Origin of the sequence: Dermacoccus sp. GAS27A, from assembly GCF_044909235.1 — a bacterium.
Taxonomy (GTDB): Bacteria; Actinomycetota; Actinomycetes; order Actinomycetales; family Dermatophilaceae; genus Dermacoccus; species Dermacoccus nishinomiyaensis.
Genome location: NZ_JBIYDW010000001.1, coordinates 1 through 115343 on the forward strand (window position 1 = coordinate 1; position 115343 = coordinate 115343).

Consider the following 115343-nt stretch of genomic DNA (forward strand, 5'->3'; position numbering starts at 1 on the left):
GGCGTGCACGGTTGAGGCGGGCAGGCCCAGTTTCGCGCCGATTTCGATGGGTCCGAGGCGTTGACGCAGCCGGGTCTTGACGATCTTGCGGACCATGTGTGGTGGCGTCTTGTTCGGTTGGTGGTGGGGGCGGCTGGAACGATCCAGGAGACCGTCGGCGCCTTCAGCTTCGTAGCGGCGGGCCCATTTCGCGGCGGTCTTCCAGGACACGTCGTAGCGTTCTGCTGCGCGGGCGATGGGCCATTCGTCGTCGATGATGAGGCGGGCCAGGCGTAGGCGGGCGCGGACTGTGAGCGCGGCGTTCGAGTGGGTAGCGTGGGCCATGAAGACCTCCCGGTGCGTGGTGTGGGACCTAGACAGCTCCACTGCACAGCGAGAGGTCTTCGCTTGTCACCCGTTCAGATCAACGAGTCGCAATGACTCGACCAACGTGCCTGGTCATCACAACTAGCCGACGTTTACCTGGCGCTCCTAGCGTGTGAGCCCCCACAGGATGGCGGGTAACTCACGCCTCGGCGGAAAACATCTCGCCTACGCGTGAGTTACCCGCCATCGTCGGGTCCACGGCCGTCAGGCGAGCGCGAGCGGCATCTCCAGGCTGCGGTGCCGCTCAGCAGGCCTCGCCGCACTCGATAGGCTGACGCCATGACTGACGCAGCCACGCCCACCCCCCGCCACGACGGCCGCACCCCCGATCAGTTGCGCGAGGTGCGCATCACCCGCAACTGGCTCGATCATGCCGAGGGCAGCTGCCTCGTCGAGTTCGGTCGCACGCGCGTGCTGTGCGCTGCGTCGTTCACCGAGGGCGTGCCGCGCTGGCTCAAGGGCCAGGGCACCGGCTGGGTGACGAGCGAGTACGAGATGCTGCCGCGCTCGACGAACACCCGCAGCGACCGCGAAGCGCGCAAGGGCAAGGTCGGTGGCCGCACCCACGAGATCAGCCGCCTCATCGGGCGTAGCCTGCGCGCCGTCATCGACACGAAGGCGCTGGGGGAGAACACGATCGTCATCGACTGCGACGTCCTGCAGGCCGACGGCGGCACGCGCACCGCGTCGATCACCGGCGCGTACGTAGCGCTCGCGGATGCCATCGCCGACGCTCAGGCGCGCGGTCTCATCGCGAAGAAGGCGAAGCCGCTGACGGATTCGGTCGCCGCGATCAGCGTCGGCATCGTCGCCGGTCAGCCGGTGCTCGACCTCGACTACCCCGAGGACTCGACGGCGGAGACCGACATGAACGTCGTCATGACGGGTTCGGGCGGCATCGTCGAGGTGCAGGGCACCGCCGAGGGTGCGCCGTTCAGCCGTGACGAGCTCAACGCCCTGCTCGACCTCGCCGCCGACGGCATCGCCGACCTGACGACGAAGCAGCGCGACGCTCTCGCCGCCGACGCTCGCGAGCGCCTGCAGTGAGCGACGCTCGCCCCGCCGAGGCACGTACCCGCGTCGTGCTCGCGACCCGCAACGCCGGCAAGATCGCGGATTTCCAGCACCTGCTCGACGCAGCGCAGCTGCCCATCGACGTCGTGAGCGTCGGCGAGTTCGCCGACCTGGCCGACACCGTCGAGACGGGTGTGACGTTCGAGGAGAACGCGCGCCTCAAGGCCGATGACGTCGCGCGCGCGACAGGTCTGCCGGCGCTCGCCGACGACTCGGGGCTTGCCGTCGACGTCCTCGGTGGCTGTCCGGGCGTGTTCTCGGCACGCTGGTCGGGCACGCATGGCGCGGATCAGGCGAACATCGACCTGCTGCTCGCCCAGACCGGCGACGTGCCCGCCGACGAGCTCACCGCGCGCTTCATGTGCTGCGTGGCGCTCGCAGTTCCCGACGAGTCGACGCAGGTGGAGTTCGGCCACGTCGAAGGGCGCCTGACGCGCGATCAGCGTGGTATGAACGGGTTCGGCTACGACCCGATCTTCGAACTGCCCGACGGCCGGACGATGGCCGAACTCACCGCGGACGAGAAGGCTGCCATCAGCCATCGCGGGCGAGCTTTCCGCGCGATCCTGCCGCAGGTGGCGGCGCTCGTCTGAGGCTCGGCGGAGCTACTTCGCCGAGGTCGATGCCGTCGCCGACGTCGATGAAACCGACGCGGATGCTGACCGCGCACCAGATGGCGCTGCCTTCCACGGCAGCTGCACGGTCGTGCTCGTGAAGACCGCCTCCTGACCCAGTTCTCCCGTGGCCTGAGCGACGTCGAGCCCCCACGCCGTCGGGTGCTTGACGTTCGAGCAGGTGATCGTGAACAGCCGTTGCTGTGTCGGCGTCTTCACACCCGGGCGATGTTCGGGCGACACGGCCGTCGTGCACTCAGGGAACTCATTCGTGTCCTGGGCCTCAGCGACGGCGAGCGTGAGTTCGGCATATTCGGTGGCCCACGCCGTCACCGTCACGTTCTCGCCCTGGTAGTGGGCGGACACGACCTGCGTGTCGACGGGCTGGTCGGCCTGGATCGGCGCGTCCGGATCTGTCTGCGGACTGCCCTGGGCCTTGGCATCGCCGAGCGCGAAGATCGCCGAGGTCGCGCCCGTGTGCGTGGCGTCGCCCCAGAGGCCAGAGATGGCAGGACGCTTCAGCTCGCCGGTGACGTGGCACGTCAGCGTCACGAGGTGGGTGACGTTCTTCAGGGCACCCTTGATCGGTGCAGAAAGGGGCTTCTCCGAGGTCTTGCTGCACTGGGGATCGGCGTCACCTCCTGGGATGAGCTGCCCACCGCCCGCGGCTCGCGTGTCCTGAAGAACGAAGTCGCCCTCGGGCGCAGTCGCGAGCGTCAGGGCGTACGTGCCCCGGGTGTAGGTCGCCGAACGAACCCAGATCTGTGTCGGGACGAATTCGGGCGCATCGGTCGAACCTTCGGCGGGGACATCCGGATCCGTCGGGCCCGTGCCCTCGGGCAGATCGACGGTGGGGACGACGGAGGGCCGCGTCATGCGACTCGACGACGGGGACGCCGGGGTGATGGCCTGCGCGGAGCAGCCGGTGAGCGCGAGGAGCGTCGCGACCGCGATCGCGCGACGGGCGCGCTTCACGGCGTCGTGCCGACAGCCAGGGGGGTGGCGACGCTGGCTCCCGAGCCGCCGCCCGCGGCGCGCACGATGAGGAGGGTCGCAGCATTCTGCTCGCCCGGGCAGTGCAGCGAGTACGTCGTCAGCATGCCCTGGACGCCCTTGGTTCCCGCGGTGCAGACGCCCCCCGCCGATGCTGACGGTGACATGCCGTTGGCGCCCGGGGAGGTCGGGGCCAGAAAGAACGTGGCGCCGGGGCGCGTCGTGACGACTGCGTCGTACGCACCGTTCGCGTATGTGACGGAGGTGATCTCGACCCTGAACGCGCCGGACGACGACGGTGCCGGGCTGGTCGGGGAGGGGACCGTCGTGCTCGAGGCGCCGGCGCTCGTTGCGCTCGAGGATGCGCCGTTCGTGCCGCTGGCACTCGATGACGGCGCTGCCGACGACGACCCGCTCGCAGGAGCCGAGGCGGTGGACGATGGGGGCGTTGACGCCGCCGACACTGAGGCCGACGTCGACGCTGATGACGAGGCGTCACCGCTCGTCGACGATCCGCTCGAGCACCCGACGAGGGTGGTGAGGGCGCAGAGTGAGACTGCAGCCGTGATGGTGTGTCGCATGGCTTCCTCCGACGACGGGTGCGCCGGCCGGGACGAGCTGGGGCGTTCGTGCTCGGCTGGGGCGTCGTGACGTGCTGGGCTCACAGTAGAGCCGCCGCGACGTCAGGGGAGGGCGTTTTCGGTTGCGAATCGGTCTCGGTTGCCCGCGAGGTGAGGGAGCGGGCCAACCTGGGAGGGTCTTGGATCCGGGCGATGGCCGCTCGCCTGCCGAGTGGGGCCCGTCAACTCGAGCCCACCCGAGCACCGCACTCGACATGCGACGAGGACGGCCCCGCGTCTGCGAGTGCCGCCCTCGTCCTCGGTGCGCCTGGGGAGACTTGAACTCCCACGTCTAAGACACCAGAACCTAAATCTGGCGCGTCTGCCAATTCCGCCACAGGCGCAGCGCCGACGATCCTACGTCACGTCGTTCGAGCCCATGCCGACGCCGACGCTTGCACAGGATGGCAGGTAACTCACGAGGAGGCGAGTCGTGACGGGCTTGCACGTGAGTTGTACGCCATCCTGCGTGGGGCAGAACCGCGGCGGGGCCGCGCCCACCCTGCGTCAGGGCGCGCTCAGGCTTCGAACTTCAGGGCCTTCTTCAGTGACGCGACGTGTCCGGTGGCCTTGACGTTGTAGCGCGCGAGCTCGATGACGCCGTTCTCGTCGATGACGAACGTCGAACGGATGACGCCGATGACGGGCTTTCCGTACAGCTTCTTCTCGCCGTAGGCGCCGTACGCCTCGAGTGTCGTCTTCGACTCGTCCGACAGCAGCGGGTACGTCAGCTGCTCCTTCTCGACGAACGTCGCGAGCTTGGCGGGCGCGTCGGGGCTGATGCCGATGACCTCGTAGCCCGCGGCCTGCAGCGGTGCGAGCGAGTCGCGGAAGTCGCAGGCCTCCGTGGTGCATCCTGGCGTCATCGCGGCGGGGTAGAAGAAGATGATGAGTTTGCGGCCGGCGTAGTCGCCAAGGCAGATCTGGGTGCCGGCGTCACTCGTCAGCGTGAAGTCGGGGGCGCGTGTACCAGCTTCGAGGCGTGCCATGGGTGAAGTCCTCCTGAGCGAATCCGTCTGGTGCGTTAACCTTTGAGTCAAGATCCTAATTTTCCGCATGTGGCAAGGAGACCCACCATGGCACCCAAGACGGCCAAGCAGATCGAAGCTGAGCTCGCCGCGTCGCGTTCGCGCCTCGCCGGCACGATCGACGAGCTCGCGTTCCGCGCGCAGCCGAAGGAGATCGCCAAGCGTCAGACCGAGAGCGCTCGCCTCGCGCTGACCGACGCGACCCGCACTGCTGACGGCGACCTGCGCTCCGACCGTGTCGCGATGGGTCTCGGCGGCCTCGGTGGGCTGCTCGTGCTCGTCGGCCTCGCGAAGCGCCTTCGCTCCTGACACCGGGCGCCCCACGGCGCCTCCCGACGTGGCCCGTTCGTCCCGCGACGAGCGGGCCACGCGTGTTTCTCCGAGCCGTCGCGACGGGGGAGGCGCAGGCGCTGACACGAATTTGGCCCCGCAGCTGCCGTTCATGTAATGTTTGTCCTCGTTGCGCCAATAGCTCAATTGGCAGAGCAGCTGACTCTTAATCAGCGGGTTCGGGGTTCGAGTCCCTGTTGGCGCACCAATCTGGAGAAGGCCCACCGTTCACGGTGGGCCTTCTCGCATGCTCGGGTTCGAGTGCCCCGGCTCGTGAGGCGCCTGTGCCGGGTCGGGCATCACCCGCAAGGTGATGGCGGCCCGGGGCGCCCCGTGAAAGGGTTGAGGCGACAGTGAACGCCGCCAACGCAGGGAGGCAACCATGCCCGGTGAGAACGACAAGAACACCACGTCCGCGAACGAGGAGAACACGACGCGAGACGAGCAGAGCGACGCCGAGAAGGAGATGGGGGTGCCGGCCCACGAGCTCAACTCGCAAGCGGACGTCATCTCCACCGACGACGCCGACTGAGCGTCCCCGTCGCCGATGATCGTCGAACCGACCTGGCGCGACGTCGTGACGCGGTCAAGGCGCGCGACGACGGGCCGGTGAACACGTGTTCACCGGCCCTTCGACACCGCGGCGCCGACGTCTAACGACGTTCTGCTGCAGCGGCTTTTCTGGTGCGCCAACAGGGACTCGAACCCCGAACCCGCTGATTAAGAGTCAGCTGCTCTGCCAATTGAGCTATTGGCGCAACGAGAAAGAACTATAGACGACAGCGGCATTTCGGGCCAACTTCGAGCCGCGCCTCGCGTGCGGCGCAGCACGATACGCCTCCGACGCGCCCAGCGGGGGATGGGACGCGGCGCGATCGGGGCGATAGATTCGAGACAGAACAGTTCTGACCACAACACACCGGAGACGACTCATGACGAGCCTTCCTGAAGCCGGAGTGGAGCGCCCGTACGGCGATCCGCCGAAGCTCGACGCCAAACCCGACTACAAGGTCGCGTTCAAGCGCGCTGCGGCCAAGTTCTCGCAGGACCAGTGCACCGACTTGGCAGCGTCGCTCACCTACTACTCGGTGCAGGCGATGTTCCCCGCCATCATTGCGGCGGTCTCGACGATCGGGCTGTTCGGCAACGGGCAGAAGACGACGGACAGCGTCATCGAAGCCATCGCGGAGATCGTCGGCAAGAACAAGGACGACATCCCCGAGGGGTTCACGACCTTCATCAACAACCTGCAGGGCGGCGGCGCCGGCCTCGCCTTCATCCTCGGCATCCTGCTGTCGCTGTGGTCGGCGTCGGGCTACGTCAACGCCTTCTCACGCATGAGCAACCGTATCTACGACGTTGCCGAGGGCCGCCCCGTCTTCAAGCTGCGGCCGTGGCTCTACTTCGTCACGATCGTGGCGTTCGTCCTCGCGATCCTCGCCGCGTTCTCGCTCATCGTCTCGGGTGGCATCGCGGAGCAGATCTTCGACTCCGTCGGTCTCGGCACGCAGGCTGCGACGGTGTGGGACTGGGCGAAGGTGCCGTTCGTCATCGTCGTCGTCATCTTCATCATCTCGCTGCTGTTCTGGGGTACGCCGAACGTGAAGCGTCCCTTCAAGCAGGCGATGTTCAACCCGGGCGCCGTCCTCGCGTTCGTGATCTGGGCGATCGGGACGATCGCCTTCGCCTGGTACGTGTCCAACATGGGCAACTACGGCAAGACGTACGGCCCGATGGCGACGCCGATCATCCTGCTGCTGTGGCTGTGGATCACGAACCTCGCCATGCTCTTTGGTGCGGAGTTCGACTCCGAGACGTTGCGCACGCGCCAGTTGAAGACCGGCTACCCGGCCGAGGAGCTCATCCTCCTGCCCGTGCGTGACGAGAAGGGCATCGACAAGAAGGCAGAGAAGTACGACGCGCTCGTCGAGCAGGCCCACGCCCTGCGCCTGTCGTCCGGCGTGCCGGACGAGGCCGTCCGCACGATGCTGCCCGAGGCTCCCAAGGAGCGTTCCGACGAGCGCACGATGGCCGCTCAGGCCGGCTCGAGCGAGAAGCGTCCGACGCGTCCGCAGTCGAAGACGCAGGAAGCGGCTCCGGCGCTCGCCGCGGCCACGAAGGACGAGGCCCCTGACCTCGCGGACGGCTCCGGCGCCTCACGCGCGGACGGCGTGACGCGTCGTCGCGCCACGGACGACGCCGCGGAGCGCGAGGCGGCGGAGATCGCCGAGGCGCGCGAGGTGCGTCGCCGTCGTGCGCTCGCCGAGAGCCGCCACAAGCGTGAGGAGCGGGAGCGTCGTGACGCGCAGCGTCACAAAGTCGAGGCCGAGCAGAAGAAGGCGGAGGCCGAGCGCGCGAAGCAGCACAAGAAGGCCGAGGCCGAGCGTCCGCTCGAGGAGAAGTGGGCCGAGGTCGAGAATGCCCGCAACCGCTACGAGCACCCGAACACGCGCGAGTACCGCGCCGTGACGGCGGAGCGCGAGGAGCGCCGTCGCCGTTGGTTCTCGAACACGACGGCGAACTGAGCACCTGCTCAGCGCGATTCGCCGCATGACGTTGCCGCCCCACCCCGCCGAACGCGGGGTGGGGCGGCATCGTCATGGCGGGCGCGAGGCTCGCTAGGATGTTCGCCGTGACTGACAACGACCGCGCCCACACCGACCGCATCGTCTGGATCGACTGCGAGATGACGGGCCTCGACCTGGAGAACGACGCCCTCATCGAAGTAGCCGCTCTCGTCACCGACTTCGAGCTGAACCAGCTGGGCGACGGCGTCGACGTCGTCATCAAGCCCGAGCCGGCAGCCCTCGAGCAGATGGGTGACTTCGTGCGCGACATGCACACCAGGTCCGGGCTGCTCCGCGAGCTTGATGAAGGGGTCAGCATGGAGGAAGCGCAGGCGCTCGTGCTCGAGTACGTCATGCAGCATGCGCCCGAGGCCGGGAAGGCGCCGCTCGGTGGCAACACGGTCTCGACCGACCGCGGCTTCCTCGAGCGCGACATGCCGCAGCTCGCGGGGCACCTGCACTACCGCACGATCGACGTGTCGTCGATCAAGGAACTTTCGCGGCGTTGGTACCCCCGCGCCTACTTCAACGCGCCCGCCAAGCACGGCGGCCACCGCGCCCTCGCCGACATCCGCGAGTCGATCGCGGAGCTGCGTTACTACCGCGAGGCCGTCTTCGTGCCCGCTCCCGGCCCGACGTCGAACGAGGCGCAGGTCATCGCCAAGCGCTACGAGGTTGGCCCCTGACGCCGGACGCGCCCCTGATTGGGCGCGGCGGCCCTATTTCGGGTATATTCGTCCGCGCTGCCTGACACGGTGACGTGGACGGCGCATGGTGGGTATAGCTCAGCAGGTAGAGCACCTGGTTGTGGTCCAGGATGTCGCGGGTTCAAGTCCCGTTACTCACCCCAAGCAAGTGGCCCCCAGAGCGATCTGGGGGTTTTCTTGTTTACCCGCTCTCGGCGGGTGAGTCCCTGTAGCTCAGCTGGATAGAGCAAGAGCCTTCTAATCTCTAGGTCGCGAGTTCGAATCTCGCCGGGGGCACCGAAGCGGCTCGACCGCGGCGTGCGTTGCGCTGCTGTGCTCAGGTGACGCTGCATCGCCGCGCGCGGATGCCAGGCCCATGACTCGCTCATGACGCCCCTGCTCCGCGTGCTGAGCCGCCCGCCTCCGCCACATCGGGGTCGTGGGCCCCGCATCACCTCCTCGCGACGCGAATCACGTCACATCACCATGCCCTCATACCACCCCAATGCACTCTCAGGCTCCTCCATGCTTTAGGTTTGCCTTACCTAAACGTTTGGCTGTGAGGAGTGCGTGGTGTTCGGCAACTATCTGGTCGGGCTTCGAGAGGGGCTGGAGGCGTCGCTCGTCGTCGTCATCCTCGTGGCCTACCTGGTGAAGTCGGGTCGGCGCCACCTGCTCGGGCGCATCTGGCTCGGCGTCGCCGCCGCCATCGCGATCTCCCTCGCCTTCGGCGCCGCCCTCACGTACGGCCCCCGCGGCCTGACGTTCGAGGCCCAGGAGGCGATCGGTGGCACGCTGTCCATCGTCGCCGTCGGCTTCGTCACCTGGATGATCTTCTGGATGGCACGCTCCGCCCGCAGCCTGTCGGGCGATCTGAAGAGCCACGTCGACCGCGCCGCGGACGCCTCGCGCGCCTCCCTCGTCGTCGTGGCGATGCTCGCCGTCGGCCGTGAGGGCCTCGAGACCGCCCTGTTCCTGTGGGCAGCCACGCAGGCTGCGAGCTCGGGGGAGGGCTCGTCGAGCGCGCCGCTCATCGGCGCCGGGCTCGGCCTGTTGACGGCCGTCGTCATCGCCTGCCTCCTCTACCGCGGTGCGCTGTCGCTCAACCTGTCGAAGTTCTTCACCTGGACCGGCGGCTTCCTCATCTTCGTCGCGGCCGGCGTCCTCGCGTACGGCGTGCACGACCTGCAGGAGAGCGGTGTGCTGCCGGGCCTCAACTCCCTCGCGTTCGACGTCAGCGCACAGATCCCGCCGTCGTCGTGGATCGGCACGCTGCTCAAGGGGACGTTCAACTTCTCACCGGCGACGACGTGGTTCGAGCTCGCCGTCTGGGTTGCCTACATCGCGATCGTCCTGCCGATGTTCATCGTGCGCGTGCGCGCACCCCACCCCCCGAAGGCCTCGGGCTCCGCCGTGGCCACGAAGCAGAAGGCAACAGCATGATTCTCCCCACCCGCACCGCACGGGCATTCGCGTTCACCAGCATCGCCGGCTTGGCGCTCACCGGGTGCACGAGCAACTCGAAGGATTCCAAGGGCGACGGCAAGCTGACGGTCTCCTCCACGGCGAGCGAGTGCAAGGTCTCGGCCTCGGAGGCGCCCTCGGGCACCCTGTCGTTCAGCGTCAAGAACGACGGCGACAAGGTCACCGAGTTCTACCTGCTCGGTTCGGACCGCCTCCGCATCGTCGGCGAGGTCGAGAACATCGCACCGGGCCTGACGCGTGAACTCGTCGTCAAGGCCGCGCCGGGCACGTACTACACGGCCTGCAAGCCGGGCATGGTCGGCAAGGGCATCCAGTCGAAGTTCACCGTCACCGACTCGGGCGCCGACCTCACACCGACGGGGGCCGACAAGGCGCTCGTCGACGAGGCCGACAAGCAGTACCAGGCCTACGTCAAGGATCAGGCGACGCAGCTGAGCGCGCAGACGACGACGTTCGTCAACCTCTACAAGAGCGGCAAGGACGCCGAGGCGCGCGCCCTGTACGCGAAGGCGCGCCTGCACTGGGAGCGCGTCGAGCCCGTCGCCGAGTCGTTCGGTGACCTCGACCCCAAGATGGACCTGCGCGAGGCCGACCTCGAGAAGGGCCAGGAGTGGACCGGCTGGCACCGGATCGAGAAGGATCTGTGGCCGCCGAAGTCGGGCTACACCGCGATGAGCAAGACCGAGCGCAACAAGATCGCCGACCAGCTCCTCAGCGATACCAAGACGTTCGAGACGCGCACCAAGACGACGACGTTCACCGCCGACAAGATCGCCAACGGCGCGAAGTCCCTCATGGACGAGGTCGCCACGGGCAAGGTCACCGGCGAGGAGGAGATCTGGTCGCACACCGACCTCTACGACTTCCAGGGAAACGTCGACGGCGCACGCATCGCGTGGGAGAACCTGCGTCCGCTGCTCAAGAAGAAGGACGCGAAGCTCGACACGTCGATCGCGACGAAGTTCGCGGCGCTGCAGAAGCTGCTCGACAAGCACCGCGTCTCCGGTTCCGGGGACGACGCCGTCTTCGAGAGCTACGACAAGCTGTCGAAGGCCGAGGTCAAGGAACTCTCCGACGCGGTCAACGCGCTCAGCGAACCGCTGTCGAAGCTGACGGCGACCGTCACGTCCTGACACCGGCGTCGAGGCGCCCTACCCTGGGTGGGGCGCTTCGACGGTGGTTGTCACGACGATCGCAGCGACCGGATCCGCGTCAGGGCGGATCGACACGACGTGCAGAAGGATGGGTGAAGTGACGCAGCTGTCGCGCCGCGGGATGTTCGGTGTCGCAGGAGGCGGCGCAGCCGCAGGGCTGGCCGGATTCGCCGGGGGGTGGGGTGCCTCTCAGGCTTCCGCGAACCCGGCTCCCGACGCCTCGGCGCGCACCTACCCGTTCTTCGGCGCCCACCAGAGCGGCATCGTCACCCCGGCACAGGACCGGCTCTACTTCGCCGCGTTCGACGTCACCGCGAGCACCCGAGACGACCTCGAGACGCTCCTACGCGCCTGGAGTTCCGCCGCCGAACGCATGATGCGCGGGCTGCCGGCGTCGGACGAGGTGACGTCCTACGACGCCCCCCCGGCCGACACGGGTGAGGCCGACGGGCTCGGCGCGGCCGGCCTGACGATCACGTTCGGTTTCGGCCCCACCTTGTTCCGCACGAGCGACGGCAAGGATCGTTTCGGCCTGGCGAAGAAGCAGCCGAAGGAACTGCGCGAGCTGCCGCACTTCCCGGCCGACAAGCTCGACCCGCATCGAAGCGGCGGTGACCTCTGCGTCCAGGCCTGCGCCGACGACCCGCAGATCGCCGTCCACGCCATCCGCAACCTCACCCGCATCGCCTTCGGCCTCGCCGCGCTGCGCTGGGCGCAGCTCGGCTTCGGGCGCACCAGCTCGACGTCGACGGCGCAGGCGACGCCGCGCAACCTGTTCGGGTTCAAGGACGGCACGGCCAACATCAAGGCCGAGTCGCAGGACGTCGTCGACGAGCACGTGTGGGTCTCGAAGGGCGACGACGCCGCAGCCGACTGGATGGCCGGCGGCTCGTATCTCGTGGCGCGCCGCATCACGATGCACCTCGAGACGTGGGATCGCACGAGCCTGCGCGAGCAGGAGACCCTCATCGGCCGCGACCGCGTCGAAGGAGCGCCGTTGTCGGGCGGCAAGGAGTTCGACGAACCGCGCTTCGACGTCACCGGCCGCGAGAACAAGCCCCTCATCGCCAAGAACTCGCACGTCTTCCTCGCCCACCCGAAGAACAACAAGGGCGTCCAGATGCTGCGGCGCGGCTACAACTTCACCGACGGCAACGATGCGCTCGGTCGCCTCGACGCGGGTCTGTTCTTCCTCGCGTACGTGCGCCGCCCGTCGACGCAGTACATCCCGATGCAGATGCGCATGTCCCGCGAGGATGCCCTCATGGAATACCTGCAGCACACCGGATCCGGGCTGTTCGCCATTCCGCCGGGTGCGCGCGACGGTTCCTACGTCGGGCAGACGCTGCTCGAGGGCTGACGGCGCCGCGACGCTCGAAGCGCTACGACGCTTAAAGGCGACGACGCTCGGAGGTAGCAGCGCGCGGGATGGCGACGTGGTCGGCAGGGCATCAGGCGTCGATGCCACAGCGCCGTCATGGCATCCGGGAACGGTCGATGCGCCGAGCGAGTTGAGCCGCACGCGTGCACCGGCAAGACTGACAGGGTGAACGAACCCTTCAACGCCGCCCGGCTGCACGCAGCAGTCGGTGAGCTGCGCGCCGCCGTCGCGGCCAACGTCCTCCCGTTCGAGACGGCTGACGCGGCGGTCGCTCGGCGCTCGCAGCACGAGCTCGTCGCGCAACTCGACGACTACGTCATGCCCCGCCTCGAATCGCTCGACGCGCCGCTGCTCGCCGTCATCGGTGGATCGACGGGTGCGGGCAAGTCGACGCTCGTCAACTCGATCGTGCGCGAGCAGGTGACGCGCTCGGGTGTCCTGCGCCCGACGACGCGCGCGTCGGTTCTCATCCACCACCCGAGCGACACGCACTGGTTCATCGACGAGCGGGTGCTGCCCGGCCTGTCACGCCTGACCGGCAGTGCGACGCAGGGTGACGACCCGTCGTCGCTGCGGCTCGTCGCGTCGGCGTCCGTGCCGCGCGGGCTGGCGCTGCTCGACGCGCCCGACATCGACTCCGTCGTCTCCGCGAACCGCGACCTGGCCCGACAGCTGCTGTCGGCCGCCGACCTGTGGCTGTTCGTCACGACCGCGGTGCGCTACGCCGACGCGGTGCCGTGGGAGATGCTCGAGCAGGCCACGGAGCGCGGGACGTCCGTCGCCGTCGTCCTCGACCGGGTGCCGCGCGAGGCGATCGACGAGGTGCAGGCCGACCTCGCGCGCATGCTCGCCGCGCAGGGGCTGGGCCGTGCGCCGGTGTTCGCGGTCGCCGAATCGCCGCTCGACGACTTCGGCATGCTGCCGCAGGCCGAAGTCGCGCGCATCACCGAGTGGCTCAACTCGCTCGCGAGTGACGCAATGTCGCGGCAGGCCGTCATCCGCCGCACCCTCGACGGCGCCCTCGACTCGCTGGCGCCGCGGGCACGGGCGAGCGTCACGGCGGCGCGGGCCCAGGAGGACGCCCACGCCCGGCTGAGCGACGTGGCCCACGAGGCCTATCGCGAGCACCTGCAGGAGGTGGCCGAAGGTCTTGAGGACGGCACGCTGCTGCGCGGCGAGGTGCTCGCGCGGTGGCAGGAGTTCGTCGGCACGGGTGAGCTGTTCAAGCAGTTCGAGGCCGGCGTCAGCCGCCTGCGCGACCGCGTCTCCGCTCTTTTCACCGCGCGGACGGAGAAGGCCGCACCCGCGAGGGATCTAGGGGAGGCGCTGCAGTCCGGGGTGGCGCAGCTCGTCACCTCACACGCCGAATCGGCAGCCCTCGACGCCGGCCGCGGTTGGCGCCTCGACGACGCGGGCAAACCGCTCGTGGCGCGTCACCCCAAGCTGACCTCAGCCAGTCCGCAGGTGGCCGACCACATCGAGCGGCTCGTGCGCGACTGGCAGGGCGACGTGCTCGAGCTCGTCCGCTCCGAAGCCGGTGAGAAGCGCTCGACGGCGCGTTTTCTCGCGTTCGGCGTCAACGGCATCGCCGTGCTGCTCATGATCGTGACGTTCGCCTCGACCGGCGGCCTGACTGGCGCTGAGGTCGGCATCTCCGCCGGCTCGTCCGTGCTCGCGCAGCGCCTGCTCGAGGCGATCTTCGGCGACCAGGCCGTCCGCTCGCTCGCCAAAGCGGCCCGCGGTCTGCTCATCGAGCGCGTCGAGGCGCTCTTCGCCGCCGAGGAACGTCGCTACGACGCTGCGCTTGGTGAGGTGGCTTTGCCGAAGCAGGCGGCGGCTCGCATCGAGACGGCGCTCACCCACGTCGAGGAGGCGCGATGAGCTGGAAGCCGTTCGGACGCGAGCGGCGCGAACGCGCCGAGGTCGTCGCCCCCATCACGCGCGAGGAGGTCGACGGCCGCGCCGCCGCGCTGCAACGCGCGCTGACGCTCGGTGGGCCCGCCTTGCCCGCGGACGATGTCGCCGTCGCCCGCAAGCTGCTGGCGCGCGTCGCCGAGCGCTCACGGATCGGCGGTAACCACACCGTCGTCGCGCTCGCCGGGGCGACCGGCTCCGGCAAGTCGAGCCTGTTCAACGCGCTCGTCGGCGAGCCCGTCTCGCGGGTCGGCGCGCGCCGCCCGACGACGTCACGGGCCGCCGCGGCGATCTGGGGTGAGAGCGTTCCGAGCGAGTTGCTCGACTGGCTCGACGTGCCTTCACGCCATCAGGTGCACGCCGCGATGCCACGCCATGCCGAGCTCGACGGGCTCGTCCTGCTCGACCTTCCCGACTTCGACTCCCGTGTGCGTGAGCACCGTGCGGAGGCCGATCGCGTGCTCGAGCTGTGCGATCTGTTCGTGTGGGTCACCGACCCGCAGAAGTACGCCGACGCGGTGCTGCACGAGCAGTACGTCCGTCAGCTCGCGGTCGCGAAGGCGACGTCGATCGTCGTGCTCAACCAGGCCGATCGGTTGACGCCGGAGGGGACCGACAGCTGCCTCGCCGACCTGAGTCGCCTCCTCGTCGAGGACGGGCTGACGGACGCGCTCGTGCTGCCCACCTCGACGGTCGTCGACGGCGGTGTGACGACCCTCGTCGACGCTCTCGCGGACGTCGTGCAGGCCAAGAATGCCGCCGATCGGCGCCTCGCGGGCGATCTGCGGCATCAGGCCCAGCGGCTCAGCTCGCACGTCGGAGCGGTGCGCGAGCATCGCACGAGTGGGACGAACGCCGAGCTCGTCTCCGCCTTCGCGCAGTCGGCCGGTGTGGGGGTGGTGCTCGACGCCGTCGAGCGCGACTACCGCACAGAGGCGGCACGGCGCACCGGATGGCCGTTCACGCGATGGTCGCAGAAGCTCAAGGCGCGGCCGCTCGCGCGGCTCGGGCTCGACAAGCAGGTGTCCGACGGCATGAGCCGCGGTGATCGGCGCGTCGTGCTCGGCAAGTCGTCGCTGCCTCCCGCGACGCCGGCCGCGCGCGCTGCGGTCGACCTCGCGACGAGGCGTCTAGGGGAGAAGGCTGCGGACGGCCTGCCGGACCCCTGGGCAGACGAGGTGCGCAGCGCCGCGACGGGGCGTGACGGCGCCATGGCCGACGCGCTCGACCAGGCCGTGCTGCGCACGCCGTTGCGCGGACGCTTCCCGGGTTGGTGGGCCGCGGCGTCGGCGCTGCAGTGGGCCTTCGCCGGTGTCGCGCTGGCCGGGGCCGCGTGGTTGATCGTGCTCGCGCTGCTCGGCACGATGCAGATCCACGTGGGCGTCCCGACGATGGCGGGTGACTGGCTGCCCATCCCGCTCGTCATGCTCGGCGGCGGGTTGCTCGCGGGGTTGTTGCTCACGGTCCTCACGCGGACCCTCGCTCGGACGGGAGCCCGACGCGCACGTCAGGATGCGCAGGAGCGCCTCGACGAGGCCATCGCGCAGGTGGCGTCGGAGCGCATCATCGCGCCCGTCGAGGCGGTCGTGAGGCGCCACGACGACACGGCACGGGCGCTCGCGCAGGCGTCGGCCTGAGCCGCGGGCGATGGTTGCGGTGCTGGTGGGTGGGGGCTCTGCGGACGGTACGGCCGTGGGTCAGGCGCGGGGGCACCGTGGTTCGGCTCCGGGCTGGGGATGGTGACGCTGCGTCGCGGCCGTCCCCAGGCGAGGCGTGCCAGCTGTGAATCTGCCCTCCCAGGCAGCGCTCGGGAGGGCCTATCCACAGCATCGGTGACGGTGGGACGCGCGGGGCGGACGAACCTGCCTAGCGTCGGGATCACGACCGGCCGAGGTGGCCGGCGCGACGCCTGACGCGGCCGCGGCCGCAGTGGAGGAACCACCATGAACGAGGTAGCGATCGACATCAGCGGCACCGTCGTCACCGACCCGGTGCTGCGCCAGACGAAGACAGGGGATGCGTTCCTCGCGTTCCGGATGGCGGTCAACGAGCGCCGCTGGAACGCGCAGGAGAACACGTGGAGCGACGGTGCGTCGCAGTTCTTCAGCGTGACGGCGTTCCGCACGCTCGCGGGCAACGCTTATCACTCGCTCGCGAAGGGTCAGCACGTCATGGTCTCGGGTCGGCTGCGGCTCAGTCAGTACGTCGCGCAGGACGGCTCGCAGCGCATGAGCGTGCAGATCGACGCGCACGACATCGGCGCCTCCCACAAGTTCGGGCAGACGTCGTTCACGAAGTGCTCCGACCCCGTCATCCCGAGCTCCGACCGCCTCGCCGACGACATCGTCACGGAGGTGACGCGCACGGTGGAGAACGAGCAGTTCGGCCGCAGCGAACCCGCGTCCGACGAGGAAGCCACCGAGGGGCGCCGCGCGCTCGTCGACGCCTGAGACGGCGAGGCCGGCCGGACGGTGAGCACGTCACCGCCCGGCCGGGCGGACGTCGGGCCCCGCACGCGCCGCGGAAAGTCGCGTCGAACGGCTTGCAACCGATAGCCTCGGGCGCATGGCTGAGTTCATCTACACCATGACCAAGGCGCGCAAGGCCGTTGGCGACAAGGTGATCCTCGACGACGTGTCGATGTCGTTCTACCCCGGCGCCAAGATCGGCGTCGTCGGCCCCAACGGCGCCGGCAAGTCCACCATCCTCAAGATCATGGCGGGGCTCGACCAGCCCAGCAACGGCGAGGCACGCCTGTCCCCGGGCTACAGCGTCGGCATCCTGCTGCAGGAGCCGCCGCTCAACGAGGAGAAGGACGTGCGCGGCAACGTCGAGGAAGGCCTCGGCCAGATCAAGGTCGACCTCGACCGGTTCAACGAGATCTCCGCCGAGATGGGCGAACCCGACGCCGACTTCGACGCCCTCATGGAGGAGATGGGCAAGCTCCAGGAGAAGATCGACGCGGCCGACGCGTGGGACATCGACTCCCAGCTCGAGCAGGCCATGGACGCCCTGCGCTGCCCGCCCGGTGACGCCGACGTCTCCGTCCTCTCCGGTGGTGAGAAGCGCCGCGTCGCGTTGTGCAAGCTGCTGCTGCAGAAGCCCGACCTGCTCCTGCTCGACGAGCCCACCAACCACCTCGACGCCGAATCCGTCCTCTGGCTCGAACAGCACCTTGCGAGCTACCCGGGCGCCGTCCTCGCCGTCACCCACGACCGGTACTTCCTCGACAACATCGCCGGCTGGATCTGCGAGGTCGACCGCGGTCGTCTCTACCCGTACGAGGGCAACTACTCGACGTACCTCGAGAAGAAGCAGGAGCGCCTCACCGTCCAGGGCAAGAAGGACGCGAAGCTCGCCAAGCGCCTCAAGGAAGAACTCGAGTGGGTCCGCTCCAACGCGAAGGCCCGCCAGACGAAGTCGAAGGCACGCCTCGCGCGCTACGAGGAGATGGCCGCCGAAGCCGAGCGCACCCGCAAGCTCGACTTCGAGGAGATCCAGATCCCGCCGGGCCCGCGCCTCGGCGCGCAGGTCATCGAGGTCAACGACCTCAAGAAGGGCTTCGGCGACCGCGTCCTCATCGACGGGCTGTCGTTCACGCTGCCGCGCAACGGCATCGTCGGCGTCATCGGCCCCAACGGCGTCGGCAAGACGACCCTGTTCAAGACGATCGTCGGCTTCGAAGAGCCAGACGCCGGCACCGTGAAGATCGGTGAGACGGTCAACATCAGCTACGTCGACCAGAACCGCGCCGGCATCGACCCCGAATCAACTCTGTTCGAGGTCGTCTCCGAAGGAAACGACCACATCCAGGTCGGCCAGGTCGAGATCCCCGCACGCGCCTACGTCTCGCAGTTCGGGTTCAAGGGCCCCGACCAGCAGAAGAAGGCCGGCGTCCTGTCCGGTGGTGAACGCAACCGCCTCAACCTCGCCCTCACCCTCAAGCAGGGCGGCAACCTGCTGCTGCTCGACGAACCGACCAACGACCTCGACGTCGAAACCCTCGGATCCCTCGAGAACGCGCTGCTCAGCTTCCCCGGCTGCGCCGTCGTCATCAGCCACGACCGCTGGTTCCTCGACCGCGTCGCGACGCACATCCTCGCCTACGAAGGCACCGACGAGAACCCCGCCGCGTGGTACTGGTTCGAAGGAAACTTCGACGCCTACGAGAAGAACAAGATCGAACGCCTCGGCGCCGAAGCAGCACGCCCCCACCGCGTCACACACCGCCGGCTCACCCGCGACTGAGGATCAAGCGCGCGAAGGTAGGACCGCAGCGAAGCGAGGATCCTGCTGCAGCGAGCGCTGACGAAGTCGCGGAAAGGACACGCGACTGAGGATCAAGCGCGCGAAGGTAGGACCGCAGCGAAGCGAGGATCCTGCTGCAGCAAGCGCTGACGAAGTCGCGGAAAGGACACGCGACTGATACTCCCTCGACCCGTCTTCCGGGCGGCGCGGATCCTGAGCTCGCGGGCTCGCCCAGGATCGCCGCGCCACCTCGGTGCGACAGGCCTTCGGGCTGGATGACAGCAACGCCTCTCACTCACACCTCGCCCGCTCGGTGTTCGTGAGGGGCGTTGCTGTCATCCAGAGTCCATGGTGCGCCGGGTCACTGTCCGCTGTCCCTGCGTCGTGAGGTGGGGGACGGATTGGGCTCGGGGAAGGGCTGCGTCATGACGCGTGCTCGTGGTGCCGCCGCGACGTCAGACCCGGCCGGCATCGCCGGCGCAGTCAGTGCCGCGGTCTGGGGATCCGGACCGTCGGGCTGACGGGTCAGCGCCGTTTCGCGAGGCGCGCCTCGAGAGAAGCCTTCGAGGCCGGCCACTCGTGCGCAAGGATCGAATAGACAACCTTGTCGCCCAATGCGCCGTTGCCCTCGCGACGATCGGCGCGCAACACGCCGTCACGCCTGGCACCGAGACGCTCGATCGCGGCCTGTGACTGCTGGTTCATCCAGCTCGTCTCGTACCGCACGCACTCGACCCCGACCGTCTCGAAGGCGTACGTCATGAGCAACAACTTGCTCTCCGCGTTCGTGCCCGTGCCGTGCGTCGACGCGCGATTCCACGTGTAGCCGATCGACACGCGCGGCACCGCGTCGACGATGTCGTAGAACGTCGTGCACCCCAACACCTGCTCGTCCGCCAGCCGCACCGCGACGAACGGCACCATGAACCCCGACTCGCGCCATGCGAGGCGCTGCTCGATCATCGCGCGAACACCGTCAGCGCGCGGAACGCTCGTGTACCAGCGCGTCCACATCTCGCCGTCGTTGACGGCGTCCACGAGGCCGTCATGATGCTCGAGCGTCAAGGGCTCCAACCGCACCAAGGACCCGGTCAGCGTGATGTCAGCGTCGAAATCAGTCATGCCCCTCAACGTAGCGCCCATGCGTCGCAGCCCGACGGATGTGACCAAGAACCGCGGATGGGCACGAACATCGCAGATGGGGACGGGAATCGCAGTCGTGCAGGGGATGGCGGTACGCGAGGTCAGGGGCGGGGGGCGTCCTTGAGGCGCATCATGCCCTCCTGCGCGACGGTGGCGACGAGGGTGCCGTCCTCGGTGAACATGCGCCCCACGCCGAGGCCGCGCCCACCCGACGTCGAGGGTGACTCCTGCGCGAACAGGATCCACTGCGTCAGATCCACGGGTCGGTGGAACCACATCGCGTGATCGAGGCTCGCAGCGCGGTACCCGGGTGACGACCAGGCGATGCCGTTGGCGCGCATGGCCGCCTCGAGCATCGAGTAGTCGGAGGCGTACGCGAGGATCGCAGCGCTGAGCAGCGGGTCGTTCGGCACCTCACGCAGTGTGCGCATCCACAGGTTCTGGAACGGCTGACGTTCGTCCGCCGGCGCGAGATAGAGCCCGCCCTCGACGTGTCGGACGTCGACAGCGCGTCCGCGCGCCCAGTGCTGCGCCATCGGGTGATCGATGTCGCCGACGATGTCCGCGGTCGTGGGCAGCGACTCGGGGGCCGGCACGTCCGGCATCGTCACCTGGTGGTCGATGCCGCCGGCGTCCTCCTGGAAGCTCATGATGACGCTGAGGATCGGCGCGCCGTTCTGGATCGCGTGCACGCGCCGCGCGGAGAACGACCCACCGTCACGTAGTCGCTCGACGGCGAAACGCACCGGCTGCGCAGCGTCCCCCGGGCGCAGGAAGTACCCGTGCAGGGAGTGGATGTGGCGCGGCACCCCGGGCTTGACCTCACCGACGGTGCGGCCGGCCGCGACGATGCACTGCGCGAGAACCTGCCCGCCGAAGATGCGCCCGTGCGGCTGCGGCTGCGATTCGCCGACGAACAGGTCCGCAGCGCTCTGACCGAGGTCGACGCGGCGCTCACCGTCCTCGTCGAAGGACGCGGAGATCGTCGCACTGCCCACCGGGCGGACGTCGAGGATGTTCAGCAGGTCGCCGACCGGGTCGTCGGACGGTTCGATCGAAACGAGGGAAGTCACGAGGCGAGGCTACCCATGAACGGCGCCTCCCGCGCGCAACCGCGTGACATGACACCGCCGTCGGTTGGTGATCGGGCCTGGGCGCGGGGGATAATGACCGCCATGACCTACGCGCCCGACTATGCCTCCGTCGTGCCCGTTCCGCTGCGGTGGTCGGACATGGACGCCTACGGCCACGTCAACAACGTCCAGTTCCTGCGTCTGCTCGAGGACGCCCGCATCCTCGCGTTCGCGCAGTGGTTCGGTCGTGAGCGTTCCGTCGTCGGTGAGGGCATCATCGTCGCGCGTCACGAGATCGAGTACCGGGCGCCGTTGCTGTTCCGCATCGAGCCGATCGAGGTCGCCATGTGGATCACGCACCTCGGCGGCGCGGCGTACGACGTCGGGTACGAGGTGCGCGACGGGGGGCACGGTTCGACGACGTACGCGCTCGCGGAGACGACGCTCGTCGGTTACGACTTCCAGACCGAGCAGCCGCGCCGGCTCGAGGAGCACGACAAGACGCAGCTGCGACGCTTCGTCGGCCCGCCCGTGCCGTTCCGCCACCGCGCTGCCGAGAAGCGCCGCGAGGCCTCGGCGTGAGCGACGGGTTGGAGCTCGCCGACGCCCAGGTCGCCGCCGACCTGACGACGTACCTCGCCCGCGCGCGCACGCTCGACGCCGACGGCGCGATCCGCCTCCAGGCGAGTGGATCGACGCTCGCCGCGTGGGTCGGCGTGCGCAAGGGCCGCGGACTCATGGGCGAGGGCACCGTCATCGGGTTGCGGGTGCTGCCGCTCGCGCGCGCCGTCGACGAGGCGGTCGATGTCGTCGTCCCATTGGCGGCGGTCGCCGATCGTCTGGCTCGCCGCGGTTCGCCGCGTGGTGCGGTCTCGAACGCCACGCCCGGTGCAAGCCCCCAGGTCGTCGATGAATCCGATGGCGCCTTCACGCTCGAGATCCCGCCGATGACGGTGCGCACGTCCTGGGCTGCTGTCACGCCCCCGCGCAGCGGATGGTCGCCGCTGGCGCGCCTGCCCGTCGACGGTCTCGTGCACGTCGCGCGCGTCGGCATCGAGGAGGTCGCCACCGGAACCCCCGAGGGCGCCGGTGCCGCAGCCGTCGAACAGCTCCGTGAACGCGTCTGGAACCGCCCGATCGAGGGTGATCTCGGCGGCGCCGACGGGCTGCCCACCGGGGCCGCGCTCGGGCTGTACGCGCTCGGATTCGCCGTCGGTGACGTCGCGACGGTGTACGGCACGGCCCGCTGGCATCGCGTCTCGACAGACGTCGGGCACGTTCTCGTGCGCTGACGGTTCGGGGTGCGCGGCGTCGTTGACGCGGGTTTGCGCACCTCAAGGGTGGGCCGCGCGGGCGGGGGATGTCGCTCGTCGCTCGGACCGCGAGCGTGATCGGCTGGGGTGCGCGACGTCGCTGACGCGGGTTGCGCACCTGGCGGCGCGCGTTCGGGTGCGATGCGTCACGGTCGAAATCGTCCGCACCTGAGCGGTCGGGCATCCGGCGCCGTGCACGCGAGCCCGCCGAGCCGAACGATGGGTGCCTGCGCGGTTATCGTCGTGACCATGACGCACCGTTCACTACCGCAGCCACGCACCCTCGACCCCATGGACGCGCCGAGCCTGCGCTGGGGCATCATCGCGCCCGGTGGCATCGCCCGCACGTTCGCGCAAGCGATCACGGCGCGGACGTCCCAAGGCATCGTCGCCGTCGGTTCTCGAAATGTTCAGCGGGCGCAAGAGTTCGTCGACGAATTCGCCTCCGGAGCAACGGCCTACGGATCCTACGGCGAACTCGTTGCTGATGACGACGTCGACGTCGTGTACGTCGCCTCACCGCACAGCGAGCACCGCGACCACGCACTGCTCGCCATCGAGGCGGGCAAGCACGTCCTCGTCGAGAAGGCATTCGCGCGCAACGCCGCCGAGGCTCGGGAGGTGCTCGAGGCGGCGGAGCGCGCCGGCGTGTTCGTCATGGAAGCCATGTGGTCGCGCTTCCTGCCGCACTACGACGTGATCCGTCAGGCCGTCGACGCCGGCCTCATCGGTGACGTGCGTTGGATCGCCGCTGACCACGGTCAAGCGCTCTACCCGGAGGGGCCCCAGCGCCTGTCCGATCCCGCCCTCGCCGGCGGTGCGCTCCTCGACCTCGGTATCTACCCGCTCAGCTTCGCGGCGATGCTCATGCCGCAGGTCGACGACGTCGTCGCCACCGGCATCCTCACGCCGCAGGGCGTGGACGAATGCGAGACGATCACCCTGCGCGGCGGTGGTTCCATCGCCGGTCTCGGCACGACGATGGCGACGCAGACGCCCAACACCGCCGTCGTCGCCGGCACCGAAGGGCGCCTCGAACTCGACGGGTGGTTCTATTTCCCGACGCAGGTGCGTCTCGTCAGCAACGACGGCGAGGTGCTCGACACCTTCGACGGTGCCGACGACCTGCACGCGCTGCACTTCGAGGCCGTCGAGGTGGCCCGCCGCATCAGCGACGGCCGCCGCGAGTCGCCCCTCATGCCACACGCCGAGACGTTGCGCGTCATGGGTCTCATGGACGAGATCCGCCGTCAGCTCGGGGTGGTCTACCCGGGGGAGTGACCGTGCGCCAAGCACGCGTCACGCCAGGACGCACCCACGACAGCTCCGGCTTCCGTCGAAGCACGATGGCGGGTAACTCACAGGTAGGCGCCTTGTGACGCGCCTACGCGTGAGTTACCCGTCATCATCGCGTCGCGCTGCGACCGGGTGGGCCGCGATCAGGCTCGCGTGAACCAGACCGTCACGTCGCGTTCGACCGTGAGGCTGTCGGCGTCACCGCTGCTCAGGACGACGAACGCGTCGTCGGGCAGGGCGACCGGCTCACCGAAGTTCGTGACGACCCACAGGTCCTCGTGGCCGTCACGGCTGTTGACGAACGCCACGACGTCGTCGCCGGCGCCCTCGACCCACGTGAGCGAGCCGGAGCCCAGTTCGCGGGCGTGACGCTCGCGCAGCATGCGGCGGTAGAACTCGAGCGTCGAACCGGCCACGCCGTCCTGCTGGTCGACGGCGAGGTCACCGTAGACCTCGGGCTGCGGCAGCCACGTCGCCTCCGACGGGCCGAACCCGAACGACGGCGCGTCCTTGACCCACGGCATCGGCACGCGGCAGCCGTCACGGCCGGCCTCGGTGTGCTCGGAGCGATCCCATGTCGGGTCCTGACGCGCCTCGTCGGGCATCGTCGTGTGGTCGGGCAGGCCGAGTTCCTCACCCTGGTACAGGTAGGCGCCGCCGGGCAGTGCCAGCTCGAGTGCCGTCGCCGCGAGGGCGCGACGCAGGCCGAGTGCCGCGTCGGGCTGCGGGTCCTCGGCGCGGATGCCGTTGGGGCGCGGCTGCCCGACGGGCAGCGCAAGACGCGTGGCGTGACGTACGACGTCGTGGTTGCTCAGGACCCACGTCGTCGGTGCGCCGACGGAGTCGTTCGAGCGGTACGACGACGTGATGCTCTCGTGCAGGTCGGCGGCACGCCACGGTGTCTCGAGGAAGGCGAAGTTGAACGCCTGGTGGAACTCGTCCGGGCGCACGTAGCGGGCGAGGCGCTCGGGCGGGCTGACCCACGCCTCGGCGCACATCGCGCGGTCCGCGGCGGAGTCGTAACCCTCGGTGTCGCGCGGGTTGTAGGAGTCGAGCAACTCACGCCACGCGCGGTAGATCTCGTGCACGCCCTCCTGATCCCACATCGGGCCGCCGTTGTCGTGGCTCGCATCGCCGGTGCCGGCCATCTGCGCGTGCGCTGCGTGATCGGGCAGCCCGTCGGCCTTGATCAGGCTGTGCGCGACGTCGACGCGGAAGCCGTCGACACCGCGGTCGAGCCAGAACGTCAGGATCGAGACGAACTCGTCGCGGACCGCGGGGTTGTTCCAGTTGAAGTCGGGCTGCTTGGGGTCGAACAGGTGCAGGTACCACTGCTCGGGGTTGCCGTCGGCGTCGCTGACGCGCGTCCACGCGTTGCCGCCGAAGATCGCCTGCCAGTCGTTCGGCGGCAGTTCACCGTTCTCGCCCTTGCCGTCGCGGAACAGGTAGCGCTCGCGCTCCGGCGAACCAGGGCCGGCCGCGAGGGCCGCCTTGAACCACTCGTGCTCGTCGGAGGAGTGGTTCGGCACGAGGTCGACGATGACGCGCAGGTCGAGCTCGTGCGCGCGGGCGATCAGCTTGTCGGCGTCGGCGAGGGTGCCGAACAGCGGGTCGATGTCGCGGTAGTCGGCGACGTCGTAGCCCGCGTCGGCCATCGGGGAGGTGTAGAACGGCGAGATCCACAGCGCGTCGACGCCGAGGTCGCGCAGGTAGGGCAGCTTGGCGGTGATGCCGGGCAGGTCGCCGACACCGTCACCGTTCGAATCGGCCCACGAGCGCGGATACACCTGGTAGACGGCGGACGTACGCCACCATTCCTGGCCGCCGTGGCCGACGTGCGTCGCTGAGGTCTGCTTGATCCACGAAGTCTGTTCACTCACCGCCCCAGTCTGCCAACCACGGGCGCTGGGACGAAACCGTCCGCATCACCCGCGGCCGAGAGGGGCTCGACAGGCCCATCGCTGCCCGAGCCGTTCGACTCGGTGACGGCGCCGCGTCAGCGAACCGGGTGCTCCGGCTCCGGCCCGGGGGTGTTGACGAGGCTGTAGGCCGCGCGCACGAGGTAGTCGCGCAGCAGGCGGTCGAGCTCCGGTTCCAGGGCGACGTCGTCGCACGCCGCCATGATGTGCGTCAGCCAGCGGTCGCGCTGCTCGGGGGTGACGGCGAACGGCATGTGTCGCATCCGAAGGCGCGGGTGGCCGCGCTCGGCCGAGTACGTGGTCGGGCCGCCCCAGTACTGTTCGAGGAACATCTCGAAACGGCGCTTCGCGGGCTCGAGATCGGCCTCGGGGTACATCGCTCGCAGCGTCGCGTCCTGCGCCACGCCGTCGTAAAACACCTCGACGAGACGGTGGAACGTGGCGTGGCCGCCCATGCGGTCGTACAGCGTCGGCTCACTCATGTGTCCAGTCTTTCACCCGCGCGCCACGGCCGTCGCGTGGCCGGAGGTCCCTTCATTGGTGCCGAGGTCGGCCTCACCTCGGCAGGGCGGTGTTGACGGCGGCGAACGGCTGGGCCGGCGGGCCCTTGACGCCTGCGTCCTCGAGCGCGATGACGCTGCGTCGGCGCAGTTCGCGGCTCACGCCAAAGTTCTCGTTCGGCGCCGTCTTCGCGATGATGCGGAACGTCATGGTGCCGCCCGCCACCGATTCGACACCCGCGACGTTCGGGCGCTCGATCAGCTTCTCGCTCCACTCGGGGTCGGCCTCAAGCGCGTCGACGACGCCCTCGAGCACATGGGTGACGGTGTGGATGTCCGAGTCGTAGGCGACCGGGATGTCGACGAGCGACGTCGACCACCCCTGCGAACGGTTGGCGACGCGCACGATCTCACCGTTTCGGACGTACCAGACGACACCGTTCGCGTCGCGCAGCCGCGTGATGCGCAGCGTCACCTCCTCGACGGTTCCGATCGCCTCGCCGGTGTCGATGACGTCACCGACGCCGTACTGATCCTCGAAGATCATGAAGATGCCCGACAGGTAGTCCTTGACGAGCGACTGCGCGCCGAAGCCGAGCGCGACGCCCGCGACTCCGGCGCTCGCCATGATCGGGCCGAGCTGGATGCCGCACTGCGCGGCGATCGTCAGCGTCGCGACGACGACGACCGCCACCGTCGTGATCGAGCGCAGCAATGACCCCATCGTCGCGGCGCGCTGGCGGCGACGCTCGTCGTCGAGACCTGCGGCGGCACGCAACCGGGCGCGGGTCGGAGCGAGCAGGTCGCCGGCGCTGACGGCGGTGCTCCCCGCAGCGCCTTCCGCCCCTCCCGCAGCGTCGCCCGCGCCTTCTGGCGCCTGGGCGGAAGGGGTGGCGGCGCCCGTCTGCTGACCGGCCTCGTCAGTGGCCCCACGTGTCTCGTCCTGCCCAGAACGCGTCGAGCGGGGGCGGGCGATCATCGCCTCGACGGCCCGCGAGATCGCGCGGTGGGCGAGCCAACGCACCGCGACGGCCGCGACGACGATGATGACCACCTGCACCGGAGTGCCACCGACGTGGTGCCACAGATCGCTCATCGTCGACGTGCGCAGCGGGCCGAGGCTCAGGGGAGTCGATGACATGCCGTCATCCAATCACCCGCGCCCAGCTCGTCTCGAACGACCGACGTGGACCGATTCGCTGCCGCCCCACGTGAAGCGAGAGTCTCGCAGAGCCCAGGCTCCCCGGGCTCTGCGCGATCACTGCCGCCGGCGCAGCTGCGTCGCGATGGCACACACGATGCGGGGGAAGCACGAGCACTCACGGCTCGCGCGCATCACCGCCCGTCGCGGCGGGCTCAGCCGTGCTGTCGCGCCGCCTGTGCGTCGAAGCGCTGAGCCTCGACGGCGCGCGCCACGGTGTCGCGGTTCTCGGCAACGGTGCGCACGAGACCGGCCGGGGCGTCACGGTGGGCGTCGAGCCAGGTGTTGGCCTGCGCGAGCAGCTGCGGCCCGGCGAGCGTGAACGGGAAGAACGACCCGATCGTCAGCTCCGCGATGTGGTGCGTGCGCGAGGCCCAGTAGCCCTCGGCCATCTCGAAGTAGCGCTCGATGTACGGCTCGAGCAGTGCCTCGTCGTGCACGTGCCCGAAGCCCGCGGCGGTCTCGGCGATCGTCTGGTTCGCGAGCGCGTCGGAGTCGACGACGGACGCCCACGCCGCGGCCTTCGCCTCGGCCGTCGGGATCGCCGCCCGGGCACGCGCGGCGCGCTCAGCGCCGGTCGCGGTGTTGTCCCGCTCGAGTTCGGCCGCGATCTCGGGCTCGCCGAGCACGCCACCGGCGACAAGGCTCGTGAGCAGCGTCCAGCGCATCTCGGTGTCGAGGGCGAGACCGTCGAGCACGGACGAGCCCTCGAACAGGCCGCGGACGAACGCGAGGTCGTCGGCGCTCGCGGCGAACGACGTGAACGCCTGCGCGAGCTGGAGCTGCGCATCGGAGCCGGGCTCGGCCGAGCGCAGCAGACCGCGCAGAGTGCGGGCCACGAGGGCGACGACGTCGTCGCGGTGCTCCGGTGCCGTGTACGTGCGCGCGGCGGTCGTCAGCTGCCCGAGCAGGGTGCGCAGCAGCGTCGAGTCACTCTCGCCCGGCAGCGTCGCGAGGGCCATGTCGATGAAGTCGCGCGCCGACATCTCCGCATCGCGCGTCATGTCCCAGGCGGCGCCGAGCACGAGGGCGCGCGGCAGCGAATCCGTGAACGCGCGCGGGTGGGCGATGGCCGTGGCGAGGCTGCGCGCATCGAGACGGATCTTCGCGTAGGCGAGGTCGTCGTCGTTGACGAGCAGCAGGTCGGGTTGCGGCGTGCCGACGAGCTCGCTCACCTCGGTGCGCTCACCGTCGACGTCGAGCTCGACGCGCGCGGTGCGCGTCAGGGCGCCGTCACGCAGCATGTAGCAGCCGACGGCGAGGCGGTGCGGACGCAGCGTGGGGTAGTCGTCGGCGGCGCTCTGCTCGATGACGACGCTCGTCATGCGGCCGTCGTCGTCGGTCTCGACGATCGGGCGCAGCGTGTTGACGCCGGCGGTCTCGAGCCACAGCTTCGACCACTGCGTGAGGTCGCGTCCGCTCGTCGTCTCGAGCTCGGCGAGCAGCTGCGGCAGCGTCGTGTTCTGCCACGCATAGCGCGCGAAGTAAGCGCGCAGACCGGCGGTGAACGGCTCACGCCCGACGTAGGCGACGAGCTGCTTGAGCACCGAAGCGCCCTTGGCGTACGTGATGCCGTCGAAGTTGACCTCCACGTCGGCGAGGTCGCGGATCGGGGCGACGATGGGGTGCGTCGAGCTCAGCTGGTCCTGACGGTAGGCCCACGCCTTCTCGGACGTGCCGAACGTCGTCCACGCCGATTCCCAACGAGTCGCCTCGGCCTGCGCCGTCGTCGAGGCCCACTCGGCGAACGACTCGTTGAGCCACAGGTCGTTCCACCACTTCATCGTGACGAGGTCGCCGAACCACATGTGCGCGAGCTCGTGCAGCACCGTCAGCGCACGGCGCTCGACGACGGCCTCCGAGACCTTGGCGCGGAAGACGTAGATCTCGGAGAACGTCACGCAGCCGACGTTCTCCATCGCGCCCGCGTTGTATTCCGGCGTGAAGATCTGGTCGTACTTGGTGAACGGGTAGGGCTGGTCGAACTCGTTCTCGAAGAACGCGAAGCCACGCTTGGTGATGTCGAAGATCTCGTCGGCGTCCATGTGCGGAGCGAGCGACTTGCGGCAGAACACGCCGAGAGGGATGGTGCCGGCGCGCGTCTCGACGCTGTCGCGGTACGCCTCGTAGGGGCCCGCGACGAGCGCGGTGACGTAGCAGGAGATGCGGGCGGTGGGGGCGAACTCCCACGTCGCGGCCGGCTCGCTCACCCCGTTCGGACCCGTGTAGGTCTGCGTCGCGGGCTTCGGCTCCGGCGTCGTCTCGTTCGACAGCACCTGCCAGCGCGCGGGCGCCGTGACGGTGAACTGGAACGTCGCCTTGAGGTCGGGCTGTTCGAAGACGGGGTACATGCGTCGCGCGTCCGGCACCTCGAACTGCGAGTAGAGGTAGACCTCGTCGTCGGCGGGGTCGACGAAGCGGTGCAGGCCCTCACCGGTGTTCATGTAGACGCCGACGGCGTCGACGCGCACCTCGTTCTCGGCGGCGAGATCGGTGAGGCGGATGCGCGCCCCGTTCCAGTCGACGTCACGCTCCTCGCCGTTGACGACGACGCGGCTGACGGACTCGCCCAGGAAATCGAGCCATGTCTCGCTGCCGGGCTGCGCGCTGAAGCGCACGACGCTCGACGTCGCGAACGTCGTCGGGCCGGTGGTGAGGTCGAGGGTGACGGCGTAGGAGTCGACGGTGATGTTCTCGCCGCGGGTCTGCGCGTCGTCGCGGGTGAGGTTGGCCCCGTTCACGTCAGTGGTGTCCTTCCAGCAGGGTTGAGGAACGGCGGTGCGCGAAGTGGTGTGCGCCACAGCCGTTCGGGCGGTGCTGCCCATCCTTGCACGAGCGCTCGAGGTGGCAGGATGGGACGGTGAGCGAAAATCAGCCCGAGTCCGCAGCCCCTACCGTCGAGATGTTCTTCGACCCGATGTGCCCGTGGGCGTGGATGACGTCCCGCTGGCTCATGGAGGTCGAGAAGGTGCGTGACGTGCGCGTCACCTGGCGCGTCATGAGCCTCGCCGTCCTCAACGAGGGCCGCGACCTGCCCGATGATTACCGGGCCTTCCTCGAACAGGCGTGGGCGCCCGCACGCCTGGTCATCGCGGCGCAACAGGCGCACGGCGACGACGTCGTCAAGCCGCTCTACGACGCGATCGGCACCCGCTTCCACCCCGGCGGCGCCGACCCGCGTGACGCCGAGAGCGTGCGGCGCGTGCTCGTGGAGTCGCTCGCCGAGTGCGGTCTCGAGCCGGAGCTCGTCGACGCGGCGACCAACGTGCCCGGCGACGATGTCGACGTCGCCCTGCGGGCCGCGCACAAGCGCGCGACCGACCTCGTCGGCACGGACGTCGGCACCCCCGTCGTCGCGTTCGGCGGCACCGCGTTCTTCGGCCCGGTCGTGACGCCGGCGCCCAAGGGTGAGGACGCCGGGCGCCTGTGGGACGGCTGCCTCCTCGTCGCGGGCACGCCCGGTTTCTACGAACTCAAGCGCAGCCGCGACGTCGGCCCCGACTTCAGCTGACCCTCCGCACCACCACTGCCCCTCAGGCCATATCTTCGCGACAAGGACGAGCACACATGCGCATTCACATCGGTGGCGACCACGCAGCTTTCGAGACCCAGCAGGCCCTGCTGACCTACCTGACCGAGCAGGGTCACGAGGTCATCAACCACGGCCCGAGCGAGTACGACGCCGAGGACGACTACCCGGTCTACGTCCTGCGTGCCGCCGAGGGCGTGCGTGACGACGAGGGCTCGCTCGGCATCGTTCTCGGCGGGTCCGGCAACGGCGAGCAGATGGCGGCGAACAAGGTCAAGGGCATCCGTGCCGCGCTGTGCCTGACGCCCGAGTTCGCCTCTCTCGCACGCGAGCACAACGGTGCGCAGATCCTGTCGATCGGTGGTCGCTTCGTCTCGATCGACGAGGCCAAGCAGATCGCCCGCACCTTCATCGAGACGCCGTACGCGGGCGTCGAGCGTCACGCGCGCCGCCTCGCGATGGTCGAGAAGTACGAACGGGACGGCACGCTGCCCTCCGAGGGCTGAGGCCTTCGAACGGCCCGCGCGGCGCGATCTTCTCGCCGCGTGACGGGCCGTCGGCCCGGGTCGGTGGAGCCTGTCACCCACGCAGGTGCATGCTCCACCACCCCTGGTGCGCGTGAGGCAACCCCTATAGGCTGGCGCGCGTGGTTCTGGAGGCTCAACGCGAACAGACGCGCCTGCGTCAGTCGGTGCAGCGTGCCGTGGCCACTCCGATCTCCAAGCCGCACAGCGTCGTCGTCGCGTTCGCGCTGCTCACCGCGATCGTCTGTGCCGCCGCCATCGCGCTCACGCCGACGATGTCGCATGCGGTCTTCATCCCGCTCATCGTCGCCGCAGCGTTCCTGTTGTCGGGGCGTCGCCTGGCGCTCGCCATCGCCATCGTCCTGACGGGCTATGTGACGACGGCCGCGATCACCTGGTCCGACGCGCCGACGCAGTGGTCCGTCGCGGTGGCTCTCGCCCTCATCGTCGGCATCGTCGCGTTCGCGAACCGTCAGCGCTTCACGATGGGTGTGCCGCTCTCGGTCGGCTCGAGCATGCTCAAGGATCTGCGGCAGCGGCTCGACACCCAGGCCCTGCCACCCGAGATGCCGGACGGGATGCGCGTCGAGCACTGTGTCATGCCCTCACGCGGGGATGCATTCAGCGGTGACTTCGTCGTCGCCGCCCGACGCGACGACCACCTGCACCTCGCCCTCACCGACGTCTCCGGGCACGGCCCGTCTGCCGGGATGCGTGCGCTGCTGCTCTCCGGCGCCCTCGCAGGGTTGCTGGGGGAGACGCGCCCGGAGGATTTTCTTCCCGGCGCGAACCGCTACCTCATCCGCCAGGGCTGGCGCGACGGGTTCGCCTCCGCCATCCACGTCTCGATCAACGTCGAGGACGGCCAGTACTGCGTCGGTACGGCCGGTCACCCGAGCGCCGCGCATTATCACGCGGGCACGCGCCGCTGGGAGATGATCACCGGCGCGGCCGGTCTGCTGCTCGGGTTGTTCGACCAGGGGCCGCAGGACTACGCGCGCGCCGGCGGGGTGCTCGAGCCCGGCGATGTCCTGCTCCTCTACACCGACGGCGTCGTCGAGGGCCCTGACGGCGACCTCGCGGCCGGGACGCAGCAGATGCTCGGCCTCGCGCAACGGGCCATCAGCGCCGGCCCGGAGGGGGCGGCCCAGCGCATCTGCGAGGCCTCGGCGCGCACCGGGGGGCAGGACGACCGCTCCGTCGTCGTCATCTGGCGGCCCGTGCCTGAGTCGTCCGAATCGCGCCACGCGCGCGGAACCGCGTCCGTCTAAGTGAGCGCGCCCTTCTGAGCGAGTGCATCTGCCCGATCGACCTATCCTGCTTGAACGACGAACGGCGCCGCCCCCCACCGGGGAGCGGCGCCGTCAGCGTTCAACGGAGGCAGCTCACTCGCCGCCGAAGGCGCCGTCGAGTTTCTCGTTCGCGAAGTCCTGGCCCTTGTCGATCTGGTCGGCGTGCTGGCCGCCCGTCTTGTCGTCGGCGAAGTCGCCGGCCTTCTCGACGCCCTGGTCGAGCTTGTCGGGGTTGTCCTGGGCGAACTCGCCGGCCTTGTCCTTGGCGCTGTCGAAAATGCCCATGATGTGCCTCCTGCGAATGGAAGTGCTCCGGCGAACCGGACTCATCTTCACCGAAGCACATGCGCGGGGGCGGCGTCGAGACCGCCGGCATCGTTCGTTGGCGAACGTCTCGGTGGCCAAGACGACCGTCGGCGGCGCTTCGCGCGAGCACGGGCGCGACGGCGGCGGGCCAGGTCAGCCCCCGCGGATTGGGGCGTCACGGCGTGTTCGGGTAATGTGTCCGAGAAACATGCGGGCGTAGCTCAATGGTAGAGCCTCAGTCTTCCAAACTGATCACGCGAGTTCGATTCTCGTCGCCCGCTCCAGCACCGCGACGGCGGCTCCCGCGGGGGCCGCCGTTCGTCTTGCGAGAGCGCGCCCCGGCGCGATCGCAGCAGGACGGCTCGCGCGGAGCGGCCCGCCTCGCCTCTGGTGAGCGGGGCTGACGGGGTGTGGCGCAGCTTGGTAGCGCGTCCGCTTTGGGAGCGGAAGGCCGCAGGTTCGAATCCTGTCACCCCGACCGTTAGCATGAACGACGAGTAAGAGGAGTGCGCCGCGCCGCAGGCAGGGCCGATGATCGGCCGGCCGGTGCGGGCGCGCCCACCATCACCGATCGACTGGAGTGCACCGCTGATGAAGAGCGCTGTCGAAAACCTCACCCCGACCCGGGTCAAGCTCACCGTTGACGTCACGGCCGACGAACTGAAGCCGAGCATCGAGAAGGCCTACACGACCATCGGCTCGCAGGTTCAGATCCCCGGTTTCCGCAAGGGCAAGGTTCCCGCGAAGCTCATCGAGCAGCGTTTCGGCCGCGCGGCCGTCATCCAGGAAGCCGTCAACGAGGCGCTTCCGGAGCTGTACACGAACGCGATTGTCGAGAACGACGTCAAGGTCCTCGGCCAGCCCGAGGTCGACATCACCGAGTTCCCGCTCGAGGACGGCGCGGGCCTGAGCTTCACCGCCGAGGTCGACATCCGCCCCGAGATCACGCTCCCGGCGTTCGACACGCTCGAGGTCGAGGTCGAGCCGATCGAGGTCTCCGACGCCGACATCGACGAGCGCATCGCCGAGCTGCGCGAGCGTTTCGGCACGCTCGAGTCGGTCGAGCGCAAGGCCAAGAAGGGCGACTTCGTCACGATCGACCTGTCGGCCACGATCGACGGCAACGAGATCGACGCGGTCTCCGGTGTCTCCTACGAGATCGGCTCGGGCACGATGCTCGACGGTCTCGACGAGGCGCTGACGGGCCTCAAGGCCGGCGAGGAGGCGACGTTCACCTCGCCGCTCGCCGGCGGTGAGCACGAGGGCGAGAACGCCGAGTGCACCGTCAAGGTCGAGTCGGTCAAGGTCCGTGAGCTGCCCGAGCTCGACGACGAGTTCGCCCAGCTGGCGTCGTCGTTCGACACGATCGACGAGCTCAAGGCCGACCTGCGCGCCGAGGTCGAGCGCACCAAGCGCTTCGAGCAGGGCGTCCAGGCCCGCGACAAGGTCCTCGAGGTCCTCCTCGAGCAGCTCGACATCCCGGTGCCCGAGTCCATCGTCACCGAAGAGGTGACGAACCACCTCGAGGGCGAGAACCGTCTCGACGATGACGAGCACCGCGCCGAGGTCACCGAATCGACGCGTCAGCAGGTCGCGACGCAGCTCCTGCTCGACGAGATCGTCGAGAAGCACGAGATCCAGGTCGGCCAGGACGAGCTGATCGAGTACCTCATCATGTCGGCGCAGCAGTACGGCATGGACCCGAACACGTTCGCGCAGGCGCTCGACGCGCAGGGCCAGGTGCCCGCCATCATGGGTGAGGTCGCTCGCCGCAAGGCGCTCGCCACCGTTCTCGAGTCCGCCACGGTCAAGGACACGGCGGGCAACGTCGTCGACCTGAACGCCGCCGTCGACACCGGCGATGACGAGGACGAGGCGCAGGCCGCCGACGCCGCCGACGGTGAGAACGCCACTCCGGTCGCCTCCGAGGACGCCGACGCCGACGCTGCGGACAAGCCCGCCAAGAAGGCTGCCGCGAAGAAGACGACGACCAAGAAGGCCGCGTCGAAGAAGACGGCAACGAAGAAGGTCGCCGCCCCTGCCGAGGCCACTGACGCCGACTCCGCTGAGGCCGCGGAGAAGCCGGCCAAGAAGGCGGCCGCCAAGAAGACGGCTGCGAAGAAGACGGCGACGAAGACCGCCGCCAAGAAGACCGCTGCGAAGAAGACGGCCAAGAAGGCTGTCGACGGCGAGTGAGTCGTCACTGACGTCTGAGACGAGGGCCGCGCGAGCAATCGGGCGGCCCTTCGTCGCGTCCGGGCCCAGGCGAACGTCGAGCCTTGCGCTGACGGCGAACAAGCCCCGAGACGGGGACGAAACGCTCGGGCCCGCGCGTTAGGGTCAGTGAAGAGTTCAAGCGTGATGTCACCCGCTCGGGGTGGCAGATTCGGAACGGAGTGATCCCTTGACGAATGCCCAGTCCTCGGACGTGGTCATGGCAGGCCCGCAGATGGCCGCCGGCCTCGACGACCAGATCTACAACCGGCTCCTCAAGGAGCGCATCATCTTCCTCGGTTCGGATGTTCGCGACGACAATGCGAACGCCATCTGCGCGCAGCTGCTGCTGCTCGCCGCAGAGGACCCGGAGAAGGACATCTGGCTCTACATCAACTCGCCCGGTGGTTCGGTGACGGCCGGCATGGCCATCTTCGACACGATGCAGTGGGTGCCGAACGACGTGTGCACCGTCGCGATGGGTCTGGCCGCGTCGATGGGTCAGTTCCTGCTGTCCGCCGGCGCCAAGGGCAAGCGCTACGCGACGCCGCACGCGCGCATCATGATGCACCAGCCGCTCGGCGGCATCCAGGGCACGGCCTCCGACGTGAAGACGCAGGCCGAGCAGCTGCTGCACATCAAGAAGCAGATGGCCGAGCTCATCGCCGAGCACACGGGCCAGCCGGTCGAGAAGATCTCGGCCGACTCCGACCGCGACCGCTGGTTCACCGCGGCCGAGGCCAAGAAGTACGGCTTCGTCGACCACGTCTTCGAGCGTTCGCAGGACGCCACCAAGGACGCGACCGGGGACGCTGCGGCATCCTCTGAGTCGTCCGACCACTGATCTCGCCCACGAAGGAGACCTTCATGAACACCCACAGCTCCATGGGCCACCCGATGGGCGGCGTCACCGCGCCGATGCCGACGAGCCGCTACATCCTGCCCCAGTTCGAAGAGCGCACCTCGTACGGCACGAAGCGCCTCGACCCGTACACGAAGCTGTTCGAGGACCGCATCATCTTCCTCGGCGTCCAGGTCGACGACGCGTCGGCCGACGACATCATCGCGCAGCTCATCGTGCTCGAGTCGCAGGATCCGGACCGCGACATCGTCATGTACATCAACAGCCCCGGTGGCTCGTTCACCGCGCTGACGGCGATCTACGACACGATGCAGTACATCCGCCCGGACGTGCACACGTTCGTCCTGGGACAGGCTGCCTCGGCCGCCGCCGTCCTGCTCGGCGCCGGCGCGCCCGGCAAGCGGTACGCGCTGCCGAACGCGCGCGTGCTCATCCACCAGCCGGCGATGGAGGGCTCGGGCGGCCAGGCCTCCGACGTCGAGATCCAGGCCAACGAGATCATGCGCATGCGTGAGTGGCTCGAGGAGACGCTCGCGAAGCACTCCGGCCGCTCGATCGAGCAGGTGCGTGCCGACATCGACCGCGACAAGATCCTCACCGCCGAGATGGCCAAGGAGTACGGCCTCATCGACGAGGTGCTGACGAGCCGTAAGGCCTCGCTGGAGAGCTGACGGCTCCAGGCCCACCGGGTCTGACCCGCCACGACGAACGTGCCCGCTCCTTCCGTGTGGAAGGGGCGGGCACATTCGTCATGTCGGCATCACCCGCGGCGGGGGAGCGGCCCGGGTGTCACAGCCGCTCGCCGGTCTCCGTGTCGAAGACGTGGACGTGGTCGGTCATGGGCTTCACCGCAAACCGGTCACCCTGCGTCGGGCGCACGCGCTTGTCGACGCGCGTGCCGATGCGGGGGCCGTCAGGCTCGCCCGCGGGGCGACCGTAGACGAACGCCTCCGAGCCGAGCGTCTCGACGAGTTCGACCTCGAGCTCGAGCGCACCCGCCTCACCGGGCTGCGCGACGACGAACGCCTCGGGGCGCACCCCGATCGTCACGCGATCCGACGTCGCCTTGATGTCGCGCGACAGCGGCACCCGCATGCCGTGGAACGTCGCGTCACCGCCGGTGAGCGCGGCGTCCATGAGGCTGATCGACGGCGAACCGATGAAGCCTGCGACGAACGTGTTGCGCGGCCGTTCGTACAGCTCCTCCGGGTGTCGCACTGCTGCAAGATGCCGTCCTTGAGCACCGCGACACGGTGACCCATCGTCATCGCCTCGACCTGGTCGTGCGTGACGTAGACGGTCGTGACGCCGAGGCGTCGCTGCAGCGCCGCGATCTGCGCACGCGTCGAGACGCGCAGCTTGGCGTCGAGGTTCGACAGCGGCTCGTCCATGCAGAACACCTTGGGCTGGCGCACGATCGCGCGACCCATGGCGACACGCTGACGCTGGCCACCCGACATCGCGCCCGGCTTGCGCTCGAGCAGGGGCTCGAGCTCGAGGATCTTCGCCGCTTCCTCGACGCGGGCGTTGATGTCCGCCTTCGAGGTGCCTGCGTTCTCGAGCGCGAACGCCATGTTCTGACGTGCCGTCATGGTCGGGTAGAGCGCGTAGCTCTGGAAGACCATCGCGACGTCGCGATCACGGGGACGCACGCCGGCCTGGTCGTGGCCGTCGATGAGGATGCGGCCCTCGTCGACCGGTTCGAGGCCGGCGAGCATGCGGAGCGTCGTCGACTTGCCGCAGCCCGACGGGCCGACGAGGACGAGGAACTCCCCGTCGGCGATGTCGAGCGTGACCTTGTTGACGGAGGGACGGGGCGCACCCTTGTGCAGGCGGGTGGCCTCGTCGAAGGTGACGGATGCCATGAATCACTTCTTCAGCTTGGGCTTGATCTGGGAGTCGTACTTCGCCTGCAGCGCCTTGTCGAGCGCCTCGAGCGTCGACTTGACGTCCGAGCCGGCGATGATCTTGTCGAGCGAGGTACCGATGTCGATGCCACCGCCGGGCAGGAACACGCGGACGTTGTCCTGCGGGCGGGCCTTCGGCAGCTGCTTGACGGCGACGGCGTATTCGGGGTTCTTCTCGAGGTACGCCTTCTCCTTCGCGTCGTCCATGGCGGAGGTGCGCACCGGCATGTACCCGGTCGCCTGGGAGAAGGTGATCGTGTTGTCCTTGTTCGTCATGAACTCGATGAACTTCACGGCGTTCTTCTGACGCTCGGCGGAGATGCCCTTCGGCACCGCGAGGCCGGCGCCACCCGTCGGCACGGTCTTGATGCCGCCCGGCGCGGGCAGGAAGCCGATGCCGACCTTGAAGCTTGCGTCCTTGATGACGCCGGCGAGGCCACCGGTCGACTCGATGGCGCAGGCGCCGATGCCCGAGGCGAAGTCGGCCTGGCTGTCCTTCGACGTCTGCATCCAGCCCTTCTTGGCCCACTCCTGGATCTTCGTGGCGGCCTTGACGGTGCCCTCGGACGCCATGGTGGGCGTCCAGTCCTTCGAGTAGCCGCCGCCGTAGCTCCACGCGATGGACTGGAACGTCCAGTCGAGGTAGTCGGAGCCGTCGTCCAGGACGATGGCCTTCTTGCCCGAGCCCATGGCCGACTGCAGCTTGGGCGCCCACTGCTCGAACTCGTCCCACGAGGTCGGCGCACGGTCCGGCAGACCGGCCTTCTTCCAGGCGTCCTTGTTGTAGTAGAAGATGACCGTCGAGCGCGAGTACGGCAGGGCGTAGTGCTTGTCCTCGTACTTGTAGTCGTCGTACAGGCCCTTGACGTAGTCGTCCGTCGAGAGCTTGTTCTCGGACGTCAGGGCCGACATGTCGGCCAGACGGTCGTTGAGGGCGAAGTTGAACCACGTCGTGTCGGAGACGATGACGACGTCGGGCAGGCTGCCGCCGGACAGGGCCGCGTTGAACTTCTGCGCGACGTCGGGGTAGCTCTTGCCGGCGTCGACGAGCTTGACCTTGAGGTTCGGGTTGGCCTTCTCGAACTCGGCGATGAGCTTCTGCTCGGTCGCCTTCGACTTGCCGGGGTGTTTGCTCCAGAACTCGATCGTGTTCGAGTCGCCGCCACCGTTGTTACCACCGCTGGAGGAGCCGCCGGAGCCGGCGCAGGCGCTGAGGCCTGCGGTGACGACGGCACCAGCCGTCAGGCCGAAGAGGTTGCGGCGCGAGAGTGTGGACATGAGTTTCTTCCTTCGTCTGGGTGAAGCGTGGGGGAGAGGGGCAGCCCTTGACGGCGCCGGCCGTGAGGCCCTTGATCATGTGGCGCTGCAGGACGAGGAACAGGGCGAGAACGGGGAGCATGGCGAGCATCGTGGCGGCCATGACAGGGCCCCAGTCCGTGATGCCCTCGTTGTTCTGCAACTGGGTGAGGCCGACCGGCAGGGTGCCGGTGCGCTGGTCGTCGGACATGAGGAACGGCCACAGGTACTCGTTCCACTCGTTGACGACGGTGATGATGGAGAACGCGATGAGGGTCGGCCACGACATCGGCATGACGACCTTGCGCAGCAGCTTCATCGGCCCGGCCCCGTCCATGCGCGCGGCCTCGATGATCTCGCTGGGGATCGACAGGAACTGGTTGCGCATGAGGAACGTGCCGAACGCGACGCCCGCCAGCGGCAGGATGATGCCCTGGTAGGTGTTGCGCCAGCCGAGCTGGCTGACGAGCGCGTAGTTCGAGATCACGGTGATCTGGTTCGGCACCATGAGCGCCGCGATGACGACGATGAACACGAGGTTGCGCCCGGGGAAGCGGATGAGGCTGAGGGCGTAGGCGCTCATGACACCGAGGACGATCTTGGCGAGCGACAGGATGACGGTGACGATGACCGAGTTGCGGAAGAAGTCCCAGAAGGGGATCGACTGCGTCGCGGTCTTGTAACCCTCACCCGTGACCGAGTGCGGGAACCAGACGGCGGGCGTCGTGTAGATGTCGCTGCGGTGCTTGATCGACGTCATGAAGATCCAGTACAGCGGGATCGCGACGATCGCGAACGCGATGATCATCGCGGCGTAACCGGCGATCGTCATCGGCAACCCGCCGTGGACGAGGACCTCGTTGCTGTGCGCCTCCTCGCGGGGGCGTCGTCGGAACGGGGAGGAACCCGACCGCTTCGGCGTGGCCGCAGCGGCGTTCTCCTGCGGGGCTGCGGTGCTCATGCCTTCTGCTCCTTGTCCATGACCCGCACCTGCACGACCGTCACGACGAGCAGGATGAGGAACATGATGGTCGCGATCGTGGCGCCGTAGCCGGCGCGCTGGTTGACGAACGTCTCCTGGTACACCTGGTAGACGAGCGTCGACGTGCCGTAGCCCTGGGGGCCACCGCGCGTCATGATCTGGATGATGTCGAAGACCTGGACCGAGTTGAGCAGCACCGTGATCGACAGGAAGAACGTCGTCGGGCGCAGCTGCGGCAGCAGCACCTTGGTGAAGCGACGCCACGACGACGAGCCGTCGATCTCCGCGGCCTCGTCGAGGTCGGTGCGGCGGCCCTGCAGCGCGGCGAGGTAGATGACGAATGTGTAGCCGATGTTCTTCCACACGTACGTGAGCGTCACCATGACGAGGGCCCAGTTCGGATCCTGGTAGAAGTCGGGGACGCTGAGGCCGACGCGGTGCGCGAGGTCGGAGAGCAGACCGAAGTGCGGGTCGAAGACGAACTGGAACGCGAGGCCGACGGCGGTGCCGGACAGGACGAACGGCGCGAAGATCGCCGAGCGCACGAGGTTGCGACCGCGCAGCTGACGATCGAGCAGCAGCGCGAGCCCGAGGCCGATCATCATCGACAACCCGAGCGTCGCGACGGTGAAGATGGCGGTGTTGCGCAGCACCTGGTGCGCGTTGGCGTCGTGCAGCCACGTCGAGTAGTTCTGCAGACCGATGTAGTTGAGCGTCGGCGCCGACAGCGTCCAGTCCGTGAACGACAACCGGATGTTGTCGATCAGCGGTCGGTAGGTGAACACGGCCAACAGCGCGAGGTTGGGCAGCAGCAGCGCTGCCGCCGTCAACCATTCACCGACGGGCCGGCCGCGGCGTGGCGGCGGGGGGCCGAGGGGCGCGGGCGGGTGCGCCTGCGGCGAGGGCGTGGGGGGGTCTTCGAGCACGCGCAAACGTTGTCCTGACAACCTGACAAGGTGTCCTGGAAATGAACAACAGGTGTTGGTCGTGTGTCCATTTGAGAGTGATTCGCGGCGCGAGGCGTGCGGGGACTCCGCGTCCGTTGCGCCCAGCGCGAACAGCCTTGGCCGGCGCCCGCCACGCGGGATTCAATGAGGGGCAGCGAGGGCCCCTTCGACTACCGTCGTCGGGTACGCACACCCGTCTCGCGGCGGGTCGCTCGACGAAGGGATGACGGATGGCACGCGTGGGAGAGAGCGGCGACCTGCTCAAGTGCTCGTTCTGTGGCAAGAGCCAGAAGTCGGTCAAGAAGCTCATCGCCGGCCCGGGCGTCTACATCTGCGACGAGTGCATCGACCTGTGCAACGAAATCATCGAGGAAGAGCTGACCGACTCGGTCGACATCGGCCTCGAGAAGCTGCCGAAGCCGCGCGAGATCTTCGACTTCCTGCGTGAGTACGTCATCGGACAGGACGCGGCGAAGCGCTCGCTCGCCGTCGCCGTCTACAACCACTACAAGCGCGTCCAGGCCGCCGAGGCGTCGGGCTCGAAGGATCCGGTCGAGATCGCGAAGTCGAACATCCTGCTCATCGGCCCCACGGGCTGCGGCAAGACCTACCTCGCGCAGACGATGGCGCGCATGCTCAACGTCCCGTTCGCCATCGCCGACGCGACAGCCCTGACGGAGGCCGGCTACGTCGGTGAGGACGTCGAGAACATCCTGCTCAAGCTGCTGCAGGCGAGTGATTTCGACACCAAGCGCGCCGAGACCGGCATCATCTACATCGACGAGATCGACAAGGTGGCGCGCAAGAGCGAGAACCCGTCGATCACGCGTGACGTCTCCGGTGAGGGCGTGCAGCAGGCGCTGCTCAAGATCCTCGAGGGGACGGCCGCGTCGGTGCCGCCGCAGGGCGGGCGCAAGCACCCGCATCAGGAGTTCATCCAGATCGACACGACGAACGTGCTGTTCATCGTCGGTGGCGCGTTCGCGGGCCTGGAGAAGATCATCGAGGACCGCAAGGGCAAGAAGGGGCTCGGCTTCGGCTCGCAGCTGCACCTGCCCGCCGGTGGGGATGCGTCGATGACCGACGTGCAGCCCGAGGACCTCATGAAGTTCGGTCTCATCCCCGAGTTCATCGGCCGCCTGCCCGTCATCACGACCGTCGAGCCGCTCGATCGCGAGGGCATGGTGAGCATCCTCACCGAGCCGAAGAACGCACTCGTCAAGCAGTACAAGCGCATGTTCGAGATCGACGGTGTGCAGCTCGAGTTCACACCCGACGCCCTCGACGCCGTCGCCGAGCAGGCGATGAGCCGCGGCACCGGCGCGCGCGGGTTGCGCGCCATCCTCGAAGAGGTCCTGCTGCCCGTCATGTTCGACGTGCCGAGCGAGGACGACATCGACAAGGTCGTCATCACGCGCGAGGTCGTGCTCGACCGCATCACCCCGACGATCGTGCGACGTCGCGCTGCCTGACGCGCGCGTCCTGACGCACTGAGAGCCGCGATCCTGCCGGGCAGGGTCGCGGCTCTCAGTCGCTCGTCAGTTCTTGACCTTCGGCGGGGGAGCGAGCAGCTCGGTGTCGCGCACGAGCAGGACGCCGTTCTCCGTCTCCTCCTCGACGCTCGTCATGGCGCTGATGCGACCGGCTGCGCGCAGGTCGGCTTCACCCTTGGTTGCGGCGGCGAGGGCCGCCGCCGGGCCGGCGAGCGTCATCGCCGTCACCTCGGCGCGCATGCCGAGCTTGGCCTCTGACTTCGCGCGGCGCACACCGGCGAGAGCCTGAGACACGGCGGTGAGGACGAGCGGGTCACCGTCGGGCAGGGACGCGAGCTCGTCGCGCGTCGGCCAGGTGGCGCGGTGCACCGACTCGGCGTGCTGCCACGACCACACCTCTTCGGTGGCGTACGGCAGGAACGGCGCGAACAGGCGCAGCAGGACGTCGAGCGCGATGCGGACGGCGGCACGCGCCGACGCCGACTCGGCCTCGTCGAATGCACCGTCACGGTTGTTGGCGCGCTCCTTGACGAGCTCGATGTAGTCGTCGCAGAACGCCCAGAAGAACGTCTCCGTCAACTCGAGCGAACGCGTGTAGTCCCACGTCTCGAAGCTCTTCGTCGCGTTCTCGACGACGTCGCGCAGGGCCGTCAGCAGCGAGACGTCGAGAGGCTGCGTGACGTGCGGCAGCAGCGCCTCGATCGTCGGTGCGGCGTCGGCATCGGGCGTCACCGGAGGCGTGATGAGCGCGAACTTGGAGGCGTTGAGCACCTTCATCGCGAGGCGACGGCCGACCTTCATCTGGCCCGTGTCGTAGGCGGCGTCCGTCCCGAGGCGGCCCGAGGCGGCCCAGTAGCGCACGGCATCGGCGCCGAACTCCCTGACGACGTCCTCCGGTGTCTGCGCATTGCCCTTCGACTTCGACATCTTCTTGCGGTCGGGGTCGAGGATCCAGCCGGAGATGGCGGTGTTCTTCCACGGCACGGTGCCGTTCTCGTGATGGGCGCGCACGACCGTCGCGAACAGCCAGGTGCGGATGATGTCGTGGCCCTGGGGGCGCATGTCCATCGGGAAGATCTTGTCGAACAGCTCGGGGTCGCTCTTGTGCGCGGTGCCGTCGGCGATCGGCCAGCCCGTCGCGATCTGCGGGGAGAGCGACGACGTCGCCCACGTGTCCATGACGTCGGGGTCGGCGATGAACCCGTCGGCCCGGCCGCGCTGGCTCTCGTCGTAGCCCTTCGGCGCCTGGCCCTGCGGGTCGATCGGCAGCTCGGACTCGTCGGGCACGATTGGGTTGTCGTAGTCGGCCTCGCCGTTCGCGTCCAGCGGGTACCAGATCGGGAACGGGACGCCGAAGAAACGCTGACGGCTGATGAGCCAGTCGCCGTTGAGGCCCTCGATCCAGTTCGTGTAGCGGCTCTGCATGAACGCGGGGTGCCAGTCGATCTCGTTGCCGCGTGCGACGAGCGCCGACTGCAGATCCTTGTCACGGCCACCGTTGCGGATGTACCACTGGCGGCTCGTCACGATCTCGAGGGGCTTGTCGCCCTTCTCGAAGAAGTTGGCCTTGCGCTGCGTCTTCTTCGGCTCACCGTCGAGGTCACCGGAGGCGATGAGCGCCTTGACGACGTTCTCGCGTGCGGTGAACGTCGTCTTCGTCGCGAGCTCGTCGGCAAACAGCTGCTCGCCCGGGCCGCCCGCGATCCACTCGGGCACCTCGCCCGTGATGCGGCCGTTGCGCGTGATGATCGAGCGCGTCGGCAGCTGCAGCTCGCGCCACCACTGGACGTCGGTGAGGTCACCGAAGGTGCAGCACATGGCGATGCCGGCGCCCTTGTCCATCTCGGCGCTCGGGTGCGCGAGGACGGGGATCTCGACATCGAACAGCGGGCTCTTGACGCTCGTGCCGAACAGCGGCTGGTAGCGCTCGTCGTCGGGGTGGGCGATGAGGGCGACGCAGGCGGGCAGCAGTTCGGGGCGCGTCGTCTCGATGTAGACGTTCTCGCCGTCGCTCGTGTGGAAGGCGACGCGGTGATAGGCGCCCGGGTAGTCGCGTGCCTCGAGCTCAGCCTGGGCGACGGCCGTCTGGAACGTGACGTCCCACAGCCCCGGTGCCTCCTGCTGGTAGGCCTCGCCGCGCTTCAGGTTGCGCAGGAACGCCTGCTGCGCGACGGCGCGCGAACGCTCGTCTATCGTGCGGTACTGCACGTTCCAGTCGACACTGATGCCGAGGCGGCGGAAGAGTGCCTCGAAGGTCTCCTCGTCCTTGACGGTGAGCACGTCGCACAGCTCGATGAAGTTCTTGCGCCCGATCGGCTGCTGGTCGGCGGCCTTGACGCTCTTGCCCTCGGCGCCCTCGAGTGGCGGGGTGTAGTTCTCGATGTAGGGCTTCGTCGCGTCGCCGCGCACGCCGTAGTAGTTCTGGACGCGACGCTCCGTCGGCAGGCCGTTGTCGTCCCAACCGATCGGGTAGAAGACCTCGCGCCCCTGCATGCGCTGGTAGCGCGCCATGCAGTCGGTGTGGGTGTAGCTGAACACGTGCCCGACGTGCAGGCTGCCCGATGCCGTCGGCGGGGGAGTGTCGATGGCGAAGACCTGCTCGCGCGGCAGCTGCAGGGCGCGCTCGCGGTCGAACGTGTACGTGCCGCGTTCCTTCCATACCTGGCCCCAGACGTCCTCGAGGCCGTCGACGGTGGGCTTGTCGGGCATCGTGCGGGCGCCGGGCGGCGTCTGCTGGGCTGGGGTGGTGTCGGAAGTCATGGGGTCATTTTTCCATGCCTGACGTCCTGGTGCGACCGGCGGCGGCGAGGCGGGCTCGGTGCGACAACGCAGGGGCGGGGGCCTAGGCTATGAGCAGATGGCCGACGACGCGCCCACATGCCGGGCGCGCAGGAGAATCAGGGCGAGACGTCGCTCGGACGAGGGAGCACACGAACATGAACGCCACGCCGCGCGGCGCCGCCGCGATCGAGCCCTTCGTCGCGCGTTTCGCGCCGAGCGACGTCACCCCCGTGGGGCCCGCGTTCGTCGAGTACGCGGCCGACCGGCTGCCGCAGTCGCTGCTCGCGCTGTACCGCGACCACGGCATCGGCTGGTACGGCAAGCAGGAGCTGCAGCTCGTCGACCCCGCCGTGTGGACGCCCGTGCTGCAGGAGTGGTTCGGTGTCGGCGTCGCGAGCATCCCCTTCGCCGTCACGAGCTTCGGCCACGTCTACCACCTCGACGAGGACGGCCGCGTGCAGTGCCTCGACCCGCACTTCCTGACCAACCTCGTCGTTGCAGAGTCGGCCGACGAGTTCTTCGCCGAGCACCTCGTCGGGCCGTCGTCGCACCTCGCGGACCTGCGCGGACCGCACCAGGGTGCGCGCACCAAGCTGGGGCTGCTCGGTGAGGGCGAGCTCTACTCGTTCACGCCGATGCTGCCGCTCGGCGGCACCGTCAGCCCCGACGCACTGACGAAGGGTGACGGCGTCCAGCACGCCCTCCTGACGCACCGCATGGTGCGCGAGCAGCGTCAGCGCTGATCCGTCAGCCTGTGGTCATGCGCTGACCTGCGGGAGCCCCGAACACCCACCTCGGTGAGGATCGACAAAGCACGCCCCACTTCAATGGAAGTGGGGCGTGTTTTGTCATACCGGGCGAATGGCGCGCCAGCGCTGAGCGAGTGACGTGCAGGTGCTCGGGCACGACGTCGACAAGCCCCGCAACCTCGCCAAGTCGGTGACGGTGGAATGACGCGCTGAGAATGGGGTCGTGCGTCGGCCCGCCGGTAGGGCATCATCAGGGCCATGACCGCCCTCGACCGAGCCCGCGGCGACATTGCGCAAGGCCGCCTCTGGATGGCTCGTCAGCGCTTGACGAGTTATCTCGTGGAGTCGCCCGACGACGAGGTCATCGCGCTGCTCGCGCAGGTGCACCTCGAGATGGGGGATCTGCCCGCGGCGGGCGCGCTGCTTTTCGTCCTCGGGCGCGACGACGAAGTGGCGCGAGAAGCAATTGCCGCGTGGCGGACCTTCCGCGGAGGGCCTGCGGCGCAGTGGCGCAGCATCCCCAGACGGGTTCGCATGGTGTCCACGGCGCCGCAGGTTGCGCAGTTGCGTGTCGAGGCGGGCGAGCCGCGGCGATGGCACGGGGATCGGGCCCCGCAGGAGGGCTACACAGCCGGCTGGCGTGAACGCGCCGGAGACATCGGGTGCGGATTGACGATCGTGCTGGTCACTTCGTGGAGCCTCTTCCTCATGCTGTGGGGCGCGTGGAGTTTCTCTCAGTGGGTGCTGCACTGACCAGGGACACGCGTGCCCATGGTGTCGCTCAGGTGATTCATCGCGGGCCGGGGCGGACGGAGATCATGTCGACGTTCGCGTCCGGCGTCGCCGTGAGGGCGAGGCGGACGGCGCTCGCGACCGACTCGGGCCGCAGGTAGTTCGCCTCGTCGTACTCGCGGCCCTCGAAGGAATTGAGCTCGACCTGCATGTCGGTCGCCACCCGCCCCGGGTGCACGGACGAGACGCGGATCCCCCTCGGGCGCAGCTCCTCTCGCATCGCGTCCGTGAGGGCGCGGGCTGCGAATTTCGACGCCGAGTAGACGCCGCCGGGGCCACCCGCCGTCAGCCCCGAACCGGAGTTGATGACGACGACGGTGCCGCGAGCCGCCTCCAGGGCGGGCAGGAGCAGCCGCGTCAGATCGGCGACGGCGACGACGTTGATCTCGAACGTGCGGCGCCAGTCGTCACGACGCAGATCCGTCAGCGCGCCGTTGCCGAGCACACCGGCGGAGTGGACGACGCCGTCGAGACGCGTCAATCCGAGAGCTTCGACGGCGCGAGTCGTCGAGGCCTCGTCCGCCAGATCCGCGACGAACGGCCGGGCGTTCTCGTATCGCGCACACGCCTCGGCCACGGCGTCGGCGGACGTGCCGCCGATGATGAGGTCGTGATCGGCGGCCAGGGCGTCACAGATGGCGCGGCCGATGCCGCGCGTACCGCCGGTGACGAGGACGGTGGGGCGAGACGTCATGATGTTCTCCTCAAAAGGGTGGGCCCGTCGACAGGCATGGTCGGCAGGGCGGCGGGGCTGGACTCACGGTAACGAAGACCTGGCGGCGGGCCCGGCTCCGTCTGCTCGGGGGGCCCGTTGCTGCGCTTCCCGGCCCCACAGATCCCGCCCGCAGCGGCCCGTTTCTCAGCTGCCCGAGAATCGTGCATCTGCACGAGGAATGTGCGTCATGAAAGTCGTGCAGATGCACATTACTCATGCAGTCGGCCCGGGCTGGTCGACTCACCACTGGTGCAGCTGGTCCGGGCTCGCCGAGTCGCTCCGGGGCCGGTGGCAACAGGCCGGGGGCGCCGGCTTGCCCGTGCGATCGAGCACTCCGCCACGGCGGGTAGCATGGTGGCAACGACGTTCGAGCCGTCATCAGCGGCGAGTCCCCGGAAGAACAGGTTGCGCACACCGCGAGGGCACCCCAGTAGAACCGGGCGGGAGTGGCCCGTCACAGCCGGCATGAAGCGGTCATGTCGCTCCTCGTGCGCCCGCCACCGGGCGAGAGCGCGGGTTCGAGATGGCAAGCAAGGTGGTACCGCGGCCACCCGGCACACGCCGGCGACGTCGTCCTTGCTCGACGATCTGACGCGCAAAGGATGCCACCATGACCTACCCCAAGGTCGACCTCACGCGAGAGCACGCGGCAGCGACCCCCGATGACGCAGCGGGAGCGGCCGCCACGACCCCCGGCACCGGCGAGGCGTTCGGCATCCCCAAGGGCGTGCCGAGCAGCCCGAACTTCCCGTCCATCGAGAAGGCCGTCCTCGACTACTGGCGGCGCGACGACACGTTCCAGGCCTCGATCGAGCAGCGCGACGCCGGCGAGAACGGCGACAACGAGTTCGTCTTCTACGACGGCCCGCCCTTCGCGAACGGCCTGCCGCACTACGGCCACCTGCTGACGGGTTACGTCAAGGACCTCGTGCCGCGCTACATGACGATGCGCGGCAAGCGCGTCGACCGCGTCTTCGGCTGGGACACGCACGGCCTGCCCGCCGAGCTCGAGGCGATGCGCCAGCTCGGCCTCAAGACCAAGGACGACATCCTCGACATGGGGATCGAGAAGTTCAACGACGCCGCGAAGAAGAGCGTCATGAAATACGCCTCCGACTGGGAGGACTACGTCACCCGCATGGGCCGCTGGGTCGACTTCGAGCGCGGCTACCGCACGTACAACTCGGGCTACATGGAGTCGGTCATCTGGGCGTTCAAGTCGCTCTACGACAAGGGCCTCATCTACGAGGGCCTGCGCGTGCTGCCGTACTGCTGGAACGACGAGACGCCGCTGTCCAACCACGAGCTGCGCATGGACGAGGACGTCTACAAGAACCGTCAGGACCCGGCGGTGACGGTCGGTTTCACGCTCGAGACGGGGGAGAAGGCCCTCATCTGGACGACGACGCCGTGGACGCTTCCGAGCAACCTCGCCGTCTCCGTCGGCCCGGACATCGACTACGTCGTCGTCGAGGCCTCCGGCCCGACCGGCAGCGACGAGAAGTACGTCATCGCCGAGGCGCGCCTCGCGGCCTACAGCAAGGACCTGTTCGGCGAGAAGCTCGACGCCGACGCGCTTGCCGCGAAGGTCGTGCGTCGCATGAAGGGCTCCGAGCTCGTCGGCCTCACCTACACCGCGCCGTTCACGTACTTCCTCGACGACGAGCGCGTCGTGGGCAAGGCGTGGCGCATCCTGTCGGCCGACTACGTCACGACCGACGACGGTACGGGCCTCGTCCACATGGCTCCCGCGTTCGGTGAGGAGGACAAGGCCGCGACCGACGCGGCCGGCATCCCCGTCGTCGTGCCCGTCGGCCCCGACGGCCGGTTCACCTACCCGGTGAGCGACTACGAGGGCATGCAGGTGTTCGACGCGAACCCGCACGTCATCGACCACCTCAAAGCGGCGACGAAGGGCGACATTGCGAACGCCGGGCACGCCAGCGACGGCACCGTCCTCGTGCGCCGCGAGAGCTACGACCACTCCTACCCGCACTGCTGGCGCTGCCGTCAGCCGCTCATCTACATGGCGGTGAGCTCCTGGTTCGTCGAGGTGACGGCGATCAAGGAGCGCATGCTCGCGCTCAACGAGGAGATCGACTGGGTGCCGGGCAACGTCAAGCACGGCCAGTTCGCCAAGTGGTTGGAGAACGCGCGCGACTGGTCGATCACCCGAAACCGCTTCTGGGGCAGCCCCGTTCCCGTCTGGAAGTCGGACAGTCCCGAGTTTCCGCGCCTCGACGTCTACGGTTCGTTCGAGGAGATCGAACGTGACTTCGGCGCCTTGCCCCGCAATGCTGACGGCGAGGTCGACCTGCACCGTCCGTTCGTCGACGAGCTGACGCGCCCGAACCCCGACGACCCGTCGGGGAAGGCGACGATGCGTCGGGTCGACGACGTCCTCGACGTCTGGTTCGACTCGGGCTCGATGAGCTACGCGCAGGTGCACTACCCGATGGAGAACGAGGCGTGGTTCGAGAACCACTTCCCGGCCGACTTCATCGTCGAGTACATCGGTCAGACGCGCGGCTGGTTCTACACGCTGCACATCCTCGCGACGGCGCTGTTCGACAAGCCCGCGTTCTCCTCCGTCATCTGCCACGGCATCGTGCTCGGCAGCGACGGGCAGAAGATGAGCAAGTCGCTGCGCAACTACCCGGACGTGTCCGAGGTGTTCGACCGTGACGGCGCCGACGCGATGCGCTGGTTCCTCATGTCGAGCCCGATCCTGCGCGGCGGCAACCTGTCCGTCACCGAACAGGGCATCCGTGACGGCGTGCGTCAGGTCATGATGCCGCTGTGGAACGCGTACTCGTTCTTCGCGCTCTACGCGAACGCCGCGAACGGTGGTGAGGGTTACGACGCGCAGTGGTCGACGGCGTCGAACGACGTGCTCGACCGTTACCTGCTCGCCAAGCTGCACGACTTCGTCGCGCAGGTGCAGACGCAGATGGACGCGTACGACATCGCGGGGGCGTGCGACAGCGTCCGCGGCTTCCTCGACGTGCTGACGAACTGGTACATCCGCCGCAGCCGCGAGCGGTTCTGGGGCACCGGATCGTCCGCGAGTACGGGCACCGAGCACGAGGCGTCGAGCAACGAGGCGTTCGACACGCTCTACACCGCGCTCGAGGTCGTGACGCGCGCCGCGGCGCCGCTGCTGCCGTTCGAGACCGAGCAGATCTGGCGCGGCCTGACGGGCGGACGCTCGGTGCACCTCACCGACTTCCCCGTCGCCGACGACCTGCCCGCCGACGCCGACCTAGTCACGGCGATGGACCGCGCCCGTGAGGTGTGCTCCGCGACGCTCGCCATCCGAAAGGCCGAGAAGCTGCGCGTGCGCCTGCCGCTGGAGTCGGTGACGTTCGTCGGCGAGAACCCGCACCCGCTGGAGCAGTTCGCCGATCTGATCTCCGACGAGGTCAACGTCAAGAACGTCGTGCTCGCCGACTCGGCGAACGTCGACGCGGATGCGCTCGGCGTCAGCCGGCGCCTCACCGTCAACGCTCGCGCGGCCGGCCCTCGGCTCGGCAAGAACGTGCAGCAGGCCATCAAGGGCAGCAAGTCCGGTGACTGGTCGCTGGGCGCCGACGGCGTCGTCACCGCCGGTGGGCTCGCGCTCGAGGAAGGCGAGTACACGGTAGACATGGTCGTCGACACCGAGAAGGCCGGCGCCGACACAGCCGCCGGGATGCTGCCCGGTGGTGGCTTCGTCGTCCTCAACACGCAGGTGACGCCGGAGCTCGCCGCCGAGGGCCTCGCGCGCGACGTCGTGCGCGCCGTCCAGCAGGCCCGGCGCGACGCCGGCCTCGACATCTCCGACCGTATCTCGCTCACCATCACCGGTGACGACGAGGTGTGGGCGGCGACCGTCGCGCACCAGGACCTCATCATGCGTGAGACGCTCGCGGTGCAGTTCGGTTCGGCGGGCGCGGCGCACCAGCTGCCCGACGGCGTCGGCACGAGCGCCGAGGTCGGCGACAAGCAGCAGGTGCGTATCGTCGTGAAGAAGGTGGAGAACAAATGAGCGACCAGCGTCCGCGCGACGAGAACGACTACGACGGCGACGGATTCGACGGCGCCGACGTCAACGAACACCTCGTCGAGGGTGAGAGCCCGCGCGACGGGTACGCGACATTCGGCATCCAGGGCGAATCGTTCGGACACGCGAACGAGGAGATGGATCTCGACGAGTACGTCGCCGAGCACGTCATCGGTGACGGCTCGGCCGGCCCGGGCGCTGAGACGGGCGACGCCGCCGACCCCACGGAGCGCGCCCTGACGACGGGCATCGTCGGCGACAACCTCGTGAGCAAGAAGGCCCAGCGCAGCGGCAACCCCCGGGCCGCCGCTCGCGAGGCCGAGGAAGCTGCAGCGCTGCGGCTGCGGGCGCGCGAGATCGAGGACGAGATCCTCGCGCGCACCCCGGAGAACAACCCCGAACCGTCCCTCGAACGTGTGCGTCGCGCGATGGAACTGCTCGGCGACCCGCAGACGAGCTTCCCGATGATCCACCTCACGGGCACGAACGGCAAGACGTCGACGACCCGCATCGTCGAGCGGCTCGTGCGCGAACACGGTTTGAAGACAGGGCGATTCACCTCACCGCACCTGCACGACTTCCGTGAGCGCATCAGCCTCGACGGCGAACCCGTCGACGTCGAACGGCTCGTGCGTGTGTGGGACGACATCGAACCGTTCATCGCGATGGTCGACCACGAGAGCACGAGCAACGGCGGCGTGCGGATGACGTACTTCGAGGTCATCGTCGTCCTCGCCTACTCCGTGTTCGCGGACGCGCCCGTCGACGTCGCGATCGTCGAGGTCGGCCTCGGCGGCGCGTGGGACGCGACAAACGTCGCCGACGGCGTCGTCAGCGTCGTCACGCCCGTGGCGCTCGATCACCAGCGGCTGCTCGGTGACACGGTCGAGGACATCGCGCACGAGAAGAAGGGCATCATCAAGCCCGGCGCGTTCGCCGTCGTCGCCGCGCAGGTGCCCGAGGTCGACGAGATCCTGCGCGAACAGTGCCTCGAGGTCGACGCGACGATGCTGCGCGAGGGCGACGCGTACGCCGTCACCGCGCGCGAGGCGGCCGTCGGCGGGCAGATGATCTCCGTCAAGGGCCTCGCCGGCGAGTACGACGACCTCTTCCTGCCACTGTTCGGCGCGCACCAGGCACACAACGCCGCGACGGCGATCGCCGCCGTCGAGGCGTTCCTCGGGGGAGGAGAGACGAAGATCGACGACGGCGTGCTGCGCGCCGCGCTCGACGCCGTCACCTCGCCCGGGCGACTCGAAGTGGTGCGGCGCTCGCCGACCGTCCTCGTCGACGCGGCCCACAACCCGGCCGGCGCGCAGGCACTGCGTGAGGCGCTCGCGGATTCCTTCCAGTTCAACCGCCTCGTCGGGCTCGTCGCCGTGCTCGCCGACAAGGATGCCGAAGAGCTGCTGCTCGCGCTCGAACCGACGCTCGACCACGTCGTCGTCACGCGCAACACGTCGCCGCGCTCGATGGATCCGCGCGAACTCGGCCAGCTCGCCGCCGAACTGTACGGCGACGATCGCGTCACCGTCGTCGACAGCCTGCCGGACGCCCTCGACCGCGCGGCGGCCCTCGCCGACGACGAAGGCGTCGGAGGTGGCGTCCTCGCGACGGGCTCCGTCGTCACGGCCGCGGACGTGCGCATGCTGCTGGGGGTGACGTCGTCATGATCGCCGAATGGATCCGTCGCCTCCGCTTCACCGGCGTCGGCGAGAAAAAGACGCGACAGCTCGCGGGCGCCGTCATCGGCTGCCAGGCGTTCGTCCTGTTCTTCTTCGCGCTCGTCGCGTGGGGCCTCGACCACTCCCGACACCCCGACGGTGGCGGCAACGCGACGACGTTGCTCTGGGTCGGCATTGCGCTGGCTGTGCTCTGCCTGTATTCCAGCGCGTCGATGCGCAAACCGCTCGGCATTCCGCTGGGATGGGTGCTGCAGGCAGCGACGCTGCTCACCGCGTTCATCGTCCCGTCCATGCTCGTCGTCGGACTCATCTTCCTCGCGCTGTGGATCACCGCGCTCGTACAGGGCGACAAGATGGACGAGCTCACCCGTAACTTCATGAGGGAGTATTCATGAACTGGCTCGAGGCCGTCGTCCTCGGCATCGTGCAAGGGCTCACCGAGTTCCTGCCGATCTCGTCGTCGGCGCACCAACTGCTCGTCGGTCGCGTGTTCTTCGACAACGACGGCGGCGGCGCCGCGTTCACCGCCATCAACCAGCTCGGCACGGAGACGGCCGTCCTCGTGTACTTCTGGAAGGACATCGTCCGCATCATCAAGGCGTGGTTCGGCTCGCTGCGCGGCCACGTCGCGAAGGACGACCCCGACGCGCGGATGGGCTGGCTCGTCATCATCGGCACCCTGCCGATCGGCATCCTGGGCATCCTGTTCAAGAGCGCCATCGAGGGCACGCTGCGCAACCTGTGGATCACCGCGACGATGCTGCTCGTCTTCGCGCTCGTCATCATGCTGGCCGATGTCGTCTCCGACAAGCGCGTCGAGGAAGGCCATCACGAGAAGGGCCTGGACGAGCTGACGTGGGCCGACGGCGTCAAGTACGGCTTCTTCCAGGCGCTCGCCCTCATCCCCGGCGTCTCGCGCTCGGGCGGCACCGTCGCCGGTGGTCTGTTCATGGGCTACTCCCGCCCGGCCGCGGCGCGCTACTCGTTCCTGCTCGCCATCCCGGCCGTGCTGTCGTCCGGTCTGCTCGAACTCATGGACGTCATCAGCAAGGGCAAGGATCACGACTCCGGCAGTTGGGGCATGATCGCCATCGCGACACTGCTCGCGTTCGGTGTCGGCTACGCCGTCATCTCCTGGTTCATGCGATACATCTCGACGCACAACTTCCGCCCGTTCGTCATCTACCGCATCGCGCTCGCACTCGTCGTCTTCGGGCTGCTCGCGACCGGCACGATCGACGCCGCCGTCAACTGAGCGATCCACGCGCCCGCCGCGACGAACGGCATTCATGATCTGCCCCCGACCTTCGATAGGTTGGGGGCAGATCCGCACTCTCTGCCTGGAGGACACCATGACCGCACAGCTCGAACGCTCCCTCGTCATCATCAAGCCCGACGGCTACCGCCGCGGCCTCACCGGCGAGGTGCTGCGCCGCATCGAAGCGAAGGGCTACACGATCGCCAAGCTGCAGGTGACGGAGGCGACTCGCGACCAGCTCGATGCGCACTACGCCGAACACGAAGGCAAGCCCTTCTACGAACCGCTCGTCGAATTCATGAGCTCCGGCCCCATCGTCGTCGCCGTCATCGAAGGCAACGACTGCATCAAGGGCTTCCGCTCCCTCGCCGGCGCCACCAACCCCACCGAAGCGGCCCCCGGATCCATCCGCGGCGACCTCGGCCGCGACTGGGGCCTCAAGGTGCAGCAGAACATCGTCCACGGTTCCGACTCCACCGAATCCGCCGAACGCGAGATCGCGATCTGGTTCTGACCTTCCCTCGCTGTGTCTTCCGGTGAGCGACAGGTGTGGGCTCGCAGGCTCGCCCACACCTGTCGCTCGCTCGGTGCGACACAGCTTCGGGCGGGATGACGGACGCCGCCTCGACCGCTCACCTCGCACGCTCGGTGTCCGGCCGGGGCGGCGTCCGTCATCCCGGGTCCGCGTTCGCGTAGATCGAGGGTCGATTCCGGTGAGGCGCTGATCGGATGCGCATGCCACCGAGCGAGGATCGGTGTGCGGTGAGGCGTTGACTGCACATCGGGCTCACCCGGACAGCAGTGGGCAGGGGGTGGGGCTCAGCGCGCTGCCGCGCACGTGACGCAGCGGGTGGCTGTCGGGCGAGCCTCGAGACGAGCGTCCGGAATCGTCGCGCCGCAGCGTTCGCACACACCGAACGTTCCCGTATCGGCGCGTGCGATCGCAGCGTCGATCGCGGCGAGTTGGCCACGTCCCTCGTCAGCCAGCGACGAGACCTGCGCCCGGGCGACGGCGACCGTCGAACCCTCCGGGTCGTGCTCGTCGTCGATGTTCGCATCGCGCGCCGACTCGACGATGTCGGCCCAACTCTCATCCAACCCCCGCAGGCGAGCCACCGTCTCCCGACGTTTCTCGACCAGCAGCGCGCGAGCAGCGTCCGGGGTCATGCCCCCATCGTACGGTCACCGTCGGCCAACCCGCCACGGCACCGGGACGAGCGACAATGGGCCGAGCTGCACCGCAATGCGTCGCGTTGGGACGGGGACGCCTCAAGACGACCGCCGCGTCACGCGTCCCGTCGAAGTGCCACGCCGGGCGTTACCGCTGCGGCGTGCGCTGCCACAGCGCCGCGAACACGTCGGCCTCCTCGCGAGGAAACTCCTGGGTCCACCGCGCGTCGCGGGCCGGCGGCGCAGGTGCCAACGTGGACTCACCCGCTTCGCGCCGGAGACAACCGACGTTGACGAGCTCGCGGCGCAGATACGCAGAGTCCTTGTGGACCTCAGCCAGCATCCGCGACACCTCGGCCTCCGGGTACGTTCGACGCGGTTCCAAACGCGTGACGAGAACGAGGAGCACCGCCATGCGCTTCGTTCGCTTCGTGGGGATGGTGCGCAGGCGGCCGTCGTCGAAGAACTGACGAACCGACCGCCCCAGAGCCGTCGGGATGATGGGGTCCTGGGCGAGAGGGCTTGGCGCGCCGTTCGGGATGGGGGACGCCGCCCGGTCGGTCGGAGGCTGTTCGATCGCAGGCTGCGTCCGCATCAGTTCGGTGCGTGCCTGCAGGTAGGTCGCGTCAGACGCGGCCATCCGGGCGCGCACGAACTTCTTGAAATCGGCATCTCGGGTCATGTCACTCGCTTTGGCGCGTCGAGAACGCCCCAGCCGCACGAGGCGTCAGTCGCATGCTGCGAGAGATGATCCGCCCGAGAATCCGCTTCCTTTCGCTCCGACGCATCCGGGCTGAGGCCGGGCGTGAGCTGGGCGCAGGTGGCCCCATGGTCATCGTGCCGTGCCGGCGCGGCTCCCGGCCAGCGAATTTGCGTCCGCCCCTTGCTCGGCGAACGGCGGCACCCAGACAACTTTGAAATACTCACCCGGTGCTCGGACGACTGAAGACCCCCTCGCGTGATCTCGCGATCGACCTCGGGACGGCGTACACGCTCGTCTACGAGAGCGGGCAGGGCATCGTCGTCGACGAACCCAGCGTCGTCGCCCTCGACGCGGCGACCGGCGACCTGCTCGCCGCTGGCCACCACGCCAAGGAGATGCTCGGACGAGCCCCCGGGCGCGTCTCCGTCGTCCGCCCCCTCGTCGGCGGCGTCATCAGCGACGCCGACGCCGCCGAGCGCATGCTGCGCTACTTCATCGCCCGCTCGCGACCCTCCCGCCTCATCCGCCCACGCGTCGTCGTCTGCGTCCCCTCGGAGGTGACTGGCGTCGAACGCCGCGCCCTCGAGGACGCCGCGATGCGCGCCGGCGCGCGCCACGTCGACGTCATCGAAGAAGCCGTCGCCGCCGCAGTCGGCGCCGGGCTCAACGTGCAGGCCACGCAGGCGTCGATGGTCGTCGACATCGGCGGCGGCACGAGCGACGTCGCCGTCACGAGCCTCGGCGGGGTCGTGCGCTCACGCTCCGTCCGCCTCGGCGGCCACGAACTCGACGACGCGATCGCAGCCCACCTGAAGAACGAATACGCGCTGCTGCTCGGCGAACGCACCGCCGAACGCATCAAGCTCGACGTCGGCAGCGCCTTCCCGCTCACCGAGGAACTGACGTGCGAGGTGCGCGGACGCGACCTCATCGGTGGGCTGCCGCGCAGCGTCACCGTGACGAGCGTCGAGATCCGGCGCGCGCTGGAACCGACCCTGCTCGCGATCTGCGACACCGTCCGCGCCACCCTCGACGCATGCCCGCCGGAGCTGGCCGGCGACATCCTCGACACCGGCATCGTCCTGACCGGCGGGGGAGCGCAGCTGCGCGGGCTCGACGTGCGCCTGCACCACGAACTCGCCGTTCCCGTCCGCGTCGCCGCCGACCCGGCGAACGCCGTCGTCCTCGGCGCCGGTGCGTGCGTCGAGAACTACGACCTCATGCGTGGGCTGCTCATGCCCGTGACGCGGTGAAGAACCCGCGCCGGGCGCGAACAAGGTCGACGTCGCCACCGACGGCGGGATCCGGGCGCGGGGGGCGATCGGTTCGGCGGTCGTCGGGTGAATTCGGCGCGGCCCCGCGGCGACGCGACCCGCACCGCCGCGGCCGACTCGTCGCGGTGGCCGTGCTCGCCGTCCTGCTGCTCGCCCTCACCGCCTCTCCCGCGCTGCGTGCGCGGGGTCAGAACCTGACGTCGGGCGCGCTCGGCACGATCGCCGGCTGGGTGACACCCCGCGACGACGCGTTGCGCGAGGCGAAAGAAGCGCGAATCCGCGCCGAAGCGCGAGCGGCTGCCGTCGGCGACGCCGACCGTGTCGTCGACGAGGCTTCGAAGCTGTCGCGCTCGTTCGCCGCGTCGGGACGCGACGTCGTGACAGCCCGCGTCGTCGCGTTCACGCCCGCGACCGCGGCCGGTGACGCCCGGCGCGTCCAGATCGACGCGGGCCGGGACGCCGGGCTCGAGACGGCGCAGGCCGTCGTCGCGGCCGGCGGGCTCGTCGGACGGGTCACGGCGGTCGACGAGCACGCCGCGACGGTCACGCTCATCACTGACCCGGCGAGCGTCGTCGGAGCGCGCCTCGAACCGGGCGGCACGCTGGCCCGCGTCAGCGGAGCGGCGCCCGACGGGGTGGCCGCGCGCGCCGAGGGATCCGTCAGTCTCGTTCTCGCGGCGGGCGGTTCGGCGACGAAGGGGGCCCGCGTCGTCACCGCCGGCAGCCCCCAGGGCCGGCCCTACCCGGCGGGGTTGCCCATCGGGACGGTCACCTCGATCGACCCCGACCGTGGCCGCCTGGAGCGCAGCGCCACCGTCCGCCCCGCCGTCGACCCCAGCAGCCTCGACGTCGTCGGCGTGCTGCGCCCGCGGGCGTCGCGATGACGAGCGCTGAACAGCGCGTCCTCTTCGCGCCCGAACCGCTGCGCGAGCCCGCGACGATCCTCGCGCGCCCATCCGCGCTCGCCGCGACGCGGGCTCTGTGGACGCTCGGCGCGGGCGTCGTCGCCGTCCTGCTGCCCCCGCACCTGGGCCAATGGGTGGCGTGGCTGGGCGCGCCGCTCGCGGTGAGTGTCGTGCTCGACGCAGGGGCGCTCGCCGCGCTCGGCTGGCTGCTCGCCGGGCTCGTGCTCTCCGTCGTGCTGCCGCCCGGCGGCGTCGACATCGTCGCGCATGCGGCGGCGATCATCGCCACCGTGCTCGTCCTGCGACGCCTGCGGGTGGCCGCGACGGTGAGTGCCTGGTCGGCTGCGGCGCTCGCCGCTCTCGCGGTCCTCGTGCACGACCTGACGCTCGTCGCGCTCGCCGCGGCACAGAGCGGCCGCGTCGGCGTCGCCGTCCTGCCGCTGCTCGTGCGTGTGGTCGTCGGCGGCGTCATCGGCCTCGCCGTCGTCGGGCGCTGGAACCGCTGGGCGGCTCGTGAACGCGCGCGAGGCCGGGCATGAGGCGGCTCCCGCGGCTCCGTCGTCGCGTCGGCTCGAGGCCGGGGCGACGTGCCTCTCGTGGCCATGTCGTGCCCGGGCGCCGCCGTCAGGCCAGCCGGCCACGAACCGGTTCGCGTGCCGCGGGTGGCCGACGCGCCACGCTGGGGCCGTTTCTCCTGCCGGAACGCATCGGTTCTCGGCGAGGTACGGGTGGCACCTCGGCGGCCCAACGGCGCCTCGCGGTCTACCTCGTCCTGACGTTCGTCGCCGCGATCGTGCTCGTCGGACGCCTGGCCCAGCTGCAGCTCGTCGACGCTCGGGCGAGCCGCGCGGCCGCCGATGCGATGACGACGCGGGCCGTCGTCGTCCCCGCCGTGCGCGGACGCATCCTTGCCGCGGACGGCAGTGTGCTCGTCGGCAACGGCTCCACGACGACGCTGACGATCACGCCCGACCAACTGCGCCGTCCGGAGAACGCTCATCGCATCCTGAGCCGCGTCGCGCACGCCATCGACCGCCCCGTCGCCGACCTCGAACGGCGCACCGCGACCTGCGGCACGAAGGGCGCCGCGCCGGCACCGGTGTGTTTTTCCGGCCAGCAGTTCGAGCCCGTGCCGATCGCCTCGGACGTCCCGACGGAGGCCGTCAGCGGCATCCTCGAACAGCCGGAGCGCTACCCGGGCGTCGCGGCGAGGACCCGCCCCACACGCACGTACGGCCCGAGCGGCAGCTCGCTCGCGCAGGTGCTCGGCTATCTCACGACGACGACGGCGGACGACGTCACCGCCGCGCGCGAGGCCGGCCGCGAAGCTCCCGCGACGACGGCGCTGCTCGGGCGCGCGGGCCTGGAGCAGCAGTACGACACGCAACTGCGCGGCCGCGACGGACGCCGCGTCGTGAGCATCACGCCGACGGGGGAGGCCGAGCGCGTCGTGGCGGACGAGGCGCCGACGAACGGCGCCGATGTGCGCACGAGCCTCGACCCCGGGCTGCAGAAGTCCGCGGCCGACGCGCTCACGAAGGGGATCGCCGCGGCCCGTAAGGGCGGGTCGAAGGCCGATTCGGGTTCCGTCGTCGTCATGGATGCCGATTCGGGTCAGGTGGCGGCGCTGACGAACCAGCCCACCTACGACCCGAGCGTCTGGAACGGCGGCATCACCCAGGCCGAGTGGGACACGTTGACGCGCGGCGGCTCCGACCCGCTCTCGAACCGTGCGGTGACGGTGGCAGGGCCGCCGGCGTCGACGTTCAAGGCGGTGTCGCTGTTCGGGGCGGCCGCGGCTGGTGTCGACCCGAAGGGGACGTACGACTGCCCGAGTTCGCTGCGCATCGGCAACCGCACGTTCACCAACTTCGAGTCGGAGGCGCACGGTCGCATCGACATCCCGACGGCCCTCGAGGTTTCCTGCGACACCGTCTTCTACCGCTGGGCCTACCGCAGCTGGCTCGACGCAGGCGGGGCGAAAGCCTCCGTCGACGCACCCGACGCGTTCGCCGCAGCCGCCCGCACGTTCGGCTTCGGTGCCCGCACCGGCGTCGACCTGCCCGGCGAGGCGAGCGGCGCCGTCACCGACCGGGCGCAGAAGCGACGCGACTGGGAGGCGACGCGCGCCCAGAGCTGCGATCGTGCGAAGCGCGGCTACCCCGAGGTCACGGACAAGGCGCGGGCGGCTTACCTGAAGCAGGTGGCGCAGGAGAACTGCACGAGCGGGTACGTGCTGCGCGCCGGTGACGCGGTCAACCTCGCGATCGGTCAAGGCGACGTCAGCGCAACGCCACTGCAGATGGCGGCGACGTACGCCGCGGTGGCGACGGGCGGCACACGCGTGACGCCGACGCTCGTGCCCAACGCGACGTCCGCGCAGACGGAGACCACGAGCCTGCACCTCGACCCCGCGATGCTGGCCGTCGAGCGCGACGGTCTCGCCCGCGTCCTGCGCTCGGGGACGGCGTCGGACGCCTTCGCCGGGTTCGACCTCGCCCGCTTCCCGATCAGCGGCAAGACCGGCACCGCCGAGGTGTACGGCAAGCAGGCGACCGCGTGGTTCGCCTCTTACATGCCCGAGCCAGTCGCGGGGCACCGCTACGTCGTCGTCGTGCGCGTCGACCAGGGCGGCGAAGGCGGACGCGTGGCGGCACCCATCGGGCGCGCTGTGTGGGATGCCATCGCACATCGGGGCGCCTGAGGCGGGCGCCGGGTTCGGTTTCGCGCTCGGCGCGACGAGCATGTTCGCCTCGGCGATCCTGACGGCCGGCATCGGCCCGTGGCTGCCGTACCAGATACTCGGTGCGAGCTGGGTCGCGCTCGGCGCCGGTCTGCTGCCGTGGCGGCGCGGGCTGCGTTGGCCCGCCGAGCTCTCGCTGCTGTGGGGCTACACGGCGTTCGCGTCACTCGCGTACGGCTTCGTCCTCAACACGTCGTTCTGGCCGTTCTCGACGACCGGCGACCCCGGCATCAGCCCCGTCCCCGGGGCGCAGCTTGCGACAAACCTCGCGCACTTCGTCGCGTTCAGCCTCGCCATGTCGCTGGGCTGGGATCTGGGGCGCGTCATCACGAACGTCGCCCTCGTCCTGGCCGTCGGCCGGCCCGTGATGACGGCGCTGCGACGCGCGTCGCGCCGGGCCGCGTTCGAGGCGCGGGGCGAGTTCGTCGATTAGGCCGCCACCTCCTGCCGCTGATAGCCTGAACGAAGCCGTAGACCGGCCGCGGATCGAGAGCGCCCCAGTGAACAGGCCTGGGAGCACCGCGCAGCGAGAGTTCAAAGGAGTCAGGTATGCCCCTGGACGTTGAAACGAAGAAGAAGATCATCGCCGAGTACGGCACGTCCGAAGGCGATACCGGCTCGCCCGAGGTTCAGATCGCCCTGCTGACGCAGCGCATCAAGGACCTGACGGAGCACTCGCGCACGCACAAGCACGACCACCACAGCCGTCGTGGTCTGCTCCTGCTCGTCGGTCAGCGCAAGCGCATGCTGCGTTACCTCGAGTCGGTCGACATCGAGCGTTACCGCTCGCTGATCAAGCGTCTCGGCCTGCGCCGTTGATCGCATTGATCACCATGATCTGACGCCGAGTGGCGGTCATCCCTGAAAGGGTGGCCGCCTCTCGGTGTTTTCGAGGCACGCGCCGCGTCGCCTCGAAGCAGCAAGAAACGGGCCGCGCACAACGACGATGCGCGTCCCGAGACGAAGATGAAACAAGAAGGAGGCCCCACATGGAGGGTCCCGAGATCCAGTTCGCCGAAGCCGTTATCGACAACGGCTCGTTCGGCACCCGCACCGTCCGCTTCGAGACGGGCCGCCTGGCCAAGCAGGCCAATGGCGCCGTCATGGCATACCTCGACGACGACACATGCCTGCTGTCGACGACGACGGCCAGCAAGCAGCCGAAGGAGCACTTCGACTTCTTCCCGCTGACGGTCGATGTCGAGGAGCGCAGCTACGCCGCCGGCAAGATCCCCGGCTCGTTCTTCCGCCGCGAGGGTCGCCCCTCGACGGACGCCATCCTCACCTGCCGTCTCATCGACCGCCCGCTGCGCCCGGCCTTCAAGAAGGGTCTGCGCAACGAGGTCCAGGTCGTCATCACCGTGCTCGCGCAGAACCCGGACGTGCAGTACGACGTCCTCGCGATCAACGGTGCGTCCGCATCGACGCAGATCTCCGGTCTGCCGTTCACGGGCCCGATCGGTGGCGTCCGCGTCTCCCTCATCGACGGCCAGTGGGTCGCGTTCCCGAACTTCTCCGACATCGAGCGCTCGGCGTTCGACATGGTCGTCGCCGGCCGCATCGTGGGTGATGATGTCGCCATCATGATGGTCGAGGCGGAGTCGACGGAGTCGACGTGGAACCTCGTGAAGAACGGCACGCAGGCCCCGACCGAAGAGGTCGTCGCCGAGGGCCTCGAGGCCGCGAAGAAGTTCATCCGCGTTCTGTGCGAGGCCCAGATGGAGCTCGCGAAGCAGGCGGCCAAGGAGGTCCAGGACTTCCCGGTCTTCCTCGACTACCAGGACGACGTGTACGAGGCCGTCGCGAAGGACGGCACCGACCAGACGGCCGCCGCGATGACGATCGCGGGCAAGGCCGAGCGCGAGAGCAAGCTCGACGAGATCAAGGACGCGCTCAAGGCCGAGCTGGCCGGCGAGGGCAAGCCGTTCGAGGGCCGCGAGTCCGAGGTCTCCGCCGCGTTCCGCTCGCTGCAGAAGCAGCTCGTGCGCGAGCGCATCCTGCGCGACAAGGTCCGTATCGACGGCCGCGGCCTCGCCGACATCCGCGCGCTCTCGGCCGAGGTCGAGGTGCTGCCGCGCGTGCACGGTTCCGCGATCTTCGAGCGCGGCGAGACGCAGATCATGGGCGTCACGACGCTCAACATGCTGCGCATGGAGCAGCAGATCGACTCGCTGTCGCCGAGGACGCGCAAGCGTTACATGCACCACTACAACTTCCCGCCGTTCTCGACGGGTGAGACGGGTCGCGTCGGTTCGCCGAAGCGTCGCGAGATCGGCCACGGCGCGCTCGCCGAGCGTGCGCTCATGCCGGTGCTGCCGACGCGTGAGGAGTTCCCGTACGCCATCCGTCAGGTCTCCGAGGCACTCGGCTCGAACGGTTCGACGTCGATGGGTTCGGTCTGTGCCTCGACGCTGTCGCTGCTCAACGCCGGTGTGCCGCTGCGCGCGCCCGTCGCCGGTATCGCGATGGGTCTCGTCTCCGCCGAGATCGACGGTGAGACGCAGTACGCCGCGCTCACCGACATCCTCGGCGCCGAGGACGCGTTCGGCGACATGGACTTCAAGGTCGCCGGTACGCGCGAGTTCGTCACGGCCATCCAGCTCGACACGAAGCTCGACGGCATCCCCGCGCAGGTGCTCGCCGGCGCGCTGACGCAGGCCCGCGACGCGCGTCTGCACATTCTCGACGTCATGAACGAGGCGATCGACGCTCCCGACGAGATGTCGCCGTTCGCTCCGCGCGTGCTCGCCGTCAAGATCCCCGTCGACAAGATCGGTGAGGTGATCGGCCCGAAGGGCAAGATGATCAACCAGATCCAGGAGGACACCGGCGCCGACCTGTCGATCGAGGACGACGGCACGGTCTACATCGGTGCGACGGACGGCCCGAGCGCCGAGGCCGCGCGCAACGCCGTCAACGCCATCGCGAACCCGCAGATGCCGGAGGTCGGCGAGCGCTTCCTCGGCACCGTCGTCAAGACGACGACGTTCGGCGCGTTCGTCTCGCTCCTGCCGGGCAAGGACGGCCTGCTGCACATCTCCGAGGTGCGCAAGCTCGTCGGCGGCAAGCGCATCGACGCCGTCGAGGACGTCCTCAAGATCGGCCAGAAGGTCCAGGTCGAGCTCAAGGAGATCGACCCGCGCGGCAAGCTGTCGCTCGGTGTCGTCGAGGAGGCCAGGGCCGACGACGCGCCCGAGGCGCCGAACGAGACGACGCCGGCCGCTCCGGCCGACGTCGACGCCGACAGCGCTGACGCCGCCGCGAAGATCGCCGACGCTGCGGGCCACATGGACTCCGGTCACGCGAGCGACGAGGACGGCGAGCGCAAGCCGCGTCAGCGTCGTCGTGGCGGCCGTGGCCGTGGCCGTGGCAACGACGCTGCCGAGGGCCGCGGTGACGCCGCGTCCGACCAGCTCGTCGACGCCGGTGACGACGACCAGGCGGCATCCGCGACGTCCGAGGACGCCTGAGCCGCTCACGTGAGGGAGCGCGCCCACCGTTGAGGTGAGCTGCTCCGTCCGACGAACCCGCCCCCGATCCGCGCCCCGCGGCTCGGGGGCGGGTTCGTCATCTCACCCGTGTGGGGCGCATGGGATGATGCGCAGGTGAACTCAGTGGAGCGTGCCGACGGGTTCCAGCGTCGACATCCGGCGCTGGGCTACCCGATCGGTGTCATCTACAAGTTCGTCGACGACCAGGGCGCCTACCTCGCGGCGCTGATCACGTACTACGGGTTCCTGTCGATCTTTCCGCTCCTGCTGTTGCTGCAGTCGGTTCTCGGCTTCGTCATCGACGGTGACGACCGGCTGCGTCAGCAGATCCTCGACTCGGTGCTCGCGCAGATCCCGGTGCTCGGGCCGTCGCTGCACTCCGCGTCGATCGAGTCGCTGACGGGCAGCGTGTCGGCCATCGTCATCGGCGCGATCGTGGCGCTCTACGGTGGCCTCGGCGTGGCGCAGGCGATCCAGCACACGAGCAACCACTGCTGGGCGGTGCCGCGCAACAGCCGCCCGAACCCGATCCTCATGCGCGTGCGCAGTGGCGCCATCATCATGTTCCTCGGGGCGGCGCTCATCGCCATCGGCATCCTGCCGACGCTGTGGAAGCCGTTGCAGAGCTGGGCGTGGTTGCTCAACGTCGTGTTCGGCACGGGCATCTTCCTGCTGCTCATGAAGATGACGAACGCGCGCGGAGAGGGCTGGGGGCGTCTCGCGCCGGGCGCGTTCTTCATCAGCATCGCGTGGCAGTTCTTCGTCGCGAACAGCACGACCTTCACGAACATCTTCGGGGCCCGTTCGACAGGCACCTACGGCACGTATGGCGGCATCCTGACGCTGCTGCTTGCCAGTTACCTCATGTCGTTGTCGTTCGTCATCGGCACCGAGATCAACGTCGTGCTGCACAAGCATCTGTACCCGCGTTCCCTCATGACACAGTTCACCGACGACGTCGAGCTGACGCTCGCCGACCAGCAGGCGTACGCGGGGCAGGCGCAGATGCAACGGTTCAAGAACTACGAATCCATCGACGTCGTCTTCGACAAGGACGGCGATGGTCTCGCCGATCAGCCCTCGGATCTCGACGTGCGGTGGAAGGATGCGGTGCGGGCCCACGACGACTGGTTGCAGACTCGCCACCCGATGCGCCCGAGCGGCATGTGGGGCCTGAACGCCGAGAACGAGGATCGCAGCAGCGCGGACGGGAGCGAATGATGGGGGAGCAGACCATGGTGACGAACGAGAATGACACGGTGATGCAGACCAGCGACGAGCCGATCGTCCTGGGGCCGATGGTGCGCTACACCAGTGAATGCGAAGCGTCGATGTGGGTCGAGACCCGCGACGCCGGGGAGGTCGCCGTCATCACCGACGGTGGGCGCTGGAGCGCGCGCACGTTCGGCGCGCACGGGCATCACTACGCCCTCGTGATCCTGGACGGTCTCGAGCCGGGGCGGACGTACGGCTACCGCGTCGAGGTGAACGGCGAACAGGCGTGGCCCCTGGCGGACTCGCCGTTCCCCGACCCGTTCTTCAAGACGCTGCTGCACTCGCGCCCCACGAAGATGGCGTTCGGCAGCTGCCGCACGAGCGAACCGCACGATGGGAAGAGCAACCGCAAGAACGGCATCGACTCGCTGCGCGCCGTCGCGCACGAGATCGCCCGCGACCCTCACGACGAGCGGTGGCCCGACCTCGTCGTGCTGCTCGGCGACCAGGTCTACGCCGACGAGACGTCGGAGGCGATGCAGGAGTACATCGAGGCGCGCCGCGGGCTCGACGCGCCGCCCGGCGAGGAGCTCAAGGACTACGTCGAGTACGCGCACCTGTACCGCCTCGCCTACAGCGAACCGGCAGTGAGGTGGCTGCTGTCGACGCTGCCGAGCGCGATGATCTTCGACGACCACGACGTGCGTGACGACTGGAACACGTCGCAGACGTGGCACGAGAAGATGAACGCGACGCCCTGGTGGCACGAGCGCATCGTCGGCGCGCTCGGGTCGTACTGGGTCTATCAGCACTGTGGCAACCTCTCGCCCGAGGCGCTCGCCGATGACGAGCTGTGGCAGCTCATCACGTCGCACACCGGGGACGACGAGCTCGACATCAGCGCCGCCGTCGACGCGTTCGCCGAGTGGGTTGACGAGGACCCGACGACGTACCGCTTCTCCTACACCCGTGATCTGGGCGAGTCGAAGCTCATCGTCGTCGACTCGCGGGCGGCGCGCGACCTACGTCCCGATCACCGCGCGATGCTCGACGCGGACGAACTGCGCTGGCTCGATGACGAGTTGCGCGGCGACGTCGAGCACCTGTTCATCGGGACCTCGCTGCCGTTCTTCATGCCCGAGGGCCTGCACATGCTCGAGGCGCTCGACGAGGCCGCGGCCGAGGGGGCGTGGGGCCGTCCGGCGACGTTCTTGGGGGAGAAACTGCGTCAGGCCGTCGACCTCGAGCACTGGGCGGCGTTCAGCGACACGTTCTTCAAGGTCAGCGACATGCTGTTCGAGGTGGCGCGTGGTGAGCGTGGCCGAGCGCCGAGGACGATCACGTTCCTGTCGGGCGACATCCACAACTCGTTCCTGTCGGAGGTCAACGGCGGCGAGGAGCTGACGTCGCGCATCTTCCAGGCCGTCTGCTCGCCGATCCGCAACCCGCTGCCGCGCCACGTGCGCGCGCTGCAGGCGATGATCGGCAAGGGCCTCGCGTTCCCACTGCGCGCCGTCGTCGAGCGCACGAGCGTGCGCACGCCGGCGTTCCGCTGGCGCACGACGCACGGGCCGTGGTTCGACAACAACCTCGCAGTCGTCGAGGTGACGGGCGACGGTCTCGACTTCCGCTGGCTGACCGGCGAGATCCGCGACGGCGACCTCGAGCACCCGCACACGCGGGTCGTCAGCGACATCCGCATCGAGGGTGACGGTGAGTCGAAGCGTCTCGACACGTGGCAGCCACTCGGCATTCGGATCCTGACGCGCGTGGCGCACCTTCGTCGATAGGGTCGCGTCCATGAGCGAGACGATCAAGGTTGCAGTCATCGGTGCCGCCGGGCGCATGGGCAGCGAGGCGGTCAAGGCCGTCGAGGCCGCGGACGACATGACGTTCGTCGGTGGCTTCGACGCCGGGGACGACCTGGGCGACCTCGGGGGTGCCGACGTCGCGATCGAGCTGACGGTGCCCGCCTCGTCCCCGACGAACGTCGCGCACTGCATCGAGCGCGGCGTCAGCGTCGTCGTCGGCACGACGGGGTGGGACGACGCGAAGCTCGCAACGCTGCGGGCGCAGCTCGACGCGGCGCCCGGCGTCGGTGTGCTCATCGCTCCGAACTTCTCGATCGGCGCGCTGCTCATGATGAAGTTCGCCCGCGAGGCGGCGAAGTTCTACGAGAGCGTCGAGGTCGTCGAGATCCACCACCCGAACAAGGTCGACGCGCCGTCCGGCACGGCCGCGCACACGGCGCGCGCCATCGCCGAGGCACGTGAGCAGGCGGGGCTGGGGCCGGTGCCAGACGCGACGGAATCCGACCCCGACGGCGCGCGCGGCGCCCGCGTCGACGGCATCCCGGTGCACGCGATCCGCATGCGCGGGCGCGTCGCGCACCAGGAGGTGCAGTTCGGCGCCGAGGGTGAGGCCCTGACGATCCGTCACGACAGCTTCGAGCGCGTCAGCTTCATGCCGGGCGTGCTGACGGGCGTGCGCGGCGTCGTCACGACCCCGGGGCTCACGGTGGGCCTGGAGAACTTTCTCGGGCTCTGAGCTCGGATGCTCCATCCGGGCCTGAGGTCCGCCCGGGCGGTGCGCCGACAGCCTCCGTCCGCGTGAACGTCGAAGGCCCGGACGGTCGCGCTGGCGTCGCCTGCCGGACACCTGGGCGTCAGGTCGGGGCCACGTCGCGCGGCTAGCGTTCTGGAATGCTCGATGCCGTGCTCGCGCCGCTCGAACACCTCATGACGTCGTGGTGGATCTACCCGGCGCTCTTCGGCCTGTGCACGCTCGATGCGTTCGTGCCTGTTTTTCCCAGCGAAGCCCCGCTCATCCTCGCCGGGGTGTACGCCGCGTCCGATCCGAACGGGCCGCAGCTCGTGCTCGTCGTGCTCGTGGCCACGCTGGGGGCGGCACTGGGCGATCACCTCTCCTACGGCATCGGCCGGGTCGTCGGTGCGCGCTCGCTCGGGGCGCACGGTTCGCGGCGTGCTCGCACGTTCGAGAAGGTCTCGCGCGTGCTGCACGAACGAGGGTCGTGGGCGTTGCTCGTCGTGCGCTTCATCCCGGGCGGACGCAGCGTCGGCACGATGTCGCTCGGCGCTGCACGCTACCCGCTCCTGCGGCAGTTCACGCCCTACGACCTGCTCGCGACGCTGCTGTGGGCCCTGCACGGTTGCCTCATCGGCTACATCGGCGGCCGTGCGTTCGGCGACAACCACCTCGCGGGCATCCTCACCGGCATGGGGCTCGCGATGGCGGTCGCGGCGCTGCTCGAAGGCGTTCGCCACGTCCGAACGAAACGCCGCGTGACGCGCGAACGCCGCGCCGCGAGTGGTGATTCCACCCGAGACGCGGCGTCGTCCGTCGAGGTCAGTCAGTCGTGACGATGACGTGCAGGCGCCGCGGGCCGTGCACCCCTTCGACGCGGTCGAGCTCGATGTCGCTCGTCGCGCTCGGACCGGAGATCCACGTCAGCGGATGCCCCGCCTCGACGCTCGCGCGCAGGGCGCTGACGGCGGCCGGCACGTCCGTGTGGATCTGGTCGGCCCGCACGAGACAGACGTGCAGATCGGGCACGAGCGTCAGCGCACGACGCCCCTGCCCCGCAGTGTGATCGAGGACGATCGTGCCCGTCTCGGCGATGGCCGCGGCACACGTCGTGACGACCGCCTCGATGGCGTCGAGACCGTCGGGCGTGCCCGGGTCTTCGCGCGCCATCGACGCATCGACCGCGCCGACGACTGCCTCGGGCAGCCCGGCCGGCAGCAGGACGCCGTTCGCGCCCTCGAGCGCCGCGGCGACACGCGCGCCGGCGTCAGCTGCCGAGGCACGTTCGACGACCGCCTTGTAGTCCTCGGTGCGCTCGACGAACAGGTCGACGAGGTCGGGCGACCCCGCCGCGGGGGTGACGTCGGCCGCAGCGCTCGAACCGTCCGCATCAGGTGTCGTCGCCTGGGCGCCGACGCTGCCCGACGACGAATCCCGCTGCGTCGTCGCCGAATCGGCCCGCTGCGACGACGTGCTCGTCACCCCGGCGTTCGCGTTGGCCGTCCGGATGCGCTGCAGGATCTCCTCGCGTGCGCTGCTCATGCCTCGTCCTCGCTGTCGCTGGTGGGGTGGGGGAGCCCGGCGTCGCGGGCGCTCGTGCCGTAGTGGCCCTCGACGTCGACTCCGGCGCGGTTCGGACGCGACCCCGCTGCGGCCCGGCCGCTCTCGTCGAGCCGGCCGCCGTCGGTGCGCGCGTACCACTCGCGGAACGTCTCGGTCGGGGGAGCGGGGATGTCACGCGCGGCGCTCCACGGCGCGAGGGGCCCGGGAATCGCGCCGAGGTAGGAGACGTCCTCACGCTTGAAGACCTTGCCGGCCACCGTCGCGAGCGTCTGCAGACGCCCCATGCGCTTGCCGGAGGCGAGCGCCCATTCGGCGCCCGCGATGGCGGTGCGCTCGAAGCTCGGGACGCGCGAGGCGGCGCGCTTCTTCTCGACGACCTGCGTGCGCAGTTCGACGAGGATCTTCGGAAAGTCGATCTTGACGGGGCACACCTCGCTGCACGCGCCGCACAGGGACGACGCGAAGGGCAGCGCCTTGTCGCGATCGGAGTCGAGGCCGCGCATCTGCGGGGTGAGGATGGCGCCGATCGGTCCGGGGTAGACGCTCGTGTAGGCGTGCCCGCCCGCGCGTTCGTAGACGGGGCAGACGTTGAGGCACGCCGAGCAGCGGATGCAGCGCAGCGCCTCGCGCCCGACGGTGTCCGACAACACGCGCGTGCGGCCGTTGTCGACGAGCACGACGTGGACGTCCTGCGGGCCGTCGGCCTCGCTCGACCCCGTCCACATCGACGTGTAGGGATTCATGCGCTCACCGGTCGACGAACGTGGCAGCAGTTCGAGCATCACGGCGAGGTCGTCCCACGTCGGCAGCACCTTCTCGATGCCGACGACGGAGATGAGCGTCTCCGGCAGCGTCAGGCACATGCGTCCGTTGCCCTCGGACTCGACGACGGCGAGCGTCCCCGTCTCCGCGACGGCGAAGTTGGCGCCCGAGATCGCGACCTTGGCGCGCAGGAACTTTTCGCGCAGGTGACGACGGGCAGCGTCGGCGAGCGCGGCGGGATCGTCGCTCAGGTTCTCGGGGGCCGGGCGGCCGACCTCGCCCATCTCGGTGCGGAAGATGTCGCGGATCTCGCTGCGGTTCTTGTGGATCGCGGGCACGAGGATGTGCGACGGGCGGTCGTGGCCGAGCTGGACGATGAGCTCGGCGAGGTCGGTCTCCCACGCGTCGATGCCCGCGGCTTCGAGGGCCTCGTTGAGCTCGATCTCCTGCGTCGCCATCGACTTGACCTTGACGACTTCCTGCGTGCCTGTCGCCTTGACGAGGTCGACGACGATGCGGTTGGCCTCCTCGGCGTCACGCGCCCAGTGGACCGTCGCGCCGGCGCGCGTCAGCGACTCCTCGAGCGTGACGAGCAGCGTGTCGAGGTCGGCGAGCACGTCGTCCTTGACGGCGGCGCCGCGCGTGCGCAGTTGCTGCCAGTCGTCGACCTCGCCGACGACCTCGGCGCGCTTGGCGCGGATCGTGCCGGTCGCGTGACGCAGGTTGGCGCGCAGTTGGGCGTCGTCGAGGGCGTACTTCGCCTCGTGCGGGAAGGCGGGCATCCCGACGAACGTCGCGGTCGTCGTGCCGACGGGCAGACCCGCGTCGGCGGCGGTGCGGGGCTGGCAGCTCATGCGGGGTCCTGTTCGGTCGAGGCGAGCACTTCGGCGAGGTGGATGGTCTTGACGCCGGTGCGTCCGCGGTGCAGCAGTCCGGCGATGTGGGCGAGGCACGAGTTGTCGCCGGCGACGACGTACTCCGCGCCCGTCTCGACGACGTGGCGCGCCTTGTCGTTTCCCATGGCGACGGAGACGTCCGGGTTCTTGACGCTGAACGTGCCCCCGAAACCGCAGCACTGCTCGGCGGCGGGCAGCTCGCGCAGGTCGGCACCGGCGACCGCGCGCAGCAGCTGCAGCGGACGGTCGCCGACGCCGAGCATGCGCAAGCTGTGGCAGGTGGGGTGGTAGGTGATGCGGTGCGGGAAATAGGCGCCGACGTCAGTGACGCCGAGCACGTCGACGAGGAACTCGGACAGTTCGAGCACCCGCGGGGCGAGCGCGTCGACCTCGCGGGCGAGGCCCTGGTCGCCGACCCGCTCGGCGATCATCTCGTGCTGCTCGCGGACGGATCCGGTGCAGGAGCCGGAGGGGGCGACGACGTAGTCGAACGCGTCGAACGTGTCGACGAACCCGCGCACGAGGCCCTTAGCGTCGTTCGCGTACCCGGTGTTGGTGAACATCTGGCCGCAGCAGGTCTGCTCGGTGGGGAACTCGACGTCGACCCCGAGGCGGCGTAGGAGCTTCACCGTCGCGATCGGCGCCTTGGGAAACATCGTGTCGTTGAAGCAGGTCGCGAAGATCGCGACGCGTGGGCGGGTGGGGGCGATCGTCACGACGGCATCCTTAATGGTCTGACCAATGTGCTGCGTCTCACTCTAGAAGTATGACCCCCGACGGTCAAGAAGTCGAGGCCACGTATCATGCCGCCCATGACCCACCCCTGCGCGCCCGCCTTGCCCCAATCGGGCTCGCCGCCCGCAGCCGAGGAATCCGGTCTGTCGAATCGGGGGCAGCCGGCGTCGGATTCAACTCCCGCGTCAGACGCGGCGCCCGCCCAGGTCGAGACTCCGGCTGCCGCGCCGGGTGCCAACCCGGTCGCGTCACGATCGGGGCGTGCCTACGAGGGTGTCGTGCAGTGGGTCGAGGACGGCATCGTCTCGGGCCGTCTGCGTGTCGGCGACGTGCTGCCCGCCGAGCGTGACCTCGCCGCGCAACTCGCCGTCAGCCGTGCCGTGGTGCGTGAGGGCGTGCGCGCCCTGCATGCCATCGGGGTCGTCGACTCGCGCGTCGGAGCCGGTGCGGCTGGCGGCACCGTCATCACGGCCGTGCCGACGGAGGCGCTCAACCGGTTCTTGCGCATGCACGTGGCGCTCGCGCAGTTCAGCCTCCTCGACGTCGTCGACGTGCGCTGCAGCCTCGAGGGCCTGTCGGCGCGGCTGGCCGCGCGCAACGCGACCGACGCCGACCATGCGCGCCTCGCCGACCTGATCACCGCGATGCGTGACGACGACCTGCCGCCCGATGTCTTCAACGCGTGCGACACCGATTTCCACGTCGCCATCGCGCGGGCCGCGGGCAACGCGCTCGCCACCGACCTCACCGTTGCCATCCGCGAATCCATGCGCAGCCCCATCCGTCACGGCATGAACCACGTCGACGACTGGCCGGCTGTGCGCGCGCGGTTGCGCGAGGAGCACGAGGCCATCGCCGCGGCGCTCGCGGACGGCGACGGCTCACGCGCCGCCGATCTGCTCGACGCGCACATCCGACGCGCGAGCGAGCAACTCCTCGGGGACGGCGCGCAGGCAGCCGGCGACACCGCCTGACGGGACGACTTGCGCTGGTCGGTGCTCGCGTGGCGGAGGCGAGGCCCACGGTGGCGATCCTGTGGACCGCGCCGACGCCCGGGCGGGCAGTGCACGCGGGGGGGCCGCCGTCAGCGCGTGAGGACGATGGCCGCCGCGATGAAGTGGGCGATGAACGCGGCGACGGTGCAGGCGTGGAAGATCTCGTGAAAGCCGAACACGCGCGGCCACGGATCAGGGCGTTTGAAGCCGTAGACGACCGCTCCGAGCGTGTAGAGGATGCCGCCCGCGGCGATGAGCGTCATGACGAGGGTGCCGCCCGCGGCGTGCAACGGCCCGGCGTAGAAGATCGCGACCCAGCCGAGCGCGACGTAGATCGGCGTGTAGAGCCAACGCGGCGCATGCACCCAGAACGTGCGGAAAGCGACGCCGAGCAGCGCGCCGACCCACACGATGACGAGCAGACTCACCCGTTGCCGGCCCGCGAGCAGTGTCAGCGCGAACGGCGTGTACGTGCCGGCGATGATGAGGTAGATGTTCGAGTGGTCGAGGCGGCGCAGGATCGTGTCGGCGCGCGGGCTCCAGTATCGGCGGTGATACAGCGCCGACGTGCCGAACAGCATCGTCGCCGTAGCACCGAGGACGAGCGCCCCGACGCGCGCCGGGGTCGTGTCGGCGAGCAGGCCGAGCACGAGACAACCGATGAGGCACAGGGGCGAGAGGACGAGGTGCAGCCACCCGCGCAGCAGGGGTTTCATCGCCACCGCCAGGGCCTCGCCCGCGAGGTGCTCACCATGTTCGCCGTGCCCAGTGGACTCGCCGTGCCCGTCAGGCAGAGCCGACCGTGTGGGTTCATGGATCATCGGGTCGAGGGTCATGGCGTCGGGGTTCGTGTTGTCGGCGTTCGTCGGTTCGGCTGCTGCGGGTTGCGGACGGTCGGTTGCGGGGGTGTTCACTGCGGGGTCCTCGATCGGTCGGCGATCAGCCCGAGCGTCAGCTCCAGGCCGGTGCGGGCGTCGGTGAGCGTGTCACCGTAGTGTTCGCGCAGGGTGCCCAGGCGGTAGCGCACCGTCTGGGGGTGGACGTGGAGGGCCTCGGCGACCTCCTCGCGGCGTCCGTGGTGCAGCAGCCAGGCGAGCAGCGTCTCGGCGAGCACGGCCCGCTTGGCCTCCGAGACGTCGGCAAGCGGCGCCAGGGCGCGCTCGCGCAGCATCTGCGCGATGAGCGGGTCGGCGTCGAGGATCAGTTCGGGCAGCAGCGTGTCGGCGTCCGCCGGTTCACTCACCCGGGCGAATCGCAGCGCGCGTCGGGCGCGCGTCACCGATTCGGCGGCGCGGCTCCAGGCGAGCGTCGGCCCGAGGGCTGCTGTGGTCGTAGCGCAGGCAGCGAGGACGCGCGCGCGGTTGCCGGGTGGGAGGTCGGGCACGAGGACGAGCGGCGAGCCGTCCGGGGTGCGCGACCACAGGGCCTTCTCACCGACGGCGCTCGCGACGGCCGCCGGGGCGTCGCCCGTCAGTGCCAGCGCCGTGAGGGTGCGCGGCGGGTTCCAGTGAGCCCGTTCGGCGAGATGCTCGAGCGTGTCGGGCTGGTCGCCCGCGACGAGTGCCGCCGCCAGCTGGTCGCGTCGGCGCGCGAGCTCACGGGTGCGGGCCGTCATGGCCGCGGTGTGGCCGGCGAGGCTCTCGACGGACAACTCGTCGATGAACGCGAACGTGCCCGCAGCGAGGCTCGCGATGCTCGCGGCCGACTCGCCCTGCGCGACGGCGCGTTCGGCGAAGTGCGTCCACGCCTCGCGGGCGCCGACGCGGTAGGCCGTGAGCAGCGCGTCGCTCGAGCGCCCCGTCTCCGCCTCGCCCTGGCCGAGGCGGTAGGCGCCGGTGCGCATGGCCGTGGCGGACGTCGTGTCGCCGTCGTCACCGAGGGTGTCGAGGAAGGCCGCGAGGGCCATCGCGACGGCCGCCTCGATGTTCGCGCGCAGTGTGTCGCCGAACTCGCGGTCGTAGCCGGGCACCTCTCGGATGATGGCCTCGACGCACCCGCTGGCCGTGTTCGGCAGGTGCTCTCGCAGGGTGGCAATGGTGTCTTGCCGCAGAGTCGACATGTTCACACTCTACGAACAAATCCCGAAAAGATCATGTGAGGTCGCGGTCAAGAATTATCAGCTGTGCGCCAAATACGCTGGTCGCATGCCGCACGCTGTCTCCTCATCAACCACGATGGCCCGCTCGTCGGACGAGCGGCGGGCCTCCGCCCGCCTGAAGCATCTCGCCTGGAACGCCGTGCGCACCCTGACGACGCCGCTGCTGCCCGACGACTACCTCGACCTCGTCGACCCGCTGCGCAGCCCCCGCTACCTGCGCGCCCGCGTCGTCGACGTGCACCCCGAGACGGCGGACGCCGCGACCGTCACGCTGCAGCCGGGCCTCGGTTGGGCAGGGCACGTGCCGGGGCAGTTCATCCGCGTCGGCGTCGACGTCGACGGGGTGCGCCTGTGGCGCGCGTACTCGGTGACGTCGGGGCCGCGCGACGACGGGCGCATCACGATCACCGTCAAGTCGCTCTCCGGCGGGCTCGTCAGCTCCCACCTGCACGAGTCGTTGCGCTCCGGCCAGATCGTGCACCTCGAACAGGCGAGCGGCGAGTTCGTCTGGACGGGAGGTGTCGAGCCGACGCTGTACGTCACCGGCGGCTCCGGCATCACCCCCGTCATGGGCATGCTGCGCCACCGTCTCGCCGCCGAGGGCGAGCGTTCCGACGGCGAACGCACGCACGACATCGTCGTCGTGCACTCGGCCGGCCACCCCGAGGACGTCATCTTCGCCGACGAGCTGCGCGGGCTGCACGAGCGTGGCGCCATCACCCTCGTCGAGCGCCACACACGCCTCGAGGGCCGGCTCGAACCGGCCGAGCTCGACCATCTCGTACCCGACTGGCGCGATCGTGAGGTGTACGCGTGCGGCCCCGCCGGGATGCTGCGGATGCTGCGCGAGTTCGCCGAACTCAATGGCGTCGAGGACAAGCTGCACACCGAGAACTTCGTCGTCGAGCTCGCCGAACCGGGGGAGGGCGGCACCGCGACCATCGTCATGGGCACGACGACGCGGGAGGTCGCCGTCAGCGGCGAGACGTCGATCCTCGACGCGGCCGAGGCCGCCGACATCCTCGTGCCGAGCGGGTGCCGCATGGGCATCTGTTACGGCTGCGTGCTGCCGCTGCGTTCCGGCGCGGTGCGCGACATGCGCACCGGCGAGGTGGCGAGCGGCACTGACGGCGACGGCGTCATGGTGCAGACCTGCATCTCCTCCGCCGCCGGGGACTGCACGATCGGACGCTGAACTCGACGCCTGTGCAGGGCGCCGGCCGGGCGCGAGATCGGCTCGGGGCGCCTCACGACGAACCACGACCACGACGAACCACGACCACGACGAACCACGACCATGACGAACCGCACGACGAGAACGACGAAGAAGGATGGTTGTCGCATGACCGCACTGCAGAAGAAGGACCACAACCCGATCGCTCACCTGAGCCGCGCCGACGTCGAGCGTCTCGGTGAGGAGCTCGACGCGGTGCGTGCACGGGTGGTCGAGAGCCGGGGCGAGAAGGACGCGGCGTACATCCGTCGTGTCATCCAGGTGCAGCGTGGCCTCGAGATGGGGTCGCGGGCACTGTTGTTGTTCTCGAAGAAGAAGCCGGCGTTCGTCATCGGGACGGCGGGGCTCGCCGTGGCGAAGATCCTAGAGAACATGGAGATCGGCCACAACGTCATGCACGGCCAGTGGGATTGGATGCGCGACCCGAAGATCCACTCGAGTACGTGGGAGTGGGACAACGCCTCGCCCGCCGACCTGTGGAAGCACAGCCACAACGAGCTGCACCACACGTACACGAACGTCATCGGGCGCGACAACGACCTCGGGTTCGGCATCATGCGCGTCGACGAGGATCAGAAGTGGGTGCCGTTCTACCTCGCACAGCCGATGTGGAACTTCATCAACGCGTGCTTCTTCGAGTACGGCATCGCCGCGTACGACCTGGAGATCGGCAAGTACCTCAAGGGGCGCAAGGACAAGGACGTATTCGCCCGCGACGGTCGCAAGGTGCTGCACAAGATCCGTGAGCAGGTGACGAAGGACTACATTGCGCACCCGCTGCTCTCGGCGCTGACGGGGTCGGGCAAGCAGACGATCAAGGCGAACTTCATCGCGAACCTCACGCGCAACCTCTGGACACACTCGGTCATCATGTGCGGACACTTCCCGAGTGGTGTCGAGACGTTCACGAAGAAGTCGATCGTCGGGGAGACGCGCGGCGACTGGTACCTGCGCCAGATGCTCGGTTCGGCGAACATCAGCGGTTCGCGGGCCATGCACATCGCGACGGGCAACCTGAGCTACCAGATCGAGCACCACATGTTCCCCGACCTGCCGAGCAACCGGTACGCGGAGATCAGCGAGCAGGTGCAGGACATCGCTCGCCGCTACGGGTTGTCCTACGTGACGGGGCCGCTGCCGAAGCAGATCGCGTCGGCCTGGTGGGCGATCATCCGCCTGTCGCTGCCGAACGAGTACGCCGCGAAGCTCGAGCGGAAGCCCCAGAACGTCACGCAGCTCGTGCAGCGGCAGGTGCAGCCCCAAGCCGCCTGAGTCTCGCCATGGGCTGACGAGCACCTCCTTGCTCGCTTTGCTGCCGAGGAGGTGCTCGTCTTGGCCACTCTGAGGATGCCAGATGTCGATGAGGTCGTCCACGAGCGCCTGCGCCGTCAGGCTGCGGAGCCTGGACGTTCCGTCGAGGCCGAGGTGCGGGCGATTCTCGCGGCAGCGACCCACGTGCCGGAGAAGAATTTCTTGCAGACGCTGCGTGAGCGCACGCGACCGCCCACGTTCTCGCGAGTGGCACGTCGGTCGGGCGGGTCATGGGAACGGTGGATGCCCAGATCGCCGGTATCGCTCTGGCCGCCGGCTCTGCACTCGCCACGCGCAACGCGAACGATTTCGTCGGGGTCGGCGGGCCGCGCCTCATCGATCCCCTCGAAAGCTCGTCCTGAGGTCTCACTCCACCAGAGGGAGCGAGACATGAATCCAGGAGCGTCGGCTCAGAACAACCGGATGATCGCGGCCGTCGCGGCCACGACGATGACGACGACGATGAATGGCGCGCGCAGAACCAGGGCGATGATCGCTGCGACGGCCGCCGCTGCGCGCGCGTCGATGACGACCCGGCCGCCGTCGCCGACGAACGCCTGGACACACACGAGGCCGGTGAGCAACGCCACCGGTAGCAGCGCGACGATGTTGGACGTCCGCTTGCCCTCGAGGTAGCGCGGCGGCACGAGATAGCCGATGAACTTGAGCACGAACGACAACGCGCTCGCGAGCAGAACCGTCGTCCATGTGCTCATGTCGTCGATCCGATCCGGCCGGCGTCGGACGGGCCACCGCGCGTCGCGCCGTCACCGGGCGCATCGGCGCGAGACGTCTCGACGCCGGGAACGTCGGCGCTCGACTCGCAGTCGGCCGAGGGGGAATCGTGCCGTGTCGAGTACCACCAGCCGACGACGACGGCCGCGACGACCGTCGCGAGAACGGGCACGCCGGCCTGCGTGAGCGGCGACAACCCGAGCGCGATGCACGCGGCGAGCGCCGCCGTCACCTTGCCCTGCAGCGTGCCGAGGCGCGGCCACAGCAGCGCCATGAAGGCGCCGACGGCGGCGGCGTCGAGGCCGTACTTCTTCGGGTCGCCCATCGCGTTGCCGGCGACTGTGCCGACGAACGTCATCGTGTTCCACATGACGTAGACGCCCAGGCCCGTCCACCAGAATCCGGTGCGTGACAACTGTTCGGTGGGGCGCCCGACCGACATGGCGGCCGACTCGTCGATCGTCACCTGCGCGGCGAGGAGGCGTCGCAGCCCGCGCGGGCGCAGGAACTGGTTGATCTGCAGACCATAGATGCCGTTGCGCACGCCGAGCAGTGACGACGTCGCGACGGCCGACGCTCCCGACCCACCGCCACCGAGCACCCCGACGACGGCGAACTGCGAACCGCCGGAGAACAACAGCAGCGACAGCGCCATCGTCTGCCAGGTCGTGAGGCCCGCAGCGATGGCGAGCGCGCCGAAGCTGACGCCGTACACGCCCGTCGCGATCGCGAGGGAGACCGAGTCCTTCTTGACGGCCGCGGCATCCTCGTGGAGGGCGTCGGGATGGTCGTGGTCGGAGTGGTCGCCAGGGGTGTGCGCCGTCCGGTGATGACGGACTTCGACGGGCGCGTCACCTCCCGACGTCTCGCGCCGGGCGTCGCTCACGAGGTGCGGCGTTCGTACATGACGAGCGTGAACCCGTCGCGCGGTGCGCGCTGCGTCTCGACCCACACGGTCGGGTCGATCGTGGGGAAGTGGGCGTCGCCCTCAGGCGCGAGGGGGATCTCGCTGATGAGCAGACGGGTGACGTGGTCCATCGTCGCGGCGTAGATCTGCGCGCCGCCGACGACGAACGCGTCCTGGCCGGCGACCTGTTCGAGGGCTTCGTCGACAGAGTGAACGACGGTGACGGACGTGTCGTCACGCGCCGGCTGTGCGGGGGCGAACTCGGGATCGTGCGTCACGACGATCGAGCGGCGCCCGGGCAGGGTGCCCATCGTCGCGAACGTCGTGCGCCCCATGATCATGGGGTGAGCCATCGTCGTCGCCTTGAAGTGCGCGAAGTCGGCGGGGATGTTCCACGCCATGTCGCCGCCCGTGCCGATGACGCCGTTCTCGGCGACAGCGGCGATGCTCGTCAGCTGGGGCGCATCGCTCATACCGCCACCTGGGCCTTGATCGCGGGGTCGGCCTCGTAACCGTCGAGGCGGATGTCGTCGAGCTCGAACGCGTCGAGCGCCGTCACGTCGGGGTTGAGCACGAGCGTCGGCAGCTGCTTCGGCGTACGTGTCAGCTGGAGGCGCGCCTGGTCGAGGTGATTGACGTAGAGGTGCGCATCGCCGAGCGTGTGGACGAAATCGCCCACCGCGAGGCCCGTGACCTGCGCGACCATGTGGGTCAGGAGGGCATACGAGGCGATGTTGAACGGGACGCCGAGGAAGACGTCACCACTGCGCTGGTAGAGCTGGCACGACAGCTTTCCGTCGGCGACGTAGAACTGGAACATCGTGTGGCACGGCGGCAGCGCCATGTCGTCGACGTCGGCGACGTTCCACGCCGAGACGATGTGACGACGGCTGTCGGGGTTCGTGCGAATCGACTCGACGACGCGCGCGATCTGGTCGATCGTCTCGCCGTTCGGCGTCGGCCACGAGCGCCACTGGTGGCCGTAGATCGGCCCGAGGTCACCGTCGGCGTCGGCCCATTCGTCCCAGATCGAGATCTTGCGCTCGTGCAGCCATGCGACGTTCGTGTCGCCGCGCAGGAACCACAGCAGTTCGCCGAAGATCGAGCGCAGGTGCAGCTTCTTCGTCGTGAGAACGGGAAACCCCTGGGACAGGTCGAAGCGCATCTGATGACCGAAGACGCTGAGCGTCCCCGTGCCCGTGCGGTCGTCCTTGCGGGTGCCCTCGTCGAGAATGCGCCTCAGCAGTGCGTGATATTGCTCCACGCGCCTCACTGTAGGACGCGCCGGTGACAAGGCGCCTGCGGCGTCCGCTTCGTGGTGGCGAGTTGGTGGTGGCGACGTCGCGCGCGGCGGGCGTCCGCACACGTGGACGCTCGTGCACTAACCTGGGCGCATGACGACGACGACACCTTTCGGGCGCATGGTCACGGCCATGGTGACGCCCATGAAACCGGACGGCTCGATCGACTACGACGGAGTGAAGAAGCTCGCCGAGCACCTCGTCGCGAACGGGCACGACGGCCTCGTCGTCAACGGCACGACGGGGGAGTCGGCGACGACGACCGACGAGGAGAACATCGAGACGGTGCGCGCCGTCGCCGACGCCGTCAAGGGCCGCACAGCGATCACCGCCGGGGTCGGTACGAACGACACCGCGCACTCGGTACGCGCCGCCAAGGCACTCGCGGACGCTGGGGCGGACGCCGTCCTCGTCGTCACGCCGTACTACAACAAGCCGACGCAGGCGGGCATCGTCGAGCACTTCAAGGCCGTCGTCGGCGCCACCGACCTGCCGGCCATGGCCTACGACATCCCCGGGCGCTCGGGGACGGCGCTCGCGAGCGACACGATCCGTCAGCTCGCGACGATCGACCAGGTGCGCGCGGTCAAGGATGCCAAGGGCGACTTCTTCGAGGCGACGAAGCTCATGGACGAGACCGACCTGCTGTGGTACTCGGGCGACGACGTCGTCAACCTCGCGTGGCTCGCGCTCGGCGCCGTCGGCGTCGTCTCCGTCGTCGGCCACGTGGCGGGCAACGAGTTCCGCGCGATGATCGAGGCTGTCGACGCGGGCGACCTCGCGACGGCGCGCGCCATCCACACCAAGCTCATCCCCGCGATCGACGCGCTGATGAACACCTCTCAGGGCGCCATCATGGTGAAGGCCGCCCTCAAGGAGCAGGGCGTCATCGACTCCGACGCCATCCGCCTGCCGCTGCTGCCCGCGGACGAGGCGATGTACGCCGTCCTGCGTGACGGCCTGACGAAGGCGGGGCTGCTGTGATGGAGAGTTCGCTCGAACTCGGCCCGCCGCCCGCGCTGGCGAAGAACGGTGCGCGCGTCATCGCGCTCGGCGGTCTCGGCGAGGTCGGCCGCAACATGACGGTCGTCGAGTACGGCGGACGCCTGCTCATCATCGACTGTGGTGTCCTCTTCCCCGAGGATCACCCGGGCGTCGATCTCATCCTGCCCGACTTCGACTACCTCAAGGATCGCCTCGACGACATCGAGGCCATCGTTTTGACGCACGGTCACGAGGACCACATCGGCGCGGTGCCGTACCTGCTGCGCATGAAGAACGACATCCCGCTCATCGGCTCGACGCTGACGCTCGCGCTCATCGAGGCGAAGCTCAAGGAGCACCGCATCCGCCCGTACACGATGGCGGTGAAGGAGGGCCAGCTCGAGAAGATCGGCCCGTTCGACTGCGAGTTCGTCGCCGTCAACCACTCGATCCCCGACGCGCTCGCCGTCTTCGTCCGCACGCCCGCAGGCAACCTGCTGTGCACCGGCGACTTCAAGATGGACCAGCTTCCGCTCGACGGCCGCATCACCGACCTGCGCGCGTTCGCGCGGCTCGGTGAGGAGGGCGTCGACCTGTTCCTCACCGACTCGACGAACGCCGAGGTGCCCGGCTTCACGACGCCGGAGAAGGACATCACGCCCGCGATCGAGCGCGTCTTCGAGAAGGCGGAGCGACGCATCATCGTCGCCTGCTTCTCCTCGCACGTGCACCGCGTGCAGCAGGTGCTCGACGCCGCCGAGGCCCACGGGCGCAAGGTCGCGATGGTCGGGCGCTCGATGGTGCGCAACATGACGATCGCCGCCGACCTCGGCTACCTCAAGGTGCCCGACAACGTGCTCGTCGACATCAAGAAGCTCGAGCAGATGCCCGAGGACGAGCAGGTGCTCATCTGCACCGGCTCGCAGGGTGAGCCGATGGCGGCGCTCGCGCGCATGGCGAACCGCGACCACCGTATCGACGTGGGGGAGGGCGACACCATCCTCATGGCGAGCTCGCTCATCCCGGGCAACGAGAACGCCGTCTACGGCCTCATCAACGGCCTCATGCGTCTCGGCGCCAATGTCGTGCACAAGGGCAACGCGATGGTGCACGTGTCCGGCCACGCCTCCGCCGGCGAGCTGCTGTACTGCTACAACGTCGTCAAGCCGAAGAACGTCATGCCGATCCACGGCGAGTGGCGTCACCTCGTCGCCAACGGCAAGCTCGCCGCCGCGACGGGTGTGCCGAGCGACCAGGTGCTGCTCGCCGAGAACGGCGTCGTCGTCGACCTCGTCAACGGCAAGGCTGCCATCACGGGCGCGGTGCCGGTCGGGTACGTCTACGTCGACGGTTCGCTCGTCGGTACGACCGACGAGGACATGCTCAAGGACCGCCGCATCCTGCGTGACGAGGGCTTCGTCACCGTCATCGTCGTGCGCGACGCGAAGACGGGCGCGATCCTCGCCGGCCCGGACATCCGCACGCGCGGCTTCGCCGAGGGCGACGAGGTGTTCGACCGCGTCCGGCCGAAGATCGAGCAGGCGCTGCTCGAGGCACGCAACAAGGGTGTCAAGGACAGCCACCAACTGCAGCAGGTCATCCGGCGCGCCGTGGGCGGTTTCGTCGGCGGCAAGCTGCGCCGCCGACCGATGATCATCCCGGTGGTCATCGACGCCTGACGCTTCGGGGGTATGTCAGGGGGTCGTGTGAGGCGGCTGAGATCGCCTCTGGCTGCCATCTCGGATGAATGAAGGGTGCGACGCGTGTGACGCGTCGCACCCTTCGTCCGTTGGGGTGCAACTGGATTCGAAATGGACGTCGAGGTTTGTTATTGAGCGTGGTCAAAAAAACTCGCATGAGCGCGCGAGCGGGCCCTTCGACAGGAGCCACCGCGTCGGCATCCCGTATCTGACGAAATGCGGCGGTGAGCCCCTCGCTGGGGCCCACCGCCGCTCGTTCTCCTCACCAGGGGCGGGGCTCTGAGAGGTCTCGTCGGTCGGTGACGGGGCTCCACCCGAGGCCCGGGGTGTGGGTGTAGTCGAAGGCGGGCCCATGGGTGACGAGAGCACGCACGGCGTCGACGAGGCGTCGTGCGTGCTCTGTCGTCGTGGCGAGACCGATCGAGGCGCGCACTGCCGTCGCGCCCTCGCCGAGGCGCGCGTCGCAGAGCAGGTGAGCGCAGAATCGCCCGTCGCGCACAGCGATGCCGTGCTCGTCTGCGAGCACCTGAGCGACGAGCGTCGGGTCGTATCCGGCGACGGTGAACGTCGTGACGCCGACGTTGTCGCTCGCATTCCGCCTTGGCGCGCCATCGTCGAGGTGAGCGTCCGCGGCATTCTGCTCGTCGAAGAGTTCGACGATCCTCACGCCGTCGATCGAGGCGAGACCGTCGCGGACGATGGCGTGGATCTTCTCCTCGCGCGCCTCGGCTTCGCCGCGCTGCGCGGACAGCGTCGAGGCTGCGGCCGCGAGCGCGATGGCCCCGACCGCGTTCGGGGTGCCGCCCTCGTGGCGTGCGGGCGCGGGCGCCCAGGCGACGTCGCCGGCGCCTGACGCATCTTCGCTGACGCGGTGGCTCGCGCCGCCGGCGCGGAAGTACGGAGGGGCGGTGTCGAGCCAGTCGCGGCGCCCGACGAGGGCTCCTGAACCGTACGGCGCGTAGGCCTTGTGGCCGGACAGAGCGACGTAGTCGATGCCCCAGGCGTCGATGTCGACGCGGCGGTGCGGGGCGAGCTGCGCGGCGTCGAGAGCCGTCCGCGCCTCATGCCGGCGGGCGACGGCGGCGAGGCGCTCGATGGGCCACACCTCGCCCGTCACGTTGCAGGCGCCGGTGATGAGGACCAACACGGGAGCATCGTTGTGGGCGCGGAATTCCGCCAGAGCGACGTCGAGGTAACCCTCAGCCTCGGCGTGAGAGTGAGGGATCGGCAGCCGCGTCGTCCGCTCGTCCGCCCACGGCAGCAGCGCTGCGTGGTGCATCGAGCGGAACACGAAGACCTGCGTCTGTTGCGGCAGACAGTGGGCCAACAGGTTGAGCGCGTCCGAGGTGTTGCGCGTGAAGACGGTCACGTCGTCCTCGCGCGCGCCGACGAACGCGGCGACCTCCTGCCGAGCCTCCTCGTACCACCGGGTCGTCAGCTGCGACGCCCGTCCCGCACCGCGATGCACCGAACCGTACGTGCGCAGGGTCGTGTCGACGGCCCGTGCGACGGCCTGCAGCGCGGGAGCCGTCGCGCCATGGTCGAAGTTCGCGTGCTCGACGACGCGCCCGTCGAGCGTCGCGACGCCGAGATCGGCGCCGATCGTGGCCAGGGCGACATTGGCCTGCTGCGACGCGTCCGCGCGATGATAGGTAGCCGTGGGCGTCTCGCGACGGGACCCGCCGGGGTGCGCGGGCTGGGTGTGGTGACGCTCGGGGTCCGCGACGGGAGTTCCGGGGGTTACGGCATGAGCGGGGCGGCTCGTGTGGCTCGCAGCGTGGCGGCGCGCGTCGGAGTCAAGGATCGAGAGAATGGCAGAACGGGGCATCGAGGCTCCTCGAGTCAGGGGCCTCGCCGTCGCCAGATGGCTCGGCCCGCGCTTGCCGACACCGGTGCTGGTGGCGGCCAGGTCGTCACCCGGAGCACCCCACCGCGGTGGAGGGTTGCCGTCCAGCAAGCCGGGGCTGTGCGCTGGAACTCATGACCTACGTGAACGCTCGCACCCGGCCCTCCGCCGCGTCCACCGACGAGCGGCCGGAGGTTCGCATCGTGAGATCAACTGTGGCATCGCGGATGGCGAGCGCCGCGCGCAAGAGTCGGCGTCTCGCGGTGGGGATGCCCGTGGTCCCCCGGGCAGCTGGCGGCGCCTCCGACAAGGGTCAGGGCGCTGTCGGATGCGAGCGCGTCAACGCGCCAGCGCATCGGGACGCGGATTCGAAGGTGTCGAGCCGACCCGCCGTCACCATTGGACCCGTGTCACGGCGTGGGTCCGCGAAAACGGCCGGAACCCCCACTAGCCTTGCGGGGTGGCGACCCGAAACAGACCAGCGAACGACAGCGTCCTCGTCGCGAAGAAGGCCTCTTCGCAGCCGCGCGCCAAGAGCTCGCGCCCGGCCGGCGCATCTGCGGCCTCGACGACGCGCGCCCGCACGACCCCGCCGAAGTCGAGCGCACCACGTTCGGGCGGCACGACGAAGAATGCACCCGCGCGCAAGACCGGCTCGTCGCGAGGGGCTGCTGAAGCGCGTCCCTCCGCGTCCGGTCGCGCTGCTCGTGGCGCGTGGATGGGTGTTTCGCACGTCGCCGGCGGCACCGTCCGCCGCGTCGGCGCCGCCGCTTCTGACCTCGAACCCGAACACCGTCGCGACGGGCTCGGTTTCGCCCTCCTCGCCCTCGGCATCGTCGTCGCTGCGCGGGAGTGGTGGGGGCTGCCCGGCATGTTCGGGGACGTCGTCCACGCCGTCGCGGCCGGCACGTTCGGCGTCATCGCCTACGTTCTGCCCGTCGTCCTCATCGGCATGGCCATCCACATGTTCCGCCACCCGCGGGGGCACCAGCCGACCAACCGCATGACGATCGGACTGACGATCCTCGCGCTCGGCTCGACGGGGATCGCCCACCTCGTCGGCGGGCGTCCGTCGACAGGGGTTTCGACCGCGGTGCGCGGCGCAGGCGGCATCCTCGGCGTCATCACGGGAGGGCCGCTGTCTGCCGCGCTCACGGTGTGGGGCGCGGGCATCATCCTCGCGCTCGTGTCGTTCTTCGGTTTCCTCGTGCTGACGCGCACGCCCGTCAATCGCATCCCGCAGCGCATCCGCGAGGTCGAGGCGCAGATCTTCGGCCACCCCCTCGATGAACGCGACGACGAGGGCGAGCTGCTTCAGCGTGACGCCGTCGCCGACGACCTGCACGGCGCCGACATCGGCAACCGCGCGCGGGGCGGCTCGCGTCGCGGCGCGGGTGACGACGCCCGGCGCGGCGATGAGCCCTACGAGCAGGCCGCCGAGGTCGTCGGCAAGGGACCGCGCGGCAAGGGCCGTGGCACATCACGCAACCCGCTCAACCGCCGTCGCGGTGAGCAGCAGATCTACGACATCGACACGATCGACGGCGCCCCGGCGGGCGTCGATCAGACGCGAGAGATGCCCGACGGCGGCTCTGACGACGAGCGCGCCGGCGACGCGAGCGCCGCTGCGCTCGCGCGAGCCCGGGCATCGCGCTCCGGAGCGTCGCCGGCAGGGGAGGCGGCAGGTGGGGCAGCGCGCCGCTCCGCACCCATGGATTCCGTCGACGATGCCGTTGTCGACCAGGCCTCCGCACGTGCGGCGCAGGCGTCGCGCCCGGCGTCGGCACAGCGGCCGGGGGAGTCGCCGAAGGCCGCGGCGGCCCGTCAGGATGCCGGTGCCACGCGCGTCGAGCAGGCTGCGCCGGCCGCAGCCGTCCCTCAACGTCAGGTGGAGGCTCAGCCCACCGAACAGCTTCCACCTCGTGTCGAGCAGCTCGCAATGGGCGGCGACGTCACGTACACGCTGCCCGATTCGAACGTCCTCGAACAGGGGACCCCGCCCAAGGAGCGTTCCGCCGCGAACGACCGCGTCGTCGACGCGCTGACCGAGGTACTCGAGCAGTTCGGTATCGACGCCGTCGTCAGCGGGTTCACGCGCGGCCCGACGGTGACGCGCTACGAGGTCGAACTCGGCCCCGGCGTCAAGGTCGACCGTGTGACGGGGTTGAGCAAGAACATCTCGTACGCCGTCGCGAGCGCCGACGTGCGCATCCTGTCGCCGATCCCCGGCAAGAAGGCCATCGGTATCGAGATCCCGAACGCCGACAAGGAACTCGTCAGCCTCGGCGACGTGCTGCGCAGCCAGGCGGCGCGCAACAACACGCACCCGATGGTCATGGGTGTCGGCAAGGACGTCGAGGGCGGCTACGTCGTCGCGAACCTCGCGAAGATGCCGCACATGCTCGTCGCGGGTGCGACGGGCGCCGGTAAGTCGAGCTTCGTCAACTCGATGATCACGTCGTTGCTCATGCGGGCCACGCCCGAAGAGGTGCGCATGGTGCTCGTCGACCCCAAGCGCGTCGAACTGACGGCGTACGAGGGCATCCCGCACCTCATCACGCCGATCATCACGAACCCGAAGAAGGCCGCCGAGGCACTCGAGTGGGTCGTGCGCGAGATGGACGCACGCTATGACGACCTGGCCGCGTTCGGCTACAAGCACATCGACGAGTTCAACAAGGCGGTGCGCGCGGGCAAGGTGCAGCTGCCGCCCGACAGCAAGCGCAAGCTCGCGCCGTACCCCTACCTGCTCGTCGTCGTCGACGAGCTCGCCGACCTCATGCTCGTCGCGCCGCGCGACGTCGAGGCGTCGATCCAGCGCATCACGCAGCTCGCGCGTGCCGCGGGCATTCACCTCATCCTCGCGACGCAGCGCCCGTCCGTCGACGTCGTCACCGGCATCATCAAGGCCAACGTGCCGTCGCGCCTGGCGTTCGCGACGTCGTCGCTCGCCGACAGCCGCGTCGTGCTCGACCAGCCCGGTGCCGAGAAGCTGCTCGGTCAGGGTGACGCGCTTTTCCTGCCGATGGGTGCGAGCAAGCCGATGCGCGTGCAGGGCGCATGGGTCAACGAATCCGAGATCCACGCCGTCGTCGCGCACGTCAAGAGCCAGCTCGCGCCGAACTACCGCGAGGACGTCGCGCAGGTCGCGCCGAAGAAGGAGATCGACGACGACATCGGCGACGACCTCGACGTGCTGCTGCAGGCCGCCGAACTCGTCGTCACGACACAGTTCGGATCGACGTCGATGCTGCAGCGCAAGCTGCGCGTCGGATTCGCGAAGGCCGGTCGCCTCATGGACCTGCTCGAATCGCGCGCCATCGTCGGCCCGTCCGAGGGGTCGAAGGCGCGCGACGTGCTCGTCAAGCCCGACGACTTGCCGCAGACGCTCGCGTTGCTCAAGGGCGAGGACGTGCCCGATGCGTCGGGTGGCGACGGTTTCGCGGATGCTGACGAGGACGACGCCCTCGGCGGTAGGGGTTCGGGCGGCTCCGGGGGTTCCACGGGTGCACCCGGCTCGATGGGTGCGGGCGGTTCGATGGAAGCGGGGCCGATCGACCTCGTCGCGCAGTCGCAGGCCGACCTCGCCGAGCCGGGCGAGCAGTACTACGACGGGCACGACTCGTCCGATGACGACGGTTCTGAGGACGCCTGGAACCTCACGAGCAACGCCCGCTGACCCGCTCGTCCGCCCGCCGCTGACCCGCCCGCCGGCGGCTCGGGCGCGTCCTCATCTGCGATTCCCGTCCCCATCGGCGAATCACATCCACATGTGCGATTCCCGTCCACATGCGCGATTCTTGGTCACTTCCATCAAGGTGGCCAAGAATCGCCGTTGTGGACAGGAATCGCGAAGGTGGGCGCCGTTCGCAGAAGAGGACGGGAATCGCGAACGTGGACGTAAATCGCCGATGGGGACGGCTGCGAGGGGACAGGACGGGTGCGTCAGGAGTGAGCCGGGCGGGCAGCGGCGACCTCGGTGAGGATGTCCTGCATCGTCGCCTCGATGGCATCGAACCCCGAGACGGGGCCGGCGATGAGTTCCTGCGTCGGGCCGACGGCGAACAGCGTCGGCGTGCCGACCCGCATCATCTGTGAGATGGCGAGCGGCTCGTCGATCATGACACGGGCCGGGTCGGTGCCGCGCTCGACGATGACGTCCGCCTGCGGCTGCGTCGTGACGACGTAGTGGATCGGCAGGGCACCGAGCTGTTCCTGCCACGCCGGCGCTGCGTCCATGACGTGCAGACACGACCCACACGACGGTGAGACGTAGAGAAAGATCGCTGGGCCCATCGCGCCAATCTGTCGCAGTGACGTCGTCGCGCCCGTCGCGTCCTCGAACATCATGAACGGCGTCGGCGTCGGCACGTAGTCGAGCAGATCATCGTCGCTCGCCTCTGAGGGGTCAGAGACGTTGTGAACGCCCGCGGCTTGAGGCGCTTGGTTGACGGAGGCGGCCGGAGATTCAGGGGCATCACCGGCGCGAGTGCCATCAGGGGCGACGGGCGTCTCAGCGGTGAGGGCGTCAACCCCGTGAGACTCGACGGCGCTCGACGCGGCGGCGTCGGCGGCCGGGGCGCCACTCGCGTGAGGCTTCGGAGGGTTCGGGGCCGCGGCGCCGGTGGCCGGGGCAACTGCGGGGTCCAATGGCGCGGCGTCCGAAACCCCCACGGTTGAGGTGTCGGCGGGGTTCTCGTTCGGCGCGGCACCGAGCTGGTCGGCGATGTCACCCATGAGAGCGATGACGTCCTTCGTGCCGCCCACCGGCCCGCCGGCGAGCTTGCCGTCGGCGCCGAGCAGCACGGCCGAGGGAGTGCCGACGCCGAACAGCCGCGCGACGGCGTACGTCTCGTCGAAGAGCAGGTCGAAGTCGTCGGCGTCGTCGAGGCCCGGCACGACCTCGCGCGGCGCCATCGGCAGCACGAGGCTCGTGCGCAGCGCCGGCATGGTGCGCTGCCAGGTGCGCGCGTGCTCGATGACGTCGATGCACGAGCCGCACGTCGGTGACACCAAGAGCAGCAGAACGGCTTCACGCGCCGCGAGATCGCGCAGGGTCACGCTCTGCCCGCCCGGCGTCGTGACGGCGGCGAAGGGGACGGGGACGCGCAGGTAGTCGTCCTCGTCGCCGCCGCCCGCGGTGGCCACCGGGCCCGAGACCGCAGAAGCCGCCGAGTCGTCGCCGCGGTGGCCAGCGATGAGCCACGTCAGCACCACCGCGCCCAACACGCCCGCGAGCCAGGCCCAGTCGCCGCCGTCGAAATCACGCAGGCGCGCCAGGACGCCGTCACCACGCGCCGCGTCGAACAGCGACAGCGCCGCGAGCCCGACGAGGACGACGTTGCGTACCGCAGTGAATCGGTCGACGAAGCCGAGGCCGAGTTTGCCGAAGCACGAGCACGTGACGGGCTCGCCGAAGCCCAGCGCGCGCACGATGACGACGAGGTAGGCGACGAACAGCAGCACGGCCGCTACGTTGACCACGGCCGCGAGCCACCCCGACGTCACGATGAGCGCGATCGCGAGCACGATCTCGGCGACCGGCAGCAGCGTCGGCACCTTCCACCGCATGAGGAATCGCGGCAGGCGCAGGCTCGTGAAGGCCTGGGCGGCGGTCTCGAGATCCGCGAGCTTCGCGACGCCGGAGACGAGGAGCACGAACGCGAGGAGGACGGCCGGGACGATCAGAGGGGCGTCATACACGCGCCAATGATAGGTCGCTCGGCGTGGGCCGAACCTTGGGCGCGGGCGGCGCCACTAGACTTTCGAGCATGACTTCCGCCCCCACCCGCAGCGTCGCCGTCATCACCCTCGGATGCGCGCGCAACGAGGTCGACTCCGAAGAGCTCGCAGGGCGTCTGTCCGCGGAGGGCTGGACGCTCGTCGACGATGCCGCAGAGGCGGACGTCGCCGTCGTCAACACGTGCGGGTTCGTCGAGCAGGCGAAGAAGGACTCGATCGACGCGCTGCTCGAGGCGAACGAACTCAAGGAATCCGGGCGGACGCAGGCCGTCGTCGCCGTCGGCTGCCTCGCCGAGCGCTACGGCAAGCAGCTCGCCGATCAGCTGCCCGAGGCCGACGCGGTGCTCGGTTTCGATTCCTACACCGACATGTCGACGCACCTGACGTCGGTGCTCAACGGCCATAAGCCCGAAGCGCACATGCCAGGCGACCGCCGCAAGCTACTGCCGATCTCGCCCGCGAAGCGGCAGGAGGGCGCCGACGGTCTCGCGCTGCCCGGCCACGGTGCGCCGGTCAGCGAGCCGTCAGACGTCGAGGTGGCCTCGCCCGTCGCGACGCCGCGCGTCATCCGTGCCCGCCTCGACGGACGCCCGTGGGCGCCGCTCAAGATCGCGAGCGGCTGCGACCGACGGTGCGCGTTCTGCGCGATTCCCGCGTTCCGCGGCGCGTTCATCTCGCGTCGCCCCGCTGACGTCCTCGCGGAGGCGCGCTGGCTCGGTGAGCACGACGTCAAGGAGGTCTTCCTCGTCTCGGAGAATTCGACCTCCTACGGCAAGGACCTCGGTGACCTGCGCCTGCTCGACACGATGCTGCCCGAGCTCGTCGCCGTGGACGGCATCGAACGTGTGCGCGTGTCGTACCTGCAGCCCGCGGAGATCCGGCCCGACCTGCTCGATGTCATGGCGAACACGCCTGGTATCGCGCCGTACTTCGACATCTCGTTCCAGCACGCCTCCGGCCCGTTGCTGCGCACGATGCGGCGCTTCGGCGATCGCGAGTCCTTCCTCGGCCTGCTCGACGACGTGCGGCGCCGCGTGCCGAACGCGGGCATCCGTTCGAACGTCATCGTCGGGTTCCCGGGCGAGAGTGAGAAGGACCTCGACGAACTCGAACAGTTCCTCGTCGGGGCGCGCCTCGACGTCGTCGGTGTCTTCGGCTACTCCGACGAGGACGGCACCGAGGCCGAGACCTATGCCGACAAGCTGCCGCAGGACGAGATCGACGCGCGCCTCGAGCACTTCCGCACCCTGACCGAGGAGCTCAACCTGCAGCGCGCCGAGGAGCGCATCGGGGAGCGTCTCGAGGTGCTCATCGAGGCCACCGAGTCGGACGACGAGGACGACCCCGAGGCCGCCGTTCGCCATGTCGGCCGCGCCGGGCAGCAGGGCCCGGACGTCGACGGCATGACCTACGTCGAGGCCCCCGACGGGCGCGAACTGCGCGTCGGCGACATCGTCGAGGTGGAGGTCGTCGCCACCGAAGGCATCGACCTCGTCGGGGAGCTGCGCTGACGTGGCGCATCGTGGGACTCAGGGCCGCACGCCCGACGCGACCGAGGGTGGCGTGGCGGACGACGCAGCCTGCGAGCCTGCGGCCCCCGTCGACGCGCCTGCGGGCCGCGAGACCGTCAGCGACTGGAACATTGCGAACGCCTTGACGATGGGTCGCATCGCGCTCGTGCCGTTCTTCGGCTGGTTCCTCGTCGCTCGCGCCGGGCACGACGACACGTTCCGCATCATTGCGTTCGTGCTGTTCGCCGTCGCGGCGATCACCGACCGCATCGACGGCGACATCGCCCGCAAGCGTGGCCTCGTCACCGACTTCGGCAAGCTGATGGACCCGATCGCCGACAAGGCCCTCACCGGCATGGCCTTCGTCGGCCTGTCACTCATCGGCGTCGTGCCGTGGTGGGCAACCGTGCTCATCCTCGCGCGCGAGATCGCCGTCACCGCACTGCGATTCGTCGTCATCCGCCGCAGCCACGGCGTCATGCCGGCCAGCCGCGGCGGCAAGATCAAGACGGCGCTGCAGGCACTCGCAGCCGGCCTGTTCGTGCTGCCGCTGCCGTGGGTCGGGCACGCGCTGGCGTGGGCGATTCTCGCGGGCGCGATCGTCGTCACCGTCGTCACCGGCGTCGACTACTTCGTCCAGGCGGCGCGGCTCAACCGCCGTCATGGGGGGCGCGGGACGGAAGGGTCGGCATGACCGTGGAAGCGTGCGAGACGGCTCAGCGGCTCGTCGAGGATTTCACCCGTCGCGGGCTGAGGTTCGCCTGCGCAGAATCGCTGACGGCGGGGCTCGTCAGCGCGGGGATCGCCGACGTCCCCGGCGCCAGCCGTGTGCTGCGCGGCGCGGCCGTCACCTATGCGACGGAGGCGAAAGCCGCCGTCCTCGGGGTGGACGAAGCTCTGCTCGCCGAACGCGGAGCCGTCGATGCCGAGGTCGCCACCCAGATGGCGCGCGGTGCGCTACGTCTCTTCGAAGCCGACGTGGCCGCCGCGACGACGGGCGTTGCCGGGCCGAGCGAACAGGACGGTCAACCTGTCGGACGCTGCTACGTGGCGATCGCGGTCGTGGACCGGGAATCCGAGCCCGACGGTGTGCGTTGTCACGTTCAAGAGTTCACCTTCAGCGGTGATCGCGCGGCGATCCGTCGGGCTGCGAGCGAAGCAGCATGGCGGATGAGCCTCGACCAGGCGTGAGGGCGCGCACGATCCGTATGGAACACGCCGCCGACGAAACCGTCGTCGGCGGCCCGTCCACGGCGGCCCTCGGAGGGTTGTCACCCGTCGCCGCTACAGTGATAGCAACCAAAACTGGCACGCACGTGCCATCGTCACCAGGAGATACGCATGATCTTGCTTCGCGAAGAGCTCGGTGACGTGCTGCGCTCCCAGCGTCAGGCGCAGGGGCGCACCCTACGCGAGGTCTCGAAGGCGGCACGCGTCTCGCTCGGTTACCTGAGCGAGATCGAGCGCGGCGAGAAGGAAGCCTCGTCCGAGCTGCTCGCCGCCGTCTGCGAGGCGCTCGAGCTGCCGATGTCGCAGACGCTGCACCTCGTCGCCCAGAACGTCGCGCGCGCCGAGGCTGCGCACGCACCCGTCGTCCTGCACCCCAACCGTGCGGCGGTCGCCAAGGCTGCGTGACGGCCCTCGGCTGAGCGGCGCCGTCGCGGGGAGCCCGCCGCGGTGATGCTCAGCGTCGTTTGCGGATGCCGTGCGGCCCGGCGACGAACCCCGCGTCCATCAGCGCCTTCACGATCGGCTCGTCCGAGGTGAGGGCGCTGATCCCGTTCACCGTCTTGATGCTGAGCGAGTCGACCTGGCCGCCGCTGACGAGCCCCGCCAATCGTGCGCCCACCTCCGGCCAGACGGCGTCCTCGGCCGTCCAGGTGAGGGCCGTGCGGCCGCCGCGTTCCACGTAGGCGACGAGAGCGCCGTCGGCGATGACGACGAGCGCGCCCGCCTTGCGCCCGGGACGGTGACCGGCGTGCTCGTCACGTGCCGGTGGCCACGGCAGCGCCGCGCCAAACGGGTTGGCCGGGTCGCAGGCCGCGAGCACGAGACACTCGACGGGCCGCGCACCCCACGGATCGGGCTCCGGCGCGCGCGTCGCACGCAGCGCATCGACGGCGACCGACGCCCCGAACTGCGAGGCACCGAGACCTTCGACGAAGTAGCCGCGCCGCACGAGCCCACGCTCCTCGGCGCCGGCGAGCACCTTGTAGACGGCGCCGAACCCACCGACGACGTCCTCGTCGACGACGGCGCCGCGCGTCACGATGCCGTGGCGGGCGAGCAGCCCCTCGGCCCGCGTGAACGTGCGTTCGGTGAGATCATCCTCGGCTGCGGGCAGAAGGCGCCACCGTCCGACGGCGGTCGGAGGGGTCCTGCCGGCGGCCGCTGCGCTGGGGCGGCCGGCACGCGACGACAACGACGGACCCCGCAGGCGGGCATACCGCGAGCCGCGCGCCGTCGACACCCGCGGCTTGTGCGCACTCGCGCCGCCGGTGAGCAGAGCGCGCACGGGCGCGAACGTGTCGCCGCTGACGTGACCGTTCCACGCCGCGTCCCACAGCGCGCTCGTGAGAGCCGAGTCGTCCGCGGTTGCCAGGCGAGTGCGCAGATCGGCGAACAGGTGGCTGCCACCAACCCCGAGGGCTCGCGCCACTGCGGCGCCGGTTAGGGGCGAGCGCCCCTTCTGCGTCCCGGTCTGAGTGGGCGCTGCCGTCCTGTCGTCGCGGGACTCAGCGGTCGCGCCGTGCGCACCTGAGTCAGCCGTCATCGGGGCGGCGGCACCCGCCACCTCGGCGAGTTGGTCGGCGGGTGGTTCGCTCACACCCGAGCCATTGACGTCGGCATCGTCGGTGTTATCGACAACGCCAGAGGCCGCCGCGTCGGATGTCTGCGCATCTGGCTCGGCGTCAGATCGGGCGGCACCAGATCTCGCAATCTCGGACGATGCGGCAGCGGCCGTCGACCGCTCTTCTGCGGGCGCCTCACGGCCGGGGGCGTCGAGCTCACTCGGAAGGGCGTGCGCGGCCAGCGTCAGGGGAGCGGTGTCGGGGAAGTGGAAACTGATCCAACCGTCGTCGGCGGAGATGCTGCCATGCCCCTGCCACAGCAGTTCACCGGCGGCGAGCAGCTCGTCGAGGTCGGAGGGGCGGTAGTTCGTCACGCGGGCCGGCAGGATGAGGCTCTCGATCGCGGACGCGGGCAGCGGCACCCCGACGAGCGGTTCGAGGGCGGCGAGCACACCGTCGGGTCCGCGCAGCCCCCCACCCACCTGCTGCCAGCGCGGCAGGAAACGGGCGTACTGCTCCGCGGCGACCGGTTCGATCTCCGCGCGCAATGACGCCAGCGACATGCGTCGCAGCGTGCGCAAGACGCCCGGGTCGCAGAACTCCCCGTCACGATCGCCGCCGCCGAGCGAGTCGGGCAGCAGAGCTCCGTGGACGAGGCGCGAGTCGTGCGCGAGCCGCGTCAGCGCACTCGTGACGACGGCGACGCCGAGGCCGTAGTGTCGCGCCGCGCGGGCCGCGGTGAACGGGGCGTGGCTCGCCGCGTATCGCAGCAGTAGATCGTCGAGCGGCGCCGTCACGGGTTCGAGATACGCCTGTGCAACGCCGGGCGGCAGTGCGACACCGAGCGCATCCCGCAGACGCGACGCGTCCTCGATCGCGGCGAGGCGCACGTCACCGCCCCAACGCACCTCGATGGCGCGCCGGGCCGCGACGAGTTCGCGCCACCACGGCTCGACGTCGCGGGCCTCGGCACCGGGAGGTGGGTCGAGCTCCGACTCATGGTGGGCGGCGTCCGACACCACGTCGTCAGCCGTCACGTCCGTCGAGGTCGCCTCCACCGCGTCGTCGCCGGTCTCCGCCAGCTCACCTGCCGCCGTCGGCGCCGGACCGGATGACTCCGCCTGCGATACCACCGGGTCGGCCGACGACGTCGAGGCCGGCACAGCCCTTGCGGCGATCTCCTCGAGCGTCAGCGGGCCAAGGGCGCGCAGGGCATCGGCGAGATCCTCGGCATGGCGCAGACGCCGGTCGGGCGCGAGCCGTTGGGTGCGCGACTCGAACAGCCGCACGATGTCGGGGTCGAGCAGGTCGGCGACGGACAGTCCGCCGGCGGACCCGAGCAGGTCGGCGAGCAACTCCGGGTCGAGCGACAACGCGGCGGCGCGCCGCTCCGCGAGCGGCGAATCGCCCTCGTAGAGGAACTGCGCGACGTAGCTGAACAGCATCGCCTTGGCGTACGGGCTCGGCGACGTCGTCTGCGTGTGCACGACACGCACCTCGCGCTTGGCGATGGAACGCATGAGATTCACGAGGCCGGGCACGTCGTAGACGTCCTGCAGCACCTCACGCACCGCTTCGAGGACGATCGGGAAGCTGGGGTAGGCGCTCGCGACCTCGAGCAGCTGCGCGGCCCGCTGACGTTGCTGCCACAGCGCCTGACGCTTGCCCGGGTTACCGCGCGGCAGCAGCAGCGCACGCGCGGCGCACTCGCGGAATCGCGCCGCGAACAGGGGCGTGCCGCCGACCTGATGGGTGACGATGTCGGCCACGTCGTCCGGGTCGAGCACGATCGCCTCGATGAGGGCGTTCGTCAGGGTGTCGTCATCGCCCTCGGTCTCGAGCAGGCGGAAGACGAGCCCGTCATCTGTGTGCATGGCCTGCACCTCGACGCCGAACCGCTCCGCCATCCGGGCGCTGACGGCGAGCGCCCACGGTGCGTGCACGGACGCGCCGAAGGGCGAGTGCACGACGATGCGCCAGTCGCCCATCTCGTCGCGGAAGCGTTCGATGACGACGGTGCGGTCGGTCGGCATGTGCCCGACGGCTTCCTGTTGCTCACGCAGGTAGGTGAGCAGGTTGCGGGCGGCGAGTTCGTCGAGCCCGAGTTCGCGGGCGCGCGTGAGGGCGTCGTCGTCGCTCGTCTCGGCCATCTCCCGGGTGAACGCACCGATCGCCTCACCGAGTTCGAGGGGTCGCGACAGTGCGTCACCCTTCCAGAACGGCAACCGCGCCACCTGCCCCGGCGCGGGGGTGACGAGCACCTGATCGCGCGTGATGTCCTCGATGCGCCACGTGCTCGTGCCGAGGGTGAACACGTCGCCGACGCGGCTCTCGTAGACCATCTCCTCGTCGAGTTCGCCGACGCGGCGCCCCGGCCCGTCGCCGCCCGCGAGGAAGACGCCGTACAGGCCGCGGTCGGGGATGGTGCCGCCGGAGGTGACGGCCAGTCGTTGCGCGCCGGGGCGCGAGCGCAGCACGTCGTCGCTGCGATCCCAGACGATGCGGGCGCGCAGCTCACGGAAGGTGTCGCTCGGATACAGCCCCGACAGCATGTCGAGGACGGAGTCGAGGACGCTGCCCGTCAGACCCGCGAACGACGCCGCGCGACGCAGCACCCGTTCGAGGTCATCGCGACGCCACTCGTCCATCGCAACCATCGCGACAACCTGTTGCGCGAGAACGTCGAGGGGGTTGGCCGGAACCGCGATCGACTCGATGAGGCCGCGCCGCATGCGGTCGACGACGACGGCGGCGCTCAGCAGATCGCCGCGGTACTTGGGGAAGAGCACACCGTGGCTCGTCGCCCCGACCTGGTGACCCGCACGGCCGATGCGCTGCAGCCCGCTCGCCACGCTCGGTGGCGATTCGACCTGTACGACGAGATCGATCGCGCCCATGTCGATGCCGAGTTCCAACGAACTCGTCGCGACGACGGCGGGCAGGCGCCCCGCCTTGAGCTGGCCCTCGATCTCCGCCCGCACGTCCTTGCTCACCGACCCGTGGTGAGCGCGCGCGATGACGGCCGGCGTGCCCGCCGACGTCCCGGCACCGCCGATGAGCGCCGCAGGTGGGGTCGAGGCGCGCGCGTCATACCCAGGCATGACCTCGTCGCGGGTCGCCCGGCCATCTCCGGTGCGAGCCTCGTCAGCCCGGGCAGCGCCGGTCATGGCGTCGCCGACGGGGCCTGTGGCCCACGGGTCGACGAGGGAGCTCGACGATGCCTGCGCTGGCTTGTCCGCGTCTGCGGCGGTCGCGTCGTCGTCGTTCAGATCGGCCTCGTCGAGGTCGATGTCATCTGCCCCGGCTGAGCTGCCGAGCGCTTCCGCCTGCGCCGCGGCGTCGAGGCGCTCGGCCCAGATCTCGTTGAGGCGTGCCGTCAGACGCTCGGCGAGTCGCCGCGAGTTGGCGAACACGAGCGTCGAGGTGTGCGCGGCGATGAGGTCGACGATGCGTTCCTCGACGTGGGGCCAGATCGACGCCGTCCGCTCCGGGGCGTGATCGTCGAACGGGGCGTCGTCGTCCCGCGGGCTGGAGGCGAGGTCTGCCATGTCCTCGACGGGGACGACGACGTCGAGCTCCCACGTCTTCGTGATCGGCGGCGCGACCGTCGTGACGGGGCGCCCGCCGGCGAGATAGCGCTCGACCTCGCTGATCGGGCGGACGGTGGCCGACAGGCCGATGCGCTGCGCGGGGGAGTCGAGCAACTCGTCGAGTCGTTCGAGCGTGACGGCGAGGTGCGCGCCACGCTTGGTGCCCGCGACGGCGTGGATCTCGTCGATGATGACGTACTGCACGCCCTTCAGCCGCTCGCGCGCGTTGCTCGTCAGAAGCAGGAACAGCGACTCCGGGGTCGTGATGAGGACATCGGCGCCCTTGCTCGCGAAGTCGCGCCGCTGCTTCGGAGTCGTGTCGCCCGAACGCACCGCCACCGAGACCTCGGGCTCGCTCAGGCCGAGGCGCGTCGCCGCGTGACGGATGCCGACGAGGGGGGAGCGCAGGTTGCGTTCGACGTCGACGGCGAGGGCCTTCATCGGCGAGACGTACAGGACCCGGCAGCGGTGGTCGGCGTCGGGCTGCGCGTCGTCGCCTGCGTGCATGACCTGGTCGAGCCCCCACAGGAAGGCGCTCAGGGTCTTGCCGGAACCGGTCGGGGCGACGACGAGCGTGTGCTGCCCCTCACTGATCGCTTCCCACGCGCCCTCCTGAGCGGGGGTGGGTGCGCCGAACGTGCCCGTGAACCACTCACGGGTGGCCGGCCAGAAGCGTTCGACGACAGGGCTGTTCATGCGCCCAAGCGTGCCACGCGGCGCCGACAACCCCGTCGTTTCGCGGTTTTCGCCCCGTCAGGTTGCCCCCGCAGTGGCCCGTGGGCGAGGGTGGCGGGGTGCGAGAGAGTGAGTTCAACCGCCTCATGGCAGACGAGTTCGGCGACGCCTACGGCTCGATGGTGGCGAGCAGCCACGTCTTCGGCGCGCTCGACGGGCGCACCGCGAACGAGGCGCTCGCGGCCGGCGTCCCCGCCCGACGGGTTTGGCTGGCCGTGTGCGACGCCTTCGACATCCCCGAGGAGCGCCGCCTGGGCCGCGACCGGCCCGTCATCGACCACCCGTTCGAGTGAGGCCGTCTCGGTTCCGATGAGCCGGGCGGGTCGTCCCGGCAGTGGGTAGGGGTGAGCGGAACGAGGATGGCGGGTGCCGCCGTCGCGGGTCTGAGGTGGCTCGTCGACCGCACGCGGACACGCCACGCGACGATGTTCGAACGCGTGTTCTATTTCGTGTAATGTGGTCCACAGATGCGACGCCGGGGAACCCTTCTCCACAGCGTGCGTGGCCAGTGATTCCGGTGTTGTCGGTGGTCGCATCTAGCGTCTGATTCGACACGAGGTCACCCAGCACGTCGGCCTCCTCGTCGATCGCCGGTAGGCGCGACCACCCACGATTTCGAAGGAGAACGGCCATGGCCAAGGCACCCACCACCCCCAACCCGTCAGCATCGGGCGACAAGATCAAGTCGCTCGACACCGTGATGGCTCAGATCGAGAAGGCCCACGGCAAGGGCTCGATCATGCGCCTCGGCGAGGACGTGCGTCCTCCGATCGAGGTCATCCCCACCAGCTCGATCGCGCTCGACGTCGCGCTCGGCATCGGTGGCCTGCCCCGTGGCCGTGTCGTCGAGATCTACGGCCCGGAATCGTCGGGTAAGACGACGGTCGCGCTCCACGCCGTCGCCAATGCGCAGAAGGCCGGCGGCATCGCGGCCTTCATCGACGCCGAGCACGCGCTCGACCCGGAGTACGCCCGCAAGCTCGGTGTCGACACCGACTCGCTGCTCGTCAGCCAGCCCGACACGGGTGAGCAGGCGCTCGAGATCGCGGACATGCTGATCCGTTCCGGTTCGCTCGACATCATCGTCATCGACTCGGTCGCTGCGCTCGTGCCCCGCGCCGAGATCGAGGGCGAGATGGGTGACAGCCACGTCGGTCTGCAGGCGCGCCTCATGTCGCAGGCACTGCGCAAGATCACCGGTGCGCTCAACTCGACCGGTACGACGGCGATCTTCATCAACCAGCTGCGCGAGAAGATCGGTGTCATGTTCGGCTCCCCGGAGACGACGACCGGTGGTAAGGCCCTCAAGTTCTACGCGTCCGTTCGCATCGACGTGCGCCGCATCGAGACGCTCAAGGACGGTTCGGAGCCGGTCGGCAACCGCACTCGCGCCAAGATCGTGAAGAACAAGGTGGCGCCGCCGTTCAAGCAGGCGGAGTTCGACATCCTCTACGGCCAGGGCATCTCGCGCGAGGGTGGCCTCATCGACATGGGTGTCGAGCAGGGCTTCGTCCGCAAGTCGGGTGCCTGGTACACGTACGAGGGCGACCAGTTGGGGCAAGGCAAGGAGAACGCCCGCACCTTCCTCAAGGACAACCCGCAGCTCACGGATGAACTCGAGCTCAAGATCAAGAAGAAGCTCGGCATCATCCCTGACGACGACGCGGTGCTCGAGGGCCTCGACCCGGACGCGCCCATCGACGCCGAGGTCATGGTCGACTTCTGATCGACGCCACGACGCGGCGGTGACGCCCCAGCTCCGACCGGGGATTGACGTCGCCGCGTGTGGGAGACGGTGAGCGTGACACATGCCTTCACGACCTGACGACGTCAGGCAGTCTCTGGGGCTGCCCGACTTCGTCGACCCCGTCGACGTCGGCGAGGCGAGCCTCGCCGCGTCACAGACGTGGGGCGACGAGCGACCGGCCACGGCGCGCGGCTTGTCGACCGGCGACCCTGCCGCCGGAGTCGCTCGTCCCTTCGGCTCGGCGGGCCACGAAAGCCGCTTCGCCGGTGACGACAGTGGTGACGGCGACAACGCCAGCGCCCGGCCCGGCCGCGCCGGGCGCCGGCGCCAGGGCCGGGGCGGTTCGGCGTCCGGGTACGGCCAATCATCGTTCGGTACGTCGTCCTTCGGCGCCTCGTCCTCGGGCGTAGGCGCGCGCTCAGGCGCCAAGCGCAAGGCCAAGAAGCAGCTGACGTGGGCCGAGAAAGCCGAGCGGCGCGAGAAGCGGGCAGCGGCGCGACGGGAAGCCGAGGCAGCTGAGCGCGAGAAGGACCCGATCGGGTACGCGCGCGAGATCGTCCTCACGCAGCTCACGGCGATGCCGCGCAGCCGCTCGCAGCTCGCCGACAAGCTGCGTGAGAAGGAGGTGAGCGAGGACGTCATCGACGTCGTCCTCGACCGCATGGAGGACGTCGGGCTCGTCGACGACGAGGCCTATGCCGCCATGCTCGTGCGTTCGAAGCTCGCCTCCCGGGGGCTCGCCCGTCGCGCGCTGCGTCAGGAGCTCAAGCGCAAGGGCATCGACGACGACGTCGCGACCGTCGCGCTCGAACAGGTCGACGACGATGTCGAACGCGAGCAAGCTCTCGTCCTGGCGCGCAAGAAGATGGTGACGATGAGCCGGCTTGACGAGCCGACGCAGACGCGCCGCCTCGCCGGGCTGCTCGCTCGCAAGGGCTACTCGGGCGAGCTCGTGTGGTCCGTCATCCGTCAGGTGCAGGAGGAAGCGTCATGAGCGAGCACGAATCAGGCCCCGTAGCGCCCCGGAACCCGACCACGCCGACCGGCGTAGACTTGGACAGCCATGGCTAAGACGTATGAGGTGCGCACCCACGGGTGCCAGATGAATGTCCACGACTCCGAGCGCATCTCGGGGCTGCTCGAACAGGCCGGTTACACCGACTTCGCGGCGCTTCCGGAGACGGAGCGCTCCGAGAACCCCGATCTCGTCGTGTTCAACACGTGCGCCGTCCGCGAGAACGCAGCGAACAAGCTCTACGGCAACCTCGGGCACCTGCGTCCGACGAAGGACGCGACGCCGGGCATGCAGATCGCCGTCGGCGGCTGCCTCGCGCAGAAGGACCGCGCGACGATCGTCGAGCGCGCGCCGTGGGTCGACGTCGTCTTCGGTACGCACAACGTCGGCTCGCTGCCCGCCCTGCTCGATCGTGCCCGTCACAACGCCGAGGCCCAGGTGGAGATCCTCGAGAGCCTCGAGGTCTTCCCCTCGACGCTCCCCACGCGTCGCGACTCGGCCTATTCCGGCTGGGTGTCGATCTCCGTCGGCTGCAACAACACGTGCACGTTCTGCATCGTGCCGGCGCTGCGCGGCAAGGAGAAGGACCGTCGCCCCGGTGAGATCCTCGCCGAGGTGAAGGCCCTCGTCGCGCAGGGCGTCGTCGAGATCACGCTGCTCGGGCAGAACGTCAACACCTACGGCGTCGAGTTCGGCGACCGTCAGGCGTTCAGCAAGCTGCTGCGCGCGTGCGGCGAGATCGAGGGCCTCGAGCGGGTGCGTTTCACGAGCCCGCACCCCGCGGCGTTCACCGACGACGTCATCGACGCGATGGCGGAGACGCCGAACGTCATGCCGAGCCTGCACATGCCGCTGCAGTCGGGCAGCGACAAGGTGCTCAAGGACATGCGCCGCAGCTACCGCAGCAAGAAGTTCCTCGGCATCATCGAGAAGGTCCGCGAGAAGATGCCGGACGCGGCGATCACGACCGACATCATCGTCGGTTTCCCCGGCGAGACGGAGGAGGACTTCCAGGGCACCCTCGACGTCGTCGAGGCCTCCCGCTTCAGCTCGGCGTTCACGTTCCAGTACTCGATCCGCCCTGGCACGCCGGCCGCGACGATGGACGACCAGATCCCCAAGGAGGTCGTCCAGGAGCGTTTCGAGCGCCTCATCGAGCTGCAGGAACGCGTCTCCTGGGCGGGCAACCGCGAGCAGGAGGGGCGCACCGTCGAGGTGCTCGTCGCGCCGAGCGAGGGCCGCAAGGACGCCGAGACGCACCGCATGTCGGGCCGGGCGCGGGACAACCGTCTCGTCCACTTCGCCGTGCCGGAGGGTGCCGAGCGCCCGCGCCCCGGTGACATGGTGACGGTCGACGTCACGTACGGCGCGCCGCACCACCTCGTCGCCGACTCCGGTCTCGACGGCGGCACGTACAGCGTGCGCCGCACCCGCGGTGGTGATGCCTGGCAGGCGTTGCAGGACGCGGCGGCCGACGGTACGCCGACCGGCGCCGCGAAGCCCGCCGTCAGCCTCGGCATGCCGTCGATCGGGCAGCCGCAGATGCCCGTCGCGACGGCGCCAGCCTGCGCCGCGAACTGAACCTCGCGCGGCAGCGACGGCGGCGCTGACCATCGCGCCGCCGCACGTGAGGCACCCACGTCGGCTCGTCCGGCGATCTCGTCATGACAGGAGCAGGATTCCCACGAGTGCGCAGCTGACGCCGCAGGCGCCGCGCGGTTATCGGCGCGGCACCAACGGCTACACCCGGATCACGACCGCGCTGTTCGCGGCGGGGATGGCGACGTTCATCTCGATGTACTCGGCGCAGGCCGTCCTGCCGCAGCTCGCTCGCGAGTTCGATGTCTCCCCGGCGACGTCGGCGCTCGCCGTCAGCGCGACGACGGGCGTGCTGGCCTTCGCGATCGTGCCGGCGAGCATCCTGTCGGAGCGGTTCGGGCGCATCCGTGTCATGGCGGCGTCGGCTCTGGTCTCCGCGCTCATCGGCCTGCTCATCCCGCTCGCGCACGATCTCGGTGTCGTGCTCGCCGGTCGCGCGCTGCAGGGCCTGACGCTCGCGGGCGTGCCGGCCGTCGCCATGGCGTACCTCGCGGAGGAGGTCGACGGGCGCGATCTGGGCGCCGCGATGGGCCGTTATATCGCGGGCACGACGATCGGTGGGCTGTCGGGGCGCCTCGTCGCGGGGCTGGCCCTCGACGTCGTCAGTTGGCGGTGGGCGATGGAGGCGGCAGCCGTCGTGGCCCTCGTCTTCACGGCCGTCTTCGTGCGCCTCGCGCCGCCGAGCCGGTTCTTCGCGGCCAAACCGATCGGTGTTCGAGCATCGATGCACAACGTCGCGACGCATCTGCGCAACGCACGCGTCATGGCGCTCGTGGCGATTGCGTTCCTGCTCATGGGCGGGTTCGTGTCGCTCTACAACATCCTCGGCTTCCGTCTGCTCGACGAGCCGTTCGCGCTGCCGCAGGCGCTCGTCAGCCTCGTGTTCGTCATGTACCTGTCGGGGACGGTGACGTCGGCGTGGGCGGGGCGCCTCGCCGACCGGTTCGGCCGCGGCCGGGTGCTGCTCGCGTCGATCGCGTTCATGCTCGTCGGTCTCGCCCTCGCGTGGATCGACTGGTTGCCCGGCGTGCTCGTCGGCATGCTCGTGTTCACGGGAGCGTTCTTCGCCGCTCATTCGAGCGCTAGCGGTTGGGTGAGCGCCATGGCCGACGAGCACCGCGCGGAGGCCAGTTCCCTCTACCTTTTCGGTTACTACACGGGCTCGTCCGTCGTCGGGGCGCTCGTCGGGCTGCCGTTCTCCCGCTCCGGCTGGGCGGGTGCGAGCCTCTTCGTCGGCGCGCTCGTCGTTCTGGCGGCGCTCATCGCGGCGTGGCTGGTCGCCGTCACGCGACGGACGCAGGCCGCGGCCACGCCGGGCGCCTCATGACCGGCGCATCCGCCACAATGGATGCCGTGAACGGCACTCCCGCGCCCTTGGAGGTCATCGCGCTCGTCGGCCCGACGGCGACGGGCAAGAGCGACCTGTCGCTCGACCTCGCCGAGCGTCTCGGCGGCGAGATCGTCAACGCCGACGCCTCCCAGTTCTACCGCGGCATGGACGTCGGGACGGCCAAGCTCGCGCCGCACGAGCGTCGGGGCATCCCGCATCACCAGATCGACACGCTCGACATCCTCGACGAGGCGACGGTCGCTCGCTTCCAGGAGGGAGCGCGCGCCGACATCGCCGCCATCCTCGCGCGCGGCCGGCGCCCCATCGTCGTCGGCGGTTCGGGCCTGTACGTGCGCGCCGCGCTCGACGTCCTCGACATCCCGCCGACGGATCCGTTGGTGCGCGCCCACTTCGAACAACGCGCGGTGGCCGAGGGTTCCGGCGCCCTGCATCGCGAGCTGGCCGCGAAGGATCCGCAGGCAGCACGCGACATCCTCGCAAGCAACGTGCGGCGGGTCGTGCGGGCCCTCGAGGTCATCGAGATCACCGGGCGCCCGTTCAGCGCGAGCGCGCCGACCAAGACCTTCCTGCGCCCGACGATCGTCCTCGGTCTGCAAGCCGACCCAGACGTCCTCGTCGCCCGCATCGAACGCCGCGTCGACCTCATGTGGGCCGCCGGAATGCTCGACGAGGTGGGCGCCCTCGACGCCCGCGGCCTGCGTCAGGGCCGCACGGCGAGCCGCGCGATCGGTTACAGCCAGGCGCTGCGCCAGCTCGACGGCGACCTCGACGAGGCCGCAGCGAAGGCCGAGACGGCCATCGCGACGCGCCAGTTCGCGCGCCGTCAGCGCGCCTGGTTCCGGCCCGATCCGCGGCCGGTGTGGCTGCCGTTCGACGCTCCCGATCTGCTCGATCGTGCGCTCGCGGAGATCGTCGCCTACGCGCCGGAGCGGCACGGCGCGGTGGCGAAACCTGACGCCGACGCGGTGTGACACGATGAGCGCGTGACGCGCATCCACTTCACCAAGGGCCACGGCACGCAGAACGACTTCGTCCTCGTTCCCGACGAATCCGGCGAGCTCGACCTGACGCCCGACCAGGTCGCCTACCTGTGCCACCGCCACGCCGGCATCGGCGCCGACGGCGTCATCCGTGTCGTGCGCACGGCGAACGTGCCCGAGGTCGCCCATCTCGCGCCGCAGGCGACGTGGTTCATGGACTACCGCAACGCTGACGGCTCGCTGGCCGAGATGTGCGGCAACGGCACGCGCGTCTTCGCCGAGTACCTGCGTTCCCGCGGTCTCGTGAGCGGTGACGAGGGGGCGCCGTTCGTGATCGCGACGCGTGCCGGGCTCAAGGAGATGGTGGCCGTGCCGCACGGCTGGGCCGTCGACCTCGGCCAGTGGCGCCTCGCCCGCGCAGAGGAGGCCGAGCGGCGGGGGATGGACTCGGTCGTCCAGGTTCACGGGTCACCGGACCCGCTGCCCGCCCTGAGCCTCGACCTCGGCAACCCGCACACCGTCGTTGCGCTGCCGCCGTCGGTGCACCTGTCGGCCCTGGACCTGAGCGACGCTCCGCACATCGACCCGCACCCCGAGCAGGGCTCGAACGTCGAGTTCGTCCACGCCATCGAGCACGCGCACATCGGCATGCGCGTCCACGAGCGCGGCTCGGGGGAGACCCGCTCATGCGGCACCGGCGCGGCTGCCGCGGCGCTCGCGACGTGGTGGTGGGGCGGCCAGCCGGCCGATCAGGTCGACTGGCGCGTCGACGTGCTCGGGGGCACGCTCGGTGTGCACATCAAGGGCACCGAGGTCGCGCTGTCCGGCCCCGCCGTGCTCGTCGCCGACGGCGAGATCGACCTGTCGCAGCTGTGAGGCTGCCTCTGTGACTGCTCGCGTCAGGCGTCGCTGCTGCGGCTGACGTCGTCGGACGCCGGCAGCGGCAGCGGCCCGCCGTCGTCGAGGCGTCCGATCGCGAGGATGCGGAATCCCTTGACGCTCGTCAGCCGCTCGATCGCATACGACGAGCCGAGCTGCTCGGCGAGCCACTTCTGCAGCGAGTCCGAGCCGAGGTTGCGCTGCACGACGAGATAGGCGTGCCCGCCGACGACGAGGCGCGGCAGCCATGTCAGCAACAGCTCGTGCAGCACCTTCTTGCCGACCCGGATCGGCGGGTTCGACCAGATGAGGTCGAACCGGACGTGGTCCGGCACCTGCGACGGCTGCGCGACGGCGACGTTCGAACACCCCTGCGCCGCAACGTTGTCGGCACACAGGTCGAGCGCACGACGGTTGACGTCGACGCCCCAGACCTGCGCTGACGGGGAGCGCAGCGCGAGCGTCGTCGTGATCGGGCCCCACCCGCAACCGACGTCGAGGAACGTCCCGCTCGGCGGCGGCGTCGGAGCGTGGTTGAGCAGGACGGCGGTACCGGCGTCGAGGCGATCGGGGCAGAAGACGCCGGGTGCTGTCGTCATCGAGACCGCGCGGTCGGCGAGGCGGAGCGTGAGGGTGCGACGCTCGTCGGCGGAGGCGGGCTCGGCGCTGAAGTAATGGTCGTTCATCAGGGCCCAGCCTACGGCGTGTCCGTGGGGCATCCGGAAGCCGCAACCACGCAGCCACCCGAGGCGATCAGCCCAGACGACCGGCCGCTGCCTCCATGCGCGACGGGACTAAATCGGTGGCCCCGGACGTTCTCTCCTGCGACGATGCTGGTGCGGCTCTCGCTTGCGAGACAATGAACCGCACCGCAACGAACGACGACCTTCGACGTGAGGATCCAGCCCTGAACGAGCGCAACCCCGCCGACTTCCTGTCCCGCCGAGCCCAGGCTCTCGCCGACAGTGACGACGCGACCCCCACCTACGACGAGCGCGGCTTCGTCGTCGACGCCTATGACGGCGACCAGTTCGAGCGCGAAGAACGCGCGGCGCTGCGACGTGTCCACGGTCTGTCGACCGAGCTCGAGGACGTCTCCGAGGTCGAGTATCGCCAGCTGCGCCTGGAGAAGGTCGTCCTCGCGGGCGTCTGGAGCGAGGGCAGCGCCGAGGACGCGGAGAACTCGCTGCGCGAGCTCGCCGCGCTCGCCGAGACGGCCGGTTCCGAGGTGCTCGCCGGCGTCGTGCAGCGCCGGCTGCGACCCGACCCCGGCACGTGGCTCGGCAAGGGCAAGGCCGAGGAACTCAAGGAGATCGTCATCGCCGAGGGCGCCGACACCGTCATCGCCGACGGCGAGCTGGCGCCCAGCCAGCGACGCGCGCTCGAGGACGTCGTCAAGGTCAAGGTCATCGACCGCACCGCGCTCATCCTCGACATCTTCGCCCAGCACGCGAAGAGCAAGGAGGGCAAGGCCCAGGTCGAGCTCGCCCAGATGCAGTACCTGCTGCCGCGTCTTCGCGGTTGGGGTGAGTCGATGTCGCGTCAGGCCGGCGGCCAGGCCGCGGGCGGTCAGGGCATGGGTTCGCGCGGTCCGGGTGAGACGAAGATCGAACTCGACCGTCGTCGCATCAACACGCGCATGGCGAAGCTGCGCCGCGAGATCGCTGAGATGAAGACGACGCGCGACACCAAGCGCAGCGGCCGACGTCACAACAACGTGCCGAGCGTCGCCATCGCGGGGTACACGAACGCCGGCAAGAGCTCGATCCTCAACCGCCTCACCAACGCGGGCGTGCTCGTGCAGAACCAGCTGTTCGCGACGCTCGATCCGACGGTGCGTCGTGCCGAGACGGCTGACAGGCGCGCCTACACCCTCGCCGACACCGTCGGGTTCGTGCGCGACCTGCCGCACCAGCTCGTCGAGGCGTTCCGTTCGACGCTCGAGGAGGTCGCGGACGCCGACCTGCTCCTGCACGTCGTCGACGGTTCGCACCCCGACCCCGAATCTCAGATCTCCGCGGTGCGCGAGGTGCTCGCCGACGTCGATGCGAGCGACGTCAAGGAAATCATCGTCATCAACAAGGCCGACGTCGCCGACCCCGACGTCATCGATCGGCTCATGCGCCACGAGAAGTACGCGATCGCGGTGTCGGCGCGCACCGGCGCGGGCCTGCCCGAGCTGCTCCAGCTCATCGCCGACGAGTTGCCGAAGCCGGAGCGCCGTGTCGACGTCCTGCTGCCGTACGAGCGCGGCGACCTGCTCAGCCGCCTCCACGCGGACGCGGAGGTCCTCTCGATCGAGCACCGCGGCGAGGGCACCTACGTCCACGCCAAGGTGATGCCGGAGCTCGAGGGTGAACTCCAGGCGTACCTGACGAACGCCTGAAGCCACGCCGTCGCGAGTTCAGCGACGGCCGACGACGAGCCACCACTGTCACGCTCCCGTGAGGATGGCGGCTCGTCGGCGCCCACGCGGGTGAGATGGCTCACCTGTCAGACGGCGCGGTGGTGTGTCCCACACTTCACCTAAAATGCGGGGGTGTCATCGACTTCCCGCCCTACCGCCACCGCGGAGCACCGCCGTCTCGCCCAGGCGCCGAAGGACAGCGACCCCTGGCGGCTGTGGGGGCCGTACATGGCGTCGCGGCAGTGGGGGACGGTGCGCGAGGACTACTCGGCCGACGGCAACGCGTGGGCGTATCTGCCGTTCGACCAGGCGCACCAGCGCGCCTACCGCTGGGGCGAGGACGGCCTCGCAGGCTTGTGCGACCGGTTCGGTTTCTTCAATGTCTCCCTCGCCATGTGGAACGGCAAGGACGACCGACTCAAGGAACGCCTGTTCGGGTTGACGAACAACGAGGGCAACCACGGCGAGGACGTCAAGGAGGTCTGGTGGCCGACGGACGCGACGCCGACGCACTCGTGGGCGAGCTGGCTCTACCGCTACCCACAGGCCAAATTCCCCTACAACCATCTGCGGGCCGAGGCGGCGCAGCGTTCGCGAACCGACGACGAGTACGAGCTGATCGACACGGGTGTCTTCGCCGAGAACCGCTTCTTCGACGTCGAGGTCAAGCACGCGAAGGCGAACCCGACCGACCTGTGCCTCGAGTACACCGTCACCAACCACGGGCCCGATGCGGCACCGCTCGACCTCGTCCCGCAGGCCTGGTACCGCAACACCTGGTCGTGGGGGCGCGACGACCGGGAGCCGTCGATCTCACTCGTCGACGCGAACACCGTGCGCGCCGAGCACGGCTGGCTCGGCGACTACGAGCTGCATGCCGACGGCAGCCCGCGCATCATCTTCTGCGACAACGAGACGAACGAAGGTGCCGTCTTCGGCCACGAGTTCAACCGTCGCGAGCTGACCAAGGACGGCTTCGACGCTCGCATCGTGCACGGTGACAGCGAGGCGATCCGCCTCGACTACGGCACGAAGGTGGGGTTCTGGTACCACTTCGACGACATCGGCCCGGGCGAGAGCGTCACCGTCAGGCTGCGGATGCGCGGGGTGGGCCGTTCTACCGCGCACCAACCGAAGGGCACCGCCCACCAGGAGCCGCCGCCCGGCGATCCCGCATTCGGTGAGGGTTTCGACATCGTCATGCGCACGCGCCGCGACGAGGCCGACGAGTTCTACGACGCCGTCATCCCCACCTCCGCCTCGCGCGACGACCGGCACATCGCGCGTCGTGCCTTCGCGGGTCTGCTGTGGGGCAAGCAGCTCTACCGCTACTACGTCGACGAGTGGCTCGCCGGCGACCCGGCCGGCGAGGCGCCGCCGCTGTCGCGCGTCACCGGCCTCGACGGGCGCCCGGGGCGCAACGTCGGATGGCGGCACCTGGCGCTCGCGGACGTCATCTCGATGCCGGACGAATGGGAGTACCCGTGGTTCGCCGCGTGGGATCTGGCGTTCCACACGGTGCCGCTCGCGCACATCGACCCCGAGTTCGCCAAGCATCAACTCGTCCTCATGTGCCGCGAGTGGGCGCAGCACCCGAACGGCCAACTGCCCGCGTACGAGTGGGCGTTCGAGGACGTCAACCCGCCCGTCCACGCCTGGGCGTGCTGGCAGGTGTACGCCATCGACGGCGGCCAGGATCAGTCCTTCCTCATCCAGGTGTTCAACAAGCTGCTGCTCAACTTCTCGTGGTGGGTCAACCGCAAGGACGCCGACGGGACGTACCTGTTCGAGGGCGGCTTCCTCGGCATGGACAACATCACACTCTTCGACCGCTCCACCGACGTGCCGCCCGGCTACAAGCTCGAACAGTCGGACGCGACGAGCTGGATGGCGTTCTTCTCCCAGTCGATGCTGCGGATGGCGCTCGAGCTCGCGCGGCGCGAGCGCGGCTACGACAACGCCGCGACGACGTTCCTGCAGTACTTCATCAACCTCGCCCGGGCGATGGACCGCACGAGCCCCGACGTCGTCTCCAGCCTGTGGAACGAGGAGGACGGCTTCTTCTACGACGCCCTGTCCGACCCGGCAGGCCACATCACGCAGCTTCGCGTGCGTTCGATGGTGGGGTTGTTGCCGCTCATGGCCGTGCTCATCGCGCCGAGCTGGGTGCAGCACGAACTGCCCGACTTCGTCCGTGAGGTCGAGTGGATGATGGAGCGCGAGCCCGCGATGATGAAGGCGATCGCGCAGGCCGAGCACGACTCGGGCGGTGAGAAGCTGACGCTGTCGCTCATCTCCAAGCGCCGACGGGATCTGCTGCTCAAGCGATTGTTCGACGAGGAGGAGTTCCTCTCCGAATACGGCATCCGTTCGCTGTCGGCCGCCTACCGCGAGGAGTACACCGCCCAGATCGGCGGGCGGGAGATGTCGATCCACTACACGCCGGGCGAGTCCGACATCGACCTGTTCGGCGGTAACTCGAACTGGCGTGGGCCTGTGTGGTTTCCCGTCAACTTCCTCGTCGTCGACGCGCTGCGCCTCTACGCGGCTTCGACGCCTGGCGACACCGAGTACGAATACCCGACGAACTCGGGCCGGTTCATGAAGCTGTCCGACATCGTCCTCGACCTCGAGGATCGCCTGACGAACCTGTTCCGTCTCGCGCCGAACGGACGCCCGGGCGATCAGCGCGAGTACCCCGAGGGCCCGCTGTGGGACGAGCACGTGACGTTCAGCGAGTACTTCCACGGTGACACCGGCGTCGGCCTCGGCGCCGCGCACCAGACGGGCTGGACCGCGCTCGTCGCGCACTACATCTGCTCCGACCACGCGCCGGCGCTGCCCGGTTTGCTGCCGGGGGAGTGACGTCGTCGTCCCCAGTCGTGACGGCTGGGGGCGCCGTCAGGGTGGCGGCGCAGGCTGATCCACAGCCCCGGCGCGCTCGAGTCGGTGCCGCGGTACGCGCTGGCCTAGGGTTGGGGCATGCCCGAACTGCCCTCCCTCGATGAGCTCATGTCTGCCGCCGTCAGTGGGGTGGGTGGGGTGCCGCGCCCCGGCCAGGCGAAGATGGCGCAGGCCGTCGAGCACGCCATCGAGACGGGCGAGCACCTGCTCGTCCAGGCGGGCACCGGCACCGGAAAGTCGCTCGCCTACCTCGTTCCCGCGATCCGGCACGCGTTCGACGTCAACAAGCCGGCCGTCGTCGCGACGGCGACGCTGGCGCTGCAGGCGCAGATCGTCGACCGCGACATGCCACGCCTCGCCGATGCCCTCGAGCCGCTGCTCGGGCGGCGTCCGACGTACGCGCTCGTCAAGGGCCGGCGCAACTACCTGTGCCAGCACAAGCTGACGGGCGGCTACCCCGACGACGACGCCGACACGCTGCTCGGTGTCGGCCAGGTCGACGCCGACGCGGGTCGCACGGGCCGCGAGGTCGTCCGGCTGCGCGAGTGGGCGAACGAGACCGACTCGGGGGATCGTGACGAGCTCGTGCCCGGCGTCTCGGAGAAGGCATGGCGGCAGGTGTCGGTCTCCAGCCACGAATGCCTCGGCAGCAAGTGCCCCGTCGTCGAGGAGTGCTTCGTCGAGCTGGCGCGTGCCGACGCGAAGGAGGTCGACGTCGTCGTCACGAACCATTCGTTCATGGCGATCGATGCTTTCGAGGGCCGCCAGATGCTGCCCGAGCACGACGTCGTCGTCGTCGACGAGGCGCACGAACTCGTCGATCGGGTGACGGCGACGATCACCGACGAGCTGACGACGGGCACGATCAGCGCCGCCGCGAAACGGTGCGGGCGCCTCGCCGACACCGACGACCTCAAGCGCTCGGCCGACCTGCTCAAGGACGCCCTCGAGCAACACCAGGAAGGGCGGCTGCTCGGGCTGTCCGACCCGCTCGAGATGGCGATCCGCGCCATCCTCGACGCGGCACGCTCGATCGCGAGCGAGCTCAAGCCCAAGAACCCGCAGGACAATGACGGCGTGCGTCAGATGGCGCGCGCGGCGATCGACGACATCTTCTCTACCTGCGAGCGCATCCTCGAAGAACGCGAACTCGACGTGCTGTGGATCTCGCACAATGCGCGCGCGAACATCACGGCGCTGCGGGTCGCGCCGATGAGCGTCGCGATGCTCATGCGCGACAAGATCTTCGGCGAGCGGACCGTCGTCATGACGTCGGCGACCCTCGAACTGGGCGGCAGTTTCGACGCTGTCGCCGGCACGCTCGGCCTGCGCGGCGCGGGTGGCCCGGCGTGGAACGGCCTGGACGTCGGCTCACCGTTCGACTACCCCAAGCAGGGCATCGCCTACGTCGCGCAGCACCTGCCCGCGCCGGGGCGCGACGGCATGTCCGAGCAGGCGTTCGACGAGATCGAGACGCTGATCCGCGCCGCGGGCGGGCGCACGCTCGGGCTTTTCTCCTCGATGCGCGCCGCGCAGAGCGCCGCCGAGGCGATGCGCGAACGCCTCGGCGACGACTTCCCCGTCCTGTGCCAGGGCGAGGACCAGATGGGCACGCTGGTGCGCCGTTTCGCCTCCGACGCGAACACCTGCCTGTTCGGCACGATGACGCTGTGGCAGGGCGTCGACGTGCCCGGTTCGAGCCTGCAGCTCGTCATCATCGACCGCATCCCGTTCCCTCGCCCCGACGACCCGCTCGCCTCGGCGCGCTCGCAGGCCATCGCCAAGATGGGTGGCAACGGGTTCATGGCAGTCTCCGGCACGCACGCGGCGTTGCGGCTCGCGCAGGGTGCCGGTCGCCTCATCCGTCATGCCGACGATCGCGGCGTCGTCGCCTTTCTCGACTCGCGCATGATGACGGCGCGCTACGCCGGGTTCCTGCAGCGGTCGCTCCCACCGTTCTGGCCGACGACGGATCGCGCGCTCATCCTCAAGGCCCTCGCGCGCCTCGACGAGAACGCGCCCCCGATCCGCGCCGTCGCGGAGGCCGGCACCCGCTCGACGAAGGCGCCGACGAAGAAACCCGCGACGTCACAGCAGGCCGGGCAGGCCGGTGCCGACGCCGCGTCGGGGGCGAGGCGTGAGGAGGCGCGCTCCCGGGCCCTGGCCGCGGCGCAGGCGGCCGGCGTCAGCGGCATGGGCACCGCCAGCGCGCTGCAGGCACCCCCGCCGAAGCCTGCCCCCGTCGAGGAGAGCGCCCGCACCGCCGTCACCGACGGGCACGCCTGGACGGCCGAGGCCGACGAGGAACTGCGCGAGGGCATCGGCATGGGCCTGACGCTCGACGAACTCGCCGATCACCTCGAGATGAGCGAGGACGCCGTCGTCGCGCGCTGCGAACAGCTCGGCCTGCGCCCGCAGGGATCCTGACGTGGCGGATGGCGCATCGTGTGGCGCGGGTGCGTTGTCGGTGGCGAGTGAGAGGGTGACGGCATGAGCGACGTCCCGCAGATCATCCTCGTCACCGGGCCCGAGCGCATCCTCGCCCAGCGCGCCGTCGAGGAGAGCCTCGAGGCCATCACGGCCGCGCACCCGGAGGCCGAGATCGTGCGCATCGACGTCGCCGAGTACCAGCCCGGGCGTCTCACGACGGAGTTGTCGCCGAGCCTGTTCGGTGGGCGCCGCGTCATCGTCGTGCGTGAC

95 protein-coding genes, 7 tRNA genes, 2 pseudogenes and 1 riboswitch (1 of these 105 running past the window's edge) are annotated in these 115343 nt (G+C 69.5%); of the genes and pseudogenes, 70 read left to right on the forward strand and 34 right to left on the reverse strand.

Annotated elements, in window-relative coordinates:
• A partial coding sequence (locus ABH936_RS00005) for a leucine zipper domain-containing protein (RefSeq protein ID WP_404601943.1) occupies positions 1-324 on the reverse strand: 324 nt, incomplete at its 3' end.
• Between the two features lie 321 nt (positions 325-645).
• Here ABH936_RS00005 and rph point away from each other — a divergent pair.
• A complete protein-coding gene (rph, locus tag ABH936_RS00010; protein WP_006945987.1) occupies positions 646-1413 on the forward strand; it encodes a ribonuclease PH in 768 nt (255 codons plus the stop codon).
• Positions 1410-2033 (forward strand): RdgB/HAM1 family non-canonical purine NTP pyrophosphatase, encoded by a 624-nt coding sequence (gene rdgB, locus ABH936_RS00015; RefSeq protein WP_074046187.1) that lies wholly within the window; start codon positions 1410-1412, stop codon positions 2031-2033. Before rph ends, rdgB begins: the two co-directional genes overlap by 4 nt.
• 12 nt (positions 2034-2045) lie before the next feature.
• Here rdgB and ABH936_RS00020 read toward each other — a convergent pair whose 3' ends face one another.
• Together ABH936_RS00020 and ABH936_RS00025 are read right to left on the reverse strand one after the other, a co-directional pair.
• Positions 2046-3029, reverse strand: a complete 984-nt coding sequence (locus ABH936_RS00020; RefSeq protein ID WP_404601946.1) for a hypothetical protein — start codon at positions 3027-3029, stop codon at positions 2046-2048.
• On the reverse strand, positions 3026-3214 hold the full coding sequence (locus ABH936_RS00025) for a hypothetical protein (RefSeq protein ID WP_404601948.1): 189 nt from the start codon (positions 3212-3214) through the stop codon (positions 3026-3028). The genes ABH936_RS00020 and ABH936_RS00025 overlap by 4 nt, the downstream gene beginning before the upstream one ends.
• Before the next feature lie 97 nt (positions 3215-3311).
• On the opposite strand from ABH936_RS00025, the gene ABH936_RS00030 reads away from it, so the two are divergent.
• Positions 3312-3698, forward strand: a complete 387-nt coding sequence (locus tag ABH936_RS00030) for a hypothetical protein (protein WP_404601950.1) — start codon at positions 3312-3314, stop codon at positions 3696-3698.
• A gap of 232 nt (positions 3699-3930) precedes the next feature.
• Here the strand turns inward: ABH936_RS00030 and ABH936_RS00035 are convergent.
• Together ABH936_RS00035 and bcp are read right to left on the reverse strand one after the other, a co-directional pair.
• Positions 3931-4011: transfer RNA gene (locus ABH936_RS00035), tRNA-Leu, on the reverse strand.
• Positions 4012-4185: 174 nt separating this feature from the next.
• The gene (gene bcp, locus ABH936_RS00040) at positions 4186-4656 is read right to left on the reverse strand and encodes a thioredoxin-dependent thiol peroxidase (RefSeq protein ID WP_404601952.1); all 471 of its coding nucleotides are present in this window, start codon (positions 4654-4656) and stop codon (positions 4186-4188) included.
• A gap of 87 nt (positions 4657-4743) precedes the next feature.
• On the opposite strand from bcp, the gene ABH936_RS00045 reads away from it, so the two are divergent.
• The 3 genes from ABH936_RS00045 (at position 4744) to ABH936_RS00055 (ending at position 5557) form a co-directional block, all read left to right on the forward strand.
• Positions 4744-5004, forward strand: a complete 261-nt coding sequence (locus tag ABH936_RS00045) for a DUF3618 domain-containing protein (RefSeq protein ID WP_006946019.1) — start codon at positions 4744-4746, stop codon at positions 5002-5004.
• 153 nt (positions 5005-5157) lie between these two features.
• Positions 5158-5233 (forward strand) — tRNA-Lys (locus ABH936_RS00050).
• A 174-nt stretch (positions 5234-5407) separates the two neighbouring features.
• Positions 5408-5557: a hypothetical protein gene (locus ABH936_RS00055; RefSeq protein ID WP_167539832.1), complete on the forward strand. Its 150-nt coding sequence runs from the start codon at positions 5408-5410 to the stop codon at positions 5555-5557.
• A 150-nt stretch (positions 5558-5707) separates the two neighbouring features.
• On the opposite strand, the gene ABH936_RS00060 is transcribed toward ABH936_RS00055, so the two are convergent.
• Positions 5708-5783 (reverse strand) — tRNA-Lys (locus tag ABH936_RS00060).
• A 174-nt stretch (positions 5784-5957) separates the two neighbouring features.
• Between ABH936_RS00060 and ABH936_RS00065 the strand changes: the two genes are divergently transcribed.
• The 11 genes from ABH936_RS00065 (at position 5958) to ettA (ending at position 18460) form a co-directional block, all read left to right on the forward strand.
• Positions 5958-7550, forward strand: a complete 1593-nt coding sequence (locus ABH936_RS00065) for a YhjD/YihY/BrkB family envelope integrity protein (protein WP_404601955.1) — start codon at positions 5958-5960, stop codon at positions 7548-7550.
• A 98-nt stretch (positions 7551-7648) separates the two neighbouring features.
• Positions 7649-8278 carry an oligoribonuclease gene (gene orn / locus ABH936_RS00070; RefSeq protein ID WP_404601957.1) on the forward strand — a complete coding sequence of 210 codons (630 nt, stop codon included), beginning with the start codon at positions 7649-7651 and terminating at the stop codon, positions 8276-8278.
• 88 nt (positions 8279-8366) lie between these two features.
• Positions 8367-8442, forward strand: a tRNA-His gene (locus ABH936_RS00075).
• 59 nt (positions 8443-8501) lie between these two features.
• Positions 8502-8575 (forward strand) — tRNA-Arg (locus ABH936_RS00080).
• A 276-nt stretch (positions 8576-8851) separates the two neighbouring features.
• Complete coding sequence (gene efeU, locus ABH936_RS00085; protein WP_131940775.1) at positions 8852-9721, forward strand: iron uptake transporter permease EfeU; 870 nt, start codon at positions 8852-8854, stop codon at positions 9719-9721.
• Complete coding sequence (efeO, locus tag ABH936_RS00090; protein WP_131940777.1) at positions 9718-10896, forward strand: iron uptake system protein EfeO; 1179 nt, start codon at positions 9718-9720, stop codon at positions 10894-10896. The genes efeU and efeO overlap by 4 nt, the downstream gene beginning before the upstream one ends.
• A gap of 109 nt (positions 10897-11005) precedes the next feature.
• Positions 11006-12277: an iron uptake transporter deferrochelatase/peroxidase subunit gene (gene efeB / locus ABH936_RS00095; RefSeq protein WP_186318467.1), complete on the forward strand. Its 1272-nt coding sequence runs from the start codon at positions 11006-11008 to the stop codon at positions 12275-12277.
• A gap of 186 nt (positions 12278-12463) precedes the next feature.
• Complete coding sequence (locus tag ABH936_RS00100) at positions 12464-14179, forward strand: dynamin family protein (RefSeq protein ID WP_404601961.1); 1716 nt, start codon at positions 12464-12466, stop codon at positions 14177-14179.
• A complete protein-coding gene (locus tag ABH936_RS00105) occupies positions 14176-15849 on the forward strand; it encodes a GTPase family protein (RefSeq protein WP_404601963.1) in 1674 nt (557 codons plus the stop codon). Before ABH936_RS00100 ends, ABH936_RS00105 begins: the two co-directional genes overlap by 4 nt.
• Positions 15850-16155: 306 nt before the next feature.
• The gene (locus ABH936_RS00110; protein ID WP_074046193.1) at positions 16156-16662 is read left to right on the forward strand and encodes a single-stranded DNA-binding protein; all 507 of its coding nucleotides are present in this window, start codon (positions 16156-16158) and stop codon (positions 16660-16662) included.
• A 115-nt stretch (positions 16663-16777) separates the two neighbouring features.
• Positions 16778-18460, forward strand: a complete 1683-nt coding sequence (gene ettA, locus ABH936_RS00115) for an energy-dependent translational throttle protein EttA (protein ID WP_006945958.1) — start codon at positions 16778-16780, stop codon at positions 18458-18460.
• A gap of 525 nt (positions 18461-18985) precedes the next feature.
• Here the strand turns inward: ettA and ABH936_RS00120 are convergent.
• The gene (locus ABH936_RS00120; RefSeq protein WP_006945991.1) at positions 18986-19582 is read right to left on the reverse strand and encodes a GNAT family N-acetyltransferase; all 597 of its coding nucleotides are present in this window, start codon (positions 19580-19582) and stop codon (positions 18986-18988) included.
• Between the two features lie 122 nt (positions 19583-19704).
• Complete coding sequence (locus ABH936_RS00125; protein ID WP_404601966.1) at positions 19705-20676, reverse strand: acyl-CoA thioesterase; 972 nt, start codon at positions 20674-20676, stop codon at positions 19705-19707.
• Between the two features lie 102 nt (positions 20677-20778).
• Here ABH936_RS00125 and ABH936_RS00130 point away from each other — a divergent pair, with 102 nt between their 5' ends.
• The 3 genes from ABH936_RS00130 to ABH936_RS00140 all read left to right on the forward strand — a co-directional run bounded on the left by ABH936_RS00130 (position 20779) and on the right by ABH936_RS00140 (position 23270).
• The gene (locus tag ABH936_RS00130) at positions 20779-21258 is read left to right on the forward strand and encodes a thioesterase family protein (protein ID WP_006945998.1); all 480 of its coding nucleotides are present in this window, start codon (positions 20779-20781) and stop codon (positions 21256-21258) included.
• Positions 21255-21968, forward strand: coding sequence for a hypothetical protein (locus ABH936_RS00135; RefSeq protein ID WP_404601969.1), 714 nt, complete (start codon positions 21255-21257; stop codon positions 21966-21968). The genes ABH936_RS00130 and ABH936_RS00135 overlap by 4 nt, the downstream gene beginning before the upstream one ends.
• Before the next feature lie 270 nt (positions 21969-22238).
• Complete coding sequence (locus tag ABH936_RS00140; protein WP_404601971.1) at positions 22239-23270, forward strand: Gfo/Idh/MocA family protein; 1032 nt, start codon at positions 22239-22241, stop codon at positions 23268-23270.
• Positions 23271-23428: 158 nt separating this feature from the next.
• Here ABH936_RS00140 and ABH936_RS00145 read toward each other — a convergent pair whose 3' ends face one another.
• The 4 genes from ABH936_RS00145 to pepN form a co-directional block, all read right to left on the reverse strand.
• Positions 23429-25165 (reverse strand): glycoside hydrolase family 13 protein, encoded by a 1737-nt coding sequence (locus ABH936_RS00145; RefSeq protein WP_404601973.1) that lies wholly within the window; start codon positions 25163-25165, stop codon positions 23429-23431.
• Between the two features lie 116 nt (positions 25166-25281).
• Entirely contained in the window at positions 25282-25686 is a 405-nt protein-coding gene (locus ABH936_RS00150) for a globin (protein WP_006945874.1), read from the reverse strand.
• 73 nt (positions 25687-25759) lie between these two features.
• The gene (locus ABH936_RS00155; RefSeq protein WP_404601976.1) at positions 25760-26845 is read right to left on the reverse strand and encodes a mechanosensitive ion channel family protein; all 1086 of its coding nucleotides are present in this window, start codon (positions 26843-26845) and stop codon (positions 25760-25762) included.
• 215 nt (positions 26846-27060) lie between these two features.
• Complete coding sequence (gene pepN, locus ABH936_RS00160) at positions 27061-29646, reverse strand: aminopeptidase N (RefSeq protein WP_074041096.1); 2586 nt, start codon at positions 29644-29646, stop codon at positions 27061-27063.
• A gap of 119 nt (positions 29647-29765) precedes the next feature.
• Between pepN and ABH936_RS00165 the strand changes: the two genes are divergently transcribed.
• The 3 genes from ABH936_RS00165 (at position 29766) to ABH936_RS00175 (ending at position 32229) form a co-directional block, all read left to right on the forward strand.
• Positions 29766-30416: a DsbA family protein gene (locus tag ABH936_RS00165; RefSeq protein ID WP_082740853.1), complete on the forward strand. Its 651-nt coding sequence runs from the start codon at positions 29766-29768 to the stop codon at positions 30414-30416.
• Between the two features lie 56 nt (positions 30417-30472).
• Positions 30473-30940 carry a ribose-5-phosphate isomerase gene (locus ABH936_RS00170; protein ID WP_038567531.1) on the forward strand — a complete coding sequence of 156 codons (468 nt, stop codon included), beginning with the start codon at positions 30473-30475 and terminating at the stop codon, positions 30938-30940.
• A gap of 140 nt (positions 30941-31080) precedes the next feature.
• On the forward strand, positions 31081-32229 hold the full coding sequence (locus tag ABH936_RS00175; RefSeq protein WP_062258277.1) for a PP2C family protein-serine/threonine phosphatase: 1149 nt from the start codon (positions 31081-31083) through the stop codon (positions 32227-32229).
• 114 nt (positions 32230-32343) lie between these two features.
• Here ABH936_RS00175 and ABH936_RS00180 read toward each other — a convergent pair whose 3' ends face one another.
• The gene (locus ABH936_RS00180; protein WP_144693326.1) at positions 32344-32535 is read right to left on the reverse strand and encodes an antitoxin; all 192 of its coding nucleotides are present in this window, start codon (positions 32533-32535) and stop codon (positions 32344-32346) included.
• Between the two features lie 231 nt (positions 32536-32766).
• Here ABH936_RS00180 and ABH936_RS00185 point away from each other — a divergent pair.
• The 5 genes from ABH936_RS00185 (at position 32767) to ABH936_RS00205 (ending at position 36303) form a co-directional block, all read left to right on the forward strand.
• Positions 32767-32840: transfer RNA gene (locus ABH936_RS00185), tRNA-Gly, on the forward strand.
• A 120-nt stretch (positions 32841-32960) separates the two neighbouring features.
• Positions 32961-33034, forward strand: a tRNA-Pro gene (locus tag ABH936_RS00190).
• A 113-nt stretch (positions 33035-33147) separates the two neighbouring features.
• A complete protein-coding gene (gene tig, locus ABH936_RS00195; RefSeq protein WP_074041098.1) occupies positions 33148-34752 on the forward strand; it encodes a trigger factor in 1605 nt (534 codons plus the stop codon).
• Positions 34753-34990: 238 nt separating this feature from the next.
• Positions 34991-35614, forward strand: a complete 624-nt coding sequence (locus ABH936_RS00200; protein WP_404602367.1) for an ATP-dependent Clp protease proteolytic subunit — start codon at positions 34991-34993, stop codon at positions 35612-35614.
• Between the two features lie 23 nt (positions 35615-35637).
• Positions 35638-36303: an ATP-dependent Clp protease proteolytic subunit gene (locus ABH936_RS00205; RefSeq protein ID WP_006944395.1), complete on the forward strand. Its 666-nt coding sequence runs from the start codon at positions 35638-35640 to the stop codon at positions 36301-36303.
• 118 nt (positions 36304-36421) lie between these two features.
• On the opposite strand, the pseudogene ABH936_RS00210 reads toward ABH936_RS00205, so the two are convergent.
• The 4 genes and pseudogenes from ABH936_RS00210 to ABH936_RS00225 all read right to left on the reverse strand — a co-directional run bounded on the left by ABH936_RS00210 (position 36422) and on the right by ABH936_RS00225 (position 40743).
• A pseudogene (locus tag ABH936_RS00210) lies at positions 36422-37497 on the reverse strand (ABC transporter ATP-binding protein).
• 3 nt (positions 37498-37500) lie between these two features.
• Positions 37501-38817, reverse strand: a complete 1317-nt coding sequence (locus tag ABH936_RS00215) for an ABC transporter substrate-binding protein (protein ID WP_404601981.1) — start codon at positions 38815-38817, stop codon at positions 37501-37503.
• Positions 38711-39796 carry a carbohydrate ABC transporter permease gene (locus tag ABH936_RS00220; protein ID WP_404601983.1) on the reverse strand — a complete coding sequence of 362 codons (1086 nt, stop codon included), beginning with the start codon at positions 39794-39796 and terminating at the stop codon, positions 38711-38713. Before ABH936_RS00220 ends, ABH936_RS00215 begins: the two co-directional genes overlap by 107 nt.
• Positions 39793-40743, reverse strand: a complete 951-nt coding sequence (locus tag ABH936_RS00225; protein ID WP_404601985.1) for a carbohydrate ABC transporter permease — start codon at positions 40741-40743, stop codon at positions 39793-39795. Before ABH936_RS00225 ends, ABH936_RS00220 begins: the two co-directional genes overlap by 4 nt.
• 251 nt (positions 40744-40994) lie before the next feature.
• On the opposite strand from ABH936_RS00225, the gene clpX reads away from it, so the two are divergent.
• Positions 40995-42236 carry an ATP-dependent Clp protease ATP-binding subunit ClpX gene (clpX, locus tag ABH936_RS00230; RefSeq protein WP_038567554.1) on the forward strand — a complete coding sequence of 414 codons (1242 nt, stop codon included), beginning with the start codon at positions 40995-40997 and terminating at the stop codon, positions 42234-42236.
• Between the two features lie 66 nt (positions 42237-42302).
• Here the strand turns inward: clpX and valS are convergent, their stop codons facing one another.
• The gene (valS, locus tag ABH936_RS00235) at positions 42303-45017 is read right to left on the reverse strand and encodes a valine--tRNA ligase (protein ID WP_404601988.1); all 2715 of its coding nucleotides are present in this window, start codon (positions 45015-45017) and stop codon (positions 42303-42305) included.
• 176 nt (positions 45018-45193) lie between these two features.
• Here valS and ABH936_RS00240 point away from each other — a divergent pair, with 176 nt between their 5' ends.
• Both ABH936_RS00240 and ABH936_RS00245 read left to right on the forward strand, forming a co-directional pair.
• Complete coding sequence (locus tag ABH936_RS00240) at positions 45194-45781, forward strand: GAD-like domain-containing protein (RefSeq protein ID WP_006944396.1); 588 nt, start codon at positions 45194-45196, stop codon at positions 45779-45781.
• Positions 45782-46045: 264 nt separating this feature from the next.
• Positions 46046-46540, forward strand: coding sequence for a DUF6584 family protein (locus ABH936_RS00245; RefSeq protein ID WP_040014439.1), 495 nt, complete (start codon positions 46046-46048; stop codon positions 46538-46540).
• 37 nt (positions 46541-46577) lie between these two features.
• On the opposite strand, the gene ABH936_RS00250 is transcribed toward ABH936_RS00245, so the two are convergent.
• A complete protein-coding gene (locus tag ABH936_RS00250; protein WP_404601990.1) occupies positions 46578-47273 on the reverse strand; it encodes an SDR family oxidoreductase in 696 nt (231 codons plus the stop codon).
• 631 nt (positions 47274-47904) lie between these two features.
• Here ABH936_RS00250 and ileS point away from each other — a divergent pair.
• From ileS to ndk, 5 genes are all read left to right on the forward strand, one after another.
• On the forward strand, positions 47905-51321 hold the full coding sequence (ileS, locus tag ABH936_RS00255; RefSeq protein WP_404601992.1) for an isoleucine--tRNA ligase: 3417 nt from the start codon (positions 47905-47907) through the stop codon (positions 51319-51321).
• The gene (locus ABH936_RS00260; protein WP_404601994.1) at positions 51318-53009 is read left to right on the forward strand and encodes a bifunctional folylpolyglutamate synthase/dihydrofolate synthase; all 1692 of its coding nucleotides are present in this window, start codon (positions 51318-51320) and stop codon (positions 53007-53009) included. Before ileS ends, ABH936_RS00260 begins: the two co-directional genes overlap by 4 nt.
• Positions 53006-53416 carry a DUF4233 domain-containing protein gene (locus tag ABH936_RS00265; RefSeq protein WP_051805758.1) on the forward strand — a complete coding sequence of 137 codons (411 nt, stop codon included), beginning with the start codon at positions 53006-53008 and terminating at the stop codon, positions 53414-53416. The genes ABH936_RS00260 and ABH936_RS00265 overlap by 4 nt, the downstream gene beginning before the upstream one ends.
• Positions 53413-54276 (forward strand): undecaprenyl-diphosphate phosphatase, encoded by an 864-nt coding sequence (locus ABH936_RS00270; RefSeq protein ID WP_006944409.1) that lies wholly within the window; start codon positions 53413-53415, stop codon positions 54274-54276. The genes ABH936_RS00265 and ABH936_RS00270 overlap by 4 nt, the downstream gene beginning before the upstream one ends.
• Positions 54277-54373: 97 nt before the next feature.
• Entirely contained in the window at positions 54374-54793 is a 420-nt protein-coding gene (gene ndk / locus ABH936_RS00275) for a nucleoside-diphosphate kinase (protein ID WP_038567576.1), read from the forward strand.
• A 305-nt stretch (positions 54794-55098) separates the two neighbouring features.
• On the opposite strand, the gene ABH936_RS00280 is transcribed toward ndk, so the two are convergent.
• Both ABH936_RS00280 and ABH936_RS00285 read right to left on the reverse strand, forming a co-directional pair.
• Positions 55099-55446 (reverse strand): TraR/DksA family transcriptional regulator, encoded by a 348-nt coding sequence (locus ABH936_RS00280; RefSeq protein WP_288756691.1) that lies wholly within the window; start codon positions 55444-55446, stop codon positions 55099-55101.
• A 151-nt stretch (positions 55447-55597) separates the two neighbouring features.
• Positions 55598-56170 carry a DUF2087 domain-containing protein gene (locus ABH936_RS00285; protein WP_404601998.1) on the reverse strand — a complete coding sequence of 191 codons (573 nt, stop codon included), beginning with the start codon at positions 56168-56170 and terminating at the stop codon, positions 55598-55600.
• Positions 56171-56379: 209 nt separating this feature from the next.
• On the opposite strand from ABH936_RS00285, the gene ABH936_RS00290 reads away from it, so the two are divergent.
• The 11 genes from ABH936_RS00290 to ABH936_RS00340 all read left to right on the forward strand — a co-directional run bounded on the left by ABH936_RS00290 (position 56380) and on the right by ABH936_RS00340 (position 69160).
• Complete coding sequence (locus ABH936_RS00290; protein ID WP_404602000.1) at positions 56380-57405, forward strand: rod shape-determining protein; 1026 nt, start codon at positions 56380-56382, stop codon at positions 57403-57405.
• Positions 57406-57551: 146 nt separating this feature from the next.
• The gene (mreC, locus tag ABH936_RS00295; protein WP_404602002.1) at positions 57552-58310 is read left to right on the forward strand and encodes a rod shape-determining protein MreC; all 759 of its coding nucleotides are present in this window, start codon (positions 57552-57554) and stop codon (positions 58308-58310) included.
• Complete coding sequence (locus tag ABH936_RS00300) at positions 58307-58870, forward strand: hypothetical protein (RefSeq protein ID WP_404602004.1); 564 nt, start codon at positions 58307-58309, stop codon at positions 58868-58870. Before mreC ends, ABH936_RS00300 begins: the two co-directional genes overlap by 4 nt.
• 68 nt (positions 58871-58938) lie before the next feature.
• Entirely contained in the window at positions 58939-61035 is a 2097-nt protein-coding gene (locus ABH936_RS00305; protein WP_404602006.1) for a penicillin-binding transpeptidase domain-containing protein, read from the forward strand.
• Complete coding sequence (locus ABH936_RS00310; protein ID WP_404602008.1) at positions 61010-61507, forward strand: hypothetical protein; 498 nt, start codon at positions 61010-61012, stop codon at positions 61505-61507. Before ABH936_RS00305 ends, ABH936_RS00310 begins: the two co-directional genes overlap by 26 nt.
• A 116-nt stretch (positions 61508-61623) precedes the next feature.
• Positions 61624-61893, forward strand: a complete 270-nt coding sequence (gene rpsO, locus ABH936_RS00315; RefSeq protein ID WP_006946370.1) for a 30S ribosomal protein S15 — start codon at positions 61624-61626, stop codon at positions 61891-61893.
• Between the two features lie 170 nt (positions 61894-62063).
• Complete coding sequence (locus ABH936_RS00320; protein ID WP_404602011.1) at positions 62064-64544, forward strand: polyribonucleotide nucleotidyltransferase; 2481 nt, start codon at positions 62064-62066, stop codon at positions 64542-64544.
• A 135-nt stretch (positions 64545-64679) separates the two neighbouring features.
• Positions 64680-65786, forward strand: a complete 1107-nt coding sequence (locus ABH936_RS00325) for a YihY/virulence factor BrkB family protein (protein WP_165584231.1) — start codon at positions 64680-64682, stop codon at positions 65784-65786.
• 41 nt (positions 65787-65827) lie between these two features.
• Positions 65828-67570, forward strand: coding sequence for an alkaline phosphatase D family protein (locus tag ABH936_RS00330; RefSeq protein WP_404602369.1), 1743 nt, complete (start codon positions 65828-65830; stop codon positions 67568-67570).
• Between the two features lie 10 nt (positions 67571-67580).
• Positions 67581-68327, forward strand: a complete 747-nt coding sequence (dapB, locus tag ABH936_RS00335; protein ID WP_404602013.1) for a 4-hydroxy-tetrahydrodipicolinate reductase — start codon at positions 67581-67583, stop codon at positions 68325-68327.
• 155 nt (positions 68328-68482) lie between these two features.
• Positions 68483-69160 (forward strand): DedA family protein, encoded by a 678-nt coding sequence (locus ABH936_RS00340; RefSeq protein WP_165584232.1) that lies wholly within the window; start codon positions 68483-68485, stop codon positions 69158-69160.
• Here ABH936_RS00340 and ABH936_RS00345 read toward each other — a convergent pair.
• Genes ABH936_RS00345 through ABH936_RS00355 form a run of 3 tightly spaced genes read right to left on the reverse strand, consistent with a single transcriptional unit; the run spans position 69147 to position 72261 of the window.
• Complete coding sequence (locus ABH936_RS00345; RefSeq protein ID WP_404602016.1) at positions 69147-69866, reverse strand: lactate utilization protein C; 720 nt, start codon at positions 69864-69866, stop codon at positions 69147-69149. The two genes, ABH936_RS00340 and ABH936_RS00345, sit on opposite strands and share 14 nt — an antisense overlap.
• Positions 69863-71503: a LutB/LldF family L-lactate oxidation iron-sulfur protein gene (locus ABH936_RS00350; protein ID WP_404602018.1), complete on the reverse strand. Its 1641-nt coding sequence runs from the start codon at positions 71501-71503 to the stop codon at positions 69863-69865. Before ABH936_RS00350 ends, ABH936_RS00345 begins: the two co-directional genes overlap by 4 nt.
• The gene (locus ABH936_RS00355) at positions 71500-72261 is read right to left on the reverse strand and encodes a (Fe-S)-binding protein (protein ID WP_165584235.1); all 762 of its coding nucleotides are present in this window, start codon (positions 72259-72261) and stop codon (positions 71500-71502) included. The genes ABH936_RS00350 and ABH936_RS00355 overlap by 4 nt, the downstream gene beginning before the upstream one ends.
• Positions 72262-72357: 96 nt before the next feature.
• Here ABH936_RS00355 and ABH936_RS00360 point away from each other — a divergent pair, with 96 nt between their 5' ends.
• Positions 72358-73254: a FadR/GntR family transcriptional regulator gene (locus ABH936_RS00360; RefSeq protein ID WP_165584236.1), complete on the forward strand. Its 897-nt coding sequence runs from the start codon at positions 72358-72360 to the stop codon at positions 73252-73254.
• 110 nt (positions 73255-73364) lie between these two features.
• Here ABH936_RS00360 and ABH936_RS00365 read toward each other — a convergent pair whose 3' ends face one another.
• Together ABH936_RS00365 and ABH936_RS00370 are read right to left on the reverse strand one after the other, a co-directional pair.
• Positions 73365-74189: a hemolysin III family protein gene (locus tag ABH936_RS00365; protein ID WP_165584237.1), complete on the reverse strand. Its 825-nt coding sequence runs from the start codon at positions 74187-74189 to the stop codon at positions 73365-73367.
• Positions 74186-75334: a helix-turn-helix domain-containing protein gene (locus ABH936_RS00370; RefSeq protein WP_074046020.1), complete on the reverse strand. Its 1149-nt coding sequence runs from the start codon at positions 75332-75334 to the stop codon at positions 74186-74188. Before ABH936_RS00370 ends, ABH936_RS00365 begins: the two co-directional genes overlap by 4 nt.
• 85 nt (positions 75335-75419) lie before the next feature.
• On the opposite strand from ABH936_RS00370, the gene ABH936_RS00375 reads away from it, so the two are divergent.
• The 4 genes and pseudogenes from ABH936_RS00375 (at position 75420) to ABH936_RS00390 (ending at position 78280) form a co-directional block, all read left to right on the forward strand.
• Positions 75420-76568, forward strand: a complete 1149-nt coding sequence (locus tag ABH936_RS00375; RefSeq protein ID WP_006946368.1) for a ferredoxin reductase — start codon at positions 75420-75422, stop codon at positions 76566-76568.
• A 147-nt stretch (positions 76569-76715) separates the two neighbouring features.
• Entirely contained in the window at positions 76716-77879 is a 1164-nt protein-coding gene (locus tag ABH936_RS00380) for an acyl-CoA desaturase (RefSeq protein ID WP_040014897.1), read from the forward strand.
• A 75-nt stretch (positions 77880-77954) separates the two neighbouring features.
• Positions 77955-78044, forward strand: a pseudogene (locus ABH936_RS00385) (FitA-like ribbon-helix-helix domain-containing protein); the annotation flags it as partial.
• Between the two features lie 113 nt (positions 78045-78157).
• A complete protein-coding gene (locus ABH936_RS00390; RefSeq protein WP_143181531.1) occupies positions 78158-78280 on the forward strand; it encodes a type II toxin-antitoxin system VapC family toxin in 123 nt (40 codons plus the stop codon).
• A gap of 48 nt (positions 78281-78328) precedes the next feature.
• Here the strand turns inward: ABH936_RS00390 and ABH936_RS00395 are convergent, their stop codons facing one another.
• The 4 genes from ABH936_RS00395 to ABH936_RS00410 are packed head-to-tail and all read right to left on the reverse strand — an operon-like array spanning position 78329 to position 80824.
• Positions 78329-78634, reverse strand: a complete 306-nt coding sequence (locus ABH936_RS00395) for an AzlD domain-containing protein (protein ID WP_006946360.1) — start codon at positions 78632-78634, stop codon at positions 78329-78331.
• Positions 78631-79539, reverse strand: coding sequence for an AzlC family ABC transporter permease (locus tag ABH936_RS00400; RefSeq protein ID WP_404602023.1), 909 nt, complete (start codon positions 79537-79539; stop codon positions 78631-78633). The genes ABH936_RS00395 and ABH936_RS00400 overlap by 4 nt, the downstream gene beginning before the upstream one ends.
• Positions 79536-80033, reverse strand: a complete 498-nt coding sequence (locus ABH936_RS00405; protein WP_006946351.1) for a dihydrofolate reductase — start codon at positions 80031-80033, stop codon at positions 79536-79538. The genes ABH936_RS00400 and ABH936_RS00405 overlap by 4 nt, the downstream gene beginning before the upstream one ends.
• Positions 80030-80824 (reverse strand): thymidylate synthase, encoded by a 795-nt coding sequence (locus ABH936_RS00410; RefSeq protein WP_074046017.1) that lies wholly within the window; start codon positions 80822-80824, stop codon positions 80030-80032. The genes ABH936_RS00405 and ABH936_RS00410 overlap by 4 nt, the downstream gene beginning before the upstream one ends.
• A gap of 130 nt (positions 80825-80954) precedes the next feature.
• On the opposite strand from ABH936_RS00410, the gene dapA reads away from it, so the two are divergent.
• The gene (dapA, locus tag ABH936_RS00415) at positions 80955-81845 is read left to right on the forward strand and encodes a 4-hydroxy-tetrahydrodipicolinate synthase (protein ID WP_404602026.1); all 891 of its coding nucleotides are present in this window, start codon (positions 80955-80957) and stop codon (positions 81843-81845) included.
• Positions 81845-83524: a ribonuclease J gene (locus tag ABH936_RS00420; RefSeq protein ID WP_404602028.1), complete on the forward strand. Its 1680-nt coding sequence runs from the start codon at positions 81845-81847 to the stop codon at positions 83522-83524. The genes dapA and ABH936_RS00420 overlap by 1 nt, the downstream gene beginning before the upstream one ends.
• 283 nt (positions 83525-83807) lie before the next feature.
• Here the strand turns inward: ABH936_RS00420 and ABH936_RS00425 are convergent, their stop codons facing one another.
• Entirely contained in the window at positions 83808-85373 is a 1566-nt protein-coding gene (locus ABH936_RS00425) for an aminotransferase class V-fold PLP-dependent enzyme (RefSeq protein ID WP_404602030.1), read from the reverse strand.
• Positions 85374-85416: 43 nt separating this feature from the next.
• Positions 85417-85531: riboswitch (SAM riboswitch) on the reverse strand.
• A gap of 320 nt (positions 85532-85851) precedes the next feature.
• Here ABH936_RS00425 and ABH936_RS00430 point away from each other — a divergent pair.
• Positions 85852-89070, forward strand: a complete 3219-nt coding sequence (locus tag ABH936_RS00430; protein ID WP_404602033.1) for a DNA translocase FtsK 4TM domain-containing protein — start codon at positions 85852-85854, stop codon at positions 89068-89070.
• Between the two features lie 266 nt (positions 89071-89336).
• Here the strand turns inward: ABH936_RS00430 and ABH936_RS00435 are convergent, their stop codons facing one another.
• The gene (locus ABH936_RS00435) at positions 89337-91094 is read right to left on the reverse strand and encodes a TlpA family protein disulfide reductase (RefSeq protein ID WP_404602035.1); all 1758 of its coding nucleotides are present in this window, start codon (positions 91092-91094) and stop codon (positions 89337-89339) included.
• A gap of 68 nt (positions 91095-91162) precedes the next feature.
• Here ABH936_RS00435 and rimO point away from each other — a divergent pair, with 68 nt between their 5' ends.
• The 4 genes from rimO to ABH936_RS00455 all read left to right on the forward strand — a co-directional run bounded on the left by rimO (position 91163) and on the right by ABH936_RS00455 (position 94279).
• Positions 91163-92644: a 30S ribosomal protein S12 methylthiotransferase RimO gene (gene rimO, locus ABH936_RS00440; protein ID WP_404602037.1), complete on the forward strand. Its 1482-nt coding sequence runs from the start codon at positions 91163-91165 to the stop codon at positions 92642-92644.
• Positions 92645-92696: 52 nt separating this feature from the next.
• Positions 92697-93338, forward strand: coding sequence for a CDP-diacylglycerol--glycerol-3-phosphate 3-phosphatidyltransferase (gene pgsA / locus ABH936_RS00445; protein ID WP_404602039.1), 642 nt, complete (start codon positions 92697-92699; stop codon positions 93336-93338).
• Entirely contained in the window at positions 93335-93835 is a 501-nt protein-coding gene (locus ABH936_RS00450) for a CinA family protein (protein ID WP_404602041.1), read from the forward strand. The genes pgsA and ABH936_RS00450 overlap by 4 nt, the downstream gene beginning before the upstream one ends.
• 150 nt (positions 93836-93985) lie before the next feature.
• Entirely contained in the window at positions 93986-94279 is a 294-nt protein-coding gene (locus ABH936_RS00455) for a helix-turn-helix domain-containing protein (RefSeq protein WP_038567666.1), read from the forward strand.
• 49 nt (positions 94280-94328) lie between these two features.
• Here the strand turns inward: ABH936_RS00455 and ABH936_RS00460 are convergent, their stop codons facing one another.
• Positions 94329-99722 carry a DEAD/DEAH box helicase gene (locus ABH936_RS00460; RefSeq protein ID WP_404602044.1) on the reverse strand — a complete coding sequence of 1798 codons (5394 nt, stop codon included), beginning with the start codon at positions 99720-99722 and terminating at the stop codon, positions 94329-94331.
• Positions 99723-99820: 98 nt separating this feature from the next.
• Between ABH936_RS00460 and ABH936_RS00465 the strand changes: the two genes are divergently transcribed.
• From ABH936_RS00465 to dapF, 7 genes are all read left to right on the forward strand, one after another.
• Positions 99821-100054 (forward strand): DUF3046 domain-containing protein, encoded by a 234-nt coding sequence (locus ABH936_RS00465; protein ID WP_038567672.1) that lies wholly within the window; start codon positions 99821-99823, stop codon positions 100052-100054.
• A gap of 407 nt (positions 100055-100461) precedes the next feature.
• Positions 100462-101487, forward strand: a complete 1026-nt coding sequence (gene recA, locus ABH936_RS00470; RefSeq protein WP_369815079.1) for a recombinase RecA — start codon at positions 100462-100464, stop codon at positions 101485-101487.
• Between the two features lie 82 nt (positions 101488-101569).
• Positions 101570-102502, forward strand: coding sequence for a regulatory protein RecX (locus tag ABH936_RS00475; protein ID WP_404602047.1), 933 nt, complete (start codon positions 101570-101572; stop codon positions 102500-102502).
• A 69-nt stretch (positions 102503-102571) separates the two neighbouring features.
• On the forward strand, positions 102572-104104 hold the full coding sequence (gene miaB, locus ABH936_RS00480; protein WP_288756449.1) for a tRNA (N6-isopentenyl adenosine(37)-C2)-methylthiotransferase MiaB: 1533 nt from the start codon (positions 102572-102574) through the stop codon (positions 104102-104104).
• Between the two features lie 46 nt (positions 104105-104150).
• Positions 104151-105449 carry an MFS transporter gene (locus tag ABH936_RS00485; protein ID WP_404602050.1) on the forward strand — a complete coding sequence of 433 codons (1299 nt, stop codon included), beginning with the start codon at positions 104151-104153 and terminating at the stop codon, positions 105447-105449.
• Between the two features lie 17 nt (positions 105450-105466).
• On the forward strand, positions 105467-106444 hold the full coding sequence (gene miaA / locus ABH936_RS00490) for a tRNA (adenosine(37)-N6)-dimethylallyltransferase MiaA (RefSeq protein ID WP_404602051.1): 978 nt from the start codon (positions 105467-105469) through the stop codon (positions 106442-106444).
• Positions 106445-106456: 12 nt separating this feature from the next.
• A complete protein-coding gene (dapF, locus tag ABH936_RS00495) occupies positions 106457-107329 on the forward strand; it encodes a diaminopimelate epimerase (protein ID WP_288756446.1) in 873 nt (290 codons plus the stop codon).
• Between the two features lie 23 nt (positions 107330-107352).
• On the opposite strand, the gene ABH936_RS00500 is transcribed toward dapF, so the two are convergent.
• Positions 107353-108018 carry a class I SAM-dependent methyltransferase gene (locus ABH936_RS00500; protein WP_288756445.1) on the reverse strand — a complete coding sequence of 222 codons (666 nt, stop codon included), beginning with the start codon at positions 108016-108018 and terminating at the stop codon, positions 107353-107355.
• Positions 108019-108191: 173 nt separating this feature from the next.
• Between ABH936_RS00500 and hflX the strand changes: the two genes are divergently transcribed.
• The 4 genes from hflX to holA form a co-directional block, all read left to right on the forward strand.
• Positions 108192-109718: a GTPase HflX gene (gene hflX, locus ABH936_RS00505; RefSeq protein WP_404602053.1), complete on the forward strand. Its 1527-nt coding sequence runs from the start codon at positions 108192-108194 to the stop codon at positions 109716-109718.
• Between the two features lie 153 nt (positions 109719-109871).
• On the forward strand, positions 109872-112604 hold the full coding sequence (locus ABH936_RS00510; protein WP_288756443.1) for an MGH1-like glycoside hydrolase domain-containing protein: 2733 nt from the start codon (positions 109872-109874) through the stop codon (positions 112602-112604).
• Between the two features lie 117 nt (positions 112605-112721).
• A complete protein-coding gene (locus tag ABH936_RS00515; protein WP_281712070.1) occupies positions 112722-115070 on the forward strand; it encodes an ATP-dependent DNA helicase in 2349 nt (782 codons plus the stop codon).
• Between the two features lie 63 nt (positions 115071-115133).
• Positions 115134-115343 carry the 5' portion of a DNA polymerase III subunit delta gene (holA, locus tag ABH936_RS00520; protein ID WP_281712071.1) on the forward strand. The gene runs 762 nt beyond the window's last position, so 210 of the gene's 972 nt are visible here — the first part of the coding sequence; the start codon lies at positions 115134-115136; its stop codon lies off the right edge, out of view.

Bases quoted from the DNA above. Each gene is read 5' to 3' on its own strand.
- rph (WP_006945987.1), top strand. From the start codon at position 646: ATGACTGACGCAGCCACGCCCACCCCCCGCCACGACGGCCGCACCCCC.
- ABH936_RS00025 (WP_404601948.1), bottom strand. From the start codon at position 3,214: ATGTCACCGTCAGCATCGGCGGGGGGCGTCTGCACCGCGGGAACCAAG.
- bcp (WP_404601952.1), bottom strand. From the start codon at position 4,656: ATGGCACGCCTCGAAGCTGGTACACGCGCCCCCGACTTCACGCTGACG.
- ABH936_RS00045 (WP_006946019.1), top strand. From the start codon at position 4,744: ATGGCACCCAAGACGGCCAAGCAGATCGAAGCTGAGCTCGCCGCGTCG.
- ABH936_RS00055 (WP_167539832.1), top strand. From the start codon at position 5,408: ATGCCCGGTGAGAACGACAAGAACACCACGTCCGCGAACGAGGAGAAC.
- ABH936_RS00065 (WP_404601955.1), top strand. From the start codon at position 5,958: ATGACGAGCCTTCCTGAAGCCGGAGTGGAGCGCCCGTACGGCGATCCG.
- orn (WP_404601957.1), top strand. From the start codon at position 7,649: ATGTTCGCCGTGACTGACAACGACCGCGCCCACACCGACCGCATCGTC.
- efeO (WP_131940777.1), top strand. From the start codon at position 9,718: ATGATTCTCCCCACCCGCACCGCACGGGCATTCGCGTTCACCAGCATC.
- efeB (WP_186318467.1), top strand. From the start codon at position 11,006: ATGGGTGAAGTGACGCAGCTGTCGCGCCGCGGGATGTTCGGTGTCGCA.
- ABH936_RS00105 (WP_404601963.1), top strand. From the start codon at position 14,176: ATGAGCTGGAAGCCGTTCGGACGCGAGCGGCGCGAACGCGCCGAGGTC.
- ABH936_RS00110 (WP_074046193.1), top strand. From the start codon at position 16,156: ATGAACGAGGTAGCGATCGACATCAGCGGCACCGTCGTCACCGACCCG.
- ettA (WP_006945958.1), top strand. From the start codon at position 16,778: ATGGCTGAGTTCATCTACACCATGACCAAGGCGCGCAAGGCCGTTGGC.
- ABH936_RS00120 (WP_006945991.1), bottom strand. From the start codon at position 19,582: ATGACTGATTTCGACGCTGACATCACGCTGACCGGGTCCTTGGTGCGG.
- ABH936_RS00130 (WP_006945998.1), top strand. From the start codon at position 20,779: ATGACCTACGCGCCCGACTATGCCTCCGTCGTGCCCGTTCCGCTGCGG.
- ABH936_RS00140 (WP_404601971.1), top strand. From the start codon at position 22,239: ATGACGCACCGTTCACTACCGCAGCCACGCACCCTCGACCCCATGGAC.
- ABH936_RS00150 (WP_006945874.1), bottom strand. From the start codon at position 25,686: ATGAGTGAGCCGACGCTGTACGACCGCATGGGCGGCCACGCCACGTTC.
- ABH936_RS00155 (WP_404601976.1), bottom strand. From the start codon at position 26,845: ATGTCATCGACTCCCCTGAGCCTCGGCCCGCTGCGCACGTCGACGATG.
- ABH936_RS00170 (WP_038567531.1), top strand. From the start codon at position 30,473: ATGCGCATTCACATCGGTGGCGACCACGCAGCTTTCGAGACCCAGCAG.
- ABH936_RS00180 (WP_144693326.1), bottom strand. From the start codon at position 32,535: ATGGGCATTTTCGACAGCGCCAAGGACAAGGCCGGCGAGTTCGCCCAG.
- tig (WP_074041098.1), top strand. From the start codon at position 33,148: ATGAAGAGCGCTGTCGAAAACCTCACCCCGACCCGGGTCAAGCTCACC.
- ABH936_RS00200 (WP_404602367.1), top strand. From the start codon at position 34,991: ATGGCAGGCCCGCAGATGGCCGCCGGCCTCGACGACCAGATCTACAAC.
- ABH936_RS00205 (WP_006944395.1), top strand. From the start codon at position 35,638: ATGAACACCCACAGCTCCATGGGCCACCCGATGGGCGGCGTCACCGCG.
- ABH936_RS00215 (WP_404601981.1), bottom strand. From the start codon at position 38,817: ATGTCCACACTCTCGCGCCGCAACCTCTTCGGCCTGACGGCTGGTGCC.
- ABH936_RS00220 (WP_404601983.1), bottom strand. From the start codon at position 39,796: ATGAGCACCGCAGCCCCGCAGGAGAACGCCGCTGCGGCCACGCCGAAG.
- clpX (WP_038567554.1), top strand. From the start codon at position 40,995: ATGGCACGCGTGGGAGAGAGCGGCGACCTGCTCAAGTGCTCGTTCTGT.
- valS (WP_404601988.1), bottom strand. From the start codon at position 45,017: ATGACTTCCGACACCACCCCAGCCCAGCAGACGCCGCCCGGCGCCCGC.
- ABH936_RS00240 (WP_006944396.1), top strand. From the start codon at position 45,194: ATGAACGCCACGCCGCGCGGCGCCGCCGCGATCGAGCCCTTCGTCGCG.
- ABH936_RS00245 (WP_040014439.1), top strand. From the start codon at position 46,046: ATGACCGCCCTCGACCGAGCCCGCGGCGACATTGCGCAAGGCCGCCTC.
- ABH936_RS00250 (WP_404601990.1), bottom strand. From the start codon at position 47,273: ATGACGTCTCGCCCCACCGTCCTCGTCACCGGCGGTACGCGCGGCATC.
- ileS (WP_404601992.1), top strand. From the start codon at position 47,905: ATGACCTACCCCAAGGTCGACCTCACGCGAGAGCACGCGGCAGCGACC.
- ABH936_RS00260 (WP_404601994.1), top strand. From the start codon at position 51,318: ATGAGCGACCAGCGTCCGCGCGACGAGAACGACTACGACGGCGACGGA.
- ABH936_RS00265 (WP_051805758.1), top strand. From the start codon at position 53,006: ATGATCGCCGAATGGATCCGTCGCCTCCGCTTCACCGGCGTCGGCGAG.
- ABH936_RS00270 (WP_006944409.1), top strand. From the start codon at position 53,413: ATGAACTGGCTCGAGGCCGTCGTCCTCGGCATCGTGCAAGGGCTCACC.
- ndk (WP_038567576.1), top strand. From the start codon at position 54,374: ATGACCGCACAGCTCGAACGCTCCCTCGTCATCATCAAGCCCGACGGC.
- ABH936_RS00280 (WP_288756691.1), bottom strand. From the start codon at position 55,446: ATGACCCCGGACGCTGCTCGCGCGCTGCTGGTCGAGAAACGTCGGGAG.
- ABH936_RS00300 (WP_404602004.1), top strand. From the start codon at position 58,307: ATGACGAGCGCTGAACAGCGCGTCCTCTTCGCGCCCGAACCGCTGCGC.
- ABH936_RS00310 (WP_404602008.1), top strand. From the start codon at position 61,010: ATGCCATCGCACATCGGGGCGCCTGAGGCGGGCGCCGGGTTCGGTTTC.
- rpsO (WP_006946370.1), top strand. From the start codon at position 61,624: ATGCCCCTGGACGTTGAAACGAAGAAGAAGATCATCGCCGAGTACGGC.
- ABH936_RS00320 (WP_404602011.1), top strand. From the start codon at position 62,064: ATGGAGGGTCCCGAGATCCAGTTCGCCGAAGCCGTTATCGACAACGGC.
- ABH936_RS00330 (WP_404602369.1), top strand. From the start codon at position 65,828: ATGCAGACCAGCGACGAGCCGATCGTCCTGGGGCCGATGGTGCGCTAC.
- dapB (WP_404602013.1), top strand. From the start codon at position 67,581: ATGAGCGAGACGATCAAGGTTGCAGTCATCGGTGCCGCCGGGCGCATG.
- ABH936_RS00340 (WP_165584232.1), top strand. From the start codon at position 68,483: ATGCTCGATGCCGTGCTCGCGCCGCTCGAACACCTCATGACGTCGTGG.
- ABH936_RS00345 (WP_404602016.1), bottom strand. From the start codon at position 69,866: ATGAGCAGCGCACGCGAGGAGATCCTGCAGCGCATCCGGACGGCCAAC.
- ABH936_RS00350 (WP_404602018.1), bottom strand. From the start codon at position 71,503: ATGAGCTGCCAGCCCCGCACCGCCGCCGACGCGGGTCTGCCCGTCGGC.
- ABH936_RS00360 (WP_165584236.1), top strand. From the start codon at position 72,358: ATGACCCACCCCTGCGCGCCCGCCTTGCCCCAATCGGGCTCGCCGCCC.
- ABH936_RS00370 (WP_074046020.1), bottom strand. From the start codon at position 75,334: ATGTCGACTCTGCGGCAAGACACCATTGCCACCCTGCGAGAGCACCTG.
- ABH936_RS00375 (WP_006946368.1), top strand. From the start codon at position 75,420: ATGCCGCACGCTGTCTCCTCATCAACCACGATGGCCCGCTCGTCGGAC.
- ABH936_RS00380 (WP_040014897.1), top strand. From the start codon at position 76,716: ATGACCGCACTGCAGAAGAAGGACCACAACCCGATCGCTCACCTGAGC.
- ABH936_RS00395 (WP_006946360.1), bottom strand. From the start codon at position 78,634: ATGAGCACATGGACGACGGTTCTGCTCGCGAGCGCGTTGTCGTTCGTG.
- ABH936_RS00405 (WP_006946351.1), bottom strand. From the start codon at position 80,033: ATGAGCGATGCGCCCCAGCTGACGAGCATCGCCGCTGTCGCCGAGAAC.
- dapA (WP_404602026.1), top strand. From the start codon at position 80,955: ATGACGACGACGACACCTTTCGGGCGCATGGTCACGGCCATGGTGACG.
- ABH936_RS00420 (WP_404602028.1), top strand. From the start codon at position 81,845: ATGGAGAGTTCGCTCGAACTCGGCCCGCCGCCCGCGCTGGCGAAGAAC.
- ABH936_RS00425 (WP_404602030.1), bottom strand. From the start codon at position 85,373: ATGCCCCGTTCTGCCATTCTCTCGATCCTTGACTCCGACGCGCGCCGC.
- rimO (WP_404602037.1), top strand. From the start codon at position 91,163: ATGACTTCCGCCCCCACCCGCAGCGTCGCCGTCATCACCCTCGGATGC.
- ABH936_RS00450 (WP_404602041.1), top strand. From the start codon at position 93,335: ATGACCGTGGAAGCGTGCGAGACGGCTCAGCGGCTCGTCGAGGATTTC.
- ABH936_RS00455 (WP_038567666.1), top strand. From the start codon at position 93,986: ATGATCTTGCTTCGCGAAGAGCTCGGTGACGTGCTGCGCTCCCAGCGT.
- ABH936_RS00460 (WP_404602044.1), bottom strand. From the start codon at position 99,722: ATGAACAGCCCTGTCGTCGAACGCTTCTGGCCGGCCACCCGTGAGTGG.
- recA (WP_369815079.1), top strand. From the start codon at position 100,462: ATGGCTCAGATCGAGAAGGCCCACGGCAAGGGCTCGATCATGCGCCTC.
- ABH936_RS00475 (WP_404602047.1), top strand. From the start codon at position 101,570: ATGCCTTCACGACCTGACGACGTCAGGCAGTCTCTGGGGCTGCCCGAC.
- miaB (WP_288756449.1), top strand. From the start codon at position 102,572: ATGGCTAAGACGTATGAGGTGCGCACCCACGGGTGCCAGATGAATGTC.
- miaA (WP_404602051.1), top strand. From the start codon at position 105,467: ATGGATGCCGTGAACGGCACTCCCGCGCCCTTGGAGGTCATCGCGCTC.
- ABH936_RS00500 (WP_288756445.1), bottom strand. From the start codon at position 108,018: ATGAACGACCATTACTTCAGCGCCGAGCCCGCCTCCGCCGACGAGCGT.
- hflX (WP_404602053.1), top strand. From the start codon at position 108,192: ATGAACCGCACCGCAACGAACGACGACCTTCGACGTGAGGATCCAGCC.
- ABH936_RS00515 (WP_281712070.1), top strand. From the start codon at position 112,722: ATGCCCGAACTGCCCTCCCTCGATGAGCTCATGTCTGCCGCCGTCAGT.